The following is a 115,343-nucleotide window of genomic DNA, read 5'->3' as shown; positions in this document are numbered from 1 at the left end:
CCAGGATAAGCCTCCCCCCTTCGACGGCAAGGTCGAGACCGACGGCGAGGGACACGGCATTGTCCCGCTTGGAGAGCTTCCCCCCGCCGGTGGCGGTAACCAGGGGAAGATGGGCGTAGACCGGTGTTTCGTAATCGAGGAGACTCTGGAGCAGAATCTGCCGCGGAGTCGATGACAGGAGGTCTGCACCCCGCACTACCTGGTTCACCCCCTGGTCGGCGTCGTCCACTACCACGGCCAGTTGGTAGGCGAAAAGCCCGTCGGCCCGCTTTACCACGAAATCTCCGCAAATTTGTGCCAAGTCATACCGCTTCTCCCCCATGACGAGATCCCGTACCACGATGGGTTCGCTCCCCACCTTCACCCGGTAGGAGCGCGGCTCTTTCCCCGGCTGCAGGCCGTTGCGGCAGATATTGGGATAGGCCACCTCCCCTTCGCCGTCGTGGGGGGCCGAGGCGGCTCGGGCGATCTCGGCCCGGGAGCAGCCGCAGGGATAGGCCTCGCCGGTCGCCAGAAGGCGCTCAAGAGCGGCACTATAGGCATCAGCCCGGCGGCTCTGCCACATGACCTCACCGTCCCAGGCAAAACCGAGGGTTTCCAGGGTGCGGAACATGTCATCCGCCATCCCTGGCACGACCCGAGGGGTATCCAGATCCTCCATCCGGAGGAGCCAAAGCCCCCCTGCCCGCTTCGCCATGGCATAACTACCCACGGCGGCCACCAGGGATCCCAGGTGAAGGGGACCGGTTGGAGATGGGGCGAAGCGTCCCACAACGCAGCGATTTTCAGGTGTCTGCTCGGATATCATAAGAATACGGGCCAACTCCCGATGAGAATTCCTTCAGGTGCGATAAACTTGAACCAGGAGGCTGCCATGGGGAGAGGAGCGGTTCGAGCGTTCATACAGGCCTGTGTTTTGATCGTGCTGTTGATTGCCCTACCCACCGACGGCATGGCCAGCACTATCGACACCAGGGGAGATGTAACGCTCTACTTCTTCTGGGGTAAGGGGTGTCCCCATTGCGCCAAGGCAAAACCGTTTCTCGATGACCTCAGGCAAAGACACCCCGGTCTGCAGGTCTGCGATTACGAAGTCTTATCGAATCGCAAGAACGTCGAGATTCTCATGACCATGGCCAGGGAGCGTGGATTTGAGGCAACCGGTGTCCCTGTCTTCATCATTGGCAATCACGTTATCGCCGGTTTCTCTGAGGAAAAAGCCCGGGCCATAGAGCGCCAGGTCTCTGCGCTCCTGGCACCCCGAAAGGCCGAGGTGCCGGCCGCTCCGCCCAAGGAAGCGGAAACCATCATCATCCCCGGCATCTGCACCGTTGATCCAAACGCTCTCTCGCTTCCGGTCTTCACGGTGGTCATCGCCGCCCTTGACAGCTTCAACCCCTGCGCCTTCTTCGTGCTCCTCTTCCTCCTGAGCCTCATGATCCACGCCCATTCCCGCAACCGCATGGCGCTCGTGGGGGGAACCTTCGTCTTGTTCTCGGGGCTCATTTACTTCCTCTTCATGGCAGCCTGGCTCAACCTCTTCCTGTTTACCGGCACCCTGGCCGCTGTCACCACAACAGCAGGAATCATCGCCGTCGTTGTGGCTGTCATCAACATCAAGGATTTCTTTTTCTTCGAGAAGGGGGTCTCCCTCGTCATTCCGGAGGACAAGAAGCCAAAACTATTCGAGCGGATGCGTCATCTCGTCCACACCGGATCGCTCCCCTCGATGCTGGCGGGGACGGTTGTCCTGGCCGTGGCGGCCAACAGTTACGAACTCCTCTGCACCGCCGGATTCCCCATGGTCTACACCCGGCTTCTGACCCTGCGCGCCCTCCCCTCCTCCGAATACTACCTCTACCTGGCCTTTTACAACCTGATCTATGTGATTCCCCTTGCCGTTATCGTCGCCATCTTTACCGCAACTCTCGGCAGCCGAAAACTGACGGAGTGGCAGGGGCGGATCCTGAAGCTCCTCTCCGGCATCATGATGCTCATGCTCGGCCTGGTCATCCTGCTGAAGCCGACCCTCCTGAACAATGCCCTGGCTTCGCTGGTCCTCATGGCGTTGGCCCTCAGCGTCACGGCCATCATTGCAGTGGGAGCTCGCAAGATGGAAGGGCAGACCGAAAAACCCCGTCCTTAGGGGACGGGGCTATCAGCGCGGACAACACCTAGCCGAGGAAAGAACAACAGTAATCGGTGAGGGAGAGGACCTTCATGGTAAAGGAGGAATTGGCCGGCACTTCGAAAGACTCCCCTCCCTTGAAACGACGCCATCCCTCGCTCCCCGGAAGCGTCACGTCCAGTTCGCCGGAGAGTATCTCCATGATCTCCGGGGCGCCGGTGTTGAAGGTATACTCCCCCGGCTGCATGATGCCGAGGGTCTTCTTGGTGCCATCGGGGAAGATGACGGTGCGGCTCACGACGCCGCCGTTGAAGAATACGTTTGCCTCCCGGACTACGGTTACGTTGGTGAATTCAGACATATTTCCTCCATTTTGAAATTGGTACAGCAAAACGTACTTGTTTCTTAGGCGATCCCCGCAAGTTCAAGCCGGCCTCCCCAACGCCGGGCCAGTTCCGCCCGGAGCTTCTCGTGCCGGGGCAACCGCAGCTCCGGGTCCACCTCTGCCACGGCAAAGGCCTCCTGCCGGGCCTCTTCCAGAATACGACCGTCCCGCAGGATGTTGGCGACGCGGAAATCGGGAATGCCCGCTTGGCGGGTGCCGAGAAAATCACCAGGGCCCCGGATTTCCAGATCGGCCTCGGCAATCCTGAAGCCGTCAGTGGTGGACTCCATGACCCGGAGCCGCTTCTCGGCGTCCTCGGAGAGGCGCTCGCCGGCCATGAGGATGCAGCGGGATTTCTCGCTTCCCCGCCCCACCCTTCCCCGCAGCTGGTGGAGTTGCGACAGGCCGAACCGCTCGGCGTGCTCGATGACCATCACCGTGGCGTTGGGGACGTCGATCCCCACCTCGATGACCGTGGTGGCCACCAGGATGTCGATTGACCTTTCCTTGAAGGAGCGCATCACCCCCTCTTTCTCCTCCGGCTTCATCCGGCCGTGGAGGATGCCGAGCCGCAGATCGGGGAAGATGTCGTTGGCCAGGTGCTCGGCCATCTGGGTGGCGGCCTTGAGATCCGACTTCTCCGACTCTTCTACCAGGGGGTAGATGACGTACGCCTGGCGACCCTTGGCCACCTCGTCGCGGATGATGCCGTAGACCTGCTTCCGGCGCGACTCAAAACAGATCCGCGTCTCGATGGGGGTTCGCCCCGGCGGCAACTCGTCGATGACTGACAGCGAAAGGTCGCCGAAGACAGTCATGGCAAGGGTCCGGGGGATGGGGGTGGCAGTCATGACAAGGATGTCGGGGTTCTCTCCCTTCTTCCGCAGAAGCCCACGCTGGAGGACACCGAAACGGTGCTGCTCGTCCACGATGCCGAGGCCCAGGCGCTGAAACTCCACCTTGTCCTGGATCACCGCATGGGTGCCGATGACGATCTGTGCCTCACCACCGGATACCCGCTCCAGGGCGTCCTTCTTCGCCTTCCCCTTCAGCGATGAGGTAACGAGGGTCACCGAAACGCCCAGTTGGTCGCACCAGAGGTGGATGTTCAGATAATGCTGCTCGGCCAGGATCTCGGTGGGGGCCATGATCGCCACCTGATAGCCGTTCTCCACCGCCACCAAGGCCGCCATGAGCGCCACGAGGGTCTTGCCGCTTCCCACATCCCCCTGCACCAAGCGGTGCATCGGGTGCGGCGCCATCATGTCCTCCTTGATCTCGGCCAGGACCCGCCGCTGGGCCCCGGTCAGCGAGAAGGGGAGGAGTTTCAGGAGCGGCTTCGTATAAGTGTGGCTGACAGTGAAGGCGATTCCCGACTCGAGGGTTACGCCATGTTTTTTCATGGCCAGCCCCAGCTCAAGGAAAAAGAACTCGTCGAAAACCAGGGTGCGGTTGGCGGGGTCCTTTCCTTCCTCAAGCCCCCGGGGATCGGCATCGCCGTCGGGGAAGTGGACCCGTCGGAGCGCGTCGGAGAGGGGCAGGAGTCCCTGGCGCCCCGCCACCTCCGGCGGCAAGGCACTCTCCACGCAGGGCGCATACTGGTCCACTACCCCTTTCATTACCTTCCGCAGGGTCTTCTGGTGGAGTCCCTCGGTGAGGGGGTAAACCGGCACCACGCGGCCGAAACTGATCGGGTCCCGGGCCATGACAGACTCTACGCTCTCTCCTTCGGCAAGCCATTCGGCGTCCGGATGATGCACCTCACGCTGGAGCCCAAACTGGGAGACCAGCCCAGTAAATATGCCCCGCCGCCCCTCCTTCCAGGTCTTCTTGAGAAAGGCGGGATTGAAATTAAACCATTTGAAGGAGATGGTGCCGCTTGCGTCCCGCACCACCACTTCGAAGAAGCGACGCCCCCCCTTGGTGCTCACCACGTCAGCGGTAATCACCTCGCCAGAAAAGACACTCGTCGCCCCGGGGCAAAGCCTTGCAATGGGCACTACCTTACGGCGGTCCTCGTAACGGTTGGGGAGAAGGTAGAGGGCATCCTCCACCGTGGCAATTCCCTTCTTGCCAAGGGTCTCCGCCAGCTTCGGGCCGACCCCTTTTATGAACTGAATGGGAGTTTCCAGGTTCTTGCGGTTGATGGACTCATGGAGTCGGCCCTGGGCCGCACCAGGAGAAGGAGGCGCATGACGGGACACGAGGATGCCGCCCGGTGCTTTTTCCAGTAAGACCGGATCACCCGGCTTGATTCCCAGATCCTTCAGGAAGTCATCGGGTATGGCTAGCTGACCGTTTTCGGCAAGGGTGACAACCGGCATGGCTCCTCGCTGCGGATAGACGAAGGGCGAAGAGGTTTCCCCCTTCGCCCTTGCGACATAGGTTTACTGGCCGATGGCGTTCAGGTCTTTCAGGACCTCGTTGACATCGAGGCCATGGGCGCTGCACCCCTGTTCCAGGGACTCGTTCTGGGCACCCATGCAGCCGATGCAGCCGAGATTGTACTTGCGAAGCACCTTGGCCACTTCGGGATTGGCCTGGAGGGCTTGGGCAAAGGTCATATCCTTGGTGAATTGCTGGCTCATTGCGTTTCCTTTCCTTGTTGCACGGTTGATAACGAAATATCAGAGATACTTGATGTCGATGATCTCGTATTCCTTCACGGACCCCGACGGCACCTTGATCTTGACGCTGTCGTCAAGCTTGTGCCCGATGAGGGCCTTGCCGACCGGCGAGGTGCACGAGATCTTCCCCAGTTTGATGTCGGCCTCCTCTTCGCCGACGATCTTGTAGGTTACCTCTTCCTCGCTGGTGGTGTCGTAGAGGGTGACGGTGGCGCCGAAAACCACCTTGTCGGGTTTCAGGCCGGAAAGATCGACCACGTGGGCCCGGGCAAGTTTCCCCTGAAGTTCCTGAATGCGCCCCTCGATGAACGCCTGGCGGTTCTTGGCGGCGTCGTACTCGGCGTTCTCCGAAAGGTCGCCGTGGCTGCGGGCCTCGGCAATATCCTGGATCACGCGGGGCCGCTCCTCGCGGATCAGGCGCTTCAGCTCTTCCTGAAGGGAATCGTAACTCTCTTTGGTCATGGGTACTGAATAGGACATCGTACTCACTGCTCCTCTATGAAAATCGCGGGGCAGCCGATTGGCCGCCCCGTTGGTACATTCCGTTAGATTATCAATCGGAGAGTCGCCTGCCTCGGCAACTTTCCACTCTATTCACGCCAGGTACTCCTGCAGGGGCTTCACGTCCAGCTGGCCGTTGATCATGGCGATGATCCCCTCCGCAGCCGCGTTTGCCCCGGCAACGGTGGTGAAATACGCCACGTTGTGCATGAGTGACTCGCGCCGGATGGAAAAGGAATCAGCCACGGCCTGAGCACCCTGGGTGGTGTTGAGCACCATGCAGACCTGCCCACTCTTGATGGCATCCACTATGTGGGGCCGTCCTTCGAGCACCTTGTTGATCACCTCGACTTCCACCCCCTTCTCCTTCAGGTAGGAGGCGGTACCGCGGGTGGCGATCAATCTAAAACCGGCATTATAGAGTTTTTTAGCTGAATCGACAATATGTTTCTTGTCGGCGTCGTGGAGGCTGATAAAGACCTTTCCCGACCGGGGAAGCTTCACGTTGGCGCCGAGCTGCGCCTTGGCAAAAGCAGTGGCAAAATCGGAGCCGATTCCCATGACCTCGCCGGTGGATTTCATCTCCGGTCCGAGGATTGTGTCAACACCGGGGAATTTGACGAAGGGGAAGACCGCTTCCTTGACCGACATGTGCTTCGGCACGATGTCGCCGGCAACGCCCAGTTCCTTGAGGGTTTTGCCAGCCATGACCCGGGCTGCAATCTTGGCGAGGGGACGCCCCGTGGCCTTGGAGACAAAGGGAGCGGTCCGCGATGCCCGGGGGTTCACCTCAAGGATGTAGATGATCCCTTCCTTGATGGCGTACTGGACGTTCATGAGCCCCTTGACGTTAAGTTCCAGGGCCATGACGGTGGTCTGGCGCTTAATCTCGTCAACAAGTTCCTGGGAGATGGAATGGGGGGGGAGACAGCAGGCAGAGTCACCGGAGTGAATACCCGCCTCCTCGATGTGCTCCATGATCCCGCCGATAACCACCTCAGTCCCGTCGCAGAGGGCGTCCACGTCGATCTCGATGGCCTTGTCCAGGAACTTGTCGATGAGGATCGGATGCTCCGGCGACGCCTGGACGGCGGTGGTCATGTAGCGGCGCAGGTTCTCCACGTCATAGACTATCTCCATGGCCCGGCCTCCGAGGACGTAGGAGGGGCGCACCACCACGGGGTATCCGATTCGGTTGGCCGCCTCTTCCGCTTCCTCGAAGGATCGGGCGGTTCCGTTCTCGGGCTGGAGAAGGTTCAGCTTGTGGAGCATCTCCTGGAACCGCTCCCGGTCCTCGGCCCGGTCGATGGCGTCCGGCGAGGTACCGATAATGGGGACGCCGGCCTTCTCCAGGGCCACGGCCAGCTTCAGTGGGGTCTGCCCTCCGAACTGGACGATGACCCCCTGGGGCTTCTCCAGGTCAACGATGGAGAGAACATCCTCGTAGGTCAGCGGCTCGAAGTAGAGGCGGTCGGAGGTATCGTAGTCGGTGGAGACCGTCTCCGGGTTGCAGTTGACCATAATGGTCTCGTAGCCGTCCTCGGCCAGGGCGAAGACTCCGTGGACGCAGCAGTAGTCAAACTCGATCCCCTGGCCGATCCGGTTGGGACCGCCGCCGAGGATCACGATCTTCTTCCGGTCGGTCACCTCGGCCTCGCACTCCTCCTCGTAGGTGGAGTAAAGGTACGGGGTGTAGGCCACGAACTCGGCCGCGCAGGTGTCGACCCGCTTGAAGACGGGCTTCACGCCGAGAGAGAGCCGAAGCTGGCGGATCTCCTCATCGTTCTTGCCCCAGAACCGGCCGAGCATCTTGTCTGCGAAACCGAACTGCTTAGCCTCGCGGACGATGGTAGCGAGGTTCTGCGGCGCCTCTGCCGCCGGATCGACCGCCCGAAGCTCCTCTTCCTTCTCGATAATCTGCTTGATATTGTGGAGGAACCACGGATCGATGGCAGTGAGCTGGAAGATCTCATCGATCGACATGCCGCTTCGGAAGGCGTCTCCCAGATACCAGAGCCGCTCCCAGTTGGGAACCCGGAGCTTGTCATTGACAAGCTGCTGTTCCTTGGCGGTTAGGGCGCGGCGGTTATCGCCGTTGGTAAAAAGCCGCGACTCGAACCCGGCCGAGCCGATTTCCAGGGAACGGAGCGCCTTCTGGAACGACTCCTTGAAGGTGCGGCCGATGGCCATGACCTCGCCCACCGACTTCATCTGGGTGGTGAGCGTCGCGTCGGCGGCCGGGAACTTCTCGAAAGTGAAACGGGGGATCTTGGTCACCACGTAGTCGATAGTCGGCTCGAAGCATGCCGGGGTCTCCCGGGTGATGTCGTTGCGGATCTCGTCCAGGGTGTAACCCACGGCAAGCTTCGCAGCGATCTTGGCGATGGGGAAGCCGGTGGCCTTGGACGCCAGGGCCGAGGAGCGGGAAACCCGCGGGTTCATCTCGATGACCACCAGGCGGCCGTTGCGGGGATTGATGCCGAACTGGATGTTGGACCCCCCGGTGTCGACCCCGATCTCCCGGATGATCTTGAGGGCCGCATCACGGAGGATCTGGTACTCCTTGTCGGTGAGGGTCTGGGCCGGGGCCACGGTGATGGAGTCGCCGGTGTGGACCCCCATGGGGTCGAAGTTCTCAATGGAGCAGATGATGACCACGTTGTCGGCGGTGTCGCGCATCACCTCCAGCTCGTACTCCTTCCAGCCGATGACCGACTCCTCCACGAGGATCTCGTCGGTGGGGGAGGCGTCGATCCCTCCCACGACCATCTTCTCGTACTCTTCCATGTTGTAGGCGATGCCGCCGCCGGTCCCTCCAAGGGTGAAGGAGGGGCGGATAATGGCCGGGAAGCCCACCGTCTTGATCACCTCCATGGCCTCAGCGTAGTTGTGGGCCAGGCCCGAGCGGGGTACCGACAGGCCGATCTTCTCCATAGCCTCTTTGAAGAGGGTCCGGTCCTCGGCCTTCTTGATGGCCGGAAGCTTGGCGCCGATGAGTTCCACCCCGAACTTCTCCAGGGTCCCGTTCTCGGCCACGGCCACGGCGGTGTTCAGGGCCGTCTGGCCTCCGAGGGTCGGAAGCACTGCGTCGGGGCGCTCCTTCTCGATGATCTTGGCCAGTACGTCAGGGGTCACCGGCTCCACGTAGGTCCGGTCGGCAAAGTCAGGGTCGGTCATGATAGTGGCCGGGTTGCTGTTCAGGAGCACCACCTCGAAACCTTCCTCCTTAAGGGCCTTGCACGCCTGGGTGCCGGAGTAGTCGAACTCGCACGCCTGGCCGATGACGATGGGGCCGGCGCCGATGATGAGGATCTTTTTGATGTCGGTACGTTTGGGCATTGCAACTCCTTGCTGATGTAACGTCGTTAAAGAATGTATCTATCCGCGAAATATGAAAAAGACGGCTCCGGCCAGGCAGCAGCCGGCCCAGAGGTAATCCAGTTTCAGGGGCTGTCCCATGTAGTAGACCGCGAAGGGGACGAAGACCGCCAGCGTGATGACCTCCTGCATGATCTTGAGCTGCCCCAGGCTGAAGGTGCCGTATCCTATCCGGTTGGCCGGCACCTGGATCAGGTACTCGAAGAAGGCGATTCCCCAGCTCACCGCCACCGCTATGTACCAGGGGGCCGCCTTCAGGTTCTTCAGGTGCGCGTACCACGCAAAGGTCATGAACACATTGGACAGCGCCAGCAAAACAATCGTTCTCATGTCAATTCTGCACCCAGCCGTTTTCCAGGCCAGCTTCCTCCAACTCTTCCACCGCCTCGTCGTACTCATCATCGGTGATCTTGCGGTGGATCCCCGGCGTCTCGGCGGCCCGGTGGGCCGGGAAAAACTGGTTCATCAAGGCAATGTGGGTTTCACTTCCCAGGTTCGCGGCGATCCAGCGAAGCGTCTCGCCACTGCCGGCCGCTCCTTCCGGCAGCACCAGGTGGCGAATGATGAGACCGCGCACCGCGATCCCCTCGTCGTCGAGCACCAGATGCCCCACCTGACGCAGCATCTCGGCAACTGCCGACCGGTTCACCTCCCGGTAACCAGGGGCCGATGAGAACCGCACCGCCGGCTCTTCAGCCACGTACTTCATATCCGGCAGGTAAATATCCACGACGCCGTCCAGAAGCCGGAGGACATCCACCTTCTCGTAGCCGCTGGAGTTCCAGACGATGGGAAGCCGGAACCCGCTGGGGATCGACAGCCAGAGGGCCGCCAAAATCTGGGGCAGGAAGTGGGTCGGGGTAACGAAGTTGATGTTGTGCACTCCCCGCTTCTGGAGCCCGAGCATCCGATCCGCCAACTGCCGTGTCGTCAGATCCGTGCCGTTCCCCTGTTGGCTGATGGGGAAGTTCTGGCAGAACCGGCAGTTGAGGCTGCACCAGGAGAGAAAGATCGTCCCTGACCCCCGCGTGCCCGAAATGGGTGGCTCTTCGCCATGGTGGACATTGGCCGATGCGATCCGAGGCCGCCATCCCGCCCGGCAGACGCCGGTCTCACCGGCCAGACGGTTCACCCGGCAGTCGTGGGGACAGAGGTCGCAGGAGCGAAGCCGCGCATAGGCCTCCCTGACCCGCTGCAATAATTCGCCTGATTGATAAAGATCGCTGTACCGCATTGTCTTGTAGGGGCGTGATTGATCACGCCCAGGGCTTAATGAATTGCGCTCCTACGATGTATGCTTCTCCATCAGTTCCACAAACCGCCCGAACAGATAGTGGGAGTCATGGGGACCGGGTGATGCCTCGGGGTGATGTTGGACCGAAAAGATGGGGAGATTCTTGTGCTTCATACCCTCCACGGTCTGGTCGTTCAGGTTCTCGTGGGCCAACTCACAGGCGTGCCCCAGTGACACAATGTCCACCGAGAAGCCATGGTTCTGGGCGGTAATTTCCACCTTCCGGGTATCCATATCCATGACCGGCAGGTTGGAGCCGTGGTTGCCGAACTTGAGCTTCATGGTCTTGCCTCCGAGGGCAAGCCCTAGAAGCTGGTGGCCGAGGCAGATGCCGAAGATGGGCTTCTTGCCCACGAACTTTCTGATGTTCTCGATAACGGCGGTCATGGGCTCCGGATCGCCGGGACCGTTGCTGAGGAAGATGCCGTCAGGGTTCATGGCCATGGCCTCCTCCGCCGGGAAGTTGGCGGGGACAACAGTCACGTCGCAGCCAGCCGAGACGAGGCAGCGGAGGATGTTGTACTTGATGCCGAAATCGTAGGCCACCACCTTGTACTTCAATTCTTCCTGTTTCGCAGCGTTATACCCCGCCTCCAGGTCCCAGAGCTTCTCGGTCCAATGGTAGGGCTTATCGCAGGTGACGCCGGAAGCGAGGTCGAGACCGGCCATGCTCGGCACGGCCCGTGCCTTCTTCACGAGGCTCTCGTGGTCGAAATCGACGGTAGAGATGATCCCGTTCTGGGCTCCCTTGTCCCGCAGATGCCGGGTGAGCGCCCGGGTGTCGAGCCCCTGGATCCCTACCACGCCGTTCTCCTTCAGATAAGCGTCGAGGCTCATGGTGGCCCGCCAGTTGGAGTAGCAGTCGTGGTACTCCTTGACGATGAAACCCGAGAGGTAGAGCTGTTTGCTCTCGATATCCTCCGGATTGATGCCGGTGTTTCCCATCTGGGTGTAGGTCATGGTGACCATCTGCCCCCGATAAGAGGGATCGGTCAAAACCTCCTGGTAGCCGGTCATGGCGGTATTGAAGACCACCTCGCCGGTGGCTTCTCCAGTGGCTCCGAACGATTTCCCTTCAAAAACGCGCCCATCTGCGAGCGCCAGAACTGCTTTCATGAACTTACTCCTGAGTGTCAGTTATCGAGTAAGGGCGCTGCTTGCTGCGCCCAGATCTTCCCATCAAAAGGGCGCAGCAAGCAGCGCCCCTACATTTCAACCCCTTCTGTAAACAACCTTGCCGCCAACTATGGTGAGCGCCGCAGCGCCCTTCATCTCCCAGCCGAGGAAGGGGGAGTTCTTAGATTTGCTGGCGAGCTTGTCGGCATCCACCGTCCACGTGGCATTCGGATCAATGACGGTGATGTCGGCAACAGAACCAGGCTTCAGGGTTCCACGGTCAATTCCGAGGATTTTTGCCGGGTTGTATGCCATTTTCTCTACCAGAACCGGAAGGGTCAGAACCCCTTCTTCCACCAGCTTGAGTGACAGCGTCAGGGACGTTTCCAGCCCGACGATGCCGTTCAGGGCCTCGTTGAACTCCACGTCCTTTTCGTCGATATGGTGGGGAGCATGGTCAGTGGCGATGGCGTCGATGGTTCCGTCCTTCAATGCCTCCTTTACCGCTGTCACATCATCGGCCGTGCGAAGCGGCGGGTTCATCTTGGCATTGGTGTCGTACCCCCGCACCGCATCATCGGTAAGGCTGAAATAGTGCGGCGCGGTTTCGCAGGTGACCTTCACGCCCCGGGCCTTGGCATTGCGGATAATGCGGAGCGACCCCTTGGTGGAAACGTGGGCGATATGGATCGGCGAATCGGTGAACTCGGCCAGGTAGACGTCGCGGGCGGTTGCCGCGTCTTCGGCGGCCCACGGAATCCCCTTGAGACCCAATTCAGTGGAGACGTACCCCTCGTTCATGACCCCCGTCCCCACCAACGACAGGTCTTCAGCATGGGAGATGACCATGATCCCCATTCCCTTGGCATACTCCAGGGCCCGACGCATGAGCTCCGAGTTCGTCACCGGATGCCCGTCGTCGGAAACGGCCACGCAACCGGACTCCTTCAATTCGCCCATCTCGGAGAGAAGCTCGCCCCGGGACCCTTGAGTGATGGACCCAACCGGAAAGACGTTAACAGCCCCTTCTGCCTTGGCCTTTGCAATGATGTAGCTGGTTACCGCCTTGTTGTCATTCACCGGCTTGGTGTTGGGCATGCAGGCCACCGACGTGAACCCGCCGGCCGCAGCCGCCTTTGTGCCGGTAATGATGTCTTCCTTATACTCCAGGCCCGGGTCCCGCAGGTGAACGTGCATATCGATGAGGCCCGGCGTTACGATCAGGCCGGATGCGTCGATCGTTTCGGCTCCCGCAGGCGCCTTCAGCCCCTTGCCCAACTCCTTTACAATCCCGTTCTCGACCAGCATGTCGAGCACTTCATCAATTCCCTGCGACGGGTCGATCACCCGCCCTCCCTGTATCAACAAATTCATGAATCACCTCGCGAAAGTATCGGGCAACCCGTAATCGCCCGTGCAATGAGTGGATAAGGAATCCGCCCTACCCTGCTCCCGCTTATTCCGTTACCAGTGTTCCCCCGCTCACATGATAGAGCATTGCCATGCGCACCGCCACGCCGTTCTCCACCTGTTTGAGGACGTGAGAACTGGCACCGTCTGCCACGTAAGAAGAAAGTTCTACCCCGCGGTTGATGGGTCCGGGGTGCATGACCATCGCGCCGGGTTTCGCCCACTTGAGGTTTTCGGGGTTAAGGCCGTAATAGCGGGAGTACTCGCGCGTATTGGGTATCAGGGTCTTCCCCTGACGCTCCTGCTGAATGCGGAGCATCATCACCACGTCGGCATCCTGAATCGCCTCTTTCATGGTAGTGCACACGGTGACATTGCCGAGCCGCTCCACCCCTGGCGGCATCATGGTGGGAGGGCCTGCCAGGAACACGTGAGACCCCATCTTGGTTAGACCGGCGATATCGGAGCGGGCCACCCGGCTGTGAGTGATGTCACCGACAATGGCTACCTTGAGCCCGTCGAGGCGGCCATAACGGTCCTTCATGGTGAGCATGTCGAGAAGCCCCTGGGAGGGGTGCTCGTGGGCGCCGTCACCGGCGTTGATAATGGAGCAGGAAAGCCGTTTGGACAGGAAATAGTGGGAGCCGGACACGGCATGGCGCATGACGACAATGTCGGGTTTCATGGCCTCCAGGTTCTTGGCAGTGTCAAGAAGCGTCTCCCCTTTGGTTGCCGAACTCGTTGACGCAGTTATATTGACGGTGTCGGCCGAAAGGCGCTTCCCCGCGATCTCGAAGGAGGTACGGGTGCGGGTCGATGATTCATAGAACAGGTTGATAATGGTCTTGCCGCGCAGGGTCGGCACCTTCTTGATATCGCGGCTGTTAATCTCCCGCATGTTTTCGGCGGTCGAGATCAGCAGTTCAATCTCATCCTTGCTGAGGTCTTTCAGCGCTATGATGTCCTTGTGCTTGAATCCCATCGCTTCCCCCCATGATAGTGTCGGGTCAGGTCCCGTGCCTGACCTGTCAAAGCAACCGCCAGTGGCAGCCCCTCACGCAATCATTTCTCCAGGACCACTTCGACCGGCTTGGCATCGACATCGAACTGGACCGTAATCGTTTCCTTGCGGCTCGTGGGTACGTTGCGCCCCACAAAATCCGCCCTGATAGGGAGTTCCCTGTGCCCCCGGTCGATAAGGACCGCCAGCTGAATGTTGTCGGGCCTGCCGTGGTCCATGATGGCATCCATGGCGGCGCGGATGGTCCGGCCGGTGAAGAGCACATCATCCACTAGGATTACTTTTTTCTTTTCCACGGTGAAAGGGATGTCGGTCTTCCCCACGGGCAGATGAATGGCGTGCCCTTTGAAATCGTCGCGGTAGAGGGTGATGTCAACCTCGCCCACCGACACTTTCCCTCCTTCGATCTCTTCAAGCCGGGATGACAGCTCCCGGGCCAGGTGGACTCCGCCGGTCCTGATCCCAACGAGAACCAGGTCGGCAACCCCCTTGTTCCGCTCAAGAATCTCATGGGCGATGCGGGTCAGTGCCCGTTTCACGCCAACCCCGTCCAGTATGGTCGTCTTCTCTTCAGCCACCTCGTCCCTCCTTTCGCTCACAGGGCCTTGCCGCCGACTCCGCCGGCAGGCACGAAAAGAGCCCTTCCGCACGACGCGAAAAGGCTCAGTAAGACTGTATGGTACGAGTCTGTCATCGGCACCTTTTCTAACCTCACGGGGCTAATTTAAAAGGTAAAGTTTGTGTGTGTCGGCAAAAATTTTACGAAGTTTATCACCCCGTTACAGAGGGTGTCAAGGTCAATTTCAGTGAATCAGGTCACCGATGCTCTTCCAGCGGACACGCATATTATCGCGGTCCCACGACCAATACTTGATGAAGGCAAGTCCCTTGATCTGCTCGCTTTTCACGAATCCCCAGAAGCGGCTGTCGTAGGAGCGGTCCCTGTTGTCACCCATGACGAAGTAGGAGCCGGCCGGAACCGTGACGGGGCCGAAGTTGTCCCGAGGATTCTGGGCAGCAGCAATAACTTCGTTCTCCTTGTGAACTTCCTGGGGAATCTTGTAGGGCTTTCCGTTGACATAAACCGTCTTCATAATGACCCTGATTTCATCACCGGGAACACCAATGACGCGCTTGATGAAGTCCTTGCTCGGGTCTTCGGGATATTCAAAGACAATGACATCGCCTCGCTTCGGCTCCCGGATCGGGGCAATTTTCAGGTCGGAAAAGGGAATCTTGGTGCCGTAGATGAACTTGCAGACGAGAATATGATCACCAATGGCAAGGGTATCTTCCATGGATCCGGAGGGAATCTTGAATGCCTGCACCACGAACGTCCTGATAATGAGGGCAAGGATAACAGCTATGATAATCGACTCGGCATATTCCCGAACAATATGTTTTTTCTTTACCTGCTGCTCTGCTGCCGGTGTTTCGTCCACGGCGTTGTTCGATCCGTATTGAGAGTTTTTGTAATCCATTGCGGTTCCTTTTCGGCGAATTCATTTAAAGAGCTTTATACAGGCAAGCTCTTACTCTTCCACCTTGAGAATGGCGAGGAAAGCCTCTTGGGGTAACTCCACGTTCCCCACGTTCTTCATCCGTTTTTTCCCTTCCTTCTGCTTTTCGAGAAGCTTGCGCTTACGCGTAATGTCACCGCCGTAGCACTTGGCGAGAACATCCTTGCGCAGGGCCTTGACGGTTTCCCGGGCAATGACCTTCGTGCCGATGGCAGCCTGGATAGCTACCTCGAACATCTGACGAGGGATCAGTTCCTTCATCTTGGAAACGAGGTCGCGCCCCCGATAGTAGGCCTTGTCACGGTGAATTATGAGGGAGAGTGCGTCCACCACCTCGCCGTTGATCATGATGTTCATCCGCACGAGTTCGCTCCTGCGGTAATCCAGATGCTCATAATCAAGGGAAGCGTACCCCTTGGTGATGGACTTGAGGCGGTCGTAGAAGTCCAGAACCACCTCGTTCAAGGGGAGTTCGTAGATAATCATGACCCTCGTCGGTGTCAGGTACTTGATCTCCCGCTGCACCCCCCGCTTCTCCTCGCAGAGAGCCAGAATTCCGCCCACAAACTCGTTGGGGGTGTGGATGGAGGCAAGAATGAACGGTTCCTCGATGTAATCGATCTCCTGGGTCGGAGGAAGCTGGTTGGCACTCTCGATGGAGATCACGTCACCTTTGAGCCGGTGAACCTTGTAGACAACCGTGGGTGCCGTGGTGATGAGGTCGAGATTGAACTCCCTTTCCAGCCGCTCCTGAATGATCTCCATATGGAGAAGCCCCAGAAAGCCGCACCGGAAGCCAAATCCCAACGCCAACGACGTTTCCGGCTCGTAGGAGAAGGAAGAATCGTTGAGCTTGAGCTTGGCCAGGGCGTCTCGAAGCTGCTCGTATTGCGAGGTGTCGATGGGATACAGCCCCGAAAAAACCATCGGTTTCACTTCCTTGAAACCGCCGAGGGGAGTCGTACAGGGCTTGAGGGCATGGGTGACGGTATCGCCGATCTTGGCGTCGGCAACATCCTTGATGCCGGCGATGACAAAACCGACCTCGCCGGCCGACAACTGGGGAACCTCGCGCATGACCGGGGCGAAAACACCAACCTTCAGAGCCTCGTAGCTGCGAGCGGTGGAGACGAGCTGGATCTTGTCCCCCTTCTTGAGGGTGCCGTCAATAAGCCTCACCAGGATAATGACCCCTTGGTACTGGTCATACCACGAATCGAAGAGAAGGGCTTTGAGCGGCGCGGTCGGATCCCCCTCCGGTGGCGGGATCTTCTTGACGATTTCTTCCAGGATCTCCCGGGTGCCGATCCCCTCCTTGGCGCTGGCCAGCACCGCATCGTGGGCGTCCAGGCCGATGATCTCCTCGATCTCGTGCTTGACCCGCTCCGGTTCCGCCGCAGGCAGGTCGATCTTGTTCAGGACCGGAAAGACCTCAAGGTTGTTATCGATGGCCAGATAGACGTTGGCGAGGGTCTGGGCCTCCACCCCCTGAGAGGCATCCACCACCAGAAGCCCCCCCTCACAGGCGGCGAGGGAGCGGGAAACCTCGTAGGTGAAATCCACATGCCCCGGGGTATCAATCAGGTTCAGCACGTAGTCCTTCCCGTCGTCGGCCTGGTAGTTCAGCCGGACGGTCTGAGCCTTGATGGTTATCCCACGCTCCCGCTCCAGGTCCATCTTGTCGAGGAACTGGTCTTGCTTCTCACGCTCTGAAAGGGCGCCGGTATACTCCAGGAGTCGGTCGGCAAGGGTGGACTTACCATGGTCGATATGGGCGATTATGGAGAAATTTCGGATGGTTTCGATCTTCATAGACACCTTGTCGTAAACTGAGTGTAACCGTAGAACAATAGCTGAAAGAGGCAGATTTTGTAAAGGGGATTCTCCAGAATACCCAGAGGCTGGATGTTAGCACTAGGATTCGCCACTTCTGCGATTGCCGAGCCCATGGAGCTGTGATATACAAATCGTGCAGATTAGGCATCATTACTGTAACAGAATTCATTACCATTCGGCACAAAAGGGCTTGTTCTTCATGTTTGCACACGTGCGCCAAGAGGAAAACCGACCGTGACCCAGACCGGCACGACAACCGTAGCGGATGCCGATCAAATTGCCGAGCTCGAACGTCTTGTAATCGAATTACAGACGGAACTGGCCGAGCGGAAAAATATCGAACGGGATCTCAAGCGAGCCAAGGTTTCAGCCGAGGCTGCCTGTAAATCCAGGGAAGATCTTATCACCCTGGTGAGCCATGAAATCCGCTCTCAAATACAGATGCTGACAGGCGCGGTCGAACTGCTCCGTGAAACGCCCCTCGACAATAAGCAGATTGAATATCTCAACGCATTCAATCATGCGGGAGAATTTCTTCTCTCTCTTGTCAATGACCTTCTCGATAATTCGCGTCTTGAAGCAGGACGTATTCACCTAGACAAGATAGAATTCCCTTTCCGGGAGCTGCTCGAAAGGACTATGCAACTTATCGTCTGGCAGGCGGGGAGAAAAGGTCTCGACGTGGAATATAGCGTGTCACCTGACATTCCTGCCCGACTCATCGGAGATCCGAAACGACTCCAGCAGGTGATACTCAATCTGGCTGGTAACGCCATAAAATTCACAGAACAGGGGAAAATCACCCTCACGGTTGAGCCGGACCCATCGTCGGCTCCCCAGGAAAACTCTCTCATTTTCACCATCCAGGACACGGGGGTAGGCATTCCCGGTGACAAGCTTGAAGAAATTTTCGAGCGATACGCCCAAGCGTCTCCGGCCACGTTCCGTATCTACGGAGGAACAGGGCTTGGGCTCACCATCGCCAAGGGGCTAATCGGTTTAATGGGTGGCACGATCAGGGTGACGAGCAAAGAAGGGAAAGGAACCACTTTCGTATTCAACGCCCGATTCGGTGCCCCTGTCGCGGCTCTTTCCCCCGCAACAGAGCGAAGGAAATCGGCAAGCCTGCCGGAACGAAGTCTGCGGATTCTCCTGGCGGAAGACGCCGCGGAAATACGAATGCTCCTCAGCGCTTTTCTCGGAACCACCTCTCACACTGTCGACATGGCTCTCAACGGTGAAGAGGCGCTGAAAAAGTTCATATCAAACAACTACGACCTGGTTATCATGGACATCCAGATGCCCGTCATGGATGGACTTTCGGCCACGAAGAAGATCAGGGAATGGGAACGAGCTCATAACCGACCGGCAGTGCCTATAGTTGCTCTTACGGCTGGTCCCGAACGAAGCGATTTTCTGAGGGCACGGGAAGCGGGCTGTACAACGCACCTTCCCAAGCCGATCAAAAAGGAATTATTGCTGAGCACGATCAACGGGATGGTGCAGCAGTAGCCAGAAGATTCGTGCCATCAGCCAGGGCCTAGGGCGCAACAAGCGTACGTTGCCTTGCCGCTTGATTCGTGCTATACGTCCGGCAGTCTGACTAACCACTGACAAAGGAACTTACATGCTGACCGGAAAACAGAAACGCTTCCTCCGGGGGTTGGGGCACAACCTCAATCCCGTAATCACTGTTGGCAAAGGAGAAATCTCCGAATCCCTTGTGCGCGAAACCAGCGAAGCACTCGAACATCACGAGCTCATCAAGGTAAAAATTCTCGAAAGTTGCATAATGGGCCGACACGAGGTGGCCGACGAACTGGCGCAAGCCTGTGGTGCAGAGGTTGCCCAGGTGCTCGGGAGAACTTTCCTTCTTTACCGCAAGGCCGACGAGCCCAAACTGGAGTTTCCCAAGGGTAAATAACACCCCGGCACATATCCAAAAAAAAGCCCGGATTTCTCCGGGCTTTTTTTATTCACAACTCGCTTCTATGCCGACAATATCAAAAATCAGTCGCCGTGCCCGTGACCTCTCCCCTCGCCACGATGCTTGTTCTCGAACTTTTCCCGCTTTCGCTCCTCTTTGTAACGCTTCTTGTACTCCTTTTCAGGCTTGAAGTGCTTGCCCCGGTAACGATCATGTTCGCGGTGGTAGACCCGATACTCATCGTCACGATAGTAACGAATCCTCTCCAGTTTGTGTTTACGGAGTCCGGGAGGGAGATTGCTGTAACTGACCACGTTCCAGGGTCCTCTATAGTGGGGTGCACGGTACCAGTGATTGTCTTGCCAGAGGTAGTAGCGACCGGAAATGTAGAAGAGATCGTACGGAACATCGACACCAACATAAAAACCGAGACGGGGAGGCTCAATAAAAACCGGCGGTTCCTCAATCACTACCCGCGGAGTCGGGACCACCACTGCCGGCGGCGCCGGGATGACAACTCCGGGGCGGTTCCCGACGTTTATATTCACGTCGAAACCAACGTCGGAGGCAGCAAGCAGCGGAGAAGCCGTCGCTAAGACCAAAGGCACAGCCATAAAAAACTTCTTCATAAAAATCTCCTTTTTAAACAAGATTACCCTCCCCTTTCGCAACAAAAGGCGGTTGAACGCAAAAAAACCGGGGCCTCATCATTCTGAAATGATATTTCGGCAACCCGGCTGTCTGCGTGAGACCCTGTAGGCTTTCCGCCCCACTCTCGCGAATGGTTGAGTATTATCGTCTACCATGCATTTTTCTACAGCACTAACTCAACGCCGACAACAAGTCAAGAAATTAGGCATATCTTCCTGTGTTGACGAATAGTTACGGCATGCAGTCACACTCTTTCATAAGGCTCGAAAAGACGCTTGAATTCATCAAGAGCGAAGCGGTCTGTCATTCCGGCAATATAGTCGCACACGACCCGTTCCCGTCCCAGAATTTCCATTTTTTTCTGATATTTGCGCGGTAAAAGCGTCGGGTGCTTCACGTAGGATTCGAAGAGTTGAGTGAGATAGCGCTCGGCTTTCACCCGCATCCGCTCAACCCTATAGTGACGGTAGAGGTTTTCAAAAAGAAACCCTTTGAGTTTACGATTTTTTTCAGCCATGGCCGGACTAAAGGCCACCACTGGACGGTTAATCCTTCGCAAATCATCCAGAGAAGCGATGCTCAGGCGTCGAACGTTTTCCAGGCTGGTGATGGTCAGATCCTTGATGAAAACACCGATAAGGGCACTGATGGTCTGAAACTTACGCCGCTCCGGATCGATATCAGGATAAGCTCTGGCTATTCCTTCGTGAACCTCTCGCCAAAGCTCAACGCTATCAAGTTGGTCAAGGGTTATGAAACCAGACTTGAGCCCGTCGTCGATGTCGTGATTGTTGTAGGCAATTTCGTCTGCATAATTGATGATCTGCGCCTCAATGGTCGGCACCACGCCGGGAAGGAACCCGTCGATCACCCCCACCGGCCGGTCATAGGGGGAAGAATGCTTGACGATCCCCTCGAGCACCTCCCATGAAAGATTGAGACCGTTGAAACCGGGATACCTCTCCTCTAACTCGTCTACCACCCGAAAAGACTGAAGGTTGTGCTCAAAGCCGCCAAACCCCTCCATAAGGCGGTTCAGGACCTCTTCTCCCGTGTGGCCGAAGGGAGTATGTCCCAGGTCATGGGCAAGGGCCAACGCCTCGGTCAATTCCTCGTTCAATCCCAATCGCCGGGCGATGGCCTTCCCTATCTGGGCCACTTCGAGGGAGTGGGTGAGCCGGGTACGATAGTAGTCCCCTTCATGATTGACGAACACCTGGGTTTTGTATTCCAGACGGCGAAATGCCGCACAGTGGATAATTCTGTCCCGGTCCCGCTCAAAGGCAGGGCGATGATCACGAAAAGCTTCCTGATACTTCCTGCCGCGTGATTCAGCGCTTCGTGCCGCAAAGCCGGCCAAATCGGAGCGTTCCAGGGAACGTGCCTCAACTACTTCTGTCATATCCACTTTCCTCCCGTTCCGCCCAACTCTAATGTCGCTTCCCGGGGGTGTCAATGGCGAAAAGATATCCATTGACTACAATTGACGTATCATGCTAAATTTCTAAGCCTTTTTTAAGAATATCAACTTTTTGCAAGGATTGCATACTTGAACATTATGAATGATCTCCTCGAATTGGTTCCTCCACGGATCCGCAACAAAATTGGGTCACAGTCGCGAATCTGCCTTCTCAATGGCCGCGACTTGTTCTCCGCACTTAAAAACGAAAATTTGATCCTCATGGCCTGCAACCCACGGGTCAAACATGTTATTCCCGGTATCATGAAGGCCGCCGAGGAACTCGATGCCGTGATCGCCTTCGAGTTGACTCGCACCGAAGGGGGACTCGATGGAGGCTATACCGGTCAGACCCCGCAGGTATTTTTCGACACGGTAATCGAATGCGCCGAACGGTACAAATTCACAAAACCGTTCATCATCCATGGCGATCATACCACCGTCCAAAACACTTCTCCCCAAGAGCAGGAGTGCGCCCGGCTTCTCATCGAGGGTCAGATCGAAGCGGGTTATACCTCCTTCGCCATCGATGCGTCTTTCAATCCCCTGCCGGACAACATCCGGATCACCGCTGAACTGGCTGCAACAGTTGAGAACGAGGGATACGGCCTTGAAGTAGAGCTGGGTGAAGTCAAACGGCCGGGAGTTGAATCGAACCTGACCACGGTGGAGGAAACTGAAGAATTTTTGTCCAGTCTTGCGAAACAAGGGATTCATCCCCAACTCCTCGCCATTGACAACGGCTCCAAGCGGGGAAATTACCTGGACGGCGAGATGATCAGAATCGATCTGGACCGGACAAGGGAAATTTACGACGCCGCCGTTCACCTCGGCCTTGCGGGATTGGTACAGCACGGTATTACCGGGACTCCCCTGCGGCTCGTGGGCAAGCTCGCCAACTATGGTATCCGCAAGGGAAACATCGGCACCCTCTGGCAAAACGTAGCCCATGCAGGGCTTCCCCTCGACCTCATGGACGCCATGCGCCACTGGGCACGGGAGAACGGCAAGGACATAAAGTTCGCCACAAAAGTATTCAAATCCGAGATCGACGCGATCCCCGAGGAGAATGCAAAGCAGATTCTTGACATGGCATACCGCGAAGCCAAGGAGTTTCTTCAGGCGTTCCACGCCAAGGGAAGCGCCTCCCGCCTGGCTGCCTCCATCGGGAAGCCCCGGTGAGGGTCATCGGCGGAACCGCGCGGGGACGCCGCCTTGCCGCCCCGCGGGGCGAAAGGGTACGCCCCACTGCGGATCGGGTCAAGGAGGCATTGTTCAGCATTCTCACTTCCCTTCTGGGGAACCTGGAGGGACTGAGAGTACTCGACATCTTCGCGGGAACCGGCAATCTCGGCATCGAGGCCCTGAGCCGGGGGTGCAGCGAGGCAATATTCATCGACAGCCACCGGGAGTCGGCCGCCATTATCCGGCAGAACCTCACCCAACTCAATCTCACAGACAGAGGCAGGGTTATCGTAAAAGACGCTGCTTCAGCACTACAATGTCTTAACGAAAATATTGCACCGCTCCACATCATTTTCCTCGACCCTCCCTATCGGCAGGGTTTGGCTGAAAAGGTCCTCGGCCTCTTGGCCTCAGCACCGTTTGTCACCAGGGAAACAATCATTGTATCTGAATCGGATTCGGGTGAAGTTTTTCCTGAAAGATTCGGTTCATTGCAGCAGTTCGACCGGAGGGTTTACGGCGACACCGCCCTCACTTTTTTCCAGAAAGGGACTCCTGACGACCATGCCTAGAAAAGTTGCCGTCTACCCCGGCTCCTTCGACCCCATCACCTACGGTCATCTTGACATCATTGACCGGGGGCTGCGAATCTTCGACGAAATCATCGTTGCCGTGGCCCGCAATTCGGCAAAGAACTCCCTCTTTTCCATTGATGAACGGGTCGACATGATCCAGCGTGTGCTGGCGGACAACGTCAGGGCGCGCGTTGACACTTTCGACGGCCTTCTGGTAGATTACGTCCTCTCCCAAAACGCAACGGTCATCATCCGAGGGCTTCGGGCAATATCCGATTTCGAATACGAATTCCAGATCGCCCAGATGAACAGAAGCATCTCCCAGGACGTTGAAACGCTCTTCATGATGACATCGGTTCCCTACGGATACCTGTCGTCATCCATCGTCAAGGAAGTCAGTTCCCTGAACGGCCCCATCGACAGTCTGGTCCCTCCCCTCGTGCGGGAAGCCCTCAGGGATAAGTTCTCAAAACCCAGATAGACTTGAGCTAGAGCGGACGCTACCCTCAATGGAAGAAGGCGAGGATTTCCCAGTACTACCTCGTCTTTTTTCATATTCAACCGGCACGAAGAGACGATAACCTAAAGCATCCGCCGAACCTGCCGATGAGTATTGTGTATCTTGAGTTCAGGAATGGCGGAAAACAGGGCTTAAGCCCCGACAAAGGAGTAGGCGATGATCACGAAATCCATGAGAATCGGCGACATCATCCGCACCTATCCCCAATCCCTGAAAATATTTGAAAAGTACGGCCTCGACTGCTACGAATGCCAGGTGGCCGATTACGAAGAGCTTGAGCACGGCGCCGGCGTCCACAAGACCGATCTGGAAAAACTTCTCAAAGAACTCAACGAACTCATCCAATCCTGAAACCATGGAAGCTCCATGAAAGAAGAGTTCTCCGATTACCAGAAGCATTTCTCTGCCGGACTCCGGGTTGAGGTTCGCTTCCCCCGCGGGCAAAATAGACCGTTCCGCGATGGAGCGATTATCACCCTCCAGGAAGAGGATCTCATCACGTTACAGCTTTCACGTGATGCTCTTCCCGAAGATGTCAGGGCAGAAACGGGAACTTTCGTCGATATCCGCACGGGAAAGGATGGCAACGCCTACTGCAGCCGTGCCATTATTGTAGCTGAACGGGACGGCTCACAGGTAACCGCCCGGTTGATCGGCAACGTCATCCCCGATGAAATGCGTGAGTACTACCGCATTGAGACCTATATTCCGGTTCGGTATCAGTTGGACCTCGACGCAGCTCCCGAGCAACTGCAGGAAAGGTGGCGGGCAAAACGGTATCCAACACAACAATCCACGGGCGATGCCGCCCATATATCATCCGATGGGGATACATCTCCTGCCACTGAACCGTCTAGGGCAGTTCCACTGGCGGCCAATCTGAGCGGCTCGGGCATCAGAATCAGAACCCGGGATAAATTTCAGACAGGCACTCTCCTGACAATGGAACTCTACCTCCCCCTTGAAGATCTCAAGATTGTGCCGATCATTGCGGAGGTGGTCCACGTGGACCCCCTCCGCACCAAGGAAGGGACTCCCCCGCTGTTCAGCACCGCCCTCCATTTCCTCTGCATCGACGAGCGGGACCGCGACTCAGTAATCAGGTTCATCTCACGCGAACAGCTGGATCGGCTTCGTGACCACCAGGGCGGCACCGTAAGTATCTCTTCCCTTGAGTATGCATCTTACTCCCGCCGCAAGCGGTTGTTGCGATTAGCAACAGCCGCCTGCATCTTTTTTCTTTTCGGCGCCATTGCCTTTGCTCTTGTCTATTACAGACTGAACAGCCCAAAAGGAGAGATCGAACAAACATTCGAGCAGGAGATCCGTAAATACCGCACGCTCTTCCTCGGGCGCTGACCACTGCGGCAATCTTCATTGTAGACCATCTATCCAACCGGCTAGTGTGCAAACAATGTAATCCAACAGTATCCCTTTTTTACACTCTGGTATCCCAACCCCATAAGCCGCAACTAATTCAAGCGCCTTCCCACATCGACAAGCTCTTCAATGAACCTAAATTTACGCGTTATTTCAAAGCGTTGACACCAACAACACCAGAAGCCACAAAACTGGTACGCCTCTTGTATAATCAGTAAGCCACGAGGCGCGAGAGTACCCACCACTCGCGCACCCGCTTTCAGGAGGTTCCACGGTGCTCTACAAATCTGTCACGGAATCGTTCAACGAATTCATCATCGACCGCAACGACGCCACGTGCATCCGCTGCAAGGTCTGCGTCCGCCAGTGCGCCTACGAGGTCCACGCCTATGAGGCTACGGCCGACGCCCTGACCGAGGACAACACCCTCTGCATCGGCTGCCGCCGTTGCTCGGCCCTCTGTCCCACCGGCGCCATCACCATCCGGAGCAACGAAGAGGTGTTCAAGCGGAACGAATCGTGGTCAAACGCCCACATCCGCAACCTCTACGCCCAGGCCGACACGGGGGGGATTCTCCTGGCTGCCATGGGGAACCCGGCCAAGTATCCCATCTACTGGGATCACATGCTGCTGGACGCCTCCCAGGTAACCAACCCTTCCATCGACCCCCTTCGGGAGCCCATGGAGTTGCGTACCTACCTGGGTAAGAAGCCCCACTCCATCGAGGTGGTCCGTGACGAGCAGACCGGCAAGCCCAAGCTCGCCACGAAGCTTACCCCCCAGATCAAGATGGAGTACCCCTTCATCTTCTCCGCCATGAGCTACGGTGCCCTTAACCTCAACGCCCACAAGGCCATGGCCATGGCAGCCAAGGAGCTGGGCACCCTTTACAACACCGGCGAGGGAGGACTCCACAGGGACCTCTACCAGTACGGCAGCAACGTCATGGTTCAGGTGGCGTCGGGCCGCTTCGGCGTGAGCGAGGCATACCTGAACGCCGGCGTCGCCATCGAGATCAAGGTTGGCCAGGGGGCAAAACCGGGCATCGGCGGTCACCTCCCCGGAGAGAAGGTCAACGACCAAATCTCCGAGACCCGGATGATCCCGGCTGGTGCCGACGCCATCTCGCCGGCGCCACACCACGACATTTACTCCATCGAGGATCTGCGCCAGTTGATCTTCGCCCTCAAGGAAGCCACCAACTACACGAAGCCGGTGTCGGTGAAGATCGCCGCGGTCCACCACGTGGCAGCTATCGCCTCCGGTGTTGCCCGGGCCGGCGCCGACATCATCACCATCGACGGTTTTCGGGGGGGGACCGGCGCGGCGCCCCAAGTGATCCGCGACAACGTCGGCATCCCCATGGAACTGGCCCTGGCTGCCGTTGACGCTCGGCTCCGGGACGAGGGAATCAGGAACCAGGTATCCATCGTGGTGGGGGGCGGGGTCCGCTCCTCGGGCGACGCCATCAAGGCTATCGCGCTGGGGGCTGACGCCATCAACATGGGGACATCGACGCTCCTGGCCCTCGGATGCACCCTCTGCCAGCGCTGCTACACCGGCAAGTGCCCTTGGGGAATCACCACAAACACCCCCTACCTCGCCAAGCGCCTCAACCCCGAACTGGGTGCCGAGCGGCTGGTGAACCTTGTTCACGCCTGGGGCCACGAGATGAAGGAAATTCTCGGCGGCATGGGACTCAACGCCCTGGAGTCGCTGCGGGGCAACCGTTACAAGCTCCGCGCCCTTGGCCTCACTGAGAAAGACATGAACATCCTGGGCGTCATGCCCGCTGGAGAATAAGGTATGAAGCGCATCTACATGATCGAAGACGTCTGCATCGGCTGCCACCTCTGCGAGGTGGCCTGCATCACCGAGCACTCCCAGTCCAAGAACCCGGTCAAGGCGTTCCTCCACGAGGAAAACCGCCCCATCTCCCGCTGCACCGTCGAGGAGTGGGATGGCGGGGTCGTCTCCTTCTCCACCACCTGCCGCCACTGCGACGAACCCGACTGCCTGCGGGCCTGCATCTCCGGCGCCATCCAGAAGAACGACAGCGGCGTGGTCCGTATTGACACCGAGCAGTGCGTGGGCTGCTGGTCCTGCGTCATGGCCTGCCCCTACGGCGCCGTGCAGCGCAACCTCAAGAAGAAGAAGGCCAACAAGTGCGACCTCTGCCCGGACCGCACCAGCCCGGCCTGCGTCGATGCCTGCCCCAACCGGGCACTCGTCTACAAGGAGGGGAGCCAGAAATGAACTACGTCATCATCGGCAACTCGGTGGCTGCTGTCGGCGCCATCCGGGGAATCAGAAGCATAGACCCGCAGGGGAACATCACCGTCATCTCCCGGGAACGACACGTGGCCTACGGCCGCCCCCTCATCTCCTACCTCCTGGGCGGGCTCATCACCGAGAAACGGATGGCCTACCTCCCGGAGGACTTCTACGAGAAGAACCGGGTGAACCTCCTCCTCAACGCGGAGGTGGTGGGCGTCGATACCGGCCGCCAGAAAGTGACCATCACCGGCGGCGACGTGATCGCCTATGACAAGCTCCTCGTGGCAACGGGCGGCGACCCCTTTGTCCCCCCCATCGAGGGGCTGGCCGGCAAGGACCGGATCTTCACCTTCACCACCTGGGATGACGCGGCAAAACTCAAGGGGATTGCCGATGACATCGAGAAGGTGGTCGTCATCGGCGGCGGCCTCATCGGCCTCAAGGCCGCAGAGGGGCTTCATCTCCTAGACAAGAAGATCACTATTGTTGAATTGGCCGACCGGATCCTCTCCGCCGCCTTCGACCGCCCCGCTGGGCGGGTTGTTGCCAAGAAGATGAAGGCCAACGGCATCGACGTCATCACCGAGGACACGGTGGTCAGGATCGAGGGTGACGGCGCCGCCATCACCGGCGTAACCCTTAAGTCGGGCGACTTCATCCCTTGCGACACGGTCATCGTCGCCATTGGGGTGCGCCCCGCAGCCGGGTTCCTCAAGGGAAGCGGCGTGGAGGTGAACCGGGGCATCGTGGTGGACGACATGATGGAGACCAACGTGAAGGGAGTCTTTGCTGCCGGCGACGTGGCCGAGGCCAAGGACTTCTTCTCCGGCGTCAAGAACCCGATGCCAATCTGGCCCGACGCCTATGTCCAGGGGGATATCGCCGGGGTAACCATGGCGGGTGGCTCAAAGGGGTATCCGGGCGGCATTGCCATGAACTCCATCGAACTCTTCAAGGTATCCACCATCTCCATGGGGATCACGAACCCGGTGGAGCCCAAGGAATACGAGATCCTCACCTATCAGGATCTGGAGAACTACCAGTACCGCAAGATCGTTCTCAAGGACGGGCTTTTGGCCGGCGCCGTCCTCGTGGGGGCCGTGGACCGGGCCGGCATCTTTGCCGGTCTTATCCGCGACCGGGTCGAGGTAAGCTCTTTCAAGGACCAACTCCTCACCCCCGACTTCGGCTTCGTCAACCTCCCGCGGGAGATCCGTTCCGCCCTCTTCGCCCCCGTCGGCAAGGTTACGGGAGCTGACGAGCAGGCCAGAGCCGTCGGGCATTGACCCGGCACCGTTTCGCGACGACCAGATCGAGGTTTTGACATGACCAGAGAATTGAAACCGACCCATTACTTCCAGAAAGACATCTCCAACTGCGGCCTGACCGGCTTCATCTCCACCGCCGGCAACCTGGTCGAGGGGAACGTCATCATCAAGTCCATCGCCCTCATGCACGACCGGGGAAACGGCCTCGGCGGCGGCTTCGCAGCCTACGGCATCTATCCTGAGTTCAAGGAGTTCTACGCCTTCCACCTCATGTACGAGAGCGGAATGGCGCAGCAACTAACCGAGGAATACCTGGAGCAGCACTTCTACATCGAGCATCACGAAGAGATCCCCACCCGGCGTACTCCGGCCATCGCCAACCCGCCGGCCTTCAAGCGCTACTTCGTGAAGCTCCTCCAGACAGCCGAGTACAACGAGGCTATCGAGTTCCAGAACATGACCGACGAGGACGTCATCGTCCGCCACGTCATGGGGATCAATAATGGTATCGAAGGAGCCTTCGTGGTCTCCTCCGGCAAAAACATGGGGGCCTTCAAGGGGGTTGGTTACCCCGAGGAGATTGCCGACTTCTTCCGGCTCGAAGAGTACAAGGGTTACATCTGGACTGCCCACAACCGCTTCCCGACCAATACCCCGGGCTGGTGGGGTGGCGCTCACCCCTTCACGCTTCTGGACTGGTCCATTGTCCATAACGGCGAAATCTCGTCCTACGGTATCAACAAGCGGTACCTGGAGATGTACGGTTACCTCTGCACCATGCTCACCGACACCGAGGTCGTGGCCTATACCCTCGACCTCCTGATCCGCAAGCACGGTCTCACCCCGGAACTGGCGAGCCTGGCCATGGCCTCCCCCTTCTGGGACATCATCGACGCCCTTCCCGAAGACGAGCGGCAGCTTCTCACCGCCATCCGCCAGTGTTACGGCAGCGCCTTGCTCAACGGCCCCTTCGCCATCCTCTTTGCCAGCAACGAGGGACTCATCGGCCTCAACGACCGGGTGAAGCTCCGCCCCCTGGTCTGCGCCACCAAGGACGATTTCGTGTACATGGCCTCCGAGGAGGCGGCAATCCGCGAGATCTGCCCCAAGCCCGACAAGGTCTGGGCCCCCCGCGGCGGAGAGCCGGTCATCGCCAAGATGCAGCCGGGAGTAATCTGACATCCGGGACCAGGGACCGGGGATCTGTTACCACCTTCACCCCAGCCTGGCCTTTGAGAGAGGTTCCTATGACAAAAATTGACGCCCAGGGTCTCTACTACCGGGACCTGAATCAGAAAATCCGCGAAGCGGTGGCCGCAGGCACCACGGAAATCGTCCTCGACAACGTGAACGGCCAGTACTTCATCGGCGACGGCATTAACAGGCCTGTCACCATTGCCATCAACGGCGTTCCCGGCAACGACCTGGCTGCGTTCATGAACGGCGCCACCATCGTGGTTAACGACAACGCCCAAGACAACATCGGCAACACCATGAATGCGGGCAAGGTCATCGTCCACGGCCACGCCGGTGACGTGCTCGGGTACGGCATGCGCGGTGGGCGGGTCCATATCCGCAAGGACGTGGGATACCGGGTCGGCATCCACATGAAGTCCTACGAATCCAACAAGCCGGTTCTGATCGCCGGCGGCAAGGCTGGCGACTTCTTCGGCGAGTACATGGCTGGAGGGGTACTCATCCTTCTCGACATGTTCAGCGACGAACCGGAGAAACCGAAGCACGGCTTCCGCTTCGGCACCGGCATGCACGGCGGCACCATCTTTGTGCGGGGTGGCGTGGACGAAACGAAACTCTCACGAGAGGTCGGAGTGTTCGAGCTTACCGATGAGGATCGGCTTGAGCTGGAAGGGTATTTGAAGGAATACTGCAACGATTTCGGCATCGACTACACAGAAGTGGCCAAGGAAGAGTTCGTGAAGGTTCTTCCCCGGAGCCGCCGCCCCTACGGCAACCTATACTGCCCCATGCCCCGCTGAGGAGCGCGTGTACATTTCCCGTAAATGTTACGAAAGGAAGGCACTTGGCCTTCCTTTTGCTTTATCAATGGCATACGTTCCGGCAACTGCCCCTTTCATCGCCCACTGCAGGCCGCAAGGGACCGAAACGGTTGACACATAAAACCCGTTTTTGGTACGAATAGGACTCCGTTTTCCCGCAGCACTCTAACAAAGGCAGGTAAAAACCAATGGATTTCAAGATTTTAAACAGAAGAAACTTTCTAAAGGCCACCCTTACAGGAGCACTTACACTCATGGGGGTGGGATCGGCATTCGGACGCTTCGTGTCAACACCGGAACTCTTGCCCCCTGGACAGCTTTCCCTCTTCAACACCCATACCCGTGAACGAATTGCCCTGGCCTTCCGGGATGCTGCCGGAAATTACGATCTCGACTCCCTCAACACCCTCAACTGGATTCTCCGGTGCCACTACACCAATGAAGTGACCGAGATGGACGTCAACACCCTTGAGTTCCTCAATCTCGTCGACAAGAAGTTCGGTGGCAACAACGAGATACACATCATCTCGGCCTACCGTTCGCCCCTCTACAATAACCTGCTGCGGGAGAACGGCCACGGAGTTGCCCAGCATAGCCTCCATCTTGCCGGCAGAGCCATCGACATCTCCATTCCGGGCAAGAGCATCGCCAGCATTCGGGAGGCTGCCGTCGACCTCCACATGGGCGGTGTCGGCTTCTACCCCAGCTCGGGATTTGTTCACATCGACTCAGGCGCTTTCAGAACCTGGTGAGTGGGATGGCGTCCCGTCATGCCTTCAATGGCCTACATTGCCCATGGCCGGATCAAGCTCGTAGTTGACGCTGAATCCCCCCTCGCGCCGCACTGTCTCGCGAAAGAAACCCGATGCTTCTTCCAGTAGATAATCCCTGAGATGCTTCCGTTTTTTCGGCGGCCTTAGCAATGTCGGTTCACCCTTGATTCCTGCCAGGCGACCCGCCTCCTCAACGGCATCCTCGAGGGTCCCGAGCCGGTCAACGAGTTTAAGCGACACAGCCTGCTCGCCGGTATACACCCGCCCGTCTGCGAGACGCCTGACCTCCTCGACCGGGAGTTTCCGCGCTTCGGCGACGGCCTTCACAAACTGGGTGTGAAGATTGTCGATTACTCCCTGGAGCAGTGCCCTGTCCTCATCGGTCAAGGCACGTACCGGTGAGCCTGCGTCCTTGAACTTACCGCTCTTGAGGGTAAAGGCCTTCATCCCCACCTTGTCCATCAAGCCCTCGACATTGGCAAGTTTCATCAAAACGCCGATACTCCCGGTTATGGTGCCGGGGTTGGCATAGATGACCGCGGCGGGGATGGCAATGTGGTATCCTCCAGATGCGGCCACGCTCCCCATGGAAACCACGACCTTCTTGGTCTTGGCGAGCTTTTTCACCGCTTCGTAAATTTCCTGGGACGGACCGATAACCCCGCCGGGCGACTCAATCCGCAGGACGACCGCTTTCACATTGGTCTTTTTCCGCATTTCGCTGAGTTGTTTGACGATTTCCTCGGATTCCAGGATAGGCCCCTTGACTTCCACATACCCGACCCCCTCGCCGGAACTCACCATGGGTTCATCTCCCAAAACCAGCCGCGCAATCTGGATCGAAAGGGTGAATAGTAGGGCAAGGGCAGCCACGATGATCACGCCGATCACTATATGGTTTTTCTTCATGGGATTCTCCACGGGGACTGAGCGTCAGGATGGTCTCCCTCATCCGGCTGCCGAGACTTCATCGGCAACCGACATGGATGGAGGGCAATATTCTTTTTGACTGCGAGGGGGGTGTTTGTTACAACAAAAATATGAAAATAGCGATTTTTTCAGATACCCACGGCAACCAAGCCCTTCTCGTCCGCGCCTTTGACCTGGCTGGCGACGTGGATCACATCTTTCACCTGGGCGACGACACCGATGATGCCATTTTTCTGGAGTTGATGTGCGGTAAAACCGTCATCAAGGTTCTCGGCAACTGCGATTTTTCGACAGACTCCCCACGGGAATCCTTATTGTCGCTTGAAGGAATGAAGTTTCTCCTCACCCACGGCGACCGGTACGGCGTGAAGGGAGGCTTGGACAAGCTTGCCACGAGGGCTGCCGAAGAGAAGGCCGATGTGGTACTCTACGGCCATACTCACATCCCCACCGTCACCACGATCGATGGGATACTCTACGTTAACCCCGGTTGTCTCAAAAAGGGATTCGGCAAACCGAGCTTTGCTCTTCTTTCACTTGAAAACGGCACCCTCTCCGCAAGCATTGTGCCTGTGACGCCGCTCCAGGGCTGACTCAGCGAGTTGATCAACAGCCGCAACCGCAGTTGTGGCAGACCTTCCGGTTATGGTCCTCGGGGGGGACGGTCTCAGGCGCAAAGGCGATTCTCATCACGGCGCGTCGGATGTCGTCCATAATGTCGAGATTCTGGCTTTGCCCGATTATGTGCCCGACGCAGACGCTACCGAAGCCATCAGCGGGTGAGGAAATTCTTACCGCATTCAACAGGTCGGCATAGCTGTTGATGTCTATGGTAAAGGCTTCGTTGCGAGATCTCTTCAGTACGACCCCAGCGCGGGAGAGGTCTCCCTCCAGCTTGCCGAAGAAACGTTCCGCCTCAACACCGTCAAGGTCCACTTTCCAATTGTCTTTCAGGTGATTCTGACGGTAAAACACAACCGTTATCTCTTTTGCTCCCATCAGCAGGTCCTCCTGCACGGAATCATCCTTATCTCCCCGTCGCCTTGCGCTGAAGTGAACTGAATACCATATCGAGCACGGCCTTCTGCCGCGTCTCGTACTTGTTCATCACTGCGAGACAGGTCCCCAGGGGGAAATGCTCGTGGAGAAAATCCGCGTCACGGCTGGAAAGTACGATTATCCTGCTCTTGTCCATCCCCACTTCGCATGCGTACTTGACGACCTTATCCCCGTCAAGCACCGGCATTTCGTAGTCCACCAGAAGCAGATCAACATCACCCTTGCTTATTATCGGAAGGGCTCGGACCGGACTCGTGCAAATCTGCACCTTGAGTACTGGATAATGTTGATTTATATATCGTTTGAGAAATTGCGAAAACGCCTTATCGTCATCAACGATCAGAATCTTTCCCATCCATACCTCTATCGGCACACCAACCCATTATCACGCATGATCACTTGATCACCTTCGTGGCAAGACTCAATACACGGAACGGAACCTGAAGGTCAAGGGATTTCGCGCTTCCCAGATTGATTACAAGATCGACTTTGCGGGGCGTAAGAATCGGTAGATCTCCCGGTTTCATACCCGAAAGAATCTTGGCAACGTGGTTGGCAGCCAGTTGACCCTGTTCCGTGGGGCTCACTTCCAGGGATACCAGTGCCCCCTTCCCTGCCGCTTCAGGTGCAAGAGAAATGACCGGGACCTTAGCACTCATGGCCTTGTGCATTACCTTATCCATCCCACGGTTCACAACGGAGCTCTCTGAGACAAAGAGGCAATCGGATTTTGACAGCAAATGGGTTAATGCCGCGTCGAGACCGGAGGCAACCGGCACGTTCGCCTCTAACACCGCAAATCCTTGCTGGGCGGCCAGACGCTTGATCTCCTGCATCTGGACATAGGAGCCGCGCTCCCTGCTGTTATAAAGAATACCAAGGGTCTTGACGGGACGTATGGCCATCATTGCCTTGATGAGCGTGGTCATGGGCACCTTGGAGCTGACGCCGCACAGATTTCCTCCTGCTTTCGTCATGCTTCGCGAAATGCCCGTTTCCACTGGGCCGTACACGTCCACGAACACGATCGGCATCCTGAGGACTTCCTGTGTGGCCGATAGTGTGGCAGGCGCACCGAAGGTGACAAGAATATCAGGGTCAAGGGCGTTGAATTTTCTGACACTGTTGGCCCAGGAAATGGGGTCAGGGTTCGGAGTTTGGGTCACAAATTCAACCTCACCTTCACCGTATCCCTTTGCAGCAAGTCCCTTGACGAAGGCACGGTAAGCCTCCTTGTACCGCGGCATGTCACTGGTAAGGACAGCCGCCACGAACTTTCTCGCTGCGAACGCAGGCGTAGCGCAGACTGCAAAAATCAAAACAGGCAGAATATATATGAGTCGTTTTAGTATCATGGTGCGTCGCCACATAAAAGATATTACCACGAGGTTTTTAGAAGGGCGGTAACCGCATGAACCGCTCCGTCACCTTCGGAAGACAACCGATTGTCGTATGCACGGTAAGTATAGTCCAACGAACAGCCAAAATGCTTCATAAGCCGGTAGTCAGCGCGTGCCGACAGGGAATGTTCCAGGGTCTTTATCCGCGAAAGCTCACTGATGCCGTCGGTAGGAGTACCGTCGGAGGTAGTGTTGCCAGGCTTGAACGTCGAGCGGGAATGGACCAGCTGATACGCAAGGGAGAGATCGAGTTTCTCGGAGGCATGGTATGCGGCATTGACGGAATAGATTTCGCCCTGGGAGACATATTCGGTTGCGGCATTCTTACCATTGAAAACGGTGGCAAAGAGGACCGCCTGTTCAGCCCTGGTCCGCAAATAGCCGAAATTGCCGCTTACCGTGAACCGGTCAATGGGGCTTACCCAGAAGCCAAGGGACGCATGCACGAAATTCCGGTCGCGAGGAAGAACGTAGGGCTCGGGGCTATCGGGAAGTTCAGGGTGAGTGGTCCGGGAGATACGATCGTTCCATTCCCGTGCAATGCGATAGTTTGCCGACGCGCCCCATCGGCTGGAATTCGTGTAGGTGGCGAGAAGTCTCCCCTCATGTTTCTGTTCAGGGTCGGAATCGTAGAGGGGATTGTTGGTGGTGGTGTACTCATAAAGACCCCTGAGCCGAAGCCCCTTGAAGGGGCGGAAAAGTACCGTCAGGGTTCCCTTATGGGTATCGGAATCCTCGGGAAGGTTCCACATCGTATTGGGATCTGTCGTTCCGGTGTTGCTACGGTGCTGAAAGGCACCCTGATATTCGCCGTTGACGCTCATGAGCATATTGGGCCGGATAGTCAGGTTTGCCGAAATAGTGTCCTTCCGCGTATCAATACCCTGGCGGAGTGTCACCGTCGGGGTCGACAGGGAGGGAATAAACAGTGTTGAGGGTGTATCACGGTCGATAGTGAGATGCCGGTATTTGATGGCTGCCGTGAACCACGCGCAGGGAGAGTAGGTAAAATCGCCCGCTGCATTCTGGATTGTATCCTTGACATTATCAGCTCCGACAACCGACGTCAACGAAGAGAGATTCTCCCTCCTGCCATACGTATAGGAGGCTGCACCGGTAATCCCCCCTGCCGGCGACGTGTAAAGCTTGACGGTGTGGGAATAATAGCGGCTTTCCGGATCTTCGTTGTGCTCCGTCGGGCCTGGGATCAAGGCTTTGTATTCATGGTTGGATATTGACTCCCCGTTGTCAAACTCCCTGAATAGGAATGAATAAACGACATTGATCGGCCCCAGATGGGCGTCGAATCCCGCCGTGCCCTCGTGGGATAACTGGTTGACGTTCCTGCTTCTGGAATAGAGCTGGCTTTGTTTCAATCCGAAATAATAATCTGTAAAATCAAAATCCGCATAACGAAGCTGCTGGCTCCCTTGCCGGTCGATGAGCCAGTGGGACAGATTCAGGTGAATCGGGTAATCGTGCAGTTTATAGCGGAACTGGATCGTGTCCTGCCGGGTGGAAAGGCCGTAGTGGTCTGATGGATTGAGATCAGTGAAGATGACATTGCCCGTCAGATGGTCCAAGTTGTGATAGAGCGACTCGGTCCGCGCGGTCAGCCGGTAGTACCCACCGTAATCGGCCATGAGATTGACGGAGTAGTCCTTGGTGTTGAGAAAGGCGCCGTCCACATCGAGTTTCAGGTCCTTGCCGAGATGCGCCAGACGCGCTCCACCCGCAAAGCTCGAATGAAGATAGTCGTACTCAGCAGCCCTGACGCCGCTGTCGCGGGTGCCGACAAAGCGGTATCCGACAGAAGCCTCCACGATGCGATGGGTCTCAACCTCCATTTCCTGGAGGGGTTGCTCGGGGGGCTCCTCGAAGGCCTGCTCTTCGGTCACACCTTCGACGGCTGGCGGCTGACCAGTGGTTCCGCTGTCAGAAACGGCCTCGTCGCTTCCCGCCGCAACGGCCGTCGCAGTCCAAAGACACACCACCATCATCACGAATCTTGCTATGTATCCCCGCCTAATCACAATACAAACTCCTTACGGTTGCCTGGATTCCGTCTACCGGAGGAAGTTGCCCCTGTTATTTGCCCCCGCCGGCATGTCGGTCCCATGGATCTGTGAGTGACAGTCGGTGCAGCGGTTGTTGAACAGACGCTTGTCTACGGGATTATCCGGCATCAGCGTGACCACATGCCCCCCGTGGCACTGGAGACAGAGAAACGGCATGGCCGCATTGAGGAGATGGTTGTTGACCGACCCGTGTGGAGAGTGGCAGGTGGCGCAATTCTCGGTCACATCGCCGTGCTCGAAGGCGAAGGGGCCCTGCTTCTCCATGTGACAGCGGGTACAGAGCTCCTTGGGGGTGTTTCCCTTGAGGAGATGGAGTTGCACGGAGCCATGGGGATCGTGGCAGTCGGTGCAGGCCATCTTCTTTTCCCGCATCGGATGGTGGGAGAAGAGGCTGTTCTCGGCTTTGATCTCCGTATGGCAGCCGTAGCAAAGCTCGGCGGTTTCCTCCCGGGTCACCTTTTGTCGGGGGCCCCGGTGGAGCTTGTGGCAGTCGAAGCAGCCAACGTCGTTTAGGGCATGGACGCTGCCGTTCCAGTGGGCAAGGGTCGGCGACGAGGCGGCCGCGTGGCACTTGAGGCAGATGAGTGATTGGGCCGGTGTCGGGAGATTGTGGATGTCAAGGAACGTGTTTGTGTCGCACTTCACCTTCTTTTCGTCATTTTCTTCCACGTTATCGCCGATTTTCTCTATGGCAAGACTCCCCGGGCCATGGCACGACTCGCAGTTGACGAGCGGAAGGCCAGTCTCGGGTTTTATCTGCTCGCCGTGCAGACTGTGCCTGAAATCATCGGCAATCTTCTCGTGCTTGTGGCATTTGGAGACGCAGTTGTCGGTCCCCACATACTCGGCGTCGAGGCGCCCAACGATCATCCGCTCGTATTCGCGGACCGGCAGCAGGGGACGGTCCTGCTTGAGCTCGGCGCAGGATGAGAGCAGCAGGACGCCCGCCGTCAAGACGGCAGCAGTGAAAATACCGCTAATTGTGTTGAGCATGTTCATAGAGTCCTGCCCTGACCGGGTACGCCGGAAACCAACAAAGCGGCGCTCACCCTTTGATCCCCTTGGTAGTCGTATAGATGAATCCCTTGATTATAGGGTCTTCGCTCGCCTTTATCTCGGCAGGAGTCCCGGCTCCAACAATGGTTCCCCCGTGCATCATGGCGATCCGGTCGGCAACATAGAGAGCGAAATTGAGATCGTGCGTCACTATGACCGTGGTATTTTTCGTCGTTTCCTTGAGTCTGATAATCGTATTTGCCAACTCGTCGGTGGTAACCGGGTCCAACTCTGCAGTGGGCTCGTCATAGAGAATCAGGTCTGGATTCATGGCCAGGGACCGCGCAATGGCGACCCGCTTTTTCATCCCCCCCGACAGCTCTGAGGTTTTGAGCCCTTCAGTCCCTTCCAGCCCCACCATGGCCAGCTTCTCGCGGATTATCTCCCCGATCCGCTGTTCCTTGCAAACGCGTTTCTCCCGCAGCCACAGTCCCACGTTCTCTCCCACGGTAAGGGAGTTGAACAAGGCCGATGACTGGAAGACCATGCTGTAGCGGTAATTGGCGGTCGTTTCCTCGCCGTTTGCGGCAAAGATGGGATGCCCGTCGATATAAATCTCGCCGTTGTCGGGGCGCACAAGTTTGACGATATGCCGGAGCAGGACGCTCTTGCCGGTTCCCGATGGACCGATGATGGCGAATGTTTCGCCGGAGCGAATCTCCAGGTTCACATCCTTGAGCACGTGTTTGTCGCCGAAATGTTTGTTGAGGTTCTCGATCCTGATCGATACTCCGCGGGTATCGCTCAGGTCAATCCGGGAATTTGCCTGTTCGCCATGGAAGATGGAACCGGCAAGGCCGTGCATGAGCTTCTGGAAAAGCCCACCTTCCTCCTTTGGCTCCATCAATGATTTCAAAAACACGTCTATCCTCCCGCAAAACGTTAAGCCGCCTAAATCGGACCGGCAGTACCGGCGTCCCCACCTGCCACGGGGTCCGGCAGACGCCGATCAAATCCCGGTCAGAAGAGATACTTCCGAGAGTTCGTGAAGTAATGTTTGTGACGGTAGATATACTGGGTCAGGAGCAGTATCGCCAGGGCGCTCGCGATGTTGTTGACCATGAGCGCCTCCTGGTCGATCCGCTCTCCGATGACCCGCTCCAGTTCTGCCGGCGTGATAAAGGTCAGGTTAACGATTGTGTTGATTACCTCGAACAGGTTGTACCCGATAAGCAGGTACCAAGTCATGCTTTGCCGTTTCATGAGCCCGAGAAAGAGATAGAGGCAGACAAGGCTGTCGACAAAGATAAGTGCCTTGGCAACTGTCCCGATGTAGATCCTGCCGAGAAACGGAAACGGACTGCCATACGTGGACACTGTCACGACAAAAAAGAAGAGATAGAGCCCGGTAAGGAGCACCAGCCCCAACGGTCGTCGCTCGTCATGCTCATCCGTCATTTCGCTACCTTCCATACCGAATATCCACACGCATCAGAGTTATTTCCTCCGCATGTCGCTGATGGCAACACAGGCAAAGATCGTTGCCATCACCAGGCCAATGAAAATCCAGTCTGCAATGCTGAAGCCGAACATGGGCACCTCTAACTACGCAGCAGCGATCGTGGCAAGGAGGGCTCGGGCCTCCTCGTGAGTCGGATCCATCACAAGGGCCTGGCGAAATTCCGCTTCTGCGTACTTCGGCATGTCGAGGGCCGTGAATCCCTTACCGATGATGCAGTGAATCTCAGGTATGGGAAACTCCTCGCTGAATACCGGATCCATCAGGATATCCTGAAGAATGGCAATAGACTCTTCGTAGTCTCCGGTCTGATTACATGCAAAGGCCGCACCGATCGCTTCCAGATAGTCGACAGGGGGAATCAGGGGAACTTTCCCGGCACCAATCCGGTCAATGCGCTCCTGCAGTCGCTCCGCTTCCGGCTCGTCAGTTGCCGCGGCCTTTCGCCAGAAGCCGACCGCCTCGTCATACTTGCCGAGAAGGTAATACGCCTCTCCCAGGTAACGGTTGATGTTGCGGTCATCCGGTGCGAGAGTATGGGCCCGGTTGAGGAAGTGCTCGGCCCGATAGATGCTGACCGTGGAAAGATGGAGGGCCGAGAGCCTCATTCCCCGGTCAAGAAAGACCCTGCCGATCTCAAGGGGGAGAGCCGGATTTTGCGGCTCCAGAAGGGCAAGAACCTTCAGGCAGGCGATCTTGCGGTCGAGATAGGGGACTTCCACGTCCTTGCTGTCGATCATGATGGCGTTGCTGGCCAACTCGGCCAGGTAGTGGGGATAGGCGTCCCTAAGCAGTGCCGCATATTTGTCACAGAGGATGCAGTCGGGATTGCTCCGAAGGGCCTGGTAAATCCCACGGCCAACCACATCGTAGGATGGCTCCCCCTCCAGCTTGGCGAAATCCTCCTCCAGCAGCGGCAGCGGCATGCCACCATAAGGTATCCGCTCCTTCTCGTCCTTGAAAACCAGAACGGCATCATCGGGGGGGTAATAGTAGCGAATCCCCTTGATGGGAGTGAGGTCTTTCGTTTGCGCGTGCATGTCAGGGGTGTCCTCCTTCATTGTTTCTGTCGGGAAAGGTGTCGATTCCAGCATGTTCTCCAACCGTCTTGTAGATCCGCACCTCGTCCCAGGGTTCGTCCATGATCCCGTCGTGGATGGCCCAACTCCTCCCCCGCACCGTACGCTCAGCACCCGGCATCCGGAACGGGTTAGAACCGTCGAGCCGCCCGAAAAGCATTCCGCCCCGGCGAAACTCCTGGTCGATTTCCAGCATGAGCCGCTTCCCGGTTATATAGTCGAAACCGTACTTTTCATAGCGGATAGCGTTATCGTACGTCAGGGGTTCCGCAACAATCATCTCCATTCCGAGGGAATCCACGAACCGCTCGAAGATGGGGAAGAACTCCCCGAAGAGGTGGAGTCCCCGCCTCGTCTGGTTCGGGAAGAGACCCGCCTCCATGGCCCTGAGCTCCTCGGGGATATTGCGGCCCAGGGTCGTGAAACAGTTGTCTCGCCCCGCTGCGTCCTTGTCCACGTAATAGCGGGGCGCTTCAGGATCGGCGATGATGCAGAATGAAAGCTCCATCTGGCCGTAGTGGGTGTCTGCCAGTTCCAGAAAAAACGCTGTGTCTGGGTCTGCCGGGTGCGCCTTGACCTCGATCCGCACAATCCCTAACCCCTCCGGGGCGATGACCTTGATGCACCTCAGGCCGTCGGCGCCGCAGAGGGTTTGGGGCGAGATGCCAAGGTACGCAAAGAGCCGTGGAGGAAGTATGCCGACGTAGAATCGCTCACGCTCCTCCGGGGAAAGGATATTGATCTCCCGAAGGGAGTGGAGCACCCGTCCGGCAGCGTCAACGAGTGCCCTATTCCCCGGCAGCCGCGGCATAATTTCCGATAATCACGGGAAAGACTGTTTCCCGAATGGCAGCGATACTCCTCTCCACCGCGTCAAGGGCCCGGTTCCGGTCATCCTCCTCTGCCCAGTGCATGGCGTCAAGAAGCATCCGGTTCGGATGTCCCATGCGCGCGATCATATCCACGAATTGGGCCGGCAGCCTCGGCGGCAGTTCCACGCCGTTCATGATCCCCCAGGCAAGGGTCCATCCCCGGGCAACGTTGATCATGTTATACCCGCCGCCCCCCACTGCCACCCACGGAATTTTCAGTGCCTTCAGCTTGCGCAGGATATAGGTGTAGCTGTGGGTGGTTATTTCGAGGCGCGTGAGGGGGTCGGTGCGGAACGTGTCGACACCGAGCTGGGTTACCAGGACATCGGGGTTGTAGGCGGCGATCAGGGGATAGGCCACTTCGTCGAAGGCCTTCATGAACAGGGCGTCGTCGGTGTGAGCCACGAGGGGAACATTCACCGAGTATCCCCTCCCCTGCCCCGTACCGATCTCGTCCTCGAAGCCGGTGCCGGGGAAAAAATAGATGCCGCTCTCGTGGATAGAGACGGTCAGGACCTGGTCGGTATCGTAAAAGGCCTCTTGAACCCCATCGCCGTGGTGGGCGTCGATGTCCAGGTACGCAACCCGCAACCCCTTCGCAACAAGCGTGTTGATGGCGATAACTGCGTCGTTCAGATACGAGAAACCCGATGCCTTGCTCCGGTGGGCGTGGTGCCACCCCCCTGCCAGGGTGAAGGCGATGTCGTACCCCTCCTCGGTCACGAGTCGGGCGGCCTCCATGGTCCCCCCGACGCCGAGTACTGCCCAGTCGTAGAATCCCTTGAAGACTGGGTTGTCCAGATCTCCCAGGCCATACCGGAAGTCTGCGCGGGGTTCGTCGGAATCGCTGAATTCCCGGAGCCGTTGCAGATAGTCCGGGGAATGAAACGTGAGAAGGGATGCCTCGTCCGCACGCGGGCAGTCATGGATACAAGCGCCGGGCAACTCCGTGAGCCCCAGCATGCCTATGAGCTCGCGGGCAAGAATGATTCGCTGGATCTTGAACGGATGGTCGTCACCGTAACTGAACCGGCTGAAGTCGTTCGAGTATATGAGGGCGGTCTTGGCAGGCAATCGGCATCCCGGTCACAACGGTGTTATGCATGATTTTCTTTTAATGCCGCGACTTTACAACGTAGACACACGAGCGTCAACTCCAAATTTGCCCAAAGACAGCCCATTCCCCGGGCATAGGTGATGAATAAACAGTCAGCGCTATTGCTTTCGAAATGCTCAGCACACCTTCTTGTGCGCAATTTCAATAGGTTAGACTATTGGCAAAGAGGTTGCTAAAGGGAAAACGGCCCTTCCCGACGACGGGAGACGGGGGCCGAACCACATGCCAACGGAGGTATGCCCATGGATCAGCTGTCGATGGCGACAGGTCTCAAAAACAGCACCGATGTCCTCTTCCTTATGCTCGGCGCCGTCATGGTCTTTGCAATGCACGCCGGTTTCGCCTTCCTCGAAGTAGGGACAGTCCGCAAAAAGAATCAGGTCAACGCCTTTGTAAAAATCCTGACCGACTGGTCAGTCTCCACTATCGCATATTTCATGGTCGGGTTCCCCATCGCCTACGGCATATCCTTCCTTGTGCCGGCCGGCGACCTCATGGGCGCTACCCAGGGGTACGACCTCGTTCACTACTTCTTCCTCCTCTGCTTTTCCGCCTGCATCCCGGCCATTATCTCGGGAGGAATCGCCGAACGGGCCAAGTTCTGGCCCCAGGTCTTCGCCGGCGCTATTTTCGCTGCACTGACCTATCCCATCTTCGAATCCCTCATCTGGGGAAAGAACGCTTCAATTCTTCAGGGGTTCTTTAAGAGTATCGGCGGCGCTGAATTCCATGACTACGCCGGTTCGGTGGTGGTCCATTCCATGGGTGGCTGGCTTGCCCTCCCTGCGGTCCTCACCCTCGGACCCCGCATGGGAAGGTACATCAGGGGTAAATCCCACCCTATTCCCATCAGCAACATCCCCTTCCTGGCCCTCGGTTCCTGGATTCTGGCGGTGGGATGGTTCGGTTTCAACGTCATGAGCGCCGGCCACCTGGATAAGATATCGGGTCTCGTTGCGGTGAACTCCCTTCTGGCCATGGTTGGTGGCGTGCTGGCGGCCCTCCTTGCGGGGAAAAACGACCCGGGCTTCATTCATAACGGCGCCCTGGCAGGACTCATCGCCGTCTGCGCGGGCAGCGACATCATGCACCCTCTGGGGGCCTTCGTTACCGGCGCCATCGCCTCCGTCATTTTCGTCTACGGTTTCCAGATCGAGCAGGAGCGGCTCAGGATCGACGACGTCCTCGGCGTCTGGCCCCTGCACGGCATCATCGGCTCCTGGGGAGGCATTGCCGCCGGGATCTTCGGCCAACCTCTTCTCGGCGGCATTGGTGGCATATCATTCATTTCCCAATTGCTCGGCACGGTCGCCGCCATCCTCTTCGCCCTTGCGAACGGGTTTCTCGTCTACGGTGTTCTTTCCAAGACCGTCGGCATCCGGCTCTCGGACGAGGACGAATTTGCCGGTGCCGACCTCTCCATCCACAAAATCGGCGCCTATCCAGAGGATCATGTGCGCTGATCTTCTCCCCCCGCCACCTTATCAAGGCCCCGTTTCGGGGCCTTTTTTGCGCCGATTCAAATAGTTGAACAATTTCTTACTGTTTGGCTAAAGTATTTAAAAAAACGTCCGATATAATGAGAAAGGCTTTTCCGTAAGCACTCTGATGCGCTTGGATTTTTTCTATGCAGACAAGTCAGCAGAAGTGAAGGTAAACGTCAATGGTACAGAAAAAACAACTGGGCGATCTGCTTATTGAAGCGGGAATAATTACCGTCAAGACCATCGAGCGGGCCCTGGAACGCCAGAAAGGGAGCGGCAAACGGCTTGGTCAGGTTCTCGAGGAGATGGGAGTCATCACCGGTGAGGAACTGATTGATGCCCTGTCGAAGCAACTCGGCATCAAGACGGTGAAGGGGTTTGTCGATTACGCATTTCCGCCGGAGCTGCTCTCCCTCGTCCCCCAGGACATGGCGGTACAGCGGCTTGTTTTTCCCCTCAAGCTGAAAGAGAACATGCTGGCCCTGGCCTTGAACGACCCCTTTGACCAGGACACCGTCGATTTCCTGGCCAAGAAGCACCGGCTCAAGGTGGTTCCGATCCTCGCCACGCGGCAGGAGTTGTTGGCCGCTATCGAGAAGCACTACCTCCACGGCAAGATGAAGGACGTGCAACGACAGAAGGTCCTTGTGGTGGAAGATACCCTTCCCGTGGCTACCGTCATTCAGGTGGCGCTTCTGAAAGAAGGGTACGACGTTCTGGTGACCCATGACGGGGTTGACGGACTCAAGTCGGCCGTGACCGAAAAACCCGACATGATTCTAACCGACGCGACCATGCCGCGCATGGATGGCTTCGGCCTCCTACGTGCTCTGCGCGCAAACCCGGCCACCGCCGACATTCCCGTCATCCTCGTCACCTCCAAGGCCACCGGCGAAGATGAACAGCGGGCGTTGGAGGCCGGTTTCCTGGACTTCATCGCCAAGCCGGTCCAGCCGATCAGAATTGTTACTCGGGTCAAGCGGGCCTTCGAGCTGACGAAGCGTTACAAGTAATACCACCCTCATCGGAAAAAGGGGCGACACGAAATCATATCGTGCCGCCCCTTTGATTTTCACCCTTGTCCTGTGAGGATTCCCGCGTTACCCGATAATAGCCACGGCGCGGCGCAGCCTCCGCAGGGCCTCTTCTTTCCCCAGCGCCTCGATTACCTCGTAGATGCCGGGGGATGCGGTGCCGCCACAGAGGGAGACGCGAACCGCCGGTCCCACCTGCCCCAGCTTGATCCCCTTCTCAGCGATGAACTCCTTGAACAGAGCCTCTATGCCCGTCTGACTGCAATCGGCGAGCGCCTCCAGTTTGTCCGCCAACGCTTTCAGCAGTGGTGCGGCATCGGGAACCAGGTGTTTGGCCGCAGCCTGTTCGTCATAGGCAAAATCGCCCTGGTAGTAAAAAATCGCGCCGTCAGCCATCTCCACGAGGGTCCGGGAACGCTCCTGGAGGGTCTTCACCACGAGAGGAAGGTTCGGTCCCGACTCGGGATCAATGCCACGCTCCTTCATGAAGGGGACGAGAAGCTCCGCCAGCCGCTCGGGAGCGCTCTCCTTGATGTAGTGATGGTTGAGCCAGAGGAGCTTGTCAGGATTGAATACGCCGGCAGATTTCCCCACCGCCTCAATGGAAAACTTCTCGATGAGTTCCTCCCGGCTGAAGATCTCCTGATCGCCGTGGCTCCAGCCAAGCCGCACCAAGTAGTTGACCATGGCTTCGGGGAGAAACCCCATGTCCCGGTAAGCCATGACGCTCGTGGCGCCGTGGCGCTTGGAGAGGCGGGTCTTGTCGGCGCCCAGGATCATCGGCACGTGGGCGAAGCGGGGCACGGGATAGCCGAGGGCCTCGTAGAGAAGAATCTGGCGAGGGGTGTTGTTGATATGGTCATCACCCCGAATGACAGTGGTTATCCCCATGGTGGCGTCGTCGATGACCACCACGAAGTTGTAGGTGGGGGTGCCGTCGCTGCGCTGGATGATGAGGTCGTCGAGCTCGTCGTTATTGAAGGCGATCCGACCCTTGATGAGGTCATCGAAGACCGTTACCCCTTCGTGGGGCGCCTTGAAACGGATGACGTACGGCTTATCCCCGGGCTCCTCCACTCCGTTGCGGCAGGTGCCGTCGTACTTGGGCTTGCGCCCCTCTTTCATGGCCAGCTCCCGCTTGGCCTCCAGCTCCTCGGGGGTGCAGTAGCAACGGTATGCCTTACCCTCGGCAACGAGCTTCTCCACGAACTCCTTGTAGACGGGAAAACGCTCCGACTGGTAAAAGGGGCCTTCGTCCCAGTCGAGGCCAAGCCACTCCATCCCCTGAAGGATGGCGTCCACCGATTCCTGGGTGGAGCGGGCCACGTCGGTGTCCTCGATGCGGAGGATAAAAGTCCCCTTTTCCCTGCGGGACAGGAGCCAGTTGAAAAGCGCGGTACGCGCCCCCCCCACGTGAAGGTAACCGGTGGGGCTCGGTGCGAAGCGGAGACGTACGTCGGACATGGGAACTCCTTTACTGGTTATCGTCTGATTCATCACCGCCTGGCCTATCCTCGCCGGCGATACAGTATTCCTCGTCGGCCCAGGCGGCAAGATCCATGGTCTTGCACCGCTCGGAGCAGAAGGGACGGAAGGGGTTTCCCTGCCATGGAGTTTCCTTCCGGCAGCGTGGACACGGCACTATGGTGATTGGTTTTTCGCTCATTTGTGCAAACAAAAACCCCAGGTGCTGTGGCATACCTGGGGCAGGTTCAGGATATCCGGCCAGGTTCAACGGCCGGATTTTAACGTCAATGAACAGGGCAAGTCAACGGCTAAACATGGATACAGCAATCGTCACTGGCAGAATTGATAGCCGCGGCGATGGAGTTCCCGGGCAATGGCATCGGGAACCACCCAGTACATGTTGTCCGGTCCGAAAATAATGGAAACGGGGCGGTCCATTGAAAAAGAATGGACCTGGGCCACGGAGAGAAACGGAAACTTGAAAACAGGCTCTTCCACACAACACCCCTTTACCATCCAGACATAATCAGGTGCTTCATGAATGGTATCGGCATCTACACGAAAATACTTTAGTAAATTTTCACAATCGATACCACAGGACAAATTTTTTATCTTTGTCGGACTGTGCCAGCAAGTATCCCGGAACCGTTCGGCAATTCCAGCGGCAGGCGCCTCACGTCACGGAGACCGGCTGCAGCCATCATTGAATATAGTTCATGCTCGGAATAAGACTGCCCGGCAGTGGTTCCCACGAGCATATTCAGGGAAAAGAGCGCCGGAAAGAGGGGACCGGATCTGGTGTCGTCCAGAATGAACTCCTGGACGAGGAGAAGTCCTCCCGGTTCCAGGGCTCCCACCGCCTTCTCCAGGATCACGGCGCACTGGTCCGGGCCATAGGCGTGGAGAATCTGGGAAAGCCAGACAACGTCGAAGCCCTTCGGAGTATCGTTTTCGAGGAAATCCCCAGCAACGAACCCGACCCGATCCGCAAGTCCGAAGCGGGCAACGGTCTCCTCGGCGAAGCGGCGGGTGGTGGGGAGATCATAGACAATCGCGTCGAGTCTCGGATTCTGGAGACAGAAGTTGATTGCCCAGGTGCCGGGTCCTCCCCCGAGATCCAGCAATCGTTTGCGGCCGGTGAGGTCGATGAGTGGGACAACCTTCGGCGCACTCTGCATGGCCAGGTTGAACATTCCCATGAGGAAGCTCTCCCGCGCCCCCTCGTCGTCGCCATGGGAAGCGCTCTCCCGCACCGGAGCTCCCCGCCGCACTGCTTCGTCGAGCCGCGACCATCCCGCCATGAGGTGGTGATGATGCATGATGATGTATCCCAGATACTCCGGCGAACTCTTGGCAAGATACCGGGCCGCGAACGGTGCGGCTTCGTAGCGGTCTTCCCGCTTATGCACCAGGGCCATGGCCGCCAGGGCGTCGAGGAGCATGGCAACGCCACGAACGTCAACGGCGAGACGCTCGGCCACTTCGGCAGCGGTAAGCGCCTCGCCTGCCAGCGGGGTCGCCACATCGAGGGCTACGGCGGCATGAAGCGCACAGGCGTTCCAGTAGCCGCCAGAGAGTTGCAGCAGTTCTGCCGGGGTCCAGGTTTTCTCTTCCATGACAACCTCCGGAAATACAAATATCGATCAGGTGATACAGAGTCTACCGCATTCGGGTCGTGGGGCAAACTGGAACGAAAAGCGGTGGAATGAGCGCCGGGAATCTGCTAGAAAAAGAGCACTATGAAAACGGAAAACTCAATCTTCGAAACCTCCTTCACCATCCGCTCCTTCGATGTGGACCCCCACGGCTTCGTAAGCCCCGTGACGCTTCTCGGCTACCTGCAGGAAGCGGCATCGGAGCACATGACGCTCCTGGGGGGATCGGTCAGGTCACTTATGGCCGAAGGACTCACCTGGGTTTTGTCCCGGGTCCATCTCAGCATCGAACGTTATCCAAGGGTACGAAACGAGATGACGGTGCGAACCTGGCCCTCGCTGAGGGAAGGTCGCTTCACCTGCCGCGAGTTCGAACTGCTGGACCGGACGGGGGGTGTCATGGCCCGCGCCACCACGTCGTGGGCGGTCATCGACTTCAAGACCCGGCGGCCGGTGCGGGTCGACCGTCATCCCCCCTACCCTCTCACGCCACGGCGTGCTATCGACGACGACTTCGCATCGCTCCCTGCGCTCGAAGAAAGTCAGGCCGAGGAACGCTTCAGGGTGCGGCGTTCGGACCTGGACCTGAACCACCACGTTAACCACATGGTCTACGCCGGCTGGGCCCTCGACGCCGTACCCGACGAAGTAGCGGCGCGCCGCAAGCTGGTTTCCCTTGAGATCGGATACCGGGCCGAAGCACTGGCAGGAGAAGAAGTAACCGTATCCTGCGCCTGCACCGAAGACGACAACGGGATTCTCGTCATCCACCGGATAGCCTCGGCCGACGGCCGCGAACTGACCCGGCTCAGAACCCGCTGGCGGTGATTCTCTGCAGCCCCTACGGTGCGGAAGCCAAAATGCCGCGGGTGAAAATCTCCCGGTACTGATGAATGAGCTGCTCGTCTTGGTCGGGTGAATGGCTGATCAGATCTTCAGTGGCAAGAGTGCTGAGGAAATAGTAGTTGACCATGCCCGCAAGGGCCAGCACCGCATTGACGGCGTGGGCATCCTGCCTGAACACCCTCTCGCGAATCCCTTCCTCGACAACCTTCACGAGAATCCGTATGACCTTGCCGATTGCCGGCGCAACGATCCGGGGGAAGTAGGTGGTTGGGTTGGTGAGTTCGCTGGTGTAGAACCGGAGCAGATGGGGGTTGTTCCGGTGCCGCTGGATGGTCCAGCGGATGTAGGCCTCGATCTTGTCCACGGGGCCTGCATGCTGCTCCATGATTTCCCCGATCTGGTCGAAACAGGCAAACTGCTCCTGCAGCACCGCCGAATACAGCCCTTCCTTCCCGCCGAAATAGTAGGAAACCATGGAGATGCTGGCCCCGGCCTCGTGGGACAGCTCCCTAATGCTGACGCCGTTCAATCCCCGTTCGGCAAAGAGCTGTGTCCCCACTTCCATCAATTTGCTGCGGCAGTCCGGTCTTGTCATTTCACTCCCTACCCGTGTTGATGTGAGTGCCGCAAAGAGTAGCAAAGTCCCTTTCTAAAGCCAATTTTATTGACACTGCATCTGCATAAATTATTGCGCCGTAATCGTCGTGTCTGTTATGATGACTTCAAACGAACGTTCGATTTGCAATTTTCTACTATCGATTTCAGGGCCGGCAAAAGCACTCACACTGATACGCCAGGCACCAATATCCAGGAGAAGGAGGATGTAAGTAGATGTCTGAATTGCTCAACAGGATAAGAAGAAAGAGTCTGCACGACAGAATCAGGAAGGTCGAAGAGGTCATTCCCCTGTTCAAACACGGGATGAATCTCGGCTGGTCAGGCTTCACCCCTGCCGGCTACCCGAAAGCAATACCCATCGCCCTTGCGGATTACGTGGAGAAGAACCAGCTCCAGGGGAAGATGCGGTTCAACCTCTTCATCGGCGCCTCCGTCGGCGTCGAGACCGAAGACCGTTGGGCATCCCTTGACATGATCGACCGCCGCTGGCCCTACCAGACCGGCAAGAACATCCAGGCCGGCATCAACGAAGGGCGCATCCGCATGGGGGACAAGCACCTCTCCATGTTCGCCCAAGACCTGGGGTACGGCTTCTACACCAAGGACAACGGCGGCCGCCTCGACATCGGCATCATCGAATGCTCCGCCATCACCGAGGACGGCGGCCTCGTACTGACCGCCTCCTGCGGCGCCGTGCCGGAGATCGTGCAGATTGCCGACCGGATCATCATCGAGATCAACACCTCCATCCCGAACTACGAAGGGCTCCACGACATCATCGACCCGGTCAACCCGCCCAACCGGCTCCCCTACCTCCTCAGCCGGGTTGACGACCGTGCCGGCTCCCCCTACGTCCGGATCGACACCGACAAGATCGTCGCCATCGTGGAATCGCAGTACCCCGATAACGGCCGTGCCTTCAGCGAGCAGGACAACACCTCCGAGGCCATCGCCAACAACATCCTCGACTTCTTCCAGTTCGAGGTAAAGGAAGGCCGCCTGCCGAAGAACCTGCTGCCACTTCAGTCCGGCGTCGGCTCCATCGCCAACGCTGTCATCGGCGGCCTGGCAAAAGGGCCGTTCTCGGGCCTCAAGGTCTGGACCGAGGTACTGCAGGACACCATGCTCGACCTTTTCGACTCGGGGAAACTGGATTTCGCCTCCACGGTCTCCCTCTCCTTCTCCGTCGATGGTTTCAAGCGCTTCTACGGCAACTGGGAGAAATACAGCAACAAGGTCATCATGCGTCCCCTCTCCATCGCCAACCACCCCGAGCCGATCCGGCGCCTTGGGTGCATCGCCATGAACACCCCCGTGGAGTTCGACATCTACGCCCACGCCAACTCCACCCTCGTGGGGGGAACCCGGATGATCAACGGCATCGGCGGCTCCGGCGACTTCCTGCGCAACGCCTATCTCTCCATCATGCACACGCCGTCGGCCCGCCCCAGCAAGACCGACCCGACCGGCATCACCTGCGTCGTGCCGCACGTGCCGCACGTTGACCACACCGAGCACGACCTCGACGTGCTGGTCACGGAGCAGGGGCTTGCCGATCTGCGGGGACTCGATCCGAAGAGCCGCGCCAAGCTCATCATCGACAAGTGCGCCCACCCGGACTACAAGCCGCTGCTTCGGGAATACCTCGAAATCGCGACGAAAGAGTGCATGGCCCGCAAGGCCGGCCACGAGCCCCAACTCCTTGACCGGGTTTTCAAGATGCAGGTGAACCTGGCCAAAAATGGCACCATGAAGATCGCAAACTGGGATATCTGAACCTGTATCGGCCCACAGGGATGCCGAAACGGAAAGGGAGGCAAGAACATGCGCGATTCCGACCAACTGCCGAGGTACTACCTCGGAACGGCGCTGCAGGCCATGGAAAAGGCCTATGCGCTCAATCACGACGCAACGGTGGGACAGAACATATCCCAGGCCATTGCCGCCCTGCATCAACTGATGCACCAGACGGCAGCGTCCCATGTCGCCAATGATAAGGCGCCATACGACCCCTATGAGGTAAATGAACACAACTCGGCCATCTGAGATTCGGCCGACATCCTGCGTAACAAGAGAAAAGGTCGCATTTTTGCGGCCTTTTCATTTTTACCGTCCCTTCATCCTTCCTGGAATTTCGCTCCCGTCCCGTGGAGCTGTCCCGCGGATCGCCCCTTCCCATGAAACATATATACTGATACCATGCAACCGTGCTCACTGCGGGCGCTACCGACGAACAACGGAAGGAGTTCGAAACCATGACCGCGGCATCGGCAGCCTCAAAATCCCAGAGCGCAGAGCGTGCAGAAAACCGCTTCTGGCTTCGGGAACAACTGAACCCCTACTTCTTCATTGCCATGAAGGACGAACCGGAGGCCCTGGGACTATTGACCCGGGAACTCGGGACGCTGCGGCACAACCGGCGGCTTATCCTGGCCGACCGGGATAAAGCCCTTATTCTGGCGATCGTCAACCAGCCCGGCACCCTCTACGATACCCTTCGCCGCATCCATGAGAGGGAGATATCCTACGCCATGATCGCCCACTCGGACGATCCGATCCCGGGTCTAGACCAGAACCTGGAGATACAGCGCTTCGAGTTCGACCGCAGGAGCAACGAGGAGATCCTCGCCGGCAAGGACGTGGGGGCACCGATCGGTATCAGGCGCACGGTGGCTGCGGCGTTGCGCAAGTACTACCCCGACTTCGACATGGCGGATTTCGACCGGTTGCTCCGGATCTTTTGGCTCAACAACGAGAACTACGTGCGAATCTCCCCGCCACGAAGGGTAGCCCAGGTGCTTCGTCTCTACCAGGAAGGGAACCGTCGCGGCGGCCTCTACCTTGACGTGGAAGAGATGGAGGAGAGCGGCGCAGGCCACGAATCGCGGGTCTTCTTCGCGGTGGGCAACCCTCCCCAGCAGGACTTTCTCCTCCAAGTGATGGAGGTCTTCAACCGTCTCGAACTTGGCGTGAACCGCGCCTACTGCCTCACCATCAGCAACGGAGTACACCCCTACTTCCTCGGCACGTTCTACGTGCGGCGCCGCGACGGCGGCGTGCTCGCCAGGGGATCGGAGGCCTTTAGCCGGCTTAAAGCTGAACTCTCCAACACCCAGCTTCTGGCGACCCAATCCCTCGCCTACCGCGAACTCGTCACCACCGGCCTCATGAGCGGCGAGGACGCCACCCTCACCAATGCCTTCACCGCCTTCTGCCACTCGAACCTCGCCCACAACCAGCCCGATCGTTTCGGCCCCGACGATGTGCGCGACGCATTCCTCGCCCACCCGGAGATCGCGCTCCAACTGGCCAGACTCTTCCGCGCCCGCTTCGACCCTGCCGTGGATGACCGGACCGCGGCCCATGAGACGATCCTTGCCGAGACACAAAAGGAAGTGCTGACGTACAATACCGGGCACCGTCACCTGGACGAGGTGCGGCGGACCATCTTCCGTTGCTGCCTTGCCTTCATAACCCACACCCTGAAGACGAACTTCTTCGTGCGGGAAAAGCAGGCCCTGGCCTTCCGGCTCGACCCGGCCTACCTTGCCGAACTTGGTACCGACTTCACCGCCGACCTGCCGCCGGTCATGCCGTTCCGGATCACGTTCTTCTACAGCCGCTACGGCTTCGGCTACCACATCGGCTTCTCCGACATCGCCCGGGGGGGGTGGCGCACCGTCATCTGCCGCACCGCCGACGACCTGATCACCAACGCCAACACCCTCTTCCGCGAGAACTTTGTCCTGGCCCACACCCAGCACCTGAAGAACAAGGACATCTACGAGGGGGGATCGAAGCTGGTGGTGGCCCTCGACGCTTCGGACCTGAAGGCGAAGGAACGGCAACTGGAGACCTGGCGGCTCTACAAGCTCCAGTACGGCATCACCGGCGCCTTCCTCGACATCTTCACCACAGAAAACGGTGTTGCGAAACATCCGGCCGTGGTGGACTACTATCGGGAGGACGAACCGATCGAACTGGGACCCGACGAGAACATGCACGACAACATGATCGAGACGATCGCCACCATGTCGAAGCGGAGGGGCTACATGCTCGGCATCGGCATCATGTCGAGCAAAAAGGTGGGAATCAACCACAAGGAGTACGGGGTAACTTCCACGGGAGTGGTGAAGTTTGCCGAAATTACCATGAAGGAGTTGGGGATCGACATCTGCAAGGACCCGTTCACCCTGAAGCTCACCGGCGGCCCCAACGGCGACGTGGCCGGCAACGCCATGCGGATTATGCTGGAACGCTGCCCGAAGGTAAAAATCGCGTTGATCCTCGACGGCACCGCAGCCGTCTGCGACCCCGCCGGCGCCGACCATGGCGAACTGGGCCGCATCCTCTTGAAACAGGATTTGGACGCATTCGCCCCGTCAATGCTTCACACCGGCGGATTCATGATCTTCCGGACAGGAAGCCGCCGCGAGGGGGTACGGGAGCTTTTCCGCCGAGTGGAAAAAACCGGGAAGGGGCTTGTTGAGGAGTGGATATCCCTGGATGAGTTCTCCAAGGAGTACGGGGAGCTGGTCTTCACGGTCCCGGCCGACCTTTTCATTCCGGCCGGCGGCCGTCCCGAGACCATCGACAAGGACAACTGGGAACGCTTTTTTCTCGCCGACGGCACGCCGACGGCCCGGGCCATCGTGGAGGGGGCCAACTCATTCATAACACCGGCGGCCAGGATCGAGCTCCAGAAGAAGGGGATCATCATCATGCGCGACGCCTCGGCCAACAAGTGCGGCGTCATCTCCTCCTCCTACGAGATCATCGCCAACCTGCTGCTGTCGGAGAAGGAGTTTCTGGAGCACAAGGAGCGCTATGTGGATGATGTTCTGGAGATCCTTGAAAAGCGCGCCGGCGACGAGGCGCGGCTCATCCTCAGACGCCGCCGCGAACAGCCGGGACTTCTCTGCACCGAGATTTCCGATTCCCTCAGCACCGAGATCAACGCCAACTACGCACGTCTCTTTAAGTTCTTTCAGGGGCGTCCCGGCCTCTCCCTCCAACCCATCTTCCGCCGGGCGGTGTTGGCCCACCTGCCGAAGATCATCGCCGATGAGCCCCGCTTCCGTCGCCGCCTCGCCCAGCTGCCCCCAAAGTACCTCTCGGCCATTCTGGCGGCCGAGATCGGCTCGTCAATGGTCTACAAGGGGGACCGGGAGGCGGAATTCGAGGATTTGATCCGGCTCCATCTGACGCGGAATTTCCCGGCTACGTAGCCACGGAAAGCCACCACTGAACACGAGAAGGGGGGACGCGGTCTTTACCCCATCCCCCCTTTTATCTTTGCATAAGAATCCGGAACCGAAAGCCCTTCCGTCAGACCACCCGGATAATGAATTCGGGACAGGAAGCGGCGCAGTAACCGCAGAGGATACAGGCGGCTTCGTCGAGGACCGCTTTGCCGTTGACGACCGTGAGTGCTCCGCTGGCGCAGGCATCGACACAACCGCCGCACCCCTTGCAGAAGTTCTCCATGATCCGCAGTTTCCGGCGGCGGCTTTCGAGCTGCCGCCACACCTCGTCCTCGGGAGCATTGCCGGAGAAGAGGGCGATATTCGCCTCCACCTCCGCCTCTGAGAGCATCCCGATCGCCACGCCGTGGACCCCTTCGAGCCCCCGCACGTACGCAAGGCTCGCGCGGGCCTCGGCGATCAGGTTCCCTCCCGCCAGGGCCTTCATGGCATAGATACCCTTCCCCGCCCTGGCACAGGCGGCAATAGCCTCCGCCATCTCCGCCGCGCTGCCGTCGAGGATTCCCATGCCGGTCCGGTTGATGAGAGGATGGACCACCTCGATCTCCGGATGGTCAGCCGCCTTCAGGATGGCACAGATGTAGTGGGAGGAAAGCCCCACATGGCCGATCTTCCCCTCCTCCTTCATCCGCAGCAGTTCCGCCAGCACGTCGGCTCGGTCGGTGAACGGATCGGCCACCCGGGCGCCATGGAGGTGGACGATATCAAGCCGCTCCCGCCCCAACTCTCGCAACCCCTTCTCCACATGGGCGCGGGCCGTTGGGCCGTCGTTGGCGTGGGTCTTGGTGACAATGGTCACGTCCCCCTGCCAGCCGGCGATTCCTTCCCGCACATGGGGATAGGTATCGTAGAGCGTCGCGGTGTCGATCATGGTAACCCCGTGTTCCAGGGCATGGCGGATGAGGCGGCCCCCTTCGGACGGGGAGAGCCCAGCCTGGAGAGGACCCAGGGGAAGCGTGCCGAACACGAGCGGGAAGATCGAGATAGTGGTGGTACCGAGCATTACGTGATTCATGAAATCCTCACTTCAGAACGCTTACCCTACAGCAAGGCCCCTGTTTTGATCCGGATGCCGGTTTCGTGGGTAACGCCGTCGACTTCCAGATACACCGTTCCTTCGGTGATGGTCACTGACCAGGTGATCGAGCGTTCCAGCCGCGCTGCCAGTGTATTGATGAATGCCTGATCCAGGCTGACAACCGTGAGATTGGGAATCCCCGCCAACCGGGGAAGGTGCTGCTGGTCCCAGTTGGCAAGCGCCCTGCCGCATGCAAGCAGAGCGACCCGTACCGCGTGGCGGCTAGCCTTGATGATGCGATCCGATTCCGGCAACCCCACCTCGACCCAGAACCGGACCCTCCCATCGGGCCCTTTCACCCAGATATCCGGCTCGTCAGCCACGCAGAGTCCCTTCGTGAAGGCAAGCTCCGACTCGTAGAAAATGGCCCATGCCAGCAATCTCGCCACAAGCCGTTCGTCGGTCTCTGACGGATGTTTTGCAACCGTCGCCTGCAGTGTTTCATAGACTCCGCGGTCGATATCCGAAAGCTGAATGGACGCTTTGTATATTGTCGATGGCAATGCCATTGTGAATAGATGCCTTTCTATGGAGCAGATCGATGTTCTCTGATCATCCGGGTAAGCTGACGATCCAAAGATGAGGCAAACCGTTGCCGGTCGGTCAATCCGAACTGGGAAGGACCGCCTTGCACAAGCCCTCCCGCCCGGAGCTCCATCATCAGGTCGCGCATGGAGAGCCGCTCTCCGACGTTTTCCTCGGTGTAGAGCTCCCCCCGAGGATCCAATGCAACCCCACCCTTGGCGACGATTCGGGCTGCAAGGGGTATGTCCGCAGTGATCACCAGGTCTTGCGGAGCGGCGTGATCTGCTATGTAGTCGTCTGCCACGTCGAATCCCTCTCCCACCACAATGGATTCGACCAAGTGTGTCTCGTGCTTGGCGAGGGTTTTGTTGGCAACCAGGCAGACCGGAATCCTGAGCCTGTCCGATGCTCTGAAAATAATCTCCTTGATTACCCTTGGGCAGGCATCCGCATCAATCCATATCTTCATAAAAGCCTCGAGCCGACACGGGAACCAGTCAATTCATCTTGATGAAACGATTGGACGTCGAGCAGTACCTGGCGAGGGATATTATTTCCCTCGGTTCACTGGATTTACATGGGAGCTTTAAAGACAGTACAGCAGAGGGTCATTTTTTGCTGAAATTGAATTTCTCGATCATGCGATGGCGATAATCGACAATATCCTTACGAAGGGAAGCAAGATTCGCCATCTTTTCATCGACCTTATTAATATGGCTATCTAGTATTTCGACTAGGCGGGGGATCATGTTTTCGGTCTTCTTTGCATCACCGTATGCCGCGCCCAGGTCCTGCATCTCCTTGATCGTCAGGCCCAGCTCCTTAAGTTTAATGATAAACCTCATCCGTCGAACCATGTACGGCGTATAGAGACGGTTTCCTCCCTCAGAGCGGTGTGAGGCCTCGATCACCCCCATCTCCTCCCAGTACCTGAGAGTCCTGGTGGTCACATCCAGCATTCTTGCCACTTCGCCAATGGTAATCAACTGTTCGGCTTCTTGTTCGGGAGCCATAGATTCTCCCCTTTACGTGAATTTTTATCATTCAATACGCCAATTACCCCTGCCTGTCAATCTCCCAGAACGTCTAAAGAGTGAGGAACCGTGCAAATACACCCTAGTTGCATTTGTTCAAATTTTTATAAAGCCGTTTTAAATAGTGTTGACATGCACGTAAAGTAGATGTAATTTATTCCCAGACGTAAGACATCATAAGCAATCGGTCGCCATAACCGCATGTTACGAGGGCACCGACCATCAGACATAAAACGTCAACGTAAGTTTTATGATTTGTTCAGTGCATATTCAGCCCAGGCCATACCCCGGATATTTGTAGTGTGAAATTTGCCACACGATATCGACAAACCATGTTCTGGATTTAACCATACCACGGCACCCTTGCCGTGAACGTCGGCGACACTGAACGAACAAAAAAAGGAGGCATGCGACATGGCAACAACCTATGACTGGGGCAACATTGCACGCAATCCGAAGTATCTGGAGCTGAAAAGGAAAAAACGGGTGTTTCTGTTCGGCTGGTGGGCAGCGTCATCGGCATTCTATTTCATGCTGCCGGTCCTGTCGGGGTATTTCCCCGAGCTGTTCAAGATGAAGATCATCGGCGTGGTGAATTTCGGCTATCTCTTCATTCTTTCCCAATTCGTTGCGGCTTTTTTCGTGGCATTCATTTACACACGGGTAGCCAATAACCAATTCGACCGCCTGACCGATGAACTCGTCAGGGAAATCCAGTAAGGGGGTTTGTATGCTGGTTAAATCTCTTTCCGCACTGTTTCTTTTGTTGTCGCTGACCACGGCCGCCATGGCCGCCGAGCCAGTCAAATCTCCCGTCCCGTCATCGCAGGCCACCTCAACACCAACCGCGCAGCAGACCGGCCCCTCGGCAGCGTCGCAACCGTCTGCTGCCAAAGCGGTTCAGCCGGCCCAGGCAGCATCTCCTGGCGCACCGGTAAAGGTAAAGCCAAACCGTGCCATCACCATCACCATGTTCATGGCAATCATCGCCGTAACCCTTTGCGTGGTCGTCTGGGCTGCCAAGCAGACCACCTCAGCCGCCGATTTCTACGCCGCGGGGGGCGGGATCACCGGCTTCCAGAACGGTTGGGCCATCGCCGGTGACTACATGTCGGCCGCCTCCTTCCTCGGGATGTCGGGACTCATCTCCCTCTACGGGATCGACGGTTTCATGTACGCGGTGGGCCCCATGTTCTCATTCATCGCGATTCTCCTCGTGGTGGCGGAGCCGTGCCGCAACGCGGGCAAGTTCACGCTGGGAGACATCCTCTCCTTCCGGGCGGCGCCCAAAACGGTACGGGGCGTTGCCGCCATCTCCACGGTTACGGTTTCCCTCTTTTACCTCATCGCCCAGATGGTCGGGGCCGGCAAGCTGATGCAGGTACTCCTCGACATTCCCTACCGGGTGTCGGTCATCGGCGTCGGCGTGCTGATGGTAGGGTACGTGGTTTTCGGTGGCATGAAGGCCACCACGTGGGTGCAGATCATCAAGGCGGGACTCCTGATGACCGGCACGGTGCTCCTTGCGGTGCTGGTCATGGTAAAGGCCGGCATGAACCCCATCTCGTTCTTCTCCGACATCGTGGGGAGCCAGATGATCCAGGACCACGTGAGGATGAACGTATTGAAGGACGCCATCCCCAAGGCTGGTTTCGATTACGGCCAGCGGTTCCTTGAGCCGGGCCTCTTCCTGAAGAACCCCCTTGACCAGATATCCCTCGGCATTGCCTGGGCCCTGGGAGCCGCCGGCCTTCCCCACATCCTCATGCGTTTCTTCACAGTCCCCAACGCCAAGGAGGCCCGCAAGTCCATCGTCGTAGCCCTCTTCATCAACTCAACCTTCTTCTTCCTCATCAACCTCATCGGTTTCGGCGCAGCACTCTACCTGACCCCGCAGCTCATCAGCTCCGTGGACAAGGGGGGGAACATGGCGACCCTCCTCCTGGCCCAGAAGCTGGGTGGCGGAGCCGGCTCCCTCGGAGGCGATATGTTCCTTGCCTTCATCTGCGCCGTGGCATTCGCCACGATCCTTGCCGTCGTGTCGGGCCTCGTGCTTGCCGCCTCGGCCGCCATCGCCCATGACATCTACGTGAACATCATCAAGGGGGGCAAGGCAGACCAGAAGGCCCAGGTGCGGACAGCGAAAATCACCTCCCTCTGCGTCGGCATCATCGCCATTTTCATGGGACTGGCCGCCGAGAAAGAAAACGTAGTGGCCCTGGTAGCCCTTGCCTTTGCGGTTGCGGCCTCCGGCAACTTCCCGGCGGTCATGCTATCCCTCTTCTGGAAGCGGTTCAATACCGCCGGCATCGTCGGCGCCCTGGTGATCGGCACGGTGAGCGCCATCGGCCTCGTCATGGTCTCCCCCAACATGACCTATCCCCAGAAGATCGCCAATGACGCCAAGAAGGTGATCGAGACCCTGGAGAAAAAGCAGGCCGAAGGGACGGTCCTCGCCGAGAAGGACATGAAGGCGCTGGAAAAGGCCCGGGGCGATTTCAAGAAGAACGACGGCGGCGTCTCCATGGTGGGGCTCAAGGCTCCCCTCTTCCCCCTGAAGAATCCGGCCATTGTCTCCCTCCCTCTGGGCCTGCTGGCGGCCATCCTCTTCACGCTCCTCTTCCGGGACCGGCGCGCCGAGGATATGTTCGACGAAATCGAAGTGCGGCAGATTACCGGCCTCGGCATCGCGAAGGCTTCGGACCACTAAGTTTCCATTCCCCCGCGCTCCCGGCGCGGGGGTTTTTCCGGCTCTCAGCGAGCATCGTACGTAAACGTAAGGAGGTTTCCCCGTGAGCTCAGAGAACGACTTCAAACGATACAGTGCGCCGTCAGCCGGCGTCGGTGACGAGGGAATACAGCTTCTGCAGGGGCTGAGCAAGGACGAGCTGATCCGGATCATCGTGGACGACGCCAAGAACTGGCTGGCCCACGACGGGCTCTGGTTCCAGGCGGTGGAGAAGCGCTACGGCATCGACGTTGCCATCGACGCAGACACAGAGGCCTGGCGGTACTTCACGGTCATCGAGGCGAAGCGGATCATAGAGCGTCTCGGGCTGCAGCCCGGCGGCGGCATCCCGGCCCTGGTGGAATGCCTGAAGCACCGGCTCTACGCCCGGCTCAACCTCCAGGACGTCATCGAGCAGAGCGAAGACCGGGTTGTTTTCAGGATGCTCGACTGCCGGGTCCAGTCGGCCCGGAAAAGAAAAGGGCTGCCGGACTTTCCCTGCAAAAGCGTCGGGCTCGTGGAGTACGCTGAATTCGCCCGGGCCGTCGACCCGCGCATCAGGACAACCTGCATCGCTTGCCCTCCCGACGGGCACCCGGATGCCTTCTGGTGCGCCTGGGAGTTCGTGTTAGAAAAATAAAGGAGGTCAACCCATGCATACCGCGTCCCCTGAAGTCTACAAAACCACCCATAAGGTCCGCTTCGTCACCGCCACGAGCCTTTTCGACGGCCACGACGCCTCCACCAACATAATCCGCCGCATTCTCCAGGCTTCCGGCGCCGAGGTGATTCACCTGGGGCACAACCGCTCCGTGGACGAGATCGTCACCGCCGCCATCCAGGAGGATGCCCAGGGAATCGCGGTCTCCTGCTACCAGGGGGGACACCTGGAGTTCTTCAAGTACATCAAGGACCAACTGCGTGAACGGGGGGCGGAGCAGGTGCGGATCTTCGGCGGCGGCGGCGGGGTCATCATCCCGGACGAGATCCGGGAACTGGAGTCCTACGGCATCTCCAAGATCTTCTCCCCCGAGGATGGCCGGCGCATGGGATTGCAGGGGATGATCAATTTCATGCTCAAGGAATGCGATTTCGCTCCCCAGCGAAACATCGACGAAGAGATCGCCAAGTTGCAGCACCAGGATATCCGGGCGGTCAACACCCTCATCACCCTGGCGGAGCAGGATGTCCACGACCACTCCAGCGGCTACGGCCCCCTGCGGGACAGGATCCGCGCCATGACCCGGCCCGCGCCGGTGGTGGGTGTCACCGGCACCGGCGGCGCCGGCAAGAGTTCCCTCACCGACGAACTGGTGCGCCGCTTCCTGAGGGACTTTCCCGACAAGAGCGTGGCCATCCTGGCGGTGGACCCGAGCCGCCAGCGGACCGGCGGGGCCCTTCTGGGGGACCGGATCCGGATGAACGCCATTAACACCAGCAAGGTCTACATGCGCTCCTTGGCCACCCGGGATTCCCACTCCGAGCTTTCCGCCGCCATCAAGGACGCCATCGACGTGGTAAAGGCCGCCGGCTTCGATCTCGTCATCGTGGAGACCAGCGGCATCGGCCAGGGTGATGCGCGGATTGTGGAGATCGCCGATGTCTCCCTCTACGTCATGACCTGCGAGTTCGGCGCTCCGACCCAGCTGGAGAAGATCGACATGCTGGACTTCGCCGATCTGATCGCCCTCAACAAGTTTGAGCGCAAAGGGGCCGAGGATGCCCTGCGCAACGTGCGCAAGCAGTACCGCCGCAACCGCAATCTGTTCGAGGCGGCTGACGAGGAGCTGCCGGTCTTCGGCACCATCGCTGCCCAGTTCAACGACCCGGGAACCAACGTCCTCTACCGGGCGCTGATCGACACCCTTAACGCCAAAGCGAAACTGGGGCTCCAGTCGAACCTTGTCATCACGGAGAAGGAGAGCCTCAAGCAGTACATCATCCCACCGGACCGAATCCACTATCTGGGAGAGATCGTGCAGACGGTGCGCGGCTACCGGAAACGGGTGCAGGAGCAGGCCAGCGTTGCCCGGCGGCTCTTCCAGCTGCAGGGGGCGAAGGAGGTAGTGGGCGAATCACCGGCCACTGGTGAACTGGACCGGCAGATCGCCCTCCACGAGACGAAACTCCACGAAGAGCCGAAAAGGGTCCTCGCCGACTGGCCCTGTCTGAAAGAATCCTACCGCCAGGACCAGCTGGTGACCAGGGTACGGGACAAGGAGATCCGCAGCGACCTCTACACCACCACCCTCTCCGGCACCCGCATCCCCAAGGTCTGCCTCCCCGACTTCGCCGACTGGGGAGAGATCGTCCGCTGGTCCATGCTGGAGAACGCGCCGGGGCTCTTCCCCTACACCGCCGGGGTCTTCCCCTTCAAGCGGGCCGAGGAGGACCCGAAGCGCCAGTTTGCCGGGGAAGGTTCGCCGGAGCGGACCAACCGCCGCTTCCACTACCTCTGCAAGGACGACGATGCCAAGCGCCTCTCCACGGCCTTCGACAGCGTAACCCTCTACGGCGAGGACCCGGACTACCCGCCAGACATCTACGGCAAGGTAGGTGAGAGCGGCGTCTCCATCTGCACCGTGGAGGACATGCAGAAGCTCTACGCCGGCTTCGACCTCTGCGCTCCCAATACGAGCGTTTCCATCACCATCAACGGCCCGGCACCCATGATGCTCGCCTTCTTCTTCAACGCCGCCATCGAGCAGCAGGCGGAGCAGTTCCGGAAGAAGAACGGCCGCGGGCCCAACGACGCCGAGTACGCCGAGATCAGGAGCTGCACCCTCCAGACCGTGCGCGGCACCGTGCAGGCCGACATCCTCAAGGAGGACCAGGGGCAGAATACCTGCATCTTCTCCACCGAGTTCGCCCTCCGGATGATGGGGGACATCCAGCAGTATTTCATCGAGCAGAAGGTGAGGAACTACTATTCGGTCTCCATCAGCGGCTACCACATCGCCGAGGCCGGCGCCAACCCCATCTCCCAGCTGGCATTCACCCTCTCCAACGGCTTTACCTACGTGGAGTACTACCTCTCCCGCGGCATGCACATCGACGACTTCGCCCCGAACCTCTCCTACTTCTTCTCCAACGGCCTCGACCCGGAATACACGGTCATCGGCCGAGTGGCGCGCCGCATCTGGGCGGTGGTCATGCGGGAGAAGTACGGCGCCAACGACCGGAGCCAGAAGCTCAAGTACCACATCCAGACCTCCGGCCGCTCCCTCCACGCCCAGGAGATGGATTTCAACGACATCCGCACGACGCTCCAGGCCCTCATGGCTATCTACGACAACTGCAACTCCCTCCACACCAACGCCTACGACGAGGCGGTCACCACCCCCACGGAGGAGTCGGTGCGCCGGGCCATGGCCATCCAGATGATCATCACCCGGGAGTTCGGCCTGGCGAAAAACGAGAACTCCTGCCAGGGGTCGTTCATCATCGAGGAACTGACCGACCTGGTGGAAGAGGCGGTGATGTGCGAATTCGAGCGGATTGACCAGCGTGGCGGGGTCCTGGGGGCAATGGAGACCCAGTACCAGCGCAGCAAGATCCAGGACGAGTCCATGCTGTACGAGCACAAGAAGCACAGCGGCGAACTCCCCATCATCGGAGTCAACTGTTTCCTCAATCCCCGCGCCTGCGAGGAGGGATACCAGGTGCCCGGCGAGCTGGCCCGGGCCACCAAAGAGGAGAAGGAGCAGCAGATTGCCAACTTGCGCGCTTTCCAGGAGCGGTACAAGGACCAGGCCCCGGCGGCCCTCAAGCGGTTGCAGGAGGCGGCAGTTGCCGGCGGCAATATCTTTGCCGAATTGATGGAAACCGCCAAGGTGGCATCCTTGGGGCAGATCAGCCATGCGCTCTATGAGGTGGGGGGAAAATACCGCAGGAACATGTGATTTGGTGGGACAAGCACAAAATCTGGGGTAAACTGGGAAAGCAATGAACTCATTAAATCCTGGAGGCATCCATGACTACCCCAACTGAAACCTCACTCTACCGGACCTTGTCGCTGGGGAGCGAACCGAAGCATCGCCGGCGTTTCATGGTGGTCGACGAGGAGATACCCGGCAATTTCCGCTTCGGCCTCCTGCTGGAAGAGCTGGATATCCTCGCCGAGCAGACGGCCATCGCATATGTCCGACGCTTTTACCCCGAGGGCCGTGTCGTGACGGCTGCCATCGACAATATCCTGGTGCGCCACGTGGTGGACGTGAACCGTGATATCGTCATGCATGCGCGGATCAACCATGTGGGTCGCTCCTCGCTGGAAGTGGGGATCCGGGTTGAGCATGCCGGCGACCCGGCAACGCACATCGCCTCCTGCTACTTCACGATGGTGGCCCGCGGCGGGGAGGGAGCCAGCGAGAGCATTCCCCTCCCCCCCCTTGAATACCGCGACGAACTGGAGCAGCAGCGGGCCGCCAAGGCCATTGCCGGCCGGGATGACTACCGCCGGCAGCAGGCGTCGCTGCTGGAGCCCCCCAGCCGGGAGGAATACGAGATGCTCGACCGGCTCCACCGGGCACAGGAAGAGCCCGGATTCACCGGCCATCCAGCCAGCCGCCTGGTGGCCGACGCCTGGGAACGGATGTACCCGGAGCAGGAGTACGTCCCCCAACGGATCTTCGGCGGCTACCTGATCCGCCGAGCCTATGAGCTGTCCGCCATCTGCTCAGAACTGGTGGCGCCGGACCGTTCCATCATCGCGGCGGTGAACCGGATCAACTTCTTCCACCCGGTGCGGCTGGGGGACAAGCTCCACTTCACCAGCCGGGTGGTCTTCACCAACGAGAGCTTTGCCTGTGTCGAAGCGAGCATCGAACGGATCAGCCGAGACCGCACCGCAGGTGCGCTCTCCAACTCGTGCCTCTTCACCTTTGTCAACGTGGACCGGGAGCTGAACCACCGACCCGTGCCTCCCATCTATCCGGCAACCTACCGGGAAGATGCCCGGTATCTGGAGGCATACCGAAGCTACCAGGCCATCACCGGCCATTACCGGATGCTCTGATACCAGCTATTCTGAAGGAGATACCTACTGATGATGACAAAAATGGAATCGGAACAGCGGATCATCCGTCTGCAGACGGAACTGCGCGCCAAGGGGATCGACGGGGCGCTCATCATTTATCCCATCGATGTCTACTACTTCACCGGCACCCGCCAGAATGCCACCCTCTGGGTGCCCGCCGACGGCAACCCGCTCCTCCTGGTGCGCAAGAGCTACAGCCGTGCCGTTAAGGAAAGCCTCATCGAGGATACCCGGCCGTTCCCCTCCAGCAAGGAATTTCCCGCCCTCTTCCCGGATTCCGTCAGGAAAGTCGGCATCACCTTCGATATCGTGCCGGTGCAGCAGTACAACTACTACGCAAAGATGCTGCCAGGCCGGGAGTTTGTGGACATTTCGGGGAGCAACCGCGAACTCCGCTCGGTCAAATCCACATGGGAACTGGAACGGATGCGGGAGAGCGGCGCCCGGTTGAGCGAGGTATTCACCCAGATCCCCTCGTTCCTGAAGGCAGGAATGCGCGAAATCGACCTTGCCGCGGAGTTCGAATGCCGGCTCCGCAGAGCCGGAAGCGAGGGGTACGTGCGGATGCGCGCCTTCAACCAGGAACTGTTCCAGGGGCTCGCCGTGTCGGCTACGGCTGACCAGCCCGGCTTCTTCGACGGAGCGGTCACGGGCCGCGGACTTTCCCCTGCGTCCCCCCACGGGGCCTCCCTTGAGGTGATTGAGCCAAATTCACCGGTCCTGATGGATTTCACCGGCATCTTCCAGGGGTACATTGTCGACATGACCCGTATTTTCGCTATCGGCACCCTCTCTCCCGAGTTTCTGCACGCCTTTGACACGGCCCTGTCCATCCAGAGGTATCTGGTCGACAACCTCAAGCCTGGCGCCATCTGCGAGGAGCTGTTCGCGAAGTCTCTGGAGATGGCCGAAGCTGCCGGCCTCGGCGGGAATTACATGGGCGCGCCGGGTGAGAACGCGAAATTCGTCGGCCACGGCGTCGGCCTGGAGCTGGACGAGTTTCCGGTCCTCGCGCAGGGGTTCAAGATGCCCCTCCAGGCGGGCCAGACCATCGCCATCGAGCCCAAGTTCGTCATCCCTGGCCAGGGAGTCATCGGCATCGAGAACACTTTTGCCGTTACCCGTGGAGGCGGCGAAAAGCTTACTCCCCTTGCGGATGACATCGTGTTTCTGTAGCAAAGCCACTGTTCTTCTTTCTCCACTTGGGCAGCCGACGGGCTGCCCTCTTTTTTGCTCTCATTCAAGGTATGATGTGGTCGAATAGAAGGCTTCAATGTCTTAGTAATGTCACCAGCAGACAGAAACACGTGACATGATTGACACAAAAATGCAGCAATTGTCGACCCACTGAATAAAGTGACTACAAATCAATACATTATAAATTTTATCTTGATTCCTGTTAAGTGGATATGGTAGAAGCCTTCCTCCAACACGACACATATTTTTTGCACGGAGATACACGATAATACTAAACCACCCGCGAGGGTGGGACGGAAAGCCTACAGGGTCTCACTGAGACAGCCGGGTCGCCGAACTATCTATCCAGATTTTCGGTACCCGGCTTTTTTTGTTTCCGGGACGCCCATGGAGGGGAGACGGGCCAGGGATTGGCCCCTGTAAGGATCCAACGCTACACAGAAGCATTCCGTCATCGCGACGGAGCGATATCGACAATACTAAACCATCTGCGAGGGTGGGACGGAAAGCCTACAGGGTCTCACCGAGACAGCCGGGTCGCCGAAATATCACAGGATATTCGGAGACTCGGCTTTTTTTATTCAATGAAAGGAGAACAAATCATGCAAGTCATTCCATCTCAGAATAGCGAACAGTGCTGCGGAGGGGGCGTCACGGGATTGTCGGCCCGCCTGTGCGGCGAGCTCGACACCTTCATCGACAGGCTGCCGCAAAAGGAGGGGCAACTGGTGAGCGTGCTCCACAAGGCCCAGAGCCTCTTCGGTTACCTGCCGCGGGAGGTTCAGGAGTTTGTTGCCCAGCGCATGGGTGAATCGCGGGCTGCGGTTTATGGAGTGGTCAGCTTCTATTCCTTTTTCACCATGGAGCCAAAAGGGAAGCATCCCATTTCGGTCTGCATGGGGACCGCCTGCTTCGTCAAGGGGGCAGGAGAGGCGTTGGAGGCCCTTCAGAAGGAGCTTGGGGTAAGGGTCGGAGAGGTTTCCGCCGATGGCCTCTTTTCCATCGACGCCCTTCGTTGTGTCGGGGCCTGCGGGCTGGCGCCCGTGGTCATGGTGGGCGAGAAGGTCTACGGGAAAATCACCACTGCGAACCAGGTGAAGGAGATCCTGACTGAATACAAAAACAAAGAGGTACATTGATATGAAGAGAATCGGATCATTCGAAGAACTGAAGGCACGTCACGAACGGCTGGCACCGCTTCTCGCATTGCGCAACACGGAAGAGAACGACCCACAGACGAGGGATATCCTCGTCTGCGGCGGCACCGGGTGCCAGGCATCGGAGAGCGAACAGCTGGTAAAGAACCTCAACTCCGTTCTCAGGGAGCATGGCCTGGAACGGGAGGTTCGGGCACAGATCACGGGCTGTTTCGGTTTCTGCGAGAAGGGGCCCATCGTCAAGGTCCACCCCGATAACGTCTTCTACGTTGAAGTCAAGGCGGATGACGCCAGGGAGATCATTGAGCGCCACGTGTTGGAAGGCGCGCCCGTGGAGCGCCTGCTGTTCGAGGAGCCGAGCGTGAACGCCAGGGTTCAACGACAGAGCGACATCTCTTTTTACGGCAAGCAGATGCGGATCGCCCTGCGCAACTGCGGCTTCATCAATCCCGAGTCTATCGAGGAATACCTGGCTAACCAGGGGTACCAGGCCCTTGGCACTGCGCTGACTGACATGACTCCCGAAGAGGTCTGTCTCCTGATCAAGGAGTCGGGGCTGCGGGGCCGGGGCGGCGGAGGCTTCCCCACCGGCGTCAAGTGGGACATCGCCCGGGCCCAGGCGGCGGACCAGAAATACATCATCTGCAACGCCGACGAGGGGGATCCCGGTGCCTTCATGGACCGGGCGATCATGGAGGGGGACCCCCACTCGGTGATCGAGGCCATGGCCATCGGCGGCTACGCCATCGGCGCCAGCAAAGGGCTCGTCTACATCCGGGCCGAGTACCCCCTCGCCATTCAGCGCCTGGAAACGGCGCTGGAGCAGGCAAGGAACTGCGGGCTTCTCGGCGCCAACATCCTGGGAAGAGGCTTCGGATTCGATATCGAGATAAAACTCGGGGCCGGCGCCTTTGTCTGCGGCGAGGAAACCGCCCTTATCCGCTCCATGGAAGGCAAGCGCGGAGAGCCGACCACCAAGCCCCCCTTCCCCGCCGAGAAGGGGTACTGGGGGAAGCCGAGCAACGTCAACAACGTGGAGACCCTGGCCAACATCCCTTCCATCGTTCTGCGGGGGGCCGGATGGTACCGGGGGATCGGCACCGAGAAATCCAAGGGGACCAAGGTGTTCGCCCTGGCTGGCAAGATCAGTAACGTGGGGCTCGTGGAGGTTCCCCTGGGGACGACTCTGCGGGAAATCATCTATGACATCGGCGGCGGCATCAGGAACGGCCGCCGGTTCAAGGCGGTGCAGACCGGTGGCCCCTCCGGGGGCTGCATCCCTGCCCGCTTCCTCGATACACCCATTGATTTTGAATCCCTGAGCGCCATCGGCTCCATGATGGGCTCGGGGGGAATGATCGTCCTCAGCGAAGACGACTGCATGGTCAACCTGGCCAAGTTCTACCTGGAATTCACCATGGACGAGTCCTGCGGCAAGTGCACCTCCTGCCGCGTGGGCTCCAAGCGGATGCATGAAATCCTGGAGAGGATCACCCAGGGGAAGGGGGTCCCCGAGGATATGGCGACCCTGCGCACCTTGGCCGCCACCATCAAGGATACGGCGTTGTGCGGGCTCGGGCAGACCGCTCCCAACCCGGTGCTGAGCACCCTGGAGTATTTCGAGGACGAATACATGGCCCATGTGAACGAGGGACGCTGCCCGGCCGGGGCCTGCACCTCCCTCCTGCAGTACTCCATTGCCGCTGACCGGTGCGTTGGATGCTCCCTCTGCGCCCGGGCCTGTCCGTCTGGGGCCATCTCCGGCACGCCGAAGAGCCTTTTTCGCATCGATGCGGACGTCTGCACCAAGTGCGGGGAGTGCGTCGATAAATGCAAGTTTGCTGCAATAGCCAGTGCCTAGGAGGTTTCACGACCATGACCACAGTGAACATAACCATAGATAACAAAGTAACGGCGGTTCCCCCGGGGACCACTATTCTGGAGGCGGCCCAGGGGCTCGGCATCGGGATCCCTACCCTCTGCCACCTGGATCTCCACACGATGGAGGTGAAGAACCAGCCGGCATCGTGCCGGGTCTGCGTGGTGGAGGTTGAGGGACGCAGGAACCTCGCCCCGGCCTGCGCGACCCCCGTTGCTGAGGGGATGGTGGTGAAATCCCACTCGCCGCGGGTCCTCGTTGCCAGAAAGGCCGTGCTGGAACTCCTCCTCTCCGACCATCCCCGGGATTGTCTCGTCTGCGCCAAGTCCGGCCAATGCGGGCTGCAGGATCTGGCGGAGAAGTTCGGCCTGCGGGAAGTCCGCTTCCAGGGGACCATCTCCACCTATCCCAAGGACCATTCTCCTGCCATCGTGAGGGACATGGACAAGTGCATCATGTGCAGGCGCTGCGAGACCATGTGCAACCAGGTGCAGGGGTGCAAGGTTCTGACGGGGGTCAACCGGGGGTTCGACTCCGTGGTCGCCCCACCCTATGACCTCCCCCTCGGCGAAACCGTCTGCACCAACTGCGGCCAGTGTGTGGCGGTCTGCCCGGTCGGGGCATTGATGGAGAAGGACCAGACCGCCGAGGTTCTGGCGGCCCTTGCCGATCCGGAGAAGGTGGTGGTGGTTCAAACCGCGCCGGCCGTGAGGGCAGCCCTCGGCGAGCCTTTCGGTATGGAGCCGGGAACACTCGTGACCGGAAAGATGGTCTCCGCCCTCCGGGAACTGGGCTTTGACCATGTCTTCGACACCAATTTCACTGCCGACCTCACCATCATGGAGGAAGGGAGCGAGCTCCTCGACCGCCTGAACCGGCACCTGGCAGGGGACGAATCGGTCAAACTGCCGATTCTGACCTCCTGCTGCCCGGCCTGGGTCAAATTTTTCGAACACCAGTTCCCCGACCTGCTCCACCTCCCCTCAACGGCCAAGTCTCCCCAGCAGATGTTCGGAGCCGTGGCCAAGAGCTTCTTCGCGGAAACGATCGGCATCCCCCGGGAGAAGATGGTGGTTGTCTCCATCATGCCGTGCCTGGCCAAGAAGTTTGAGGCGGCGCGCCCCGAGTTCGCCGTCGGCGGGAACCCCGACGTCGATTACGTCCTCTCCACCCGGGAGCTGGCGCGGATGATCCGGGGGGCCAACATCGACTTCGCCACCCTTGCCGACGGTGAATTCGATCAGCCCCTGGGAGAATCGACTGGCGCCGCCGTCATCTTCGGCGCCACCGGCGGGGTTCTCGAGGCGGCAGTCAGAACCGCCTGCGAAGTCGCCACCGGCCGCGAACTCCCCAGGATTGACTTCCAGGAACTGCGCGGTGTCGAAGGGGTCAGGAGCGCCACGGTTAAAGTCGGCGAGGTGGAGCTGAAGGTGGGGGTTGTACACAAGCTGGGGAATGCCCGAACCCTCATGGAGAGAATCCGTGCCGGCGAGGAAGAGTTCCACGCCATCGAGGTCATGTCCTGTCCCGGCGGCTGCATCGGCGGCGGGGGCCAGCCCTATCACCAGGGGCGGGAGGAGCTGCTGGAAATGAGAACCGCTGCCCTCTACCGGGATGACTGCGGCAAGCCCCTGCGCAAGTCCCACGAAAATCCCCATATCCAGGAGCTGTACCGGACGTTTCTCGGCGAGCCCCTGGGAGAGAAGGCCCATGAACTCCTCCATACCCACTACCAGGCGAGACCGGGGCTGTAGAAAAAGCGAGATAAATCATGACAAGAGATGAGATTCGCGACTGGCTGAAGACCGGTGATGAAAGCCGTCTGGAGGAGTTGTGGCTCCGGGCCGACGAAGTGCGCCGCCGCAATGTGGGCGACGAGGTGCATCTGCGGGGCCTGCTGGAGATATCCAACTGCTGCGTGAGAAGCTGCCGCTACTGCGGGCTCCGGGTGGAAAACTCCGAAGTCGGACGCTACCGGATGACGGAAGAGGAGATCATGGCCTGCGCCCATCAGGCTGTGGCGTTCGGGTACGGCACGGTGGTTCTGCAGGCGGGGGAAGACTACGGAATCAGCCGTGACTGGATGGCAGGGGTGATCCGGCGAATCAAGGGGGAGACCCCCCTGGCCGTCACCCTGAGCCTGGGCGAGCGCAGTGACGAGGAGTTCGCGGCATGGCGGGATGCAGGAGCGGATCGCTACCTGCTCCGCTTCGAGACCTCCAACAGGGTTCTCTATGACGCCATCCACCCTCCCCTGCCGGGGAGGCACTCCGATCGGTTCGCCCTGTTCCACACCCTGAAGGAACTCGGTTTCGAGATCGGCAGCGGCATCATGATCGGCATCCCTGGCCAGACCTATGACGATCTGGCTGCGGATATTGAAATCTTCCAGATCCTCGATTTCGACATGATTGGTGTCGGCCCCTTCATCCCCCACCCTGCTACCCCCCTCGGGAGGGCGGAAGGGGCGCCTATCACGCTGGCCGGGGAGCAGGTTCCCAACAGCGAGGCCATGACCTACCGGGTCATGGCCCTGACCCGTATGGTCTGCCCCCGGGCGAACATCCCCGCCACCTCCGCCCTCGCCACTCTGAACCTGGCCCAGGGAAGGGAGTTGGGGCTGATGCGGGGGGGGAACGTTCTCATGCCGAATCTGACGCCGCAACAGTATCGCGCCCAGTACGAGATCTATCCGGCAAAGGCCTGCATCGACGAAACCGCCCACCAATGCCGCAGCTGCATGGCCGGACGGATCAACGCCATTGGCAGAACCGTGGGCAGCGGCCGGGGGGACTCGCCAAGGCGGAAACGGGCCGCGTAAACCCGTAAAGTCTGACATTAAACGAGGTGAACCATGTGTGGCATGCCAGCACTCAAACTATCATCGAAACACTGCGATTTCATCAATGACGACCACCTGTTGGGAATGCTCCTTAGACAGCGTTCCGACGCCGTACGCATCCGGGAGATTATCGCCAAGAGCCTCTCCAAGGAACCCCTGACCGTTGAAGAAACCGCCGCCCTGGTCATGGCCGACGACCCGGAACTGGTGGAGGAGATCTTCGCGGCCGCCAGCCGCCTCAAGCAGAAGGTGTACGGCAACCGGATCGTCCTCTTTGCACCGCTGTACATCGGCAACAACTGCGTCAACGACTGCTCCTACTGCTCGTTCAAGCGCTCCAACACCGGCGCGGTGCGCCGTACCCTGACGGAGCAGGAGGTTCGAGAGCAGGTGATCGCCCTGGAAGAAAACGGGCACAAGCGGCTCATCCTGGTATTTGGCGAGCACAGGCGTTACGACCCCCGTTTCATTGCCGACACCGTCCGGACCGTCTATGCCACGAAATCAGGCCATGGCGAGATCCGGCGGGTCAACATCAACGCCGCCCCCCTTGACCACGAGGGGTACGCCACCATCAAGGAGGCGGGGATCGGCACCTACCAGATCTTCCAGGAGACTTACCATCACTCCACCTACACCAGGGTTCACGGCAAAAAAACTCCGAAGGCGGATTACCTCTACCGCCTCCACGGGCTGGGGCGTGCCATGGAGGCCGGCCTCGACGACGTGGGGCTCGGCGTGCTCTTCGGACTCTTCGACTGGCGCTTCGAGGTACTGGGACTGGTCAGCCACGCCCTCCACCTGCAGCACCACTACGGGGTTGGCCCCCACACCATCAGCTTCCCGCGTCTTCGGCCGGCCCATGGGGTCAAGTCGGACTCACGGCACCTGGTCGACGACTACGACTTCAAGAGGATCATCGCAATCCTGCGCCTCGCCGTCCCCTATGCCGGACTCATCCTGACGGCCCGTGAAAACCCGGACGTGCGGCGTTCTCTGATGGCCTTCGGGGTATCGCAGATCGACGCCGGCAGCCGGATCGAGCTTGGGGGATACACCGAGGCCGGTGATGCCCAGGTCATGGAGCGGGAACAGTTTTCCCTCGGTGACATCCGGTCCCTGGATGAGGTCATGGCCGAACTGATGAGGGACGGATATCTCCCCAGCTTTTGCACCTCCTGCTATCGCAGCGGTCGCACCGGCGAGCATTTCATGGAGTTCAGCATCCCCGGCTTCATCAAGGAGTTCTGCACCCCCAACGCCCTCCTGACGCTGCAGGAATATCTGGAGGATTACGCGTCCCCCGAAACGCAGAGCGTGGGAGAGGCACTGGTGGCCAGAGAACTGCAAAAACTGGAAGATGGGGATTTCAAAGAAACACTATGCGGACGACTTTCCGCCATACGGCAGAACAAGAGCAGGGACTGTTATTTCTGAGGTTCCGGGAACAGCAAAGGAAAGAGCAATGAAGACCACACCCAAAGGATTTCGTTTACATATCGGCCTGTTCGGCCGACGCAACGTCGGAAAATCGTCGCTTCTCAACGCCCTCACCCGCCAATCCGTCTCCATCGTCTCCGCCGTTGCAGGCACCACCACCGACCCGGTGGACAAGGCCATGGAACTGCAGCCCATCGGACCGGTCCTCTTCATCGACACGGCCGGCGTCGACGACGTCGGCGCTCTTGGCGAGATGCGCATCAGGCGCACCCGGCAGGTATTCGACCGTACTGATGTGGGGATCATCGTAGCCGGCGACGGTGGTTGGGGGCTGTTCGAGGAAACCATCCTGGAGGAACTGCGCAGCCGCGGGATATCCGTCATCGTAGTGTTCAACAAGGCCGACGTGGCCCGTCCCGATGACGCCCTGCTCGACCGGCTCAAAGTGCTGGAGCTTCCCTGGGTCCATACCTCAGCCACGGGGGGAGAGGGGCTCGACGACCTCCGTGAGGTCCTTGTCCGAACGGTCCCCGATGATTATATCAACGCCCCCCCCATTGTCGGCGACCTGGTTCCCCCGGGCGAGCTCATCGTCCTGGTGGTCCCCATCGACAAGGAGGCCCCCAAGGGGCGCCTCATCCTTCCCCAGGTGCAGACCATACGGGACATTCTGGACAATGACGCCTGCTGCTTGGTGGTCAAGGAACAGGAGCTGCGTAGTGCCCTCGACCGCCTCAATCGCCCACCGGCGCTGGTGGTCACCGACTCCCAGGCCTTCCGGGAGGTGGCCGCCGCTACCCCGGACAGCGTGCCGCTGACCTCCTTCTCCATTCTCTATGCCCGCAGCAAGGGAGATCTCAACGAGCTGGTCCAGGGGACCATAGCCATCGACCGGCTCCGGACCGGGGATCATGTGCTGGTCTGCGAATCGTGCTCTCACCACCCGATCGAAGAAGACATCGGCCGGGAAAAGATTCCCGCCTGGCTCCAGCAGTACGTGGGGGGACGTCTGGAGTTCACCCACGTTCAAGGGCACGACTTCCCCGACGACCTGAACCCGTACCAATTCGTGGTGCAGTGCGGGGCCTGCATGATGAACCGCAGGGAAATACTCTCGCGCATCGTGCGTTGCCGGAGGGCCGGAGTGCCGATCAGCAACTACGGGATGACGATCGCGTTCTCCCTGGGGATACTTCCGCGGGCTCTGGGTCCGTTCCAGGAGGCACGAGACATTTGCCGCCGCCATGGGCAGGACGCGGCGGCCTGAAAGGAGGTGTACCGTGAAAACAACCATCACCATTTGTATGGGAAGTTCCTGCTTCAGCCGCGGCAACCGGATAAACCTCGGGCTGATCAGATCCTATATCGACTACAACGGCATTGAAGCAGAAGTGAATCTGGCGGGTTGCCGCTGCGCAGGAGAGTGCACCAGGGGGCCAGCTATCCGTATCGACAACCGGCTCTTTGTGGGGGTCGACCGGGGAGTGCTGCTCGATCTTCTGAATCAGTATCTGGGAAACCGCAAGGAAGGTGCCCATGAATCATCATTTAGCGGCTCACTCCGAAAAGACCGAGTGCCGGAGGTGCGCCACCTGCCTCCGACACTGTCCGGCCGAGACGAGCGGTTTCAGAAGGGAAGAGGCTGCTGCCATACCTGAGCGGTGGGCCTCCTGTGGCCGCTGCGACTGCGATATCTTACGGGATATGGACTGGGCACTGAGCGACGGCCGCACGGAACCGCCGATGTGCCCGGTCCAGCTTCGCAGTCAGAGCGAAAGAAAATTGGATGCGCTGCTGCGTCACATGGGGGCCGGTGCGGTATTCGTGGATGCCGACCTGAAGGTTGTTGAATGCAATGAGACCTTTTCCCGAATGTTCGACGAAGACACCCTCTCCGTTTACCAGTCGCGGCCTGGTCTTGCGGGGGCGCGGCTCGATCGGCTCATTCCCTTTGCCGAGCGCTTCCGATCGGTTCTGGATACAGGTGAGGATGCCCGTCGGGAAACACTGCAGGTGGAAGACAGAATATATTCCACCATCATTTTCACCATCGACCCCCATCGGCTCGTTGGGGGCATCGTCAGGGATGTCACCAGCGCCGAGATCTCCCGCGCCCAGATCGCCCACCTGGCGCAGGAGGTCATTCACAGGCACCTGGAACTGGTCCAGGAAGTGGCGTGTCGCCTTGGCGAAAGCATGGCCGACACGGAAATCCTGCTGCGGTCCCTGGCTGACGGGAATGTCGCGCAGGACAAGGGGACGGAAACGAGAACTACCCCGGCGGGAAACCATGACCGACGACCTTGTGATTGAAATCGAATGCCGCCAACGCAGGATGCACGGTGAGACCCTGTGCGGAGACACCTTCAGATCGCAAAAGATCGCCGGGCGTGGAGGCGTGATATCGGTTCTCTCCGACGGCCTCGGAAAGGGAGTAAAGGCAAGTATCCTCTCGACCATGACCGCGGCCATGGCACTTCGCCTGACGGCCGGCAACTGCGAGCTCACCCGGACGGCGGAAACCATGATGGATGCGTTGCCTACCTGTAAGCTGCGCACGATCGGGTATGCGACCTTCACCATTGTCGACACTCGGGATGAGGCCGGTATCCGCATCATCGAGATGGACAACCCTCCGTTCATTCTGATCCGCAACGGGGAGGCGGTGGAAATGGAGCACACAAGCGTCGCTTCCAGACGACGACAGGACCGGGTCATGCGTATCTCCACACTTCAGCCGCGTCCCGGAGACCGCCTTGTGACCGTCACCGACGGAATCACCCAGGCGGGCCTCGGAACGGAACCCCTTAAACTCGGCTGGCAACGGGATGGATGCCTGAGGTTTGCAGCAGATCAGGTGCGGCGCGATCCCGACATCTCGTCGGGATCCCTTGCGCAACAAATCATGAACGAGGCGCTCCGTCAGGAGCCTGACCGCCGTGCCCGGGACGACATGAGTGCCGCGGTTTTCTCGTTCCGCATTCCCCGCCGCCTGCTGGTGCTGTCGGGCCCCCCTTTTGCCCGGGATCGCGACGGTGAGATCGCCCACCTCCTCGACTCCTTCGACGGTCACACGGCCATCTGCGGAGGGACGACGGCGGAGATCGTCGCACGGGAACTGGGCCGCGACATCACCACCAACCTCGACACATGCACCATGGAGGTACCCCCCACATCACGGATGAAGGGGGTAGACCTGGTAACCGAGGGAATTCTCACCCTCACGAGGGTCGCCCAACTCCTCGAACAGAAATTCCTCCCGGGACGGGGCGACGCCGCTTCCCGACTCTTCGATCTGCTGAAGGAAAGCGACCACATCGACTTCGTGGTCGGCACCCGGATCAACGAAGCACACCAGGATCCGAGCCACCCCCCTGAACTGGAAATCCGCCGCTCCATCGTCAAACGCATCGCGAAAGTGCTCGAGGAGAGACATCTCAAGGATGTTCGCATCCGGTACATCTGACATGGCGCGGGAGCCACGCTGCCGTACGAACAGGCGCCCCGGCAGAGAGGAAGCACCGGCCTTTTCATTACCTGTTCACTATTGAGCATCACTTCAGGGCAGCCAGAGAGCTACCTTTTTTATTCTTCACCACACCTTACCTTAACGTCACATAATTCATCACCACGCAAACCCCTATTTTTTATACATACCTTTTTATACGTGCAACTATCTTGTATTACATAATTATATCCATTCGCCGAATGAATAACTATTTAGTTATATAAAGGCGTTTTATATTATGTTGACATGCACGTAAAATAGATATAAGCTTAGGACAAATCTGCAACCCGGAGGGAAGCGATGAAAGATGTGTTTGTGGTTGATGCCCTGAGAACACCGTTTGGTTCATTTTCCGGCATGCTGGCCGACGTGGAAGCCCCCAAACTGGCCGCCACCGTCATGACGGGACTTCTGGCAAAGGCCGGACTCGCCCCCGGCACGGTGGATGAAGTAATCGTCGGACAGGTCCTCTCCGGCGGCTGTGGCCAGGCCCCGGCCCGCCAAGCCATGCGCGGGGCCGGAATACCCGACTCGGCCCATGCCCTGACCATCAACAAGGTCTGCGGCAGCGGCCTCAAGGCAATCATGCTCGGCGCTGACAGCATCCGCCTCGGCGAATCCCAACTGGTGGTTGCCGGCGGCATGGAGAACATGTCCCTCGCCCCCTACTTCCTCAAGAAGGCCCGCAGCGGCTACCGCATGGGGCATGGAGAAATTCTGGACCTGTTGATTTACGACGGTCTTCAGGACCCCTACACCGGCCGCCATATGGGGGAAATCGGCGAAGCGAGCGCGGAACGGGGCAACCTCTCTCGGGAGGAGCAGGACGAATTTGCCCGGCGCTCCTACGAACTGGCCCAGGCTGCGGTGAACGGAGGAGTGTTTGCCGACGAGATCGTGCCGGTGGTGAAGAAGGGAAAAAAGGGGGACGAAACCCTCGCCTCAGACGAAGAGCCCTTCAAGGGTGACCCGAGCAAGCTGCCTTCGCTGCGGGCGGTCTTCAAGAAGGACGGCACCATCACCGCCGGCAACGCCTCGACCATCAATGATGGCGCGGCCCTAGCTCTGCTGACCGATGCCGACGGCCTTAAGAAGCATAACCTCACCCCCAAGGCACGCATCGTGGCCACGGCTACGGAAAGCCGCCATCCCGACAACTTCCCCGAGGCTCCCATCGGCGCCATTGAGAAGGTCTGCGCAAAAGCCGGACTGACCATTGCCGACATCGACCTCTTCGAGATCAACGAGGCTTTCGCCTCCGTGGCCCTTCTGGCCATCAAGGGGCTCGGTCTCCCCCTGGACAAGGTGAACGTCAACGGCGGCGCCTGCGCCATCGGCCACCCCATCGGCGCCAGCGGCGGACGGCTGGCGGCCACGGTCATCCGGGAGCTCCACCGGCGGCAGAAGCGCTATGGCCTTGCCACCCTCTGCATCGGCGGCGGCGAGGCGGTGGCGGTCATCTTCGAGCGGGTCTAAAGAAAAAACTCTGGAGGGTGAAATGATCAAGAAAATCGGTGTGCTCGGCGCAGGTCAGATGGGAAACGGCATTGCCCACGTGTTTGCACAGTTCGGTTATGACGTGGTGCTCTACGACATCGCGGAGCTTCAGCTCGAAAAGGCGGTGTCCACCATCAGGCAGAACCTGGAGCGTCAAGCCAAGAAGGGGGTGATCCCCGAAACGCTGGTAGGCGAGACTGTTGGGAGGATCTTGACCACGAAGAACATGACCGATCTCGCCGGCTGTGATTTCTGCGTGGAGGCGGTCACGGAGCACGAACCCCTCAAGCTGGACATCTTCCGCAAACTGGATGATATCGTCCAGCCAAGCGCCATCCTGGCATCAAACACCTCGTCCATCCCCATCACCAAGATCGCCTCGGTAACCAAGCGTCCCGACAAGGTCATCGGCATGCACTTCATGAACCCGGTGCCGGTCATGAAGCTGGTGGAGGTCATCCGTGGTCACGCCACCAGCGACGCCACCTTCCGCCTCACCGCCGAACTGGTGGCCAGACTGGAAAAGGAAATGGCGGTCTCCCAGGACTACCCCGGCTTTATCGTCAACCGCATTCTCATGCCGATGATCAACGAGGCGGTTTTCGCCCTCTACGAGGGGATTGCCACGGCCGAGGACATCGACAAAGGGATGAAGCTCGGCACCAACCAGCCCATGGGGCCCCTCACCCTGGCCGACTTCATCGGCCTCGACACCTGCCTGGCAATCATGAATGTCCTCTACGACGGCTTCAAGGATCCGAAGTACCGCCCCTGCCCGCTCCTGGTGAAGATGGTGAACGCGGGGTATCTGGGACGCAAGTCGGGACGGGGCTTCTACACCTATTAACATGTAGGGGCGGACTGCGTCCGCCCAAAGCGCATGCAATGCGCCCCTACAGGAGGATCCATGGAATTCAAGAACCTGCTCATCGAAACCGCCGACGGCGTCGCCACCCTCACCGTCAATCGCCCCCAGGCCCTCAATGCCCTGAACAGCGAGGTGCTGACGGAGTTGGCCTCAGCCTTCTATCAGCTGGAGTACGATCCGGCAGTCCGGGTGGTGGTCCTCACCGGCGCCGGAGACAAGGCTTTCGTGGCCGGGGCCGACATCAAGGAGATGGCGGCCATGTCCTCCTTCGAAGGGCACCAGTTCGCCCTGAAGGGGCAACACTGCATGATGGCCATGGAGAAGATGAAGACCCCGGTCATCGCTGCGGTGAACGGCTTCGCCCTTGGCGGCGGGCTGGAGCTGGCCCTGGGGTGTGATTTCATCTACGCCTCCGAAAAGGCGAAGCTCGGCTTCCCCGAAGTGACCCTTGGCATCATCCCCGGTTTCGGCGGCACCCAGAATCTGGCGCGCCTCATCGGCAAGAGCCGGGCCAACGAGCTGATCTTCACCGGCAGAATGATCACCGCCGACAAGGCCCAGGCGTGGGGAATCGTTAACGAGGTGTTCGCCCCGGAAGAGCTTCTGGTAAAAGCGCGGGAGACCGCAGCCGCCATTGCCAGCGTCGGCCCCCTGGGAGTCACCTACGCCAAGAACGCCATCGCCAACGGGCTCAACATGGGTAAAGAAGACGGCTTCCGCTACGAAGCCTCCCTCTTTGGGGTCCTGTTCGCCACCGCCGACCAGAAGGAAGGTATGGGGGCGTTCGTGGAGAAGCGGAAAGCGGCGTTTGCGGGACGGTAATCGTAGGGGCGCTGCTTGCTGCGCCCTCATTTACGGCGTTCAAAACGGGCGCAGCAAGCAGCGCCCCTACAGAAATAATGGAGGATGCCATGAACTTCGAGCTGAGCCAGGACCACAGAGTATTGCAGGACGCCGTGCGGGATTTCGTCGAAAAAGAAATCAAGCCGATCGCCGCGCAGATTGATGAGGAGCATCAGATCCCCGACACCCTGGTGCGGAAGATGGGTGAGATGGGGTTCATGGGGAGCTATCTCCCCGAGCAGTACGGCGGCGCCGGACTCGACATGCTCTCCTACGCCATCGTGGTGGAGGAGGTCTCCAAGGCGTGCGGTTCCAGCGGTGTCCTCATTTCGGCCCACACCTCCCTCTGCTGCGGCCCCATCTACACCTTCGGCACCGAGGAGCAGAAGAAGAAGTGGCTCCCGGCCCTGAACAGCGGCGACATCATCGGCTGCTTCCTCCTGACCGAACCCGACGCGGGCTCTGACGCCGGGGCCATCGCCACCACCTACCGTCGCGAAGGTGACGAATTCGTCCTCAACGGGTCGAAGATTTTCATCACCAACGGCGGCTACCGGGGGACCGGCGTGGTCTTCGCCACCTCCGACAAGAGCCTCAAGCACAAGGGGGTGTCGGCCTTCATCATCGACCTCCGCTCCCATGGGGTCGAAATTCTCAAGAACGAGAAGAAACTCGGCATCCGCGGCAGCTACACCACCGCCTTTGCCCTGGATAACGTGCGCATCCCGGCGGAGAACCTCCTTGGCCAGGAAGGCCAGGGATTCAAGATCGCCATGGATACCCTGAACGGCGGCCGGATCGGCATCGCCTCCCAGGCACTCGGCATCGCCGAGGGGGCCTTCGAGCGGGCCCTCGCCTACTCAAAGGAGCGGAAGCAGTTCGGCGCCCCCATCTGCGACCTCCAGGCGATCCAGTTCAAGCTGGCCGACATGTGGGCAAAGATCGAGATCAGCAAGCTCATGACCTACAAGGCCGCGTGGCTCAAGGACAACAAGAAGAACTACACCATGGAGTCGGCCATGTGCAAGATGCTCGCCTCCGAGGCCGCCACGTTCGTCTCTCACCAGGCGATCCAGATCCACGGCGGCTACGGTTTCATCTGCGACTACGAAGTTGAACGGATGTACCGGGACGCCAAGATCACCGAGATCTACGAGGGGACCAACGAAGTGCAGCGGGTGGTTATCTCGAAGCTGTTGCTGAGCTAGGAACGGTAAACGATTCAAGGCAGGGAAAGAAGGAGGTACCATGGAAGCCACCCGAGAAATCTACTGGAACATCGGCCACGGGGTCGTCATCCCCATGTACCTCCTCACCTTTGCTGCCCTTGGCGTCCTGGCCTGGGGTTTCTGGAAGCGGCTCCCCGTCTGGCGCCAGGGAAAGCCCCTCGACCGGTTCGACCGCTACGACGAAAGAGTGAAGCGCCTCATCTCCACGGTGCTCAGTCAGTGCAAGGTCGCCCGGGTGAAGGACGGCGGCATCCCCCACGCCCTCTTCTTCTGGGGATTTCTCACCCTCTTTGTCGGAACGCTGATCGTGATGCTCCAGGCCGATTTCTTCACCCCCCTCATGGACGTGAACATCCTCAAGGGTGAGTTCTACAAGGCCTTCTCCCTGGTGCTGGACCTGGCGGGCCTCGGCGCCATCCTGATGCTGGCCGGCCTCTCCATCCGCCGCTTTGTGATGAAGCCCGAAGGCCTTGAGACCATCAACGACGACCGGATCATCCACCAGCTCCTCTTCGCCATCCTCATCACCGGCTTCTGTGTAGAGGGGGCCCGCATGGCCGCCACGGAGTTGCAGCAGAATCCCGACCTGGCCCGTTTCTCCCCCGTGGGGTACGTCTTCGCCCACCTCTTCACCGGCTACACCGACGATTCCATCCGCACCATGCACACGGTGCTCTGGTGGACCCACTTCGGTCTCGTCCTCGGGTTCATCGCCGCCCTCCCCTACACCAAGCTGCGCCACATCCTGACCACCAGCATCAACTCGTTTTTCGCGCCCCTGGAGGAGAAGGGTACCATCGCCACCCTCAACATGGAGGACGAGAGCCAGGAGCAGTTCGGCGCCACAAAGGTGACAGACCTCACCTGGAAGGACATCTTCGACGCCGATGCCTGCACCAGCTGCAAGCGCTGCCAGGACCGCTGCCCCGCCTGGGCCACCGAGAAGCCACTCTCCCCCATGAAGGTGGTAAAACAGGTGGGGGAAGCGGCCTGGTCCGCCCCCGACTCCTCCCTGGTGGAGACCGTCACCGCCGATGTCCTCTGGAGTTGCACCACCTGCCGCGCCTGCCAGGACATCTGCCCGGCCGAGATCGAGCACGTGAACAAGATCCTGGAGATGCGGCGCAGCCTCTCCCTCATGGAAGGCGAGTTCCCCGGGGATGAGGTCCGCACCGCCGTCAGCAACGTGGAGGTGAACGGCAACCCCTTCGGCCTGGCCTTTGCCAGCCGGGGCGACTGGGCCGAGGGGCTCCCCGTGGCCCGGGTTTCGGACGGCGAAGAGGCGGACATTCTCTACTTCGCCGGCTGCTACGCCTCCTTCGACAAGCGGAACCGGGAGGTTGCCCGCAGCTTCGTGAAGATCTGCGCCGCAGCCGGCATCACGGTTGGCATCCTCGGCAAGGACGAGAAGTGCTGCGGCGAACCGGTGAGAAAGCTCGGCAACGAGTATCTCTACCAGATGGTGGCCCAGGAGAACATCGAACTGATGAAGGCCAGTGGCGCGAAGAAGGTGGTAACCACCTGCCCCCACTGCTTCAACACCCTCTCCCGCGACTACCGGGACCTGGGGTTCGAGCTGGAAACCGAGCACTACGCCACTTTCATCCACGGCCTCATGGAGAGCGGTCGCCTCACACTGGCGCCCGAACAGAAGCGCTTCGCCTTCACCTACCACGACTCCTGCTACCTGGGCCGCTACAAGGACATCCTTGCAGAGCCCCGGGCCGTTCTGGCAGCCGCCGGCGGCGACCTGCGGGAGATGGACCGCTCCGGCTGCGACAGCTTCTGCTGCGGGGCCGGCGGCGGGCGGATCCTGGCCGAGGAGAAGCTCGGCACAAAGATAAGCGAGGCGCGGGTCCGCATGGCCGGAGATACCGGCGCGCCGCTCATGGTATCTAACTGCCCCTTCTGCCTCACCATGTTCGAAGACGGCATCAAGACCGGCGGTTTCGAGGAGAGCATGAGGGTGCGGGATCTGGCGGAAATCGTGGCGGAGAGAATCGTAGCGTAGGGGCGCCGCTTGCTGCGCCTCCAGAGTGAGTTTACCCCCCTGCTCGCCATGCTCGCTTCCCCCCTACAAGATAGGGGGGATTGAGGGGGGTCTCAACCAAGAATGAATATGGGCGCAGCAAGCGGCGCCCATACAAATCGGAGGTTCCCATGAAAATCCTTGTCTGCGTCAAACAGGTCCCCGACATGGAATCCCGCTTCAAGCCCGACGGCAGCGGCACCTGGTTCGAGGAGGCCGACCTGGCCTTCCGGATGAACGAGTACGACGAATACGCCGTGGAACAGGCGGTGCAGCTCAAGGAGCAGTTGGGGAATGAACCGGAGGTGACGGTCCTCTCCATTGGCCCCGACCGGGTGAACGAGGCGATCAAGAAGGCCCTTGCCATGGGGTGCGACCGGGGAGCCCACATCCAGGATCCCGCCCCCCAGGGAAAGGACCCCTGGCAGATCGCTTCGATCATCACCCAGTTCGCCCAGGGCGAGGGATTCGACCTCATCTTCACGGGCATGCAGTCCCAGGACCGGGGCTCCGCCCAGGTTGGAGTGCTGGTGGCGGAACTCCTCGGCTTTGCCTGCGCCACGACCCTCGTGGGCTTTGCCTATGCCGACGGAGTGATCACCGCCAAGCGGGAGCTTGAGGGGGGAATCAAGGGGATCGCGAAGCTGAGGCTCCCCGCGGTAGTCACCTGCCAGTTGGGCCTCAATATCCCCCGCTACCCTACCCTTCCCAACATCATGAAGGCCAAGAAGAAGGAGATCCTCGCCATCCCGGTGGCCGACCTGCTGAAGGAGGAGGCCGTTGCGTCCACGGCCCGATTCTACCCGCCCGCCCGGAAGGGTGGCGGCATTGTGCTGGAAGGCGATGTGGGGAACCTGGTGGAGCAGCTCTACGGGATACTGAAAGAAAAAACGACCGTACTCCGGTGAGAGGAGAAAACCTATGAAAGCACTGCTTGTCTGCGAATACCGGGAAGGAAAGCTTCTCGATTCTACCTACGAACTCCTCGCCTTTGCCGACCGGCTCGGCGCCGAGAAGGCGATGTTCCTCATCGGGAGCGACAGCGCCCTTCCCGCCTGTAGCACCACGGTCTACCTGGCCGACGCGGCAAAGCACGGCGAGTACAACCCCGACGTGCACAAGAAGCTCGTCCTCGATGCGGCCCAGCGGGAAAACGCCGACTGCATCGTCTTCGTCCACTCCTCCTACGGCTGGGATCTGGCGCCCCGGGTGGCCGCGGCCCTCAGGGCCGGCCAGGTGTCGGAAATCGTCGGCATCGTGGACGGCGGCTACGAGGTGGGATGCTGCAACGCCAAGATGCGCCGCACTGTGGTCCCAAAGAGCGGCAAGGCGGTCCTCACCATCCAGGCCGGCGCCTTCAGTTCCTCGGATACGCCCCAAGGGACGCCCCGGGTGGAGCGGATCGACACGGCCGACGGGGCATCGCCGATGGAATTTGTCGGTTACGAACCCGCCGAGAAGAAGGATGTGGATCTCACCCGGGCCGAGGTGATCGTCAGCGCCGGCCGGGGGGTGGGGAAAAAGGACAATATCCCGACCATCGAGGCCCTGGCCAAGGCCCTCGGCGGAGAGTTGGGTGCAAGCCGGCCGGTGGTGGATGCCGGTTGGGTGGATCACAGCCACCAGGTGGGAACCACCGGGCAGAGCGTGAGCCCCAAGCTCTACGTGGCCTGCGGCATCTCGGGAGCCATCCAGCATCTGGCAGGCATGAAAAAGTCCGACTTTGTCGTCGCCATCAACAAGGACAAGGACGCCCCCATCGGCGAAGTGGCCGACGTCCTCGTGGTGGCCGACGTGATGCAGTTCGTGCCGGCCCTGACGGCCAAACTGCAGTGAACCGGACGAACAGAGGAGGGACCATGAAGCCCCTTGAGGGAATGGTGATTGTGAACCTGTCCGTGAATCTTCCCGGCCCCGCCGCTGCCCGGCGCCTCCAGCAGTTGGGGGCGTCCGCCGTGAAGGTGGAGCCGCCAACCGGCGACCCCATGGAACTGTACAACCCAGCATGGTACCGGGACATGGCCAACGGCCAGACGGTTGTCCGGATCGACCTGAAGAGTGCCGAGGGTCTGACCCGCCTCAGCGATCTGCTGGCAACCGCCGATCTCCTCATCACCGCCAGCCGACCCGCAGCCTTGACGCGCCTCGGTCTAGGATGGGAGGAGCTTCACCGTAAATTCCCCCGACTCTGCCAGGTGGCCATCATCGGATACCCCTCCCCCCGCGAGAACGAGGCAGGCCACGACCTCACCTACCAGGCCTCTCTGGGGCTCCTCAATCCCCCCCACATGCCCCGCACCCTCCTTGCCGACATGGCCGGTGCCGAGCAGACCGTCTCGGCCGCCATGGCGCTCCTTCTCGGCCGGGAACGGGGACAGGAGGCAGGCTATGCCGAGGTGGCCCTCTCCAGCGCGGCCGAAGCCATGGCCGAGCCCCTGCGTTACGGCAGCACGGCGCCGGGGGCGCTCCTGGGCGGAGGCATTCCCGAATACAACATCTATGCGGCCCGAGACGGCTGGGTGGCTCTGGCAGCCCTGGAGCCCCACTTCAAGAGCCGGCTCGAAAAGGTACTGGGAGTGAGCACTCGGGAAGAATACCGCGCCGCCTTTGCCGGCCGGAGCGCCCGGGAATGGCAGGAATGGGGACAGGAGCAGGATATTCCGATCGTCGTTGCCGGAAGCTGAGAGGAGAGAACCATGTTGCTTGAACTGACCGAAGAACAGAAACTGATTCAGGACACCGCCAAGGACTTTGCCAAGGCCGAACTGGAGCCGGTAGCGGCGCAACTGGACCAGGGAAGCGACCGGGGCCCCCTGCTGGCCAACCTGAAAAAGCTGGCTGAACTGGGCTTCATGGGGCTGAACGTGCGGGAGGAATACGGCGGCGCCGAAGCCGGGGCCATATCCTTCAGCGTGGCCATGACCGAGATCGCCCGGGCCTGTGCCTCAACGGCGGTCACTGTCTCGGTCAACAACATGGCCGCCGAGGTGATCCAGGCGGTGGGGTCCGAGGAGCAGAAGCGTGCCTACATCCCGAAGATTTGCTCCGGCGAGTTTTCCGCCGCCAGCTTCGCCCTCACCGAGACCTGCGCCGGCTCCGACCCGGCCGGGATGCTCACCCAGGCCGTGGACGACGGCGACTCCTGGGTCCTGAACGGCTCCAAGATCTTCATCACGAGCGCCTCCTATGCCGGAGTCTTCGTGGTTTGGGCGGTGACCGACAAGGCCGCACCCAAGGGGAAAGGGATAAGCTGCTTCCTGGTGGAGGCCGGAACGCCGGGGCTCGTCATCGGCAAAGAGGAGCACAAGATGGGGCAGCATGCCTCGGCCACCAATGAGGTGATCTTTGCCGACTGCCGCATCCCCAAGAGCGCCATGATGGGAAAACTCAACGACGGCTTCCGGATCGCCGTGAGCGAACTGGCCGGCGGGCGGATAGGAATCGGCTCCCTGGGGCTCGGCGTCGGCCTGGCTGCCATGGATTATGCCACCCGCTACGCCACCGAGCGGACCCAATTCGGCCAGAAGATCAGCTCCTTCCAGGCGATTCAGTGGATGGTTGCTGACGCCTACACCGAACTGGAAGCGGCGCGGCTGCTCCTGATGAATGCAGCTTTCCGCAAGGATCAGGGGAAATCCTTCGCCAAGGAAGCCTCCATGGCGAAGCTCTACGCCACCGAGGCGGCCAACCGGGCCTGCTATCAGGCGATTCAGATGCTTGGCGGGTACGGCTACACCCAGGATTTCCCGGTGGAGCGCTATGCCCGCGATGCCCGGATCACCTCCATCTACGAAGGAACGAGCGAGATTCAGCGCGTTGTTATCTCTCGGGAAATTCTCAAGAATTTTGCCCAATAGCAATAATCACGCATGGAGGTATGTATGGGGACAGGTAAACGCATTACACTGCAGCAGGCCGCCGAGATCGTCAAGGACGGCTCCAGTCTCACCTTCTCCGGTTTCACCATCTGGCGACGCCCCATGGCCATCGTCTTCGAGCTGATCCGCCAGCAGAGACGGGGACTCCACCTCATCGAAGTAAATGGCGGCCCCCACACCGAATTCCTCGTGGGAGCCGGTTGTGTGGACATCTGGGAATCGTGCTGGGTGGGGCATGAACTCTACGGCAAGTACGGCGCCAACCTCTCCCGCAAGGTGGGGAACAAGGAGATCATCGTTGAGGATTACAGCCATGCGGAGATGATGTTCCGCTTCGCCGCCGGGGCCGCCGGCGCCCCCTACGCGGTCACCCAGACATCCCTCGGCACCGACATCCACAACCCCGAGTACGACATGCTCAGCCGCGCCGGCAAGCGGGATGGAAAGCGAATCCCCAAGCAGAAGTACGTCTTTACCGACGATCCCTTCTACGGCGCGGGCCCCCAGGTGCTGGTGCCGGCGGCCAAGGCCGACATCGCCATCATGTGTGTCCAGCAGGTGGGTGAGGAAGGAACCGTGCGAGTCAGCGGCCAGTACTACTCCGACCCCGAGGCGGCCCGGACCGCGGACATTACCATCGTCATGGCCGAAGAGATCGTCCCCGAGGAGTACCTGCGGCGGGAGGCCGACCGCAACACCATCACCAGCTTCGAAGTGGACTACATCGTGGAATGCCCCTTCGGCGCCCACCCCACCGGGATGTTCGGCCGCTACGATGTGGACGGCGCCTTCCTCAAGGATTTCTACGGACGGACCCGGACCCAGGAGGGATTCGATGACTTCGCAAAGGAGTGGATTACGGGGCTCGACCACATGAGCTATCTGGAAAAGCTCGGCTGGCCTCGGATGCTGACCTTGAAGGCCAACACAGCGCTCAACTACTCGACCTGCGTAAAGAGGGGGCAATGATATGGGCAAAGAGTATGCGAATCCGGAAGAATACGGCCTTGCCGACCTGCTGTGTTGCGCGGCGGCCCGCGAGGTGCAGGACAACGAGATCGTCTTTGCCGGCACCGGCCTCCCCATGGTGGCGATCATGCTGGCCCAGAAAACCCATGCCCCGAACCTGAAGCTGATCTTCGAGGCCGGAACCCTGGATGGTCGCCCGCCGGAAATTCCCACGTCTGTGGGGGACGCCCGGTGTGAGATGGGGGCTTCCCGGGCCTCGGGGCTCTACGACGCCTTCAGCATCGCCCAGCGGGGCTACGTGGACCTGGGCTTTCTGGGTGGCGCCGAAGTGGACGAGTACGGCAACGTGAACACCACCTGCATCGGCGACTACCTGGCCCCTGATCTGCGCCTCACCGGCAGCGGCGGCAACCCCGACATCAACTCTTTCGCCAAGCGGACCGTCTTCATCATGGTCCATGAGAAGCGGCGCTTCACCCCCAAAGTCAGCTACATCACGAGCCCCGGCTGGCGGGTAAAGAAATGGCCGGAGGGCGAATTCGTCCATCGCCGGGAGCTCTACGGCGCCGCCTACCGCGGCGGCCCCTCGGCGGTCATCAGCACCGCCGGCGTCTTCCGGTTTGATAACGAGACTGGCCGTATCTACCTGGACACCTGCCACCCCGGCAAGACGCCCGAGGAAATCAGGGAGATGTGCCACTTTGACCTGGATATCTCCCGGGTCAGCGGTGAAACACTTCCCCCAACCCGTGAAGAACTGCACTTTATCCACGATGTTCTTGATCCTGAGCAGATCTTCATTCCGAAGGTGACAAAGGGGTAGATACCGGATAGGACAAACAAACGCGGCCCCGGATCAGTCGGGAGCCGCGTTTGTTTGCGACGGACACATGACGTGTTCCGATTATTCGTAGCGGACTTCAACTGCCTGCAGATACGCCTCAAGGGTGTCAAGCTGTTTCAGCACCTCGACGAGATTGCCGTCATTCGCCGCCAGTTCCATATCCCGCCCGATTTCCGATATCCTCGAAAAGCCGTAACAGCCGCCGGACCCCTTCAAGCCGTGGGCGATAGTCCGCACATCGTCGAACTGACCATTGACCGCAAGTTCACGGATGACAGAGCCTTCAGTCTTTCTCCCCTCCAGGTAGGCCGGGATGATGTCTTCAAGGTCTGGATCGCAGGCGACCACTATTTTATCCGGCAAATTGTCGCTATCCATGTTCGTTCCCTGCTTCCCGTTGGTCCCTAGTCGTTGTTGGTATTCTCCGACAATTTCCAGCAGCTTGTCCTTTTTGATCGGTTTGGTCAGGTGCGCGGTACAACCGGCATCAAGGCTTCTTAACTGATCTTCCTTGAGTGCGTTGGCGGTGAGCGCGATCACCGGCAGCGGCGCCCGGCCCGTCTCCCGCTCCCATTCCCGCACCAGGCGCACTGCCGTGTAGCCATCCATGACCGGCATCTCCATATCCATGAGAACCACGTCATATCCCCCCCTCTTGATCTTTGCGAGGGCTTCCTCGCCATTCACCGCACACTCTACCGTGTGCTCGGTGCGCCGAAAATAGGCCGTCAGCACGGTACGGTTCGCAAGATTGTCGTCCACGATCAGGATAGAGAGCGGTCTGCCGAGCTTATCTCCAGGAAGTTGCTCTTTCATAAGCGGCTCTTCTGTACTGCACGTGATGGTGAAAGGTACTGTGAAATGGAAGCAGCTCCCCTTCTCAACGGTGCTCTCAACACCAATCTCACCCCCCATCATCCCCACAAGGTGACGGGAGATTGCCAGCCCCAGCCCTGTCCCGCCATAGCGCCGGGTGGTTGATGAATCCGCCTGACTGAAACTCTCGAAGATGGTGTCCAGCTTTTCCGGCGCTATGCCGATGCCGGTGTCGGTCACGGAAAACCTGATCAGTACTTCGGCATCGGATTGTTGGATCGGCTCAACCTCCAGGAGTACACTCCCGCCGCTGTCAGTGAATTTCACGGCATTCCCCACCAGATTGATCAGCACCTGCCGCAACCGCAGCGAATCTCCCATGAGCCAGTCCGGAACACCGGATTTCACCGAGAAGGAATACGTTACCCTCTTTGCGGACGCTTTCATCGACGTGATATCCGTCAGTTGCCGGATGCAGTCACGAAGGCTGAAGGGTACAAAATCCAGCTGTAGCATGCCGGCTTCGATCTTCGACAGGTCAAGGATGTCGTTAATCAGCCCCTGCAAGGTTTCGCCCGCGGAATGAACAACCGACAGATACCCTGATTGTTCGCCGTCAAGACTGGTTTCCGCCAGAAGGTCGCTCATGCCGATGATTGCATTGAGGGGCGTTCTGATCTCATGGCTCATGCCGGCCAGAAACTCGCTCTTTGCCCTGTTCGCCTGCTCGGCCCGGTCCCGCGCGACTTTCTCCAGTTGTGCGATATTGGCGAGCTCTTCCTGGAGTTGCTTCTGCTTTTCGATTTCCTCACGAACCCCCACAAAGTGGGTGATTTCCCCCTGTTCGTCGTAGATGGGCGAAATGGATGCCATAACCCACACAAGGCTGCCGTCCTTGCGGCGATTATGGAATTCTCCGTACCATTCGCGCCCTGAAAGGATGGTCTCCCACAGCTCTTTATAGAACTCCGGCGGGTGGGTCGGACCTTTCATGATGCGCGGATTCTGGCCTCGCAATTCTTCAAGGGCATAGCCGGTGATCTGGCAGGATTTGGGATTGACGTACTCGATGTGCCCGTTCCGGTCGGTAATGATAATGGATACCGGGCTATGCTCCACGGCGGCGGAAAGCATCCGCAGAGATGCATTGATCCGTTTCTGTTCAGTGATGTCCCGGAGCAACCCCACGGCATTCCATGCTCCGTTGAGGAAAACCGCGGACAGCGACAGGGCGACTGCGATTTCCTGACCATCCTTGCGCCGAGCGAAGAGCTCAAGGGTTTTGCCCACGGCATTGCCGGAGCCGGTCCGCTGGAACTCGGAGAATGCCGTAAGGTGGCCGGCCAGATAGCGCGCGGGGGTCAGAAGGTCGTGGAGGTTCTTGCCGAGAGCCTCTGCCGCGCTGTACCCAAGAATCTGCTCGGCGGCGGGATTCCAGTAGGAAATGGAACCCCGGTGGTCCATCATGAGGATTGCGTCGTGGGCAGAATTGGTGATGCTGCGGAGTTGCAACTCACTGTTTTCAGCCGCCTCCTTGGCAATCCGCAGTTCGGCGGTCCGATCCGTGACCCGGTGTTCAAGTTCCTCATTGACTGCGGTCAGTTCGGAGAAGCTATTCTGCAGGGCATTTTCCATCAGCCGGAAGTTATCCTGAAGCTCCTGCTCCTCCCTGACCTCCGCGGGGCGCCAGGATATCTGTTCCCCCTTTGCAATCCTGACCGGAAGCTGACTGGTAACCTTTCCCAGCATGGCAATGGGCGCCAGCAACCGCCTGCTGAAATAGCGGGACAGGCCAACCACCACCAGTGTCAGTATTGCCAGTACCCCCAGCAGGATAGACGCGCGGTTGTTGATCTCCCTGAGTGACGGTGCCAGCGAGGATTGCACCACCAGCCGGAAGCCTGATTTCGGTTCCAGCGCAATCTCGGTCATATAGAACGAACGGGTCCAGCGTTTCATGGGGCCGACCCCTGGTTGGGGATCGGGAACCCATTGACTCACATTACTACCGACCGAATGCAGCCGCCCCCCCTTGGGCAACGCAAACTGCTCCAGAAACTTCTTGCCGCTGTCAGTGGAGGCAACAACCCGGCGTTGTCTGTCCAGCAACGTCAGATTGACATCCCGCTTGCCGACTATCCCCTTCAGCAGTGCAGCTGGATGACCGAGAGATACCACGCTGAAAACAGCCCCCCTGTATTCCCCTTCCACCAGACAAGGGGCCAGGATGATGAGACGGGGGCCGGGAACGCCTATCTTGCCCATGAAGGCATCGAAGACTTTCGGGTGCGACGGGTCATTCAGCTCTGCTATGTAGGGACGGTCACCCAGCCAGACCCCGATGGTGGAGGCTCCCTTTTCGTCAAGGCTGGGTGAAAAGGCGCGAGTGACATGGTTGCGGCCCATGACCCCCAGCCGGTAGGTGTCGCTGCCATGGGCGGCATGGTATTGTTCAAGGAGCCGCTGCATCTCCTGGGACGGGGCGTGATCAGGGTCACGGACCAGTTTGACAAGCATGTCCAGCTTGTGCTGCTCTTCGTCCAGCCAACTTGAAACCGTAAGGTTGCCCACTTCAGCGGTGCGGGCGGTACTTTCCTGCAGGCGCGTCATCTGCTGGCTGAAATACCAGCTTGTATCGAGAAAGGCAAAAACGAACGCCGGTACCAGCACCACTCCCTCCAGGACGACTCCCAACCATTTGCGCAGCGAAGGAAGTTCGGTGCCGCCCCGCAACCGCCAACTCAGCAGAAAGAGAGCCTCGGCAATCAGGGTGTTGATGATGCCGTTCATCCCCTGCTTCAGGGCGACCAGCAGAGTGGCGCCGGCATTGAATCCCATGACCTGGTGATAGAACAGCCATACCAGCACGAGGCCGCCGCTGACCCAGTAGATGATGTCGCCGATCATCAGGTCCAGGCGTTTGCGGTTTCTCAGCCAACCGGCACAGAGGGCCTCGCAGCCGAAAATGATGATGGCCCAGGGGTGGTGCCACTGTACCCAGGTGCATCCCGCGGCAATCACCGCTGCCAACAGGCCCGTGGCCGGCCCGAACCGCAGCAGGGCGAACATGCTGAACACGGAGCCGAACAGAAAGTCCACGTTGAAGAACAGTGACAGTTTGAACCAGTTGACGAGAAAGCCGGCGCTCCCCAAGAGGACGCCGGCCATCAGTTCGCGTCTATTCATAGAAGAACACCTTCATCGGTTTCCAGGAAATCCGGCTTCCATCGACGCCAGCAGTTCTTGCCGCCCCTCTTCGCTTCGTACATGGCTTTGTCCGCATGGGTCATGAGAAGTTCCACGGCATCTCCGTCATCGGGATAGATGCTGATCCCCACCGAAGCCCCTATCCGGCAGGTGATGCCGGAAATATCGAATGGTTGTGACAGAACCGAAATGATCTTCTCGGCCACGGTCGTCGGACCGTCAAATGACTTTGCTCCACGCACGATAACGCAAAATTCGTCACCTCCCATGCGGGCCACGGTGTCGGAAGCCCTGGCACACCCGCTCATGCGTTGCCCCGCCATGACCAGGAGTGCGTCTCCGGTCTTGTGGCCATGGTTGTCATTTACCGCCTTGAACGCGTCGAGGTCCACAAACAGGAGACCGAAATTGTCTCCGCTCCGTTTCGATTCCACAACGGCACGCTCCAGACGTTCGAAGAAGAGCAGGCGATTTGGCAGGCCGGTCAGCTTGTCAAAATGGGCCATCTGCCGAAGCTGTTCTTCCGACTCCTCCAACCGGTGGTTCTTTTCCTGCAGCCCAAGGTTGGTGCACGCCAGTTCCCGCTCCAGACTCACGATCCTCTCCGCAGCCTTGATGCGCACCTTGAGTTCTTCCTTGTTAAAGGGCTTCCCGATAAAATCGTCGGCCCCGGCCTCCATTCCGGCCACCACGTCATCTCTCCTGGCGGTCAGCATGATGATATAGGTGTATTCCGTAAATCCCGCCTCCCTTATACGCCGGCAGAGGGCCGGACCTTCGAGATCAGGCATGACCCAGTCGGTGATAACAATACTGGGCCGATGCTCCCAGATGAGCCTCCACCCGGTTTCGCCATCGGATGCACCAAGAGCGTCATATCCCCACGATTTGAGGTACTGTCCCAGTAGCGTGCGGATTTCCGGCTTATCGTCTATGTAAAGGATTTTCATAGGGTTCTTCCGATGAATGCTATTACTGTGCCCAATAGTTCCCACTCCGGGGACATGATGCCGGTTGCCGTTAAACACCAGTACCAAACGGAATATATGTAGTTTTGCAAGAGTATCCGGAGTCAAACTGTTGGCTTCAATGGGGGCGGGGTTATGACCGTTCGGCGACGGCGATAGCATTTGCTTTCTTCCATCAAACCGACTAGCATAGCGCCGCAATTCATTACGGCGGCGAGGCGATTCACGTGAAGGTCCTCTTCATCCATCCCTTTGGCAGCAACTGGCTGGGGACCGGAACCGACATAACCACCATTTTCAATCTCATGCCCCCCCTGGGAATGCTCAGCATCGCCGCCTTTCTGGAGGCCCGGGGCATCAGCACCGACGTCATCGACTGCTATGCCACGCCGATGCCGGCTGAGGCCCTGGTGGCCGAGGTCATCCGCCGCAGCCCGGATGTGGTCGGCTTTTCCTGCACAACTTCGTCATTCCTGGAAGGCTGCTCCATCGCCGAACGGATCAAGGAAAAGGCTCCCGGAATCACGACAGTGTTCGGCGGCGCCCATGCCTGCTCCGTTGGAGTCAGTCTATTGGACAGCTTCCCGGCCATCGACTACCTGGTGATCGGCGAAGGGGAACAGACCTTTTTCGAGCTGGTGACCAACCTGGACCGAGGTGGAAGCGGCATCCCGGGCGTCGGCTACCGGAAGAATGGCAAGGGAGTCATCAGCGCTCTCCGCGAGCATATCGCCAACCTTGACGACCTCCCCTTCCCGGCCTACCACCGTCTTCACCAGTTCCCCAAACGCTACACCCTTCCCCTCTTCAGCTATCCGAAGGCGCCCAACACCAGCATCATCTCCAGCCGGGGCTGCCCCTACCAGTGCTCCTACTGCGACCGTTCTGTCTTCTCCCGGGGATTCCGCTTCAACTCGCCGGAGTACATCGTCGAGCACCTGAAGATGCTGAACCGCGACTATGGCATCCGACACGTCTTTTTCTACGACGATCTCTTCACCACCGACCGCGCCCGGGTAGCCCGTTTCTGCGAACTGAAGGAGCGGGAGCGGCTACCGGTGACCTACAACTGCATCGCCCGGCTGGAGCATGTGGACGCGGAACTGCTGCGCCTCCTCAAACGCTCCGGCTGCTGGCAGGTCAATTTCGGCATCGAGTCGGGGGACCCGGAGGTTATCAAGAAGCACCGCAAATTCTACGGCCTGGACGAAGTACAACGGAAACTGCTGTTAGTAAGAGATACGGGAATGCGGGTAAAGGGACTCTTCATGGTGGGGCTGCCGGGAGAGACCGAAGAATCCATCCGCCGGACCATCGACTACGCCCTGGCCCTCCCCCTGGACGAGATCAACGTCACCAAGTTCACCCCCTTTCCCGGCGCGCCGCTCTACGCTACCATCCGCGAACACGGAGAATTCGACGAGAACTGGCCGCTGATGAACTGCCTCAACTTCGTCTTTGTCCCCCACGGCATGACCAGGGAACAGCTGGAAGGACTCTACAACGAGTTCATCAGCCGCTTCTACCGCCGGAGCCGCATCCATTGGGGCTACACGAAGATGCTCTGGAAGTCGCCCCACAGCGTGGCTACCTTTCTGCGGCACCTGCCGGAGATCCTTGCCTTTGAACTGAAGCAGAAGTGGTGACTGATGTGATCCTTACGGATAGCCAAGCGCGAATCGTCAACAGGAGTCGGGGCATGAAGCCTTATCTCAATCTGGCAGCATTGCTGGTCTCTGGGCCTCTCCTCGCCACCTCCCCCTGCATCGCCGCCGAATTGCCATCCGTTGCCACCGCCGGCCACGAATGGGCATTCCTCGCCGGCTACGGCATCACCCACCGGGGCTTCGGCGCCACCCGCACCCAGGTGCAGACCGCCGATGCCATCGGCCGCTTCGGCTGGTTTCTGTCGGACGAGGTGGGGAAAGGGTCATGGTACCAGGGGCGTCACGAACTGCTGGTGGAGCTTCCCATCCATCTGGCGGTCGATCAGGGAGGCCGGATCATGACCGGCGGCTACCTTCTCGGTAGCTGGAAATTCACCGGACTGGCGGACAAGAGACTGTACCCCTACGTCTTTGCCGGCGGTGGGGTCCTCTTCGTGGACCTGGGTCTCCCCACCATGGGGACGCGGCTTGACTTCTCCTATCAGGGAGGAGCCGGCATCCAGTACCTCATCGGGAAGGATACGGCCATCATGGGGGAATACCGCTACCACCATGTCTCCAACGCTGGCACCGCCGACCCCAACGAGCCGCTGAACTCCAGCAAGTTCCTGGTGGGGGTGTCGTGGTTTTTCTGAAATTGGGCCCAGGGAAAATGTGAACAGTGACCGAGCAATCGGTTGGGTTCCTAAACTGAAAAAGCATGAATTCCTGATGGAACTCATGCTTTTTCAGTTTAACTACTTATTCTCAACCCGTCTTGCACAACGAGTTAGAACTGTTAAGGAGCAAGGTTGTCGGACATGCCGTGAGGAGGTCTGCCCCATCCGCTATAACCTGCGTCGGTGTGACAACCGTAGCACTTCCCGAGAGGTGCTGCTTTACCGCCATTGAAGGTTGTATAAAATATGTTTTCCCAGGAAATCTTGGAAGGAATCTCAGCATGGGGCGAACCGTGACACGAAGTACACAGGATCTTGTTGTCCGCGTGTCCGCGGCTATTCAGGTACGCGCCGCCGAACTGGATCTTTCCGTACTGCTCGATCTGCGAATTGGTCCACTCCCCAATGTTGTTCTTGTGGCAGTTGGAACATCTCGGCAACGTCCGATACGACCAGGGGTCCAGAAGTTGTCCGGTTGCAAACCGCATATTGAGGTCTCCGTGGCAATCAGAGCATTTGAAATCAAGCTTCTTGCCACTTGCGGTCGTCATATTGACGTGGAGGCCACGCATGCACCCCACCGTTTCCTTGCCGGGATGGCAGGCTTCACAGGACTCCTTGAAGCCTAGCGCTGCATAGCGGGTGTGGAATTCGTTTTTCAGATTGTGTCCCTGATGGAGCGCCATACTCAGGGTCATCGTCTTGGCGGGGATCGGAAGTCTGAGCCCTGCCGCCTTCGGGTAAAGGCTCAGAGGATACCCGGGAGTTTTCCCTCCGACAGCAGGATCCACGTGACAACGGCTGCAACGGACCGGGATCCCTGCCTGGGTAAGTTTCAGAAGGTCCGTGTTGTGCTTGAGATCATGGGGCGCGAGCATGGTCTGACGGAAACTGTCGAGCGGATTCGCCGGATACTGCCCAAACTTATCCTTGTAAATCTCCCTGTGGCAGGTGCAGCAGTTGGCAAAGGCCACAGGAGTTGTTGTGTTGGTATTCTGGGCAAGCACTGCGCCGGTCACGGCGTCCTTTACCGTAACGGTTACCTTGGGGAATGCCTGGCGGATATCGCCAAAGGCATCCTTGAACGTTCCTTCACCACCTGCCGGCTGTTTCGGAGGGAAAACCGGAATAAGCTCAGCCACCCACATGTTGTGTTCAGGCTTGGAGACAAATTTGCCCGATTTCAGGGGAGTGCCGACTATGGAAACCGGATTCGTCCGGCTCACCTTTGCCCACCCCTCCTGGGTCGGATACATCTTATTGGCGTTGTCGAGGTAGGTCAGATACTGGGGGTCCGTCATCAACTGGTCAGCAAATGGCACCGAATACTCGACCCTGATCTTGGCAGGATCAGTAACTATTTCCGAACCGTTGAAAACCTGTGCCCGAAGAGTGTTGGCTGGCGGAAGTATTGAGATGAGGGATGAATCCGGACAGGTGCAATGAATACCGAGATCATTGCTAACCATTACTTTCCAGCCGGTGTTTGTGGCGGTTACACCTTTTTGGGGCAGCGACAATAATACAAGAGTTAAAACTGCGCAGACCACGAGACTTACAACAAAAATCTTTTTCTTTTGCATACTTCTACCTCCCTGATGGTAAATAAAAACAGCCGGGTTGCCATATATATCAATTGATATTTCGGCAACCCGGCTGTCTCAGGGAGACCCTGTGGGCTTTCCGCCCCATCCTCGCGGATGGTTTAGTATTATCGTCTATCACAGATGCATCGTGAGTTTGTGAATGTTTGGCAATAAGTACCAAACATCAAAAACGGGATCAAGTTTTTTATCTATATTTTTATATAATAATATTAAACAAATTAAGAGTATTTGGAAAGAGAGAGAAGCCCCGTGGTTTTTTTAAAATTAACCCACACCAACCTCTTGACACATGAACATTAGTAAATAGAATGATCGGGATTAGAATATTTTGTAATATTGTAGACTACCCCCACGGATACTTGGAGGAATGCGATGCGACGCTTGCTACTTCAATTTTGCATAATGATCATGGCTGCTATCTTCACCACCGGCTTTGCCCCAATCCGCCAGGAACACGACGATATTGACTGCAAACCAGGAGATGTGATCATCGGCAAGACCACAAAACGCCAGATAGTCGAGTTGTGCGGCCTTGCACCCTCAACCCGGATTGTCGGCAATTACGAAATTCTTGAATATCACGATATGTCGGCGAAGGTTGGTAAGGCAATTGGACTGGGAGCACTTGGTGCGCTGGCCGGAGGAATTCCGTTGGAAAGGTTGGCTGGCAACTATAAGAAGGAGGCGATTGTTTTTGTCGATATTACTTCAGGAATAGTGCGGGATTACTACTACCACAATTATGATGACAATAAGGGGCATGATCTATCCGAGACTACTCTCCTTCAAGCTGATGATATGATAGAAGACGGTAATGTGGATGAGGCCATAGCACTGTTAAAGCAGGCCATATCTCAAAACAAGAATAACCATCGCGCTATTAACACTCTAGCCTGGCTCTTGGCTGAAATGAATATCGACTCTAAAGCGGCATTGACATACGCCCAAATGGCAGTTGAAATATTCCCTGACTCTCCATACAACAACGGCACCCTTGGTATCGCGTACATGCGTAACAATGATCGTGAAAATGCCAAAAAACACTTGGAAAAGGCACTTAATTTGTTTGCGCTTTACTTTCCTAACGCAGAAAAAGCGATTGAGCACGATAAAGCTTGGTTGAAATTTGCAAGCGGTGAATATACTACATCTGAGAGATAAATTTAATAACGACATAAACACTAGGAGGGAGTCATGATCAGAAATCACCATATTTTATCGGGCGGCAACTTCATAAGGTTATTTTTGCTTTTCCCGCTGATAATGATGTTAACTGCGTGTGGACCATCCCATATGGTCAAGAAGGAAGAACCGCTGGACATCATGACTGTAAAGCCAAAGAGTGGCAAGGCAGCGCTTGTAATAGCTAGGACAACTAATTTTGGCGGGGCAGTCAATTTTTTTACTCACCTTGATAAAAAATTTATCGGTTTAACTAAAGGAAAAGGTTGTTTTGTCAAGACCGACATAGAGCCAGGTTTACAATATCTCATTGCTAGAACTGAAAGCCTTGAAACAGGTAAAATCCAATTTGAGCCGGATACTGTATATTATGTTCAGCAATCGCCTCGCATTGGATGGTGGGTGGCGCGTGTCACCTTAAGCCCTGTAACTGCCGAGCATATGCTTTCCGAAATAGGCAACGATGGCTGTACGTTCTATGAACTTGATCCAGCAGACCCGTATGAAGACTTGTCTGATCACGAATACCAGGAAGCCGTTACCGACTATGAGCGGGAAATTACCGAGGGGTACCATAAGGAGTTTACAGAATACAAGGGCAGGAAGATTCACTAATGACGGGCGTAAAGACTGGCGAGAGCCTGGCAGCCGTCCTCGAAGCTTTTCTGAGATTCCGCCTGCACTAAACGCAACAAGGGGGAGGTGTCGTTGAGCACCTCCCCCTTGTTGCACCTGGCAAATCTCTTCCGTACAGACACGCCTGATTCAGATCCCCTCGCTCTTGATACGTTCGATCAGTTCGTCTGGATCGAGCACGTTAGGTTTGCCGACGTAATCGGCCTTGTTTCTGGTTACCAGCGCGTCACATCCGTTTCTCTCGCAGATAACATATTGCACCGCGTCCTCGAAATCGTTCATGCCCGAATGAAGCGCCTCCCGGAAACCATTCTCATCGATATCCGCCAGTCTGAACGTATCGAGGAGGTCGGTAATGAAATCACGGGCCTTATCCGGTCCGGCGTGTTTGTTGATAATGTAAAAAATGTCCGTAATACTGGTATTGGAGAGACAACCAGTTATCACCTTCTGCTCCGCCAGCCGCCACAGAAGGGTCGCATGCTCCACGAACGGCTTCCTGTTCAGGGCAATGTCAAGGACAACATTGGTATCGATAAGCACCTTCACGGGGCTTTCCGTTCCAGAGCCAGGCGGCGTTCGGCTTTCCAGTCGCCAAGCTCGGCCCCCTCGATCACCCCGATCCACTTGTCAACGGAACTCTTCTTTTTTCTCACCTTACCCAAGTCAACCGCATTGCGTTTCTCTGTTTCCTCGGTTTCAAGAAAAATTACCAAAGCGTTTGCTCTCCGTATCCCGACAGGCTTGTGCTTAAGCTCCACGATTCCGTCATGATAAATGGCTTCCACTGTTTGCGGCATGGCTCCAACCTCCCCCTGCCATCCTAGTCGATCACTTTATACTATTGATATGTATCACAAAACATCTGGTGCACTACATTAATTTTCGACCTTTTTTCGCCAACGCACTTTTGAATCGGATGGTTGCACAGACCGGCTCAACCGTAGCGATTACCCTCTCCCCCGCGTCGCCTCGTGCTCCTTGAGATAGGCCGCAGGCTTCATCATCCGCTGGGTCCGCCAGAGAACCCGGGCAATGTACGGAATCTGGCTCGGCCGGACCTGACGCATCCAGTCGAGGATGCTCTTCTCGCCGGAGGTGTTGAGAATCGAGCGGCGCCAGGTTTCGGCGTAGAGCTCGAAGAACCGCTTCGCCCCGATGCGCGGCTCCCAGAGCAGATGGTGCATGTCGAAGTTGGACCATGGCTGATCAGAGATGCGCGGTTTCATCTCACGGTAGTGGTCGGTACCCGGCAGAGGGGTATGAATGGTGAAGCCGGCCCGCTGCAGGCCATACTGCGCCACGAAATCCCAGAGCTCGCGGAATTCCTCCTCGCCCCAGTCGTGGCCCACAAGGAAGTTGCCGTTGATTCCGTATTTGAGCTCCCGGGCGATCCGGACCCCCTCGATGCTCTCCGCAAGCCCCGCGTCCTTGTCGAGACCGGAGAGCCCCTTGTCGCTGGCCGCCTCAAGGCCCAGGAATATGTCGAAGTCCTTGGCCAGTGGACGCCAGGCCGCCATAATGTCGGCGCTCCGGCAGATGAGGTCGGTGCGGGTCTGGACGAGGATCCAGCGCTTGCGGACCCCGCGCTTCTTCAGGGCCTCGGCCATCTCGATGCTCCGTTCCCGGTTGTACCAGAAGAGGTCGTCGGCCACGAAGATGGAATCACCGGCAGTGGCGAAGTCCTCCACCACCGTTTCAATGCTCCGCTCGCGCACCGACCGGCCGTAGAGCTGCCAGACAGAGCAGAACGAGCAGCGGTGGGGGCACCCCCGGGCGGTCTCGATGAGCCATACCGGCTTGAAGAGGAGGCAGTGGTAGTTGTTGCGGTGCCGGTCGACAAGGTGCCGCGCCGGCAGGGGAACCAGATCGAGGCAGGTCTGCTCGGGAAGAGGTGGCGTTTCCACCCATCCGTCCGCTGTCCTCAGCAGCAGCGCCGGGATGTCGGTCAGAGGCCGCGCCATTTCCAGGGCTTCCGCAAGCGCGGTGATGATCTCCTCGCCGTCGTCGAGACAGATGGCATCGATGGCATCGTCTTTGAGCGGATCGGGGAACGCCGCCGCGGCATGGCCGCCGACGAGGATGAAGGCGTCCGGCGAAACCCGGCGCACCTCACGGGCCGTGGCGATGATACGGTCGTATTCCAGGGCATGGAGACAGGTGATCCCCACCAGCCGCGGCCGTGCACGGCGGACCCAGGCAGCGGCGCCGGGGCGGAAGCGGAGATCGGCGATGGTGACGGCGTGGCCCCGGCCCAGCAGGGCTGCCCCCAGGTATTCGAGCCCCAGGGGCTCGACCCGGAAGAAGGGGCCGAGGCCAAAGGCATCGCTCCCCGGATGGGGGCGGAGAAGCAGGATGTTCATGGTTCAGCAACCTCGGGTATGTGGACGATTCGGTCCGGCCGTTCGATCCCTCCGCGCCGGAGGAAATTGTAGGCCAGGTTGACTAGCTTCCCCTTCCCTTTCATCACCCGGGAGGCGATAGCGGGGAGGCGGTACGCCTCCCACCGGGCCTCCTGCCAGCCGCGGTAGAGGCGCTCAGGAGTCATCTGCTTCGGCCGGAAGACCACCTGCCCGTGGTCGTAGCGGCTCCAGTCCTTGTGGAGCAGCCGCCCCTCGCGGTCGAACTGTTTGAAAAGCGACGTGCCGGGATAGGGGGTCAGGACGTTGAAGGTGGGGATACTGGGGGCGCACTCCTCCAGAAAACGGATCGTCCGCTCGAAGACCCCCTCGTCGTGATCGTCGAACCCGAAGATCATGGAGGCCTCCAGCACTATGCCGGCATCCCGGACACGCTTCACCAGATCGATCTGCGACGAGCCGTTGCCGGTCTTGGCGTGATTCGCATGAGGGCCGGTTACCGACTCGATGCCGACGAAGATCCCGATGCAGCCGGAGCGGGCAACCAGTTTGACCAGCTCCGGGTCTTCGGCAAAGCGGAGGTTTGCCTGTCCTCCCCAGCGGAGATTCATCCCCGCCATCCCTTCCAGGATCGGCTTGGCCCGAACCGGGTCCCCCAGGATGTTGTCGTCCACGAATACCATCAGCTTCCCCTCGAAGGAGCGGAGCTCGGCAAGGACGTCGTCGGGATTTCGGTAGCGGAAGGTGCGGCCGAAGTACGGGGTTACGGTGCAGAAGGGGCAGTCATAGGGGCATCCCCGGCTCGCCTGCACCGTCTGGGTGGTCAGGTACTGCCGTCCGGCCAGGATGTCGCGCCGGGACCAGGGGATGACGAGGCGGTCGTCGGTGGGGATCGGCGCCCGGTAGAGGGGAGCCAGACGTCCCGCCAGGAGATCGTCCAGGAGCTGTGCCCAGACCGGTTCGACCTCCCCCACGAGGACCGCATCGGCATGGGCCTGGGCCTCCTCGGGGAGCACCGTGGGATGGATTCCCCCCAGCACCACCGGCACCCCTTCCGCCCGGAACCGGTCGGCTATCTCGTAGGCCCGGACTGCCTGGTGGGTCATGGCGGTGATCCCCACGAGGTCGAACCTCTCGCCGAAGGGGACATCCTCGTGGACCTCGTCGGCCATGACCACGTCCCACTCCGGCGGCGTCACCGCGGCCACCTGCTTCAGGGAGAGGGAGGGGAGCTGAAACCGCCGCACCCACCCGAGCTTGTGGGTTGCGGGATAGACCAGGAGCAAGCGGGGACGGGACCTCATGGGAGCATCTGCCTGTCAGGGGCCGAGGACGACCGCCGTCCCGCCCCAAGGAAAACGGGAAGGGACGCGAGGGCAAAGATCATGGTTGCCCCGATGCCGTAGTTGGTGGCCCAGCCGATGGAGGCGAGGGCTCCATAATCGGCGAAGGCCAGGGAGCCGAAGCCGGCAATGGTGGTGAGGGCCGACAGGAGCACTGCCCTACCGGCCTGCACGAACTCCCGTTCCGGCATGTCCTTCCCTTCCACGCGATGTGCTATGTGCATTCCGTAGTCGTTCCCCATGCCAAGAATCGTCACCAGGACCATGGCGTTCATGAAATTGATTCCCATGCCACTGGCGGCCATAATGCCGAGCATGGCGGCAATGCCTGCGAAAACCGGGTAGAGGGAGGCAAATAATCCCAGCGCCGATGAGAAATGGGAGAGGAGGAGAAAGATAACCAGCGCCCCGCCAATGACAAATCCCCAGAGAAAACTCTGCTTCACGTCGGCAGCCAGCTGACGGCTCACCAGATCGACGCTGGTGGCACGGGCCGACGGATCGATGGCCGCCAACTCCTTCAGGAAGGCATCCTGGGGGAATTCAGCCCCTTTATAGAAAAGGTGGACCAGCAGGTGGTAACCGGCAGCGTCCCGGATCAGGTGCCGGTCCACGGCCCCCTTGAGGGGCGATGCGGCAAGCCGGGCAATGGCTTCGGTTGACGATGAGGAGCCATTTCCCCGGAGGGAGGCAAGGCCGGCGATTGTCCCTTCAAACGGTTCCACCGCAAACCCTTGCCGTTCCAGTGCATCCTTGAGCGCCCTACCCGGGTCCCTCCCCGCAAGGCCCTGGTCGATCTGACGTACAACCTCAGCCCGCACCGCGTCGTCGTTAACCAGCTGACCCAGGCTGGAGAAAGCCGCCAGCTCTCCCCGTTGACGGTAATGCTCCGCAAGGAGATCAACCCGCGCCCCCCGTGCCAGCACATCGCCGAAATCCTTACCCTCCACCGCCACCAGCATCTGTTTCGGACTCAGGCTCAGGTGCCGCTCGATCTTCTCCTGGGTGAGGAACGCCTCGGAATGGCGCGGCTGGAGGTTCTTCAGCTCCCCCTCGAAGGTGGTGAAGCAGGCCATGATACAGAAAGCCGCCACGGCGAGAAGCGATACCACTTTCACCAGCCGGGCCCGGCGACGGCTTCCCCGCCAGAGTGCGGCCAGGCCGAAGCCGGGAAGCGGCCGGTAGACAAAACGGGGCGACAGGCGCTCCATGAAGAGAAGCAGAGGCGGCAGGAGGAACAAGGTCGTATAGAGGGAAAAGAGCACCCCGAGTCCCACCAGGATACCCAGCTCAGAGAGTGCCCGCACATCGGTGATGGCCAGGGTTAGGAACGGCATGGCAGTAGTAGTGGCGGCGGTGAAGATGCCGTGTCCCGTGTCGGTGACGGCAAGCCGCAGGGCCTCATCCGGCGCCAGTCCCGCGCACCGCTCCATGTGGTAACGGTCGTAGAGGTGAACCGAATAGTCGGTGCCGAGGCCGATGATGAGCGCCATAAAAGCGAAGGAGATGATATGGATCGACGGGAGGAAGGCGCCTGCCAACCCCAGGGCCAGCACCACGCCCCCCGCGATGATGACCGGCAGGAGGAGCGTCGGCAACACCCGCCGATAGGTGGCGAAGAAGAGCAGAAGGACCACCGCCAGGGACGAGAGGATGCAGGAAAGGATGTCCCCCTTCATGGCCGCCTCGTCGATGACCGCCGACAGGTGGGCCCCGGCGCAGGATATCCGGACCCGCGCCCCTTCCCTAGCCTGGTTGATCCCCTTGGCCAGTTTCCGGGCAAAGGCCATATCCTGCACCGGACGGGCAGGCTCGGCGATGATGATCAGCACCCTGCCGTCCCGGGAGAGGAAATAGGGGGAGTTCGGGTCCAGGTCGAGGGCCTGGCTTCCGCGTTTCAGCCGGGGGGTTACGAAATCCCTCAAGGCCAGGGGATCGGCAACGACCAGATCCCGCAGACCGGCGCCGGCCTGGCTCGCCAGCTCCGTTCCCGCCCGGCGGAGGGCCTCGTCCATGGCCTTCGGCTCAAGACGCCTAAGGTAAGCCGGCACATCCGCCGGTTCGAGGAAAGAACCGGGGTGCAGCGCGGCATATCCGATGAAGTCCGCAAAGGCCCGGGCCTCCGACGGGTCGTAGATTCGGTAGATTACCCGGCGGAAGGCCGGCGCCCCGTCGACCCGAAGCTCCTTCAGCCGGCCGGCAAACGCCTCGGCCTCCGGGACGATGCGCCCCTTCTCACCTTCGAGCAGGAAATAGGCCTCGTTGGCACTGCCGGTCCACTGGAGGGAATCGAGGAAAAGACGGAGCGCCCCCTGGCGCGCCGGAAAGAGTTTGAAGACATCGGCCTCGAAACGGGTGGTAAGAATCGAGACGACTGAAAGGGCGATAAAAAACGCAAACGCGACAAAAACCATTACGGGTCGCGTGCTGGTTACCCTGAAGATCCAGGCCAGGTGGCGTTTGATGGCGGACTGGGTCGCGCCGGTTACTCTGTTCAGCATGGGTGGGGAGACTCCTGGAAGGAAGGGGGGGTTAATTTATACGAAAATCTTTATCCGTCAGACCGGAATTTTTGCGCACCCGGCTGAAAGTGATAAGCGTGCGGTCGCCGTTCTTCTCGCTGATGACCAGCTTCCTGATTGTTCCGTCGGTCAGCAGCGTCACGGCAAACTCACGCACCTGCCCTCCGCTACGGGGGATCACGGTGACGGTAAGGGTGTCACCCTGCTGATCGGCCCTGACATCGGCCCCGTCCGGCAGGCTGGTCACCGGCCGTGCCAGGAAAGTGAACCAGCGCTGCAGGCTCTGTTCAGGAGGAAGCGCGATCTGGCTGGTGCTCTTCTCCCGGGGGAAATAAAGGGTTATCTGGGTGTCGTTCAGGAGGAGCCTGCTTGCCCGGGGCGGGTTGATCTCCATGAAAAAGAGGGCCGGTTTCCGGAAACGGACCGTACCGGTGCTGACCATCTTGCGCTTGAGGAGGGAAATCTGCTTCTCCTGCACGATGTCGGCGGAAAAGTCATTGATGCCGGCAAAACTCCGGCGGAGCGTCTCAAGCCCTTCCACCGGGGCGATCTGCCTGGCTGCGGCACTCCCCCCCCATGCCAGAACGAGGAGCAGAGTCAGCGTCATTACCGTGGATATCACTTTTCGCATCTAAATCCTCCCCATGCCGAGGGTAAAGCAGGCCGTGGCCAGCACCCGCCCCTCGACAGAAACCTCCCCTTCCAGCAGGTGGAGACGACCGAATGATTTGACAACTCTGACCGTCACATCGAGAATATCGCCGGCGGAGGCGGAACCGAAGAACGTGGCCCGATCGATGGCCGCCAGGAATCCCCCCTCCCCCTCCTCATGTCCAGCGGCGATTCCCCCCAGTTGGGCCATCGCCTCGATGAGGAGCACATCCGGGAAGTGTCTCGTGCCGCCGGTCACGGAGATGACGGCCGTGGCCGTCTCGCCCGGTTGGAGCGACACGAGGCGGTCGAGAAGGAGAAAGGGACGGCGGTGGGGGAGATATGCTTCGGGGTCGGGATTAAACAGGAGCGCCTCCGCTGATCTCGATGGCTACAAAGGGGCCTTCCGGCGATGCAGCCAGATGCAGCCCCTGTTCCCCCTCCCGAAGCGCAAGGAGCAGGGCAGCAAGGGCGAGCCCCCCCATGGCCAGCGACCGGCCGGTCAGGCGGTGAAGTGCAAGCTGCGGCGCGTCGGGGAGCCGTTCCAGCAGCCGGGGCAAGCGGTCCGCGGTGCCGGAGATGGAAATGCGGTACCGGGAGAGCTCTTCGGGAAGAAGGCGGGCAAACCCCTCGTCCTCTGCGTCAGGGAGGATGAGCCCCACCGACCGTATCCCGGTAATCGCCCCCCTTACCGGTGCGCCGCGCCGTTCGGCATGGTCCCGCCGTTCAAGAACCAGTAGGCCGCACCCTTCGCCAAATCCCCCTGCATAGCTCCCGAGCTGCTTCATCGCATCGAATCCCTTGATCATCATGGCATTCAACTCGTCAACCCCGCCGGTAATGATCACGTCCGCCCGCCCCTCCTCCAGGAAACGGCAGGCCATCGACAAGGCGGTCTCCGCCGAACAGAAGCGCTGGACGATGGTCACATTCGGCCCCTGGATGCCATGTTCGATAGAGGCGTTGCTGGCAGCGGCATTCGCCACCGTGTTGGGAAAGAGCATCGGTGCAAGGCCATCGACGCCGCTGGCGAAATAGCCGCTGAGGAATTCAACCGAATTGGCGATGCCGCCGAACCCGCACCCGAGAACGATGCCAACCCGCGTCGGTTCAACCCCTTTCAGGTCGATAGCGGCATCCTGCAATGCCATGCCGGCTGCAGCCACGGCCATGAGACTGCAACGGTCGAACTTCCGCGCCTTGAGGGGGGGCATGAAGTCGGCTACCCGAAATCCTTCCGCGGGGCCCCACAGGTGCCCCGCGCCGGCGAGGTCTTCCGGCATGGGACGGAGGCGGCTCTCTCCATCGCTGACAGCAGCGGCAAGGGCTTCGAGGCCGACTCCGGCCGCAGATATGGCGGCGAGGCCGGTGATGACTATGTCATGGGTCACTGGATTCATCGGGACACTACCAAGGCGGTGATGTTGCCGCCAAATGCGAAAGAATTGGAGACCGCAACGGCTGCATCGCTGACGCGCGGGCCGTCGTGGCAGTAATCCAGGTCACATTCGGGGTCACGCCCCCGGAAGTGCAGGGTCTGGGGGATGATCCCCTTATTCAGGGCAATGACGGTCGCCACCCCTTCGATGGCCCCGGCGGCACCCAGGCAGTGACCGGTGAGCGCCTTGGTGGAGACGAGAGGAACGTTGGCGACCCCCTCGCCGAAGACCAGCTTCATTGCCTTCGATTCAACCGCATCGTTCAACGGCGTTCCGGTGCCGTGGGCATTGACCCACCCCACCGCGCCGGCATCGACCCTCGCCACCCGCAAGGCCTCGGTCATCACCCGCGCAGCCGCAGTTCCCGACGGCTCCGGGGCGGTCATGTGGTAGGCTTCCCCGGCAGCCGCGTACCCCCGCACATGGCCGTAGACCGTTGCTCCGCGCTGCCGGGCGGCATCCGCATCCTCAAGCACCATGAAGGCGGCACCTTCTCCGAGGGATATCCCTTGGCGCCCCAGGCTGAAGGGGGAGCAGGGTTCCGGATCAACGACGCGCAGCGAGTTGAAGCCCGAAAAGGTAAGGAGAGAAAGGGTGTCGGTCCCCCCGCAGACCACGGCCTTGAGGCGTCCAGTGGCCACCAGGTCGGCCCCCCAGCCGATGGCGGTTGCCGACGACGAGCAGGCGGTGGTCACGGTTCCCTGATAGCCGGCAAGCCTGAAGGTCTCGGCGATGACGGTGGAAGTCTTGTCGGGGAGGAGGCCCCGTAGCAGGCCCGGATGCCCCTTGCAGCCGGCAACGCGCTCCTTGAGCCACTGCTCCGACTGAAACATCCCGGCTGCGCCTCCCCCCACCACCACTCCCACGTCATAGGGGGAGCAGTGGGGACGGATGCCGCTGACCCGGAGCGCCTCGCCGGCGGCGATCACGCCGAACTGATCCGCCCGGGAGAGTCGGGAGGAGGCTTTCCGGTCAAAGTAATCGCGGGGATCGTATCCCTTCACCTGAACGCCGATTTTGGAGGGAAAGCCTGAGACGTCGAAGAAGTCCAGGGGGCCGACTCCGCTCTTCCCGTTCAAGAGGGCATCGGTGAAGGAGGGGATATCCTTCCCAGCCCCGCAGAAGATGCCGAGTCCGGTTATGGCGACAGCGCCGGCGCTCACAGGATTCCTCCGTCAACGACCAGGCTCTGGCCGGTGATATAGGTGGCCCGGTCCGATGCCAGAAACGCCGCCGCATCGGCCACCTCGTCGGCGGTGCCGAGGCGCCCCAGCGCCGCGCCTGCAACAATCTTGTCGACCATGTCACGCCTCATGCCGGCAATCATTTCCGTTTCGATGAGGCCGGGGACGACGGCGTTCACGCGGATTCCCATGGGACCAACCTCCCGGGCGAGGGCCTTGGTGAAGCTTATGATCCCCCCCTTGCTGGCGGCGTAGTTGGTCTGGCCGGCGGTGCCGGCAACGCCCGAGATGGAAGAGATGTTCACGATAGCACCGCGCCGGCTGGCCATCATCTTCCGTACTCCCCACTTGCAACAGTGGAAAAGGGGGTAGAGGTTGCCGCGGATGACCGCGTCCCAGTCGTCGTCCGCCATCATTGCAAGGTAGCCGTCGCGGATAATGCCGGCGTTGTTGATCAGAATGTCGATCGTTCCTGTGGCGGCAGCAGCTTCGATGAGCCCCTGGGCTCCTTCCTGGGTGCTGACGTCGGCCTGCAGGGTCACGATTTCGCCGGAGAGACCGGCCGTTTCAGCCGTGACTTCCCGGGCCGCGTTCCCGTTCCGGAGGTAGGCTGCGAACACCCTGGCCCCTTCCCGGGCGAAACGGAGGGCAATGGCCCGACCGATTCCCCGGGTCCCACCGGTCACGACAACGGATTTACCTGCGAATTCCATGCTGGCTCCCTGCGTAAGACATTGTGAAAGGTTGTATTTTACTGGTCACAGGCTGAAAAGTCCAGAATGAAGGGGTTCGGCGTCAGGAGGGTGAGTGACTCAGGGGGGAAGGGACAGATCCCCTGCGGCGGCCGAGGAGCTTAAGCATTTTCCAGAGGGGACCGGGACCGGCAAAGTGCCGGAGCGCCTCCAGCATCGCATCATTGGCGGTGATTTCCAGTCCCGGGACGACCCAGTTGGTCCGTTTGAGCGCTTCCTCCCGCACCAGTTCACAGAGGGTACCGGCAATGGCCGGGGCGATATAGAACGTGGGTGTCAGGAGATCTGTTTCCGGCGTGACGAGCCCATCGGCCAATGCCTGGCGGTAAATCTCCGTCCCTGGGAAAATCCTGATGCCGGTCATGGCGATCACCGCCGTGGGAGCCACTTCGTCCATGAGGGCGAAACTCTCGGCAATGGTTGCCGGCGTTTCCCCCGGCCCGCCCAAAAGGATGTAGTGGGCGAAATCGACGCCAGCCTCCCGGCAGAGTCGGGAGGCCTCCCGAACCTTCTCAATGCCGAAGGACTTGCGCAGGTTCCCGAGCATGACCGGGGAACCGGAATCGGTGCCGAATTCGAGGGCGTCGCACCCGGCGGCCAGCATGGCGTCCAGAAGCTGCGGCGGCAGGAAATCGGGATTGATGAAGGCCGACCAGGCCACCGGCAGCCGGGCCGCCAACATGGCGCGGCAGAGTTCCAGGGCGAACTCTTGCGGATAGTTGAAGATGTCGTCGACGAAATAGAGGTAGTTGACGCCGTGGCCGTCCACCAGTTCCCTGATCTCGGCGATGATGTCGGCAACCGGGCGGAGCCGCATCCGCTCCCCCTCCAAGAGGGGATACGTGCAGTAAATGCACGAGAAGGGGCATCCCCGCTTCGTTTGGATGTTGGCCATCCCCCCCTCCCGGTGGTACCGCTCCACCTGGAACAGCTCGCGCAGCGGGGTGCCGATGGCCCGTACCGGTTGGGAGGGGAGAAAAGCGGCGTTATCACGTGAGATTACTCCGGGAAGGCCGTCACCCCCTTCATCTACGGCGATACGCGCCAGCAGTCGGGGGAGAACATCATCTCCTTCGCCTACCACTCCGTAATCGGCCCCAAGAAAGGCAAGAACCTCACGCGGCATCAGGGAGAATCCGGAGCCACCAACGACGACCGCAGCCCTCTCCCGGCAGATGGCCACCACATCCCGGACCCCGGAGAGGTACGAACGGGAGCCCGGATAGGTGACATTGTCGATATTGCGGACCGACAGCACCACCACGTCAGGGTTGGACTCCGCCAGGGCCTGGAGTGTTGCCTCTTCCGGGTCGGCGGCGAAGCAGAGGTCGAGGACCGAGAGCCGGTGGCCGGCAGCTTGGAGCGGCCCGGCCAGATAGGAGAGCCCCAGGGGAAATACCGGGTAGGGAGCATGCTCCCGGTTGGCGGAAACCAGCAGGACGTTCATGGCCCCTCCTGCCAGACAAGCATCCGCTCGACCCGTTCGCCGATGACCTGAGGGAGCTGGTACTGAAGCACCCCGTCCAGGTCGGTGAGGACATGGACCGTCTTCCCCCGGGCGCGGGCCTTGCCGTCACTGTCGATGACAGTGCAGCGGAATTCCAGGGTCGCCGCCTCGCCCCGAGCCAGGGAAGTCCTGACGGTAAGGATTTCGCCGAGGAGGGCCGGCTGCAGGTACTTGAGCTCCAGGGTCACCACCGGTCCCAGAAAGCCGGCGGCGGCAAGGCTCTCGACGTCGAGGCCGAACTGCTCCGCCAGCGCACTACGCCCCACCTCCATCCAGGCAACGTAGTGGCCGTGCCAGGCGACCCGGTAGGCGTCAATCTCGTTGAAGCGCACCTTTATCTGAGTCTCGTGGTGTCTCACGCCCCTCACCTGCCCCCTTCGCTGGCGATCCAGCGGTTGTACTTTTTCAGGGAATCGCCGACGCCAACTTCCACGAAACGGCTCACGCCGGCAGCGGAGAGCGCCTGGCAGGTCCGCTCCCAGTAAACAGGGAGCGAGAGTTCCCGTACCAGAAACTCCGGCAGGTCGGCGGCGGAAAGATAATCCTGGTCAATGTGGTTCATGAGCGGAAGCGTCGGTTCGCGAAAACGGTAGTCACCGACAATGTCCCGCAGTTCTCCCGCCACCTCCTCCATGAGCGGGGAATGCAGGGGGGCGTCGCAGGGGAAGCTTCGGGCCGTGAACGCGCCGCTTTCCAGCGCTTCGGCCACGGCATCCTCCACGTTCCGCCTCTCGCCGGAGAGGAGAAAATGGCGCGATGTGTTGTAGTTTGCCAGAAAGACGCCGTTGTTCTCCGCCACGGCCATGAGCGGGGCAGCGGTGAGCCCCGTGATGCAGCCGAGGGCGTAGGTGTTCCGCGTCCCCATGGCAGCGATGCAGGCCCCGATCCGGCACGTCATTTCGAGGGCATCCCCGTCTTCAAGGGCTCCGCATGCGGCCATGGCCGGATAGATCCCCATGCTGTGCTCGGCGATGATTGCGGGAACCGTCCCTTCGCGACGCAACCGCCGGCAATGGTAGAGGCTCATGGCCACGCCGTGGACCTGGAGCCGTACATGTTCCGTCAGCCCCTCACCACGGCAGGTACAGTCCGCCAGGTTGAGGCCGGTCCGCTCAAGCGCCAGGGCCGTTACCTGCCGGAAATCGAGGTCGTCGGGAACCGTTGCTTCAAAGGTCAGGGGCTGGCCGGGAAACATGAAACAGATCACGCTACCCTCCCCTTCCGGCGGATGGCGCTGCGGAATCCGAAGTTCATGGGGGCGAAGACCTGGACTGAGCGGTGTGCCTTGAAGATTCTCCGGTACATGGATGGTAATGAATAAAAGGAGCGGTTCAGCCAGTCGTATCCCTGCTGAAGTTCGTCAACGGACATCCCCCGCGGGAGGAAGGTGACGTGCTCCATGTCGTAGTCTTGCCAGTCGCTGGAGATGATCCGCCCTTCCGCCTCAAGCCGCCGACGGACCTCGGTGCCGGGATAGGGGGTGAGGATCGGGAAAATCGCCGCCTCAAGCCGCGCCTCCTCGCAAAAGCGGAGGAGCCCCTCGAAGACGGCGGGAGTGTCGTTGTCACAGCCGAGGACGAACGAGCCGAGAATGCCGATGCCGTTGTCACGGAAGGCTTGGGCATCCTCCAGGTAGGAGCGGGCCGTGTTGGTCACCTTTCCCATGGCGGCAAGGGCGTCCTGGTTCAGGGATTCGAAGCCGACGAACATCCCGACACACCCTGCCTCGCCGGCGGCACGCAGGAACTCCCGGTCGTGGGCGAAGTCAATGGGGGCGTGGGAGAGCCACTTGAACCCCATCCCCTTCATGCCGGCAAAGAGGGAGAGGGCGTAGGTGCGGTCGGCTACCAGGTTGTCATCCACGAAAAAGGCGAAGGAGTTCCGGCGACGGAGGAGTTCCAGCTCGGCCAGAACGCTATCCACCGGACGCTTGCGGTACCTGCGGCCGTAAAAAGCAGTGACGGAGCAGAATTCGCAGTCGAAGGGACAGCCGCGGGTGGTCTGGAGGGTGTTGGTGAAGAGGTACCGCTTCCCCTGGAATATCTCGCGGCGGGCCACGGGAATCGCCCCCATGTCGAGGGGGGTGGCGGCCCGGTAGATGCGCTGCAGTTCGCCCCGTTCAAGGTCGGCCAGGATCTGGGGCCAGACCACCTCCCCCTCCCCCACAACCACGGCATCCACATGGAGGAGCGCCTCTTCCGGCAGGTTGCTGGCGTGGAAGCCTCCCATGACCACCCGCTTCCCCCGGGAGCGGAACGCGGCAGCGATCCGGTAGGCCTGGGGCGCCTGGGGAGTCATGGCGGTAATTGCCACGAGATCGGCATCGGAATTCAGATCGAGCGGCTCGATATTCTCGTCGCAAAGGGTCACCTCCCACGACTCGGGGGTGACGGCCGCCAGCGCGGCAAGGGAAAGGGAGGGGAACTTGAAGCCCAGCTCCCCCCAGAGCCTCCCCCGAGGCCACCCGGGAGAGACGAAGAGGACCTTCATTTACGGTTTTCCGCGATAAAGGCGGCCACGGTACGGACCGATTGAAAGACCTTGGTCCCGGTGGCGGCATCGGGAACAACGACGCCGTACTGCTTCTCCATGGCCACCACCAGCTGGAGGGCATCAATGGAGTCAAGTCCCAGCCCCTCGCCAAAGAGCGGTGCATCGGTATCGATCTCGGCAGGGGTCATCCCCTCGATCCGGAGGGCGTCTATGATCATCTGTTTTACTTCTTCAATCAGTTGGTCTGCCATGCATTATCCTTTTGTGTGCGATGATTGGTCCCAGTAAGGGAAAAAATTATACCACTGGTCGGGATAGGCCCGGATGTATTTTTCGAAGAGCCGAATAAGCTGTTCGACCCCCTCCCTGATCACGGCGCCGTGATCACGGTGCCCGCCGCGAAAATGGATCGGCTCCTCCATGATGGTGGCGTACCTCCCCCCCTCAAGGGGGACGAAGACCGGGATGACCGGCGCCCCGCTGGCCAGGGAGAGGTAGGCGGCCCCCAGCGGAATATTGGCAGGGCGGCCAAAGAACTCGACGGACATTGTGTGGGAGGAACCGTCCCGGTCCCCAAGCAGCGCCACGATCTCGTTGCGTCGCAGGGCGTTGACCGCCTCGATGATGGCCAGCGGCGAGGTGTCGTGGCGGTCCACGTAGATGAACCCTATCCCCCGCTCCCCCCGGACCCGCTCCCGCAGTTCATTCACCTTCTCGTCCGGCTCCCGGAAGGTGAGGACGTTGATCTTGTACCCCAGATCGGCCAGCCCCAGCCCACCGAGTTCCCAGTTCCCGAAGTGGGGCGAGACGAGAATGGCGCCGGTGCCGACGGCCAGGGCGTTATCCAGGGGAGTGCTCGTGCTGCGCCGGCCGATCAGAGAAAAAAGGCGCTCCCCCGTGAGGCGCATCATCAGCATCACGTCGGCCCAGTTGCGGGCATACTTGTAAAAGGTGCTGATCAGCAGCCCCTCCACATGGCGACGGCCGGTCACCACCCGTAGGTTCTCCCGGGTGCCGCGCCGCTGGGTGCCCGCAAGGAAGTAGACGATCCCCGCCGTGATAAATGCGAAGGGAGGAAAGAGCCGCCGCGGCACGAGAC

General features: G+C 59.5%; 106 protein-coding genes and 4 riboswitches (2 of these 110 running past the window's edge). Of the genes, 51 read left to right on the top strand and 55 right to left on the bottom strand.

All coding sequences use genetic code 11. From position 1 onward, the window contains the following. On the bottom strand, positions 1 to 808 hold the 5' portion of the coding sequence (gluQRS, locus tag KI811_RS04615) for a tRNA glutamyl-Q(34) synthetase GluQRS (protein ID WP_214185319.1). Its footprint begins 140 nt before the window's first position; the window shows 808 of its 948 coding nt (coding positions 1-808); it begins with the start codon at positions 806 to 808; its stop codon lies off the left edge, out of view. 66 nt (positions 809 to 874) lie between these two features. On the opposite strand from gluQRS, the gene KI811_RS04610 reads away from it, so the two are divergent. Next, positions 875 to 2,146 carry a glutaredoxin family protein gene (locus tag KI811_RS04610; protein ID WP_214185318.1) on the top strand — a complete coding sequence of 424 codons (1,272 nt, stop codon included), beginning with the start codon at positions 875 to 877 and terminating at the stop codon, positions 2,144 to 2,146. Positions 2,147 to 2,174: 28 nt separating this feature from the next. Here the strand turns inward: KI811_RS04610 and ppnP are convergent, their stop codons facing one another. The 13 genes from ppnP to lepA all read right to left on the bottom strand — a co-directional run bounded on the left by ppnP (position 2,175) and on the right by lepA (position 17,192). Continuing rightward, on the bottom strand, positions 2,175 to 2,489 hold the full coding sequence (gene ppnP, locus KI811_RS04605; protein WP_214185317.1) for a pyrimidine/purine nucleoside phosphorylase: 315 nt from the start codon (positions 2,487 to 2,489) through the stop codon (positions 2,175 to 2,177). A gap of 44 nt (positions 2,490 to 2,533) precedes the next feature. After that, entirely contained in the window at positions 2,534 to 4,837 is a 2,304-nt protein-coding gene (gene recG / locus KI811_RS04600) for an ATP-dependent DNA helicase RecG (RefSeq protein WP_214185316.1), read from the bottom strand. Positions 4,838 to 4,900: 63 nt separating this feature from the next. Next, the gene (locus KI811_RS04595; RefSeq protein ID WP_004513327.1) at positions 4,901 to 5,101 is read right to left on the bottom strand and encodes a DUF1858 domain-containing protein; all 201 of its coding nucleotides are present in this window, start codon (positions 5,099 to 5,101) and stop codon (positions 4,901 to 4,903) included. 39 nt (positions 5,102 to 5,140) lie between these two features. Then, positions 5,141 to 5,620, bottom strand: a complete 480-nt coding sequence (gene greA / locus KI811_RS04590; protein WP_214185315.1) for a transcription elongation factor GreA — start codon at positions 5,618 to 5,620, stop codon at positions 5,141 to 5,143. Positions 5,621 to 5,734: 114 nt separating this feature from the next. Next, entirely contained in the window at positions 5,735 to 8,980 is a 3,246-nt protein-coding gene (gene carB / locus KI811_RS04585; RefSeq protein ID WP_214185314.1) for a carbamoyl-phosphate synthase large subunit, read from the bottom strand. Positions 8,981 to 9,019: 39 nt separating this feature from the next. Further along, positions 9,020 to 9,349 carry a DMT family protein gene (locus KI811_RS04580; protein WP_214185313.1) on the bottom strand — a complete coding sequence of 110 codons (330 nt, stop codon included), beginning with the start codon at positions 9,347 to 9,349 and terminating at the stop codon, positions 9,020 to 9,022. A 1-nt stretch (position 9,350) separates the two neighbouring features. Further along, on the bottom strand, positions 9,351 to 10,253 hold the full coding sequence (locus tag KI811_RS04575) for a radical SAM protein (protein ID WP_214185312.1): 903 nt from the start codon (positions 10,251 to 10,253) through the stop codon (positions 9,351 to 9,353). 51 nt (positions 10,254 to 10,304) lie between these two features. Beyond that, positions 10,305 to 11,429: a glutamine-hydrolyzing carbamoyl-phosphate synthase small subunit gene (gene carA / locus KI811_RS04570; RefSeq protein ID WP_214185311.1), complete on the bottom strand. Its 1,125-nt coding sequence runs from the start codon at positions 11,427 to 11,429 to the stop codon at positions 10,305 to 10,307. A gap of 96 nt (positions 11,430 to 11,525) precedes the next feature. Further along, the gene (locus KI811_RS04565; protein ID WP_214185310.1) at positions 11,526 to 12,803 is read right to left on the bottom strand and encodes a dihydroorotase; all 1,278 of its coding nucleotides are present in this window, start codon (positions 12,801 to 12,803) and stop codon (positions 11,526 to 11,528) included. Positions 12,804 to 12,885: 82 nt separating this feature from the next. Then, positions 12,886 to 13,821, bottom strand: coding sequence for an aspartate carbamoyltransferase catalytic subunit (locus tag KI811_RS04560; RefSeq protein ID WP_214185309.1), 936 nt, complete (start codon positions 13,819 to 13,821; stop codon positions 12,886 to 12,888). Between the two features lie 80 nt (positions 13,822 to 13,901). Next, complete coding sequence (gene pyrR / locus KI811_RS04555) at positions 13,902 to 14,438, bottom strand: bifunctional pyr operon transcriptional regulator/uracil phosphoribosyltransferase PyrR (RefSeq protein WP_214185308.1); 537 nt, start codon at positions 14,436 to 14,438, stop codon at positions 13,902 to 13,904. A 225-nt stretch (positions 14,439 to 14,663) separates the two neighbouring features. After that, complete coding sequence (lepB, locus tag KI811_RS04550) at positions 14,664 to 15,341, bottom strand: signal peptidase I (RefSeq protein ID WP_214185307.1); 678 nt, start codon at positions 15,339 to 15,341, stop codon at positions 14,664 to 14,666. A 51-nt stretch (positions 15,342 to 15,392) separates the two neighbouring features. Further along, a complete protein-coding gene (gene lepA / locus KI811_RS04545; RefSeq protein ID WP_214185306.1) occupies positions 15,393 to 17,192 on the bottom strand; it encodes a translation elongation factor 4 in 1,800 nt (599 codons plus the stop codon). A 258-nt stretch (positions 17,193 to 17,450) separates the two neighbouring features. Here lepA and KI811_RS04540 point away from each other — a divergent pair, with 258 nt between their 5' ends. Both KI811_RS04540 and yhbY read left to right on the top strand, forming a co-directional pair. Further along, the gene (locus KI811_RS04540; protein ID WP_214185305.1) at positions 17,451 to 18,728 is read left to right on the top strand and encodes an ATP-binding protein; all 1,278 of its coding nucleotides are present in this window, start codon (positions 17,451 to 17,453) and stop codon (positions 18,726 to 18,728) included. Positions 18,729 to 18,843: 115 nt separating this feature from the next. Beyond that, entirely contained in the window at positions 18,844 to 19,140 is a 297-nt protein-coding gene (gene yhbY / locus KI811_RS04535; protein ID WP_214185304.1) for a ribosome assembly RNA-binding protein YhbY, read from the top strand. Between the two features lie 86 nt (positions 19,141 to 19,226). Here the strand turns inward: yhbY and KI811_RS04530 are convergent, their stop codons facing one another. Further along, the gene (locus KI811_RS04530; protein WP_214185303.1) at positions 19,227 to 19,772 is read right to left on the bottom strand and encodes a YXWGXW repeat-containing protein; all 546 of its coding nucleotides are present in this window, start codon (positions 19,770 to 19,772) and stop codon (positions 19,227 to 19,229) included. 95 nt (positions 19,773 to 19,867) lie between these two features. Then, positions 19,868 to 19,944: riboswitch (cyclic di-GMP riboswitch) on the bottom strand. 94 nt (positions 19,945 to 20,038) lie between these two features. Beyond that, positions 20,039 to 21,196, bottom strand: a complete 1,158-nt coding sequence (locus KI811_RS04525; RefSeq protein ID WP_214185551.1) for a deoxyguanosinetriphosphate triphosphohydrolase — start codon at positions 21,194 to 21,196, stop codon at positions 20,039 to 20,041. A 156-nt stretch (positions 21,197 to 21,352) separates the two neighbouring features. Between KI811_RS04525 and KI811_RS04520 the strand changes: the two genes are divergently transcribed. The 11 genes from KI811_RS04520 (at position 21,353) to KI811_RS04470 (ending at position 31,229) form a co-directional block, all read left to right on the top strand. After that, positions 21,353 to 22,435 carry a class II fructose-bisphosphate aldolase gene (locus KI811_RS04520; RefSeq protein ID WP_214185550.1) on the top strand — a complete coding sequence of 361 codons (1,083 nt, stop codon included), beginning with the start codon at positions 21,353 to 21,355 and terminating at the stop codon, positions 22,433 to 22,435. Beyond that, on the top strand, positions 22,432 to 23,010 hold the full coding sequence (rsmD, locus tag KI811_RS04515; protein ID WP_214185302.1) for a 16S rRNA (guanine(966)-N(2))-methyltransferase RsmD: 579 nt from the start codon (positions 22,432 to 22,434) through the stop codon (positions 23,008 to 23,010). The genes KI811_RS04520 and rsmD overlap by 4 nt, the downstream gene beginning before the upstream one ends. Next, positions 23,003 to 23,494, top strand: coding sequence for a pantetheine-phosphate adenylyltransferase (coaD, locus tag KI811_RS04510; RefSeq protein ID WP_214185301.1), 492 nt, complete (start codon positions 23,003 to 23,005; stop codon positions 23,492 to 23,494). Before rsmD ends, coaD begins: the two co-directional genes overlap by 8 nt. Before the next feature lie 195 nt (positions 23,495 to 23,689). Then, on the top strand, positions 23,690 to 23,884 hold the full coding sequence (locus KI811_RS04505) for a DUF1858 domain-containing protein (RefSeq protein ID WP_214185300.1): 195 nt from the start codon (positions 23,690 to 23,692) through the stop codon (positions 23,882 to 23,884). Between the two features lie 15 nt (positions 23,885 to 23,899). Further along, positions 23,900 to 24,892, top strand: a complete 993-nt coding sequence (locus tag KI811_RS04500) for a PilZ-like domain-containing protein (protein ID WP_214185299.1) — start codon at positions 23,900 to 23,902, stop codon at positions 24,890 to 24,892. Positions 24,893 to 25,187: 295 nt separating this feature from the next. Next, positions 25,188 to 26,717 carry a glutamate synthase-related protein gene (locus KI811_RS04495; protein WP_214185298.1) on the top strand — a complete coding sequence of 510 codons (1,530 nt, stop codon included), beginning with the start codon at positions 25,188 to 25,190 and terminating at the stop codon, positions 26,715 to 26,717. A gap of 3 nt (positions 26,718 to 26,720) precedes the next feature. Continuing rightward, on the top strand, positions 26,721 to 27,170 hold the full coding sequence (locus KI811_RS04490; RefSeq protein WP_214185297.1) for a 4Fe-4S dicluster domain-containing protein: 450 nt from the start codon (positions 26,721 to 26,723) through the stop codon (positions 27,168 to 27,170). Next, on the top strand, positions 27,167 to 28,477 hold the full coding sequence (locus tag KI811_RS04485) for an NAD(P)/FAD-dependent oxidoreductase (protein ID WP_214185296.1): 1,311 nt from the start codon (positions 27,167 to 27,169) through the stop codon (positions 28,475 to 28,477). The genes KI811_RS04490 and KI811_RS04485 overlap by 4 nt, the downstream gene beginning before the upstream one ends. A gap of 39 nt (positions 28,478 to 28,516) precedes the next feature. Further along, complete coding sequence (locus KI811_RS04480) at positions 28,517 to 29,638, top strand: class II glutamine amidotransferase (protein WP_214185295.1); 1,122 nt, start codon at positions 28,517 to 28,519, stop codon at positions 29,636 to 29,638. 68 nt (positions 29,639 to 29,706) lie between these two features. After that, on the top strand, positions 29,707 to 30,456 hold the full coding sequence (locus KI811_RS04475) for a GltB/FmdC/FwdC-like GXGXG domain-containing protein (protein ID WP_214185294.1): 750 nt from the start codon (positions 29,707 to 29,709) through the stop codon (positions 30,454 to 30,456). 275 nt (positions 30,457 to 30,731) lie between these two features. Further along, the gene (locus tag KI811_RS04470) at positions 30,732 to 31,229 is read left to right on the top strand and encodes a YcbK family protein (protein WP_309298925.1); all 498 of its coding nucleotides are present in this window, start codon (positions 30,732 to 30,734) and stop codon (positions 31,227 to 31,229) included. 24 nt (positions 31,230 to 31,253) lie between these two features. Here KI811_RS04470 and sppA read toward each other — a convergent pair whose 3' ends face one another. Continuing rightward, on the bottom strand, positions 31,254 to 32,159 hold the full coding sequence (gene sppA, locus KI811_RS04465) for a signal peptide peptidase SppA (RefSeq protein ID WP_214185292.1): 906 nt from the start codon (positions 32,157 to 32,159) through the stop codon (positions 31,254 to 31,256). A gap of 131 nt (positions 32,160 to 32,290) precedes the next feature. Between sppA and KI811_RS04460 the strand changes: the two genes are divergently transcribed. Beyond that, positions 32,291 to 32,773, top strand: a complete 483-nt coding sequence (locus KI811_RS04460) for a metallophosphoesterase family protein (protein ID WP_214185291.1) — start codon at positions 32,291 to 32,293, stop codon at positions 32,771 to 32,773. 13 nt (positions 32,774 to 32,786) lie between these two features. On the opposite strand, the gene KI811_RS04455 is transcribed toward KI811_RS04460, so the two are convergent. The 10 genes from KI811_RS04455 to KI811_RS04410 all read right to left on the bottom strand — a co-directional run bounded on the left by KI811_RS04455 (position 32,787) and on the right by KI811_RS04410 (position 42,257). After that, complete coding sequence (locus KI811_RS04455) at positions 32,787 to 33,179, bottom strand: hypothetical protein (RefSeq protein WP_214185290.1); 393 nt, start codon at positions 33,177 to 33,179, stop codon at positions 32,787 to 32,789. Positions 33,180 to 33,207: 28 nt separating this feature from the next. Then, positions 33,208 to 33,594 carry a response regulator transcription factor gene (locus KI811_RS04450; protein WP_214185289.1) on the bottom strand — a complete coding sequence of 129 codons (387 nt, stop codon included), beginning with the start codon at positions 33,592 to 33,594 and terminating at the stop codon, positions 33,208 to 33,210. A gap of 40 nt (positions 33,595 to 33,634) precedes the next feature. Beyond that, positions 33,635 to 34,609, bottom strand: a complete 975-nt coding sequence (locus KI811_RS04445; protein WP_246551360.1) for an ABC transporter substrate-binding protein — start codon at positions 34,607 to 34,609, stop codon at positions 33,635 to 33,637. 8 nt (positions 34,610 to 34,617) lie between these two features. Further along, a complete protein-coding gene (locus KI811_RS04440) occupies positions 34,618 to 36,672 on the bottom strand; it encodes an MtrB/PioB family outer membrane beta-barrel protein (RefSeq protein ID WP_214185288.1) in 2,055 nt (684 codons plus the stop codon). Between the two features lie 33 nt (positions 36,673 to 36,705). Beyond that, positions 36,706 to 37,710 carry a DmsE family decaheme c-type cytochrome gene (locus KI811_RS04435; protein WP_214185287.1) on the bottom strand — a complete coding sequence of 335 codons (1,005 nt, stop codon included), beginning with the start codon at positions 37,708 to 37,710 and terminating at the stop codon, positions 36,706 to 36,708. A gap of 52 nt (positions 37,711 to 37,762) precedes the next feature. Then, positions 37,763 to 38,617 carry an ABC transporter ATP-binding protein gene (locus tag KI811_RS04430; protein WP_214185548.1) on the bottom strand — a complete coding sequence of 285 codons (855 nt, stop codon included), beginning with the start codon at positions 38,615 to 38,617 and terminating at the stop codon, positions 37,763 to 37,765. A 116-nt stretch (positions 38,618 to 38,733) separates the two neighbouring features. Then, on the bottom strand, positions 38,734 to 39,186 hold the full coding sequence (locus KI811_RS04425; RefSeq protein ID WP_246551359.1) for a hypothetical protein: 453 nt from the start codon (positions 39,184 to 39,186) through the stop codon (positions 38,734 to 38,736). A gap of 132 nt (positions 39,187 to 39,318) precedes the next feature. Continuing rightward, positions 39,319 to 40,272: a tetratricopeptide repeat protein gene (locus KI811_RS04420; RefSeq protein ID WP_214185286.1), complete on the bottom strand. Its 954-nt coding sequence runs from the start codon at positions 40,270 to 40,272 to the stop codon at positions 39,319 to 39,321. A gap of 1 nt (position 40,273) precedes the next feature. Beyond that, entirely contained in the window at positions 40,274 to 41,122 is an 849-nt protein-coding gene (locus KI811_RS04415; RefSeq protein WP_214185285.1) for a hypothetical protein, read from the bottom strand. Further along, positions 41,100 to 42,257 (bottom strand): acetoin utilization protein AcuC, encoded by a 1,158-nt coding sequence (locus KI811_RS04410; RefSeq protein WP_214185284.1) that lies wholly within the window; start codon positions 42,255 to 42,257, stop codon positions 41,100 to 41,102. Before KI811_RS04410 ends, KI811_RS04415 begins: the two co-directional genes overlap by 23 nt. Before the next feature lie 285 nt (positions 42,258 to 42,542). Between KI811_RS04410 and KI811_RS04405 the strand changes: the two genes are divergently transcribed. Then, positions 42,543 to 43,763 (top strand): ammonium transporter, encoded by a 1,221-nt coding sequence (locus KI811_RS04405; protein ID WP_214185283.1) that lies wholly within the window; start codon positions 42,543 to 42,545, stop codon positions 43,761 to 43,763. Positions 43,764 to 43,963: 200 nt separating this feature from the next. Next, complete coding sequence (locus KI811_RS04400) at positions 43,964 to 44,797, top strand: response regulator (protein WP_214185282.1); 834 nt, start codon at positions 43,964 to 43,966, stop codon at positions 44,795 to 44,797. A gap of 87 nt (positions 44,798 to 44,884) precedes the next feature. Here the strand turns inward: KI811_RS04400 and gltX are convergent, their stop codons facing one another. From gltX to KI811_RS04380, 4 genes are all read right to left on the bottom strand, one after another. Further along, positions 44,885 to 46,282 (bottom strand): glutamate--tRNA ligase, encoded by a 1,398-nt coding sequence (gene gltX, locus KI811_RS04395; protein ID WP_214185281.1) that lies wholly within the window; start codon positions 46,280 to 46,282, stop codon positions 44,885 to 44,887. A gap of 10 nt (positions 46,283 to 46,292) precedes the next feature. After that, positions 46,293 to 46,484, bottom strand: a complete 192-nt coding sequence (locus KI811_RS04390; protein WP_214185280.1) for a DNA gyrase inhibitor YacG — start codon at positions 46,482 to 46,484, stop codon at positions 46,293 to 46,295. A 131-nt stretch (positions 46,485 to 46,615) separates the two neighbouring features. Next, on the bottom strand, positions 46,616 to 46,783 hold the full coding sequence (locus tag KI811_RS04385; RefSeq protein WP_214185279.1) for a hypothetical protein: 168 nt from the start codon (positions 46,781 to 46,783) through the stop codon (positions 46,616 to 46,618). A gap of 110 nt (positions 46,784 to 46,893) precedes the next feature. Continuing rightward, entirely contained in the window at positions 46,894 to 47,901 is a 1,008-nt protein-coding gene (locus KI811_RS04380) for a methyltransferase (protein ID WP_214185278.1), read from the bottom strand. Between the two features lie 123 nt (positions 47,902 to 48,024). Between KI811_RS04380 and KI811_RS04375 the strand changes: the two genes are divergently transcribed. Beyond that, entirely contained in the window at positions 48,025 to 48,768 is a 744-nt protein-coding gene (locus KI811_RS04375; RefSeq protein ID WP_214185277.1) for an acyl-[acyl-carrier-protein] thioesterase, read from the top strand. 13 nt (positions 48,769 to 48,781) lie between these two features. Here KI811_RS04375 and KI811_RS04370 read toward each other — a convergent pair whose 3' ends face one another. Then, on the bottom strand, positions 48,782 to 49,381 hold the full coding sequence (locus KI811_RS04370; RefSeq protein WP_214185276.1) for a TetR/AcrR family transcriptional regulator: 600 nt from the start codon (positions 49,379 to 49,381) through the stop codon (positions 48,782 to 48,784). Positions 49,382 to 49,617: 236 nt separating this feature from the next. Here KI811_RS04370 and scpC point away from each other — a divergent pair, with 236 nt between their 5' ends. From scpC to KI811_RS04355, 3 genes are all read left to right on the top strand, one after another. Continuing rightward, positions 49,618 to 51,180: a succinyl-CoA:acetate CoA-transferase ScpC gene (gene scpC, locus KI811_RS04365; RefSeq protein ID WP_214185275.1), complete on the top strand. Its 1,563-nt coding sequence runs from the start codon at positions 49,618 to 49,620 to the stop codon at positions 51,178 to 51,180. A 48-nt stretch (positions 51,181 to 51,228) separates the two neighbouring features. Continuing rightward, positions 51,229 to 51,450: a hypothetical protein gene (locus KI811_RS04360; protein ID WP_214185274.1), complete on the top strand. Its 222-nt coding sequence runs from the start codon at positions 51,229 to 51,231 to the stop codon at positions 51,448 to 51,450. A 209-nt stretch (positions 51,451 to 51,659) separates the two neighbouring features. Beyond that, complete coding sequence (locus KI811_RS04355; RefSeq protein ID WP_214185273.1) at positions 51,660 to 54,632, top strand: NAD-glutamate dehydrogenase domain-containing protein; 2,973 nt, start codon at positions 51,660 to 51,662, stop codon at positions 54,630 to 54,632. 100 nt (positions 54,633 to 54,732) lie between these two features. Here the strand turns inward: KI811_RS04355 and KI811_RS04350 are convergent, their stop codons facing one another. From KI811_RS04350 to KI811_RS04335, 4 genes are all read right to left on the bottom strand, one after another. Next, positions 54,733 to 55,683 carry an aldo/keto reductase gene (locus KI811_RS04350; protein WP_214185272.1) on the bottom strand — a complete coding sequence of 317 codons (951 nt, stop codon included), beginning with the start codon at positions 55,681 to 55,683 and terminating at the stop codon, positions 54,733 to 54,735. A 26-nt stretch (positions 55,684 to 55,709) separates the two neighbouring features. Next, complete coding sequence (locus KI811_RS04345; protein WP_214185271.1) at positions 55,710 to 56,255, bottom strand: YaeQ family protein; 546 nt, start codon at positions 56,253 to 56,255, stop codon at positions 55,710 to 55,712. Positions 56,256 to 56,272: 17 nt separating this feature from the next. After that, positions 56,273 to 56,740, bottom strand: a complete 468-nt coding sequence (locus tag KI811_RS04340; protein WP_214185270.1) for a YaiI/YqxD family protein — start codon at positions 56,738 to 56,740, stop codon at positions 56,273 to 56,275. Positions 56,741 to 56,879: 139 nt separating this feature from the next. Then, complete coding sequence (locus KI811_RS04335) at positions 56,880 to 57,284, bottom strand: helix-turn-helix domain-containing protein (protein WP_214185269.1); 405 nt, start codon at positions 57,282 to 57,284, stop codon at positions 56,880 to 56,882. A gap of 435 nt (positions 57,285 to 57,719) precedes the next feature. Here KI811_RS04335 and KI811_RS04330 point away from each other — a divergent pair, with 435 nt between their 5' ends. From KI811_RS04330 to KI811_RS04205, 26 genes are all read left to right on the top strand, one after another. Beyond that, positions 57,720 to 58,025 carry a DUF485 domain-containing protein gene (locus KI811_RS04330; RefSeq protein WP_214185268.1) on the top strand — a complete coding sequence of 102 codons (306 nt, stop codon included), beginning with the start codon at positions 57,720 to 57,722 and terminating at the stop codon, positions 58,023 to 58,025. Between the two features lie 13 nt (positions 58,026 to 58,038). After that, entirely contained in the window at positions 58,039 to 60,015 is a 1,977-nt protein-coding gene (locus tag KI811_RS04325; RefSeq protein WP_214185546.1) for a solute symporter family protein, read from the top strand. A gap of 82 nt (positions 60,016 to 60,097) precedes the next feature. Continuing rightward, the gene (locus tag KI811_RS04320; RefSeq protein WP_214185267.1) at positions 60,098 to 60,673 is read left to right on the top strand and encodes a DUF6125 family protein; all 576 of its coding nucleotides are present in this window, start codon (positions 60,098 to 60,100) and stop codon (positions 60,671 to 60,673) included. A 13-nt stretch (positions 60,674 to 60,686) separates the two neighbouring features. Then, positions 60,687 to 63,935 (top strand): fused isobutyryl-CoA mutase/GTPase IcmF, encoded by a 3,249-nt coding sequence (gene icmF / locus KI811_RS04315; RefSeq protein ID WP_214185266.1) that lies wholly within the window; start codon positions 60,687 to 60,689, stop codon positions 63,933 to 63,935. Positions 63,936 to 64,006: 71 nt separating this feature from the next. Continuing rightward, positions 64,007 to 65,050 (top strand): acyl-CoA thioesterase, encoded by a 1,044-nt coding sequence (locus tag KI811_RS04310; RefSeq protein ID WP_214185265.1) that lies wholly within the window; start codon positions 64,007 to 64,009, stop codon positions 65,048 to 65,050. A gap of 30 nt (positions 65,051 to 65,080) precedes the next feature. Then, a complete protein-coding gene (locus KI811_RS04305; protein ID WP_214185264.1) occupies positions 65,081 to 66,247 on the top strand; it encodes a M24 family metallopeptidase in 1,167 nt (388 codons plus the stop codon). A 281-nt stretch (positions 66,248 to 66,528) separates the two neighbouring features. Beyond that, positions 66,529 to 66,605: riboswitch (cyclic di-GMP riboswitch) on the top strand. A gap of 131 nt (positions 66,606 to 66,736) precedes the next feature. Continuing rightward, positions 66,737 to 66,813, top strand: a riboswitch (cyclic di-GMP riboswitch). 57 nt (positions 66,814 to 66,870) lie between these two features. After that, positions 66,871 to 67,407 carry an NADH-quinone oxidoreductase subunit NuoE family protein gene (locus tag KI811_RS04300; protein WP_214185263.1) on the top strand — a complete coding sequence of 179 codons (537 nt, stop codon included), beginning with the start codon at positions 66,871 to 66,873 and terminating at the stop codon, positions 67,405 to 67,407. Position 67,408: 1 nt separating this feature from the next. Further along, on the top strand, positions 67,409 to 69,286 hold the full coding sequence (locus tag KI811_RS04295) for an NADH-quinone oxidoreductase subunit NuoF (protein WP_214185262.1): 1,878 nt from the start codon (positions 67,409 to 67,411) through the stop codon (positions 69,284 to 69,286). Between the two features lie 14 nt (positions 69,287 to 69,300). Then, the gene (locus KI811_RS04290; RefSeq protein WP_214185261.1) at positions 69,301 to 71,058 is read left to right on the top strand and encodes an NADH-dependent [FeFe] hydrogenase, group A6; all 1,758 of its coding nucleotides are present in this window, start codon (positions 69,301 to 69,303) and stop codon (positions 71,056 to 71,058) included. A gap of 17 nt (positions 71,059 to 71,075) precedes the next feature. Continuing rightward, the gene (gene hydE, locus KI811_RS04285) at positions 71,076 to 72,125 is read left to right on the top strand and encodes a [FeFe] hydrogenase H-cluster radical SAM maturase HydE (RefSeq protein ID WP_214185260.1); all 1,050 of its coding nucleotides are present in this window, start codon (positions 71,076 to 71,078) and stop codon (positions 72,123 to 72,125) included. 42 nt (positions 72,126 to 72,167) lie between these two features. After that, complete coding sequence (gene hydG, locus KI811_RS04280; RefSeq protein WP_246551357.1) at positions 72,168 to 73,583, top strand: [FeFe] hydrogenase H-cluster radical SAM maturase HydG; 1,416 nt, start codon at positions 72,168 to 72,170, stop codon at positions 73,581 to 73,583. Positions 73,584 to 73,611: 28 nt separating this feature from the next. Further along, positions 73,612 to 74,853: a [FeFe] hydrogenase H-cluster maturation GTPase HydF gene (hydF, locus tag KI811_RS04275; RefSeq protein ID WP_214185258.1), complete on the top strand. Its 1,242-nt coding sequence runs from the start codon at positions 73,612 to 73,614 to the stop codon at positions 74,851 to 74,853. A gap of 13 nt (positions 74,854 to 74,866) precedes the next feature. Continuing rightward, on the top strand, positions 74,867 to 75,244 hold the full coding sequence (locus KI811_RS04270; protein ID WP_214185257.1) for a (2Fe-2S) ferredoxin domain-containing protein: 378 nt from the start codon (positions 74,867 to 74,869) through the stop codon (positions 75,242 to 75,244). A gap of 46 nt (positions 75,245 to 75,290) precedes the next feature. Then, positions 75,291 to 75,899, top strand: coding sequence for a nitrogen regulation protein NR(II) (locus tag KI811_RS04265; protein WP_214185256.1), 609 nt, complete (start codon positions 75,291 to 75,293; stop codon positions 75,897 to 75,899). Further along, positions 75,877 to 77,052, top strand: a complete 1,176-nt coding sequence (locus KI811_RS04260; protein ID WP_214185255.1) for a SpoIIE family protein phosphatase — start codon at positions 75,877 to 75,879, stop codon at positions 77,050 to 77,052. Before KI811_RS04265 ends, KI811_RS04260 begins: the two co-directional genes overlap by 23 nt. A gap of 342 nt (positions 77,053 to 77,394) precedes the next feature. Continuing rightward, the gene (locus tag KI811_RS04255) at positions 77,395 to 78,570 is read left to right on the top strand and encodes a thiolase family protein (RefSeq protein WP_214185254.1); all 1,176 of its coding nucleotides are present in this window, start codon (positions 77,395 to 77,397) and stop codon (positions 78,568 to 78,570) included. A gap of 22 nt (positions 78,571 to 78,592) precedes the next feature. Continuing rightward, on the top strand, positions 78,593 to 79,438 hold the full coding sequence (locus tag KI811_RS04250; RefSeq protein ID WP_214185253.1) for a 3-hydroxybutyryl-CoA dehydrogenase: 846 nt from the start codon (positions 78,593 to 78,595) through the stop codon (positions 79,436 to 79,438). Between the two features lie 60 nt (positions 79,439 to 79,498). Further along, on the top strand, positions 79,499 to 80,281 hold the full coding sequence (locus KI811_RS04245) for an enoyl-CoA hydratase-related protein (protein ID WP_214185252.1): 783 nt from the start codon (positions 79,499 to 79,501) through the stop codon (positions 80,279 to 80,281). A gap of 89 nt (positions 80,282 to 80,370) precedes the next feature. Continuing rightward, entirely contained in the window at positions 80,371 to 81,510 is a 1,140-nt protein-coding gene (locus tag KI811_RS04240) for an acyl-CoA dehydrogenase (protein ID WP_214185251.1), read from the top strand. 40 nt (positions 81,511 to 81,550) lie between these two features. After that, on the top strand, positions 81,551 to 83,542 hold the full coding sequence (locus KI811_RS04235; RefSeq protein ID WP_214185250.1) for a heterodisulfide reductase-related iron-sulfur binding cluster: 1,992 nt from the start codon (positions 81,551 to 81,553) through the stop codon (positions 83,540 to 83,542). 149 nt (positions 83,543 to 83,691) lie between these two features. Continuing rightward, positions 83,692 to 84,468, top strand: a complete 777-nt coding sequence (locus KI811_RS04230; RefSeq protein WP_214185249.1) for an electron transfer flavoprotein subunit beta/FixA family protein — start codon at positions 83,692 to 83,694, stop codon at positions 84,466 to 84,468. Between the two features lie 13 nt (positions 84,469 to 84,481). Next, positions 84,482 to 85,396, top strand: a complete 915-nt coding sequence (locus tag KI811_RS04225) for an electron transfer flavoprotein subunit alpha/FixB family protein (RefSeq protein ID WP_214185248.1) — start codon at positions 84,482 to 84,484, stop codon at positions 85,394 to 85,396. A gap of 23 nt (positions 85,397 to 85,419) precedes the next feature. Beyond that, the gene (locus KI811_RS04220) at positions 85,420 to 86,244 is read left to right on the top strand and encodes a CoA transferase (protein ID WP_246551354.1); all 825 of its coding nucleotides are present in this window, start codon (positions 85,420 to 85,422) and stop codon (positions 86,242 to 86,244) included. A gap of 12 nt (positions 86,245 to 86,256) precedes the next feature. Next, positions 86,257 to 87,417, top strand: a complete 1,161-nt coding sequence (locus tag KI811_RS04215; protein WP_214185247.1) for an acyl-CoA dehydrogenase family protein — start codon at positions 86,257 to 86,259, stop codon at positions 87,415 to 87,417. A 24-nt stretch (positions 87,418 to 87,441) separates the two neighbouring features. Next, on the top strand, positions 87,442 to 88,407 hold the full coding sequence (locus KI811_RS04210; RefSeq protein ID WP_214185246.1) for a CoA transferase subunit A: 966 nt from the start codon (positions 87,442 to 87,444) through the stop codon (positions 88,405 to 88,407). Position 88,408: 1 nt separating this feature from the next. After that, positions 88,409 to 89,230 (top strand): CoA-transferase subunit beta, encoded by an 822-nt coding sequence (locus KI811_RS04205; protein ID WP_214185245.1) that lies wholly within the window; start codon positions 88,409 to 88,411, stop codon positions 89,228 to 89,230. 81 nt (positions 89,231 to 89,311) lie between these two features. On the opposite strand, the gene KI811_RS04200 is transcribed toward KI811_RS04205, so the two are convergent. Next, on the bottom strand, positions 89,312 to 93,253 hold the full coding sequence (locus KI811_RS04200; protein WP_214185244.1) for a PAS domain S-box protein: 3,942 nt from the start codon (positions 93,251 to 93,253) through the stop codon (positions 89,312 to 89,314). Then, complete coding sequence (locus tag KI811_RS04195; RefSeq protein WP_214185243.1) at positions 93,250 to 94,224, bottom strand: two-component system response regulator; 975 nt, start codon at positions 94,222 to 94,224, stop codon at positions 93,250 to 93,252. Before KI811_RS04195 ends, KI811_RS04200 begins: the two co-directional genes overlap by 4 nt. Positions 94,225 to 94,469: 245 nt before the next feature. Here KI811_RS04195 and KI811_RS04190 point away from each other — a divergent pair, with 245 nt between their 5' ends. After that, positions 94,470 to 95,888, top strand: coding sequence for a B12-binding domain-containing radical SAM protein (locus tag KI811_RS04190; RefSeq protein WP_214185242.1), 1,419 nt, complete (start codon positions 94,470 to 94,472; stop codon positions 95,886 to 95,888). A gap of 53 nt (positions 95,889 to 95,941) precedes the next feature. After that, positions 95,942 to 96,544, top strand: a complete 603-nt coding sequence (locus KI811_RS04185) for an acyloxyacyl hydrolase (protein ID WP_214185241.1) — start codon at positions 95,942 to 95,944, stop codon at positions 96,542 to 96,544. 143 nt (positions 96,545 to 96,687) lie between these two features. Here the strand turns inward: KI811_RS04185 and KI811_RS04180 are convergent, their stop codons facing one another. Continuing rightward, entirely contained in the window at positions 96,688 to 97,890 is a 1,203-nt protein-coding gene (locus tag KI811_RS04180; protein WP_343213589.1) for a cytochrome C, read from the bottom strand. A 321-nt stretch (positions 97,891 to 98,211) separates the two neighbouring features. Next, positions 98,212 to 98,288: riboswitch (cyclic di-GMP riboswitch) on the bottom strand. A 259-nt stretch (positions 98,289 to 98,547) separates the two neighbouring features. Between KI811_RS04180 and KI811_RS04175 the strand changes: the two genes are divergently transcribed. Together KI811_RS04175 and KI811_RS04170 are read left to right on the top strand one after the other, a co-directional pair. After that, positions 98,548 to 99,336, top strand: a complete 789-nt coding sequence (locus tag KI811_RS04175; protein WP_214185239.1) for a tetratricopeptide repeat protein — start codon at positions 98,548 to 98,550, stop codon at positions 99,334 to 99,336. Between the two features lie 33 nt (positions 99,337 to 99,369). Continuing rightward, positions 99,370 to 99,972 carry a hypothetical protein gene (locus tag KI811_RS04170; RefSeq protein ID WP_214185238.1) on the top strand — a complete coding sequence of 201 codons (603 nt, stop codon included), beginning with the start codon at positions 99,370 to 99,372 and terminating at the stop codon, positions 99,970 to 99,972. Between the two features lie 150 nt (positions 99,973 to 100,122). Here KI811_RS04170 and KI811_RS04165 read toward each other — a convergent pair whose 3' ends face one another. From KI811_RS04165 to KI811_RS04090, 16 genes are all read right to left on the bottom strand, one after another. Continuing rightward, complete coding sequence (locus KI811_RS04165; protein WP_214185237.1) at positions 100,123 to 100,542, bottom strand: type II toxin-antitoxin system VapC family toxin; 420 nt, start codon at positions 100,540 to 100,542, stop codon at positions 100,123 to 100,125. Continuing rightward, on the bottom strand, positions 100,539 to 100,793 hold the full coding sequence (locus KI811_RS04160) for a hypothetical protein (RefSeq protein ID WP_214185236.1): 255 nt from the start codon (positions 100,791 to 100,793) through the stop codon (positions 100,539 to 100,541). The genes KI811_RS04165 and KI811_RS04160 overlap by 4 nt, the downstream gene beginning before the upstream one ends. A gap of 150 nt (positions 100,794 to 100,943) precedes the next feature. Beyond that, on the bottom strand, positions 100,944 to 102,356 hold the full coding sequence (locus KI811_RS04155) for a B12-binding domain-containing radical SAM protein (RefSeq protein ID WP_214185235.1): 1,413 nt from the start codon (positions 102,354 to 102,356) through the stop codon (positions 100,944 to 100,946). Beyond that, the gene (locus KI811_RS04150; RefSeq protein ID WP_214185234.1) at positions 102,353 to 103,657 is read right to left on the bottom strand and encodes a B12-binding domain-containing radical SAM protein; all 1,305 of its coding nucleotides are present in this window, start codon (positions 103,655 to 103,657) and stop codon (positions 102,353 to 102,355) included. Before KI811_RS04150 ends, KI811_RS04155 begins: the two co-directional genes overlap by 4 nt. Beyond that, on the bottom strand, positions 103,654 to 106,197 hold the full coding sequence (locus tag KI811_RS04145; protein ID WP_214185233.1) for an MMPL family transporter: 2,544 nt from the start codon (positions 106,195 to 106,197) through the stop codon (positions 103,654 to 103,656). Before KI811_RS04145 ends, KI811_RS04150 begins: the two co-directional genes overlap by 4 nt. Positions 106,198 to 106,228: 31 nt before the next feature. Further along, positions 106,229 to 106,849 carry a LolA family protein gene (locus KI811_RS04140; RefSeq protein WP_214185232.1) on the bottom strand — a complete coding sequence of 207 codons (621 nt, stop codon included), beginning with the start codon at positions 106,847 to 106,849 and terminating at the stop codon, positions 106,229 to 106,231. Then, entirely contained in the window at positions 106,850 to 107,236 is a 387-nt protein-coding gene (locus tag KI811_RS04135; protein ID WP_214185545.1) for a 3-hydroxyacyl-ACP dehydratase FabZ family protein, read from the bottom strand. It lies immediately after the preceding gene. Beyond that, the gene (locus KI811_RS04130) at positions 107,229 to 108,269 is read right to left on the bottom strand and encodes a beta-ketoacyl synthase N-terminal-like domain-containing protein (RefSeq protein WP_214185231.1); all 1,041 of its coding nucleotides are present in this window, start codon (positions 108,267 to 108,269) and stop codon (positions 107,229 to 107,231) included. Before KI811_RS04130 ends, KI811_RS04135 begins: the two co-directional genes overlap by 8 nt. Beyond that, a complete protein-coding gene (locus KI811_RS18860; RefSeq protein ID WP_214185230.1) occupies positions 108,266 to 109,471 on the bottom strand; it encodes a beta-ketoacyl-[acyl-carrier-protein] synthase family protein in 1,206 nt (401 codons plus the stop codon). The genes KI811_RS04130 and KI811_RS18860 overlap by 4 nt, the downstream gene beginning before the upstream one ends. After that, positions 109,468 to 110,205 carry a 3-oxoacyl-ACP reductase family protein gene (locus KI811_RS04120; protein ID WP_214185229.1) on the bottom strand — a complete coding sequence of 246 codons (738 nt, stop codon included), beginning with the start codon at positions 110,203 to 110,205 and terminating at the stop codon, positions 109,468 to 109,470. The genes KI811_RS18860 and KI811_RS04120 overlap by 4 nt, the downstream gene beginning before the upstream one ends. Positions 110,206 to 110,287: 82 nt before the next feature. Next, positions 110,288 to 111,691: a lipid biosynthesis B12-binding/radical SAM protein gene (locus KI811_RS04115; protein ID WP_214185228.1), complete on the bottom strand. Its 1,404-nt coding sequence runs from the start codon at positions 111,689 to 111,691 to the stop codon at positions 110,288 to 110,290. Then, positions 111,688 to 112,110: an acyl-CoA thioesterase gene (locus KI811_RS04110; protein ID WP_214185227.1), complete on the bottom strand. Its 423-nt coding sequence runs from the start codon at positions 112,108 to 112,110 to the stop codon at positions 111,688 to 111,690. Before KI811_RS04110 ends, KI811_RS04115 begins: the two co-directional genes overlap by 4 nt. Positions 112,111 to 112,115: 5 nt before the next feature. Continuing rightward, the gene (locus KI811_RS04105) at positions 112,116 to 112,958 is read right to left on the bottom strand and encodes an ACP S-malonyltransferase (RefSeq protein WP_214185226.1); all 843 of its coding nucleotides are present in this window, start codon (positions 112,956 to 112,958) and stop codon (positions 112,116 to 112,118) included. Next, positions 112,955 to 114,241, bottom strand: coding sequence for a B12-binding domain-containing radical SAM protein (locus tag KI811_RS04100; RefSeq protein ID WP_214185225.1), 1,287 nt, complete (start codon positions 114,239 to 114,241; stop codon positions 112,955 to 112,957). The genes KI811_RS04105 and KI811_RS04100 overlap by 4 nt, the downstream gene beginning before the upstream one ends. Further along, a complete protein-coding gene (locus KI811_RS04095; protein WP_214185224.1) occupies positions 114,238 to 114,495 on the bottom strand; it encodes a phosphopantetheine-binding protein in 258 nt (85 codons plus the stop codon). Before KI811_RS04095 ends, KI811_RS04100 begins: the two co-directional genes overlap by 4 nt. 3 nt (positions 114,496 to 114,498) lie before the next feature. Continuing rightward, positions 114,499 to 115,343, bottom strand: partial view of a lysophospholipid acyltransferase family protein gene (locus KI811_RS04090; protein WP_246551352.1) — the 3' portion only. 109 nt of this gene lie beyond the right edge of the window; 845 of the gene's 954 nt are visible here — the last part of the coding sequence; the start codon falls outside the window, past its right edge; the stop codon is at positions 114,499 to 114,501.

The organism is Geobacter hydrogenophilus (assembly GCF_018501225.1).
Taxonomy (GTDB): Bacteria; Desulfobacterota; Desulfuromonadia; order Geobacterales; family Geobacteraceae; genus Geobacter; species Geobacter hydrogenophilus.
This window is presented reverse-complemented; position numbering and strand designations above follow the sequence as displayed.

Coding starts and splice junctions, on each gene's coding strand:
- ppnP (WP_214185317.1), bottom strand. CDS start 2,489: ATGTCTGAATTCACCAACGTAACCGTAGTCCGGGAGGCAAACGTATTC.
- KI811_RS04350 (WP_214185272.1), bottom strand. CDS start 55,683: ATGAATCACGTAATGCTCGGTACCACCACTATCTCGATCTTCCCGCTC.
- KI811_RS04560 (WP_214185309.1), bottom strand. CDS start 13,821: ATGGGATTCAAGCACAAGGACATCATAGCGCTGAAAGACCTCAGCAAG.
- KI811_RS04375 (WP_214185277.1), top strand. CDS start 48,025: ATGAAAACGGAAAACTCAATCTTCGAAACCTCCTTCACCATCCGCTCC.
- KI811_RS04265 (WP_214185256.1), top strand. CDS start 75,291: ATGGACTGGGCACTGAGCGACGGCCGCACGGAACCGCCGATGTGCCCG.
- carB (WP_214185314.1), bottom strand. CDS start 8,980: ATGCCCAAACGTACCGACATCAAAAAGATCCTCATCATCGGCGCCGGC.
- icmF (WP_214185266.1), top strand. CDS start 60,687: ATGCATACCGCGTCCCCTGAAGTCTACAAAACCACCCATAAGGTCCGC.
- KI811_RS04480 (WP_214185295.1), top strand. CDS start 28,517: ATGACCAGAGAATTGAAACCGACCCATTACTTCCAGAAAGACATCTCC.
- KI811_RS04565 (WP_214185310.1), bottom strand. CDS start 12,803: ATGAATTTGTTGATACAGGGAGGGCGGGTGATCGACCCGTCGCAGGGA.
- KI811_RS04230 (WP_214185249.1), top strand. CDS start 83,692: ATGAAAATCCTTGTCTGCGTCAAACAGGTCCCCGACATGGAATCCCGC.
- KI811_RS04200 (WP_214185244.1), bottom strand. CDS start 93,253: ATGAATAGACGCGAACTGATGGCCGGCGTCCTCTTGGGGAGCGCCGGC.
- KI811_RS04225 (WP_214185248.1), top strand. CDS start 84,482: ATGAAAGCACTGCTTGTCTGCGAATACCGGGAAGGAAAGCTTCTCGAT.
- KI811_RS04300 (WP_214185263.1), top strand. CDS start 66,871: ATGCAAGTCATTCCATCTCAGAATAGCGAACAGTGCTGCGGAGGGGGC.
- carA (WP_214185311.1), bottom strand. CDS start 11,429: ATGAAAGCAGTTCTGGCGCTCGCAGATGGGCGCGTTTTTGAAGGGAAA.
- KI811_RS04400 (WP_214185282.1), top strand. CDS start 43,964: ATGGTACAGAAAAAACAACTGGGCGATCTGCTTATTGAAGCGGGAATA.
- KI811_RS04415 (WP_214185285.1), bottom strand. CDS start 41,122: ATGCCGCGGCTGCCGGGGAATAGGGCACTCGTTGACGCTGCCGGACGG.
- KI811_RS04240 (WP_214185251.1), top strand. CDS start 80,371: ATGAACTTCGAGCTGAGCCAGGACCACAGAGTATTGCAGGACGCCGTG.
- KI811_RS04095 (WP_214185224.1), bottom strand. CDS start 114,495: ATGGCAGACCAACTGATTGAAGAAGTAAAACAGATGATCATAGACGCC.
- KI811_RS04155 (WP_214185235.1), bottom strand. CDS start 102,356: ATGAACATCCTGCTTCTCCGCCCCCATCCGGGGAGCGATGCCTTTGGC.
- KI811_RS04520 (WP_214185550.1), top strand. CDS start 21,353: ATGAATGATCTCCTCGAATTGGTTCCTCCACGGATCCGCAACAAAATT.
- scpC (WP_214185275.1), top strand. CDS start 49,618: ATGTCTGAATTGCTCAACAGGATAAGAAGAAAGAGTCTGCACGACAGA.
- hydE (WP_214185260.1), top strand. CDS start 71,076: ATGACAAGAGATGAGATTCGCGACTGGCTGAAGACCGGTGATGAAAGC.
- KI811_RS04310 (WP_214185265.1), top strand. CDS start 64,007: ATGACTACCCCAACTGAAACCTCACTCTACCGGACCTTGTCGCTGGGG.
- KI811_RS04340 (WP_214185270.1), bottom strand. CDS start 56,740: ATGAAGATATGGATTGATGCGGATGCCTGCCCAAGGGTAATCAAGGAG.
- greA (WP_214185315.1), bottom strand. CDS start 5,620: ATGTCCTATTCAGTACCCATGACCAAAGAGAGTTACGATTCCCTTCAG.
- KI811_RS04255 (WP_214185254.1), top strand. CDS start 77,395: ATGAAAGATGTGTTTGTGGTTGATGCCCTGAGAACACCGTTTGGTTCA.
- KI811_RS04145 (WP_214185233.1), bottom strand. CDS start 106,197: ATGCTGAACAGAGTAACCGGCGCGACCCAGTCCGCCATCAAACGCCAC.
- KI811_RS04120 (WP_214185229.1), bottom strand. CDS start 110,205: ATGGAATTCGCAGGTAAATCCGTTGTCGTGACCGGTGGGACCCGGGGA.
- KI811_RS04610 (WP_214185318.1), top strand. CDS start 875: ATGGGGAGAGGAGCGGTTCGAGCGTTCATACAGGCCTGTGTTTTGATC.
- KI811_RS04345 (WP_214185271.1), bottom strand. CDS start 56,255: ATGGCATTGCCATCGACAATATACAAAGCGTCCATTCAGCTTTCGGAT.
- KI811_RS04405 (WP_214185283.1), top strand. CDS start 42,543: ATGGATCAGCTGTCGATGGCGACAGGTCTCAAAAACAGCACCGATGTC.
- KI811_RS04580 (WP_214185313.1), bottom strand. CDS start 9,349: ATGAGAACGATTGTTTTGCTGGCGCTGTCCAATGTGTTCATGACCTTT.
- KI811_RS04490 (WP_214185297.1), top strand. CDS start 26,721: ATGAAGCGCATCTACATGATCGAAGACGTCTGCATCGGCTGCCACCTC.
- KI811_RS04355 (WP_214185273.1), top strand. CDS start 51,660: ATGACCGCGGCATCGGCAGCCTCAAAATCCCAGAGCGCAGAGCGTGCA.
- KI811_RS04150 (WP_214185234.1), bottom strand. CDS start 103,657: ATGAGGTCCCGTCCCCGCTTGCTCCTGGTCTATCCCGCAACCCACAAG.
- KI811_RS04360 (WP_214185274.1), top strand. CDS start 51,229: ATGCGCGATTCCGACCAACTGCCGAGGTACTACCTCGGAACGGCGCTG.
- sppA (WP_214185292.1), bottom strand. CDS start 32,159: ATGAAGAAAAACCATATAGTGATCGGCGTGATCATCGTGGCTGCCCTT.
- KI811_RS04425 (WP_246551359.1), bottom strand. CDS start 39,186: ATGGAAGGTAGCGAAATGACGGATGAGCATGACGAGCGACGACCGTTG.
- KI811_RS04295 (WP_214185262.1), top strand. CDS start 67,409: ATGAAGAGAATCGGATCATTCGAAGAACTGAAGGCACGTCACGAACGG.
- KI811_RS04170 (WP_214185238.1), top strand. CDS start 99,370: ATGATCAGAAATCACCATATTTTATCGGGCGGCAACTTCATAAGGTTA.
- KI811_RS04160 (WP_214185236.1), bottom strand. CDS start 100,793: ATGCCGCAAACAGTGGAAGCCATTTATCATGACGGAATCGTGGAGCTT.
- KI811_RS04460 (WP_214185291.1), top strand. CDS start 32,291: ATGAAAATAGCGATTTTTTCAGATACCCACGGCAACCAAGCCCTTCTC.
- KI811_RS04450 (WP_214185289.1), bottom strand. CDS start 33,594: ATGGGAAAGATTCTGATCGTTGATGACGATAAGGCGTTTTCGCAATTT.
- coaD (WP_214185301.1), top strand. CDS start 23,003: ATGCCTAGAAAAGTTGCCGTCTACCCCGGCTCCTTCGACCCCATCACC.
- KI811_RS04595 (WP_004513327.1), bottom strand. CDS start 5,101: ATGAGCCAGCAATTCACCAAGGATATGACCTTTGCCCAAGCCCTCCAG.
- KI811_RS04290 (WP_214185261.1), top strand. CDS start 69,301: ATGACCACAGTGAACATAACCATAGATAACAAAGTAACGGCGGTTCCC.
- KI811_RS04485 (WP_214185296.1), top strand. CDS start 27,167: ATGAACTACGTCATCATCGGCAACTCGGTGGCTGCTGTCGGCGCCATC.
- KI811_RS04370 (WP_214185276.1), bottom strand. CDS start 49,381: ATGACAAGACCGGACTGCCGCAGCAAATTGATGGAAGTGGGGACACAG.
- KI811_RS04475 (WP_214185294.1), top strand. CDS start 29,707: ATGACAAAAATTGACGCCCAGGGTCTCTACTACCGGGACCTGAATCAG.
- recG (WP_214185316.1), bottom strand. CDS start 4,837: ATGCCGGTTGTCACCCTTGCCGAAAACGGTCAGCTAGCCATACCCGAT.
- KI811_RS04430 (WP_214185548.1), bottom strand. CDS start 38,617: ATGGAGCCAAAGGAGGAAGGTGGGCTTTTCCAGAAGCTCATGCACGGC.
- lepB (WP_214185307.1), bottom strand. CDS start 15,341: ATGGATTACAAAAACTCTCAATACGGATCGAACAACGCCGTGGACGAA.
- KI811_RS04205 (WP_214185245.1), top strand. CDS start 88,409: ATGGGCAAAGAGTATGCGAATCCGGAAGAATACGGCCTTGCCGACCTG.
- KI811_RS04175 (WP_214185239.1), top strand. CDS start 98,548: ATGCGACGCTTGCTACTTCAATTTTGCATAATGATCATGGCTGCTATC.
- KI811_RS04100 (WP_214185225.1), bottom strand. CDS start 114,241: ATGAAGGTCCTCTTCGTCTCTCCCGGGTGGCCTCGGGGGAGGCTCTGG.
- KI811_RS04530 (WP_214185303.1), bottom strand. CDS start 19,772: ATGAAGAAGTTTTTTATGGCTGTGCCTTTGGTCTTAGCGACGGCTTCT.
- KI811_RS04470 (WP_309298925.1), top strand. CDS start 30,732: ATGGGGGTGGGATCGGCATTCGGACGCTTCGTGTCAACACCGGAACTC.
- KI811_RS04575 (WP_214185312.1), bottom strand. CDS start 10,253: ATGCGGTACAGCGATCTTTATCAATCAGGCGAATTATTGCAGCGGGTC.
- KI811_RS04220 (WP_246551354.1), top strand. CDS start 85,420: ATGAAGCCCCTTGAGGGAATGGTGATTGTGAACCTGTCCGTGAATCTT.
- KI811_RS04250 (WP_214185253.1), top strand. CDS start 78,593: ATGATCAAGAAAATCGGTGTGCTCGGCGCAGGTCAGATGGGAAACGGC.
- KI811_RS04260 (WP_214185255.1), top strand. CDS start 75,877: ATGACCGACGACCTTGTGATTGAAATCGAATGCCGCCAACGCAGGATG.
- KI811_RS04390 (WP_214185280.1), bottom strand. CDS start 46,484: ATGAGCGAAAAACCAATCACCATAGTGCCGTGTCCACGCTGCCGGAAG.
- lepA (WP_214185306.1), bottom strand. CDS start 17,192: ATGAAGATCGAAACCATCCGAAATTTCTCCATAATCGCCCATATCGAC.
- KI811_RS04330 (WP_214185268.1), top strand. CDS start 57,720: ATGGCAACAACCTATGACTGGGGCAACATTGCACGCAATCCGAAGTAT.
- KI811_RS04195 (WP_214185243.1), bottom strand. CDS start 94,224: ATGAAAATCCTTTACATAGACGATAAGCCGGAAATCCGCACGCTACTG.
- KI811_RS04420 (WP_214185286.1), bottom strand. CDS start 40,272: ATGCACGCGCAAACGAAAGACCTCACTCCCATCAAGGGGATTCGCTAC.
- yhbY (WP_214185304.1), top strand. CDS start 18,844: ATGCTGACCGGAAAACAGAAACGCTTCCTCCGGGGGTTGGGGCACAAC.
- KI811_RS04505 (WP_214185300.1), top strand. CDS start 23,690: ATGATCACGAAATCCATGAGAATCGGCGACATCATCCGCACCTATCCC.
- KI811_RS04500 (WP_214185299.1), top strand. CDS start 23,900: ATGAAAGAAGAGTTCTCCGATTACCAGAAGCATTTCTCTGCCGGACTC.
- KI811_RS04335 (WP_214185269.1), bottom strand. CDS start 57,284: ATGGCTCCCGAACAAGAAGCCGAACAGTTGATTACCATTGGCGAAGTG.
- KI811_RS04445 (WP_246551360.1), bottom strand. CDS start 34,609: ATGTGGCGACGCACCATGATACTAAAACGACTCATATATATTCTGCCT.
- KI811_RS04525 (WP_214185551.1), bottom strand. CDS start 21,196: ATGACAGAAGTAGTTGAGGCACGTTCCCTGGAACGCTCCGATTTGGCC.
- hydG (WP_246551357.1), top strand. CDS start 72,168: ATGCCAGCACTCAAACTATCATCGAAACACTGCGATTTCATCAATGAC.
- hydF (WP_214185258.1), top strand. CDS start 73,612: ATGAAGACCACACCCAAAGGATTTCGTTTACATATCGGCCTGTTCGGC.
- KI811_RS04130 (WP_214185231.1), bottom strand. CDS start 108,269: ATGAATCCAGTGACCCATGACATAGTCATCACCGGCCTCGCCGCCATA.
- KI811_RS04115 (WP_214185228.1), bottom strand. CDS start 111,691: ATGAACGTCCTGCTGGTTTCCGCCAACCGGGAGCATGCTCCCTACCCG.
- gltX (WP_214185281.1), bottom strand. CDS start 46,282: ATGTCCGACGTACGTCTCCGCTTCGCACCGAGCCCCACCGGTTACCTT.
- KI811_RS04185 (WP_214185241.1), top strand. CDS start 95,942: ATGAAGCCTTATCTCAATCTGGCAGCATTGCTGGTCTCTGGGCCTCTC.
- KI811_RS04435 (WP_214185287.1), bottom strand. CDS start 37,710: ATGCTCAACACAATTAGCGGTATTTTCACTGCTGCCGTCTTGACGGCG.
- KI811_RS04455 (WP_214185290.1), bottom strand. CDS start 33,179: ATGGGAGCAAAAGAGATAACGGTTGTGTTTTACCGTCAGAATCACCTG.
- KI811_RS04210 (WP_214185246.1), top strand. CDS start 87,442: ATGGGGACAGGTAAACGCATTACACTGCAGCAGGCCGCCGAGATCGTC.
- KI811_RS04140 (WP_214185232.1), bottom strand. CDS start 106,849: ATGCGAAAAGTGATATCCACGGTAATGACGCTGACTCTGCTCCTCGTT.
- KI811_RS04380 (WP_214185278.1), bottom strand. CDS start 47,901: ATGGAAGAGAAAACCTGGACCCCGGCAGAACTGCTGCAACTCTCTGGC.
- KI811_RS04305 (WP_214185264.1), top strand. CDS start 65,081: ATGATGACAAAAATGGAATCGGAACAGCGGATCATCCGTCTGCAGACG.
- KI811_RS04215 (WP_214185247.1), top strand. CDS start 86,257: ATGTTGCTTGAACTGACCGAAGAACAGAAACTGATTCAGGACACCGCC.
- KI811_RS04245 (WP_214185252.1), top strand. CDS start 79,499: ATGGAATTCAAGAACCTGCTCATCGAAACCGCCGACGGCGTCGCCACC.
- KI811_RS04235 (WP_214185250.1), top strand. CDS start 81,551: ATGGAAGCCACCCGAGAAATCTACTGGAACATCGGCCACGGGGTCGTC.